Source organism: Ewingella sp. S1.OA.A_B6 (assembly GCF_049889095.1).
Lineage (GTDB): Bacteria > Pseudomonadota > Gammaproteobacteria > Enterobacterales > Enterobacteriaceae > Ewingella.
Map to the genome: position 1 here is coordinate 230,687 of NZ_JBLJFK010000002.1, position 91,477 is coordinate 322,163.

General features: G+C 50.8%; 87 protein-coding genes and 1 other RNA gene (1 of these 88 only partly in view). 34 read left to right on the forward strand and 54 right to left on the reverse strand.

Annotated elements, in window-relative coordinates; genetic code table 11:
* The 3 genes in view from dxs to xseB are tightly spaced (at most 19 nt apart) and all read right to left on the reverse strand, a layout consistent with a single transcriptional unit that may run on beyond the window.
* On the reverse strand, positions 1–1,587 hold the 5' portion of the coding sequence (dxs, locus tag ACMV8I_RS09320; protein WP_498864943.1) for a 1-deoxy-D-xylulose-5-phosphate synthase. Its footprint begins 276 nt before the window's first position; only the first 1,587 of its 1,863 coding nucleotides appear in the window; it begins with the start codon at positions 1,585–1,587; the stop codon falls past the left edge of the window.
* Between the two features lie 19 nt (positions 1,588–1,606).
* The gene (gene ispA / locus ACMV8I_RS09325; protein ID WP_498864944.1) at positions 1,607–2,536 is read right to left on the reverse strand and encodes a (2E,6E)-farnesyl diphosphate synthase; all 930 of its coding nucleotides are present in this window, start codon (positions 2,534–2,536) and stop codon (positions 1,607–1,609) included.
* 6 nt (positions 2,537–2,542) lie between these two features.
* The gene (gene xseB / locus ACMV8I_RS09330) at positions 2,543–2,785 is read right to left on the reverse strand and encodes an exodeoxyribonuclease VII small subunit (RefSeq protein WP_498864945.1); all 243 of its coding nucleotides are present in this window, start codon (positions 2,783–2,785) and stop codon (positions 2,543–2,545) included.
* A 292-nt stretch (positions 2,786–3,077) separates the two neighbouring features.
* Here xseB and thiI point away from each other — a divergent pair, with 292 nt between their 5' ends.
* Positions 3,078–4,526 carry a tRNA uracil 4-sulfurtransferase ThiI gene (thiI, locus tag ACMV8I_RS09335; RefSeq protein ID WP_498864946.1) on the forward strand — a complete coding sequence of 483 codons (1,449 nt, stop codon included), beginning with the start codon at positions 3,078–3,080 and terminating at the stop codon, positions 4,524–4,526.
* A gap of 94 nt (positions 4,527–4,620) precedes the next feature.
* On the opposite strand, the gene secF is transcribed toward thiI, so the two are convergent.
* The 5 genes from secF to queA form a co-directional block, all read right to left on the reverse strand.
* Positions 4,621–5,532 carry a protein translocase subunit SecF gene (gene secF / locus ACMV8I_RS09340; RefSeq protein ID WP_498865029.1) on the reverse strand — a complete coding sequence of 304 codons (912 nt, stop codon included), beginning with the start codon at positions 5,530–5,532 and terminating at the stop codon, positions 4,621–4,623.
* Positions 5,533–5,602: 70 nt separating this feature from the next.
* Positions 5,603–7,450, reverse strand: coding sequence for a protein translocase subunit SecD (secD, locus tag ACMV8I_RS09345; protein ID WP_498864947.1), 1,848 nt, complete (start codon positions 7,448–7,450; stop codon positions 5,603–5,605).
* Between the two features lie 27 nt (positions 7,451–7,477).
* A complete protein-coding gene (gene yajC, locus ACMV8I_RS09350) occupies positions 7,478–7,810 on the reverse strand; it encodes a preprotein translocase subunit YajC (RefSeq protein ID WP_140470712.1) in 333 nt (110 codons plus the stop codon).
* Positions 7,811–7,931: 121 nt separating this feature from the next.
* Positions 7,932–9,074 (reverse strand): tRNA guanosine(34) transglycosylase Tgt, encoded by a 1,143-nt coding sequence (gene tgt / locus ACMV8I_RS09355; RefSeq protein ID WP_498864948.1) that lies wholly within the window; start codon positions 9,072–9,074, stop codon positions 7,932–7,934.
* 114 nt (positions 9,075–9,188) lie between these two features.
* Positions 9,189–10,259, reverse strand: a complete 1,071-nt coding sequence (gene queA / locus ACMV8I_RS09360) for a tRNA preQ1(34) S-adenosylmethionine ribosyltransferase-isomerase QueA (protein WP_498864949.1) — start codon at positions 10,257–10,259, stop codon at positions 9,189–9,191.
* 134 nt (positions 10,260–10,393) lie between these two features.
* Between queA and ACMV8I_RS09365 the strand changes: the two genes are divergently transcribed.
* The 3 genes from ACMV8I_RS09365 to ggt all read left to right on the forward strand — a co-directional run bounded on the left by ACMV8I_RS09365 (position 10,394) and on the right by ggt (position 13,849).
* Positions 10,394–10,975 (forward strand): ACP phosphodiesterase, encoded by a 582-nt coding sequence (locus ACMV8I_RS09365; RefSeq protein WP_498864950.1) that lies wholly within the window; start codon positions 10,394–10,396, stop codon positions 10,973–10,975.
* Between the two features lie 208 nt (positions 10,976–11,183).
* Positions 11,184–11,786, forward strand: coding sequence for a peroxiredoxin C (locus ACMV8I_RS09370; RefSeq protein WP_498864951.1), 603 nt, complete (start codon positions 11,184–11,186; stop codon positions 11,784–11,786).
* A 299-nt stretch (positions 11,787–12,085) separates the two neighbouring features.
* Complete coding sequence (gene ggt, locus ACMV8I_RS09375) at positions 12,086–13,849, forward strand: gamma-glutamyltransferase (protein WP_498864952.1); 1,764 nt, start codon at positions 12,086–12,088, stop codon at positions 13,847–13,849.
* A gap of 193 nt (positions 13,850–14,042) precedes the next feature.
* Here ggt and proY read toward each other — a convergent pair whose 3' ends face one another.
* The 5 genes from proY to phoB all read right to left on the reverse strand — a co-directional run bounded on the left by proY (position 14,043) and on the right by phoB (position 20,906).
* Positions 14,043–15,467 carry a proline-specific permease ProY gene (gene proY, locus ACMV8I_RS09380; protein ID WP_498864953.1) on the reverse strand — a complete coding sequence of 475 codons (1,425 nt, stop codon included), beginning with the start codon at positions 15,465–15,467 and terminating at the stop codon, positions 14,043–14,045.
* A gap of 146 nt (positions 15,468–15,613) precedes the next feature.
* Positions 15,614–16,933 (reverse strand): branched-chain amino acid transport system II carrier protein, encoded by a 1,320-nt coding sequence (gene brnQ, locus ACMV8I_RS09385; RefSeq protein WP_498864954.1) that lies wholly within the window; start codon positions 16,931–16,933, stop codon positions 15,614–15,616.
* A gap of 446 nt (positions 16,934–17,379) precedes the next feature.
* Entirely contained in the window at positions 17,380–18,483 is a 1,104-nt protein-coding gene (locus ACMV8I_RS09390; RefSeq protein ID WP_498864955.1) for a cobalamin-independent methionine synthase II family protein, read from the reverse strand.
* A 243-nt stretch (positions 18,484–18,726) separates the two neighbouring features.
* Positions 18,727–20,052, reverse strand: a complete 1,326-nt coding sequence (gene phoR, locus ACMV8I_RS09395) for a phosphate regulon sensor histidine kinase PhoR (protein ID WP_498864956.1) — start codon at positions 20,050–20,052, stop codon at positions 18,727–18,729.
* A 164-nt stretch (positions 20,053–20,216) separates the two neighbouring features.
* Positions 20,217–20,906, reverse strand: a complete 690-nt coding sequence (gene phoB, locus ACMV8I_RS09400) for a phosphate response regulator transcription factor PhoB (RefSeq protein ID WP_188474364.1) — start codon at positions 20,904–20,906, stop codon at positions 20,217–20,219.
* 240 nt (positions 20,907–21,146) lie between these two features.
* Here phoB and sbcD point away from each other — a divergent pair, with 240 nt between their 5' ends.
* Together sbcD and sbcC are read left to right on the forward strand one after the other, a co-directional pair.
* The gene (gene sbcD, locus ACMV8I_RS09405) at positions 21,147–22,385 is read left to right on the forward strand and encodes an exonuclease subunit SbcD (protein WP_498864957.1); all 1,239 of its coding nucleotides are present in this window, start codon (positions 21,147–21,149) and stop codon (positions 22,383–22,385) included.
* Positions 22,382–25,630 (forward strand): exonuclease subunit SbcC, encoded by a 3,249-nt coding sequence (gene sbcC / locus ACMV8I_RS09410; protein WP_498864958.1) that lies wholly within the window; start codon positions 22,382–22,384, stop codon positions 25,628–25,630. The genes sbcD and sbcC overlap by 4 nt, the downstream gene beginning before the upstream one ends.
* Here sbcC and qhpR read toward each other — a convergent pair.
* Both qhpR and ACMV8I_RS09420 read right to left on the reverse strand, forming a co-directional pair.
* Complete coding sequence (gene qhpR / locus ACMV8I_RS09415; protein ID WP_498865030.1) at positions 25,592–26,671, reverse strand: AraC-like transcriptional regulator QhpR; 1,080 nt, start codon at positions 26,669–26,671, stop codon at positions 25,592–25,594. The two genes, sbcC and qhpR, sit on opposite strands and share 39 nt — an antisense overlap.
* A 209-nt stretch (positions 26,672–26,880) precedes the next feature.
* A complete protein-coding gene (locus ACMV8I_RS09420; RefSeq protein ID WP_498864959.1) occupies positions 26,881–27,891 on the reverse strand; it encodes a phosphotransferase enzyme family protein in 1,011 nt (336 codons plus the stop codon).
* Positions 27,892–27,928: 37 nt separating this feature from the next.
* Here ACMV8I_RS09420 and ACMV8I_RS09425 point away from each other — a divergent pair, with 37 nt between their 5' ends.
* Genes ACMV8I_RS09425 through eat form a run of 3 tightly spaced genes read left to right on the forward strand, consistent with a single transcriptional unit; the run spans position 27,929 to position 30,854 of the window.
* A complete protein-coding gene (locus ACMV8I_RS09425; protein ID WP_498864960.1) occupies positions 27,929–28,138 on the forward strand; it encodes a hypothetical protein in 210 nt (69 codons plus the stop codon).
* 5 nt (positions 28,139–28,143) lie between these two features.
* Complete coding sequence (locus tag ACMV8I_RS09430) at positions 28,144–29,457, forward strand: aspartate aminotransferase family protein (RefSeq protein ID WP_498864961.1); 1,314 nt, start codon at positions 28,144–28,146, stop codon at positions 29,455–29,457.
* A gap of 32 nt (positions 29,458–29,489) precedes the next feature.
* Positions 29,490–30,854, forward strand: coding sequence for an ethanolamine permease (gene eat / locus ACMV8I_RS09435; protein ID WP_498864962.1), 1,365 nt, complete (start codon positions 29,490–29,492; stop codon positions 30,852–30,854).
* 59 nt (positions 30,855–30,913) lie between these two features.
* Here eat and mak read toward each other — a convergent pair whose 3' ends face one another.
* Positions 30,914–31,834, reverse strand: a complete 921-nt coding sequence (mak, locus tag ACMV8I_RS09440) for a fructokinase (RefSeq protein ID WP_498864963.1) — start codon at positions 31,832–31,834, stop codon at positions 30,914–30,916.
* Positions 31,835–32,010: 176 nt separating this feature from the next.
* Between mak and rdgC the strand changes: the two genes are divergently transcribed.
* Positions 32,011–32,925 carry a recombination-associated protein RdgC gene (gene rdgC, locus ACMV8I_RS09445; protein WP_498864964.1) on the forward strand — a complete coding sequence of 305 codons (915 nt, stop codon included), beginning with the start codon at positions 32,011–32,013 and terminating at the stop codon, positions 32,923–32,925.
* 91 nt (positions 32,926–33,016) lie between these two features.
* Here rdgC and ppnP read toward each other — a convergent pair whose 3' ends face one another.
* From ppnP to ACMV8I_RS09490, 9 genes are all read right to left on the reverse strand, one after another.
* Positions 33,017–33,310, reverse strand: coding sequence for a pyrimidine/purine nucleoside phosphorylase (ppnP, locus tag ACMV8I_RS09450; RefSeq protein WP_498864965.1), 294 nt, complete (start codon positions 33,308–33,310; stop codon positions 33,017–33,019).
* A gap of 246 nt (positions 33,311–33,556) precedes the next feature.
* A complete protein-coding gene (locus tag ACMV8I_RS09455; RefSeq protein ID WP_498864966.1) occupies positions 33,557–34,234 on the reverse strand; it encodes an AroM family protein in 678 nt (225 codons plus the stop codon).
* A 5-nt stretch (positions 34,235–34,239) separates the two neighbouring features.
* The gene (locus ACMV8I_RS09460; protein WP_498864967.1) at positions 34,240–35,169 is read right to left on the reverse strand and encodes a DUF1177 domain-containing protein; all 930 of its coding nucleotides are present in this window, start codon (positions 35,167–35,169) and stop codon (positions 34,240–34,242) included.
* A gap of 166 nt (positions 35,170–35,335) precedes the next feature.
* A complete protein-coding gene (locus ACMV8I_RS09465) occupies positions 35,336–36,916 on the reverse strand; it encodes an OPT/YSL family transporter (RefSeq protein WP_498864968.1) in 1,581 nt (526 codons plus the stop codon).
* Between the two features lie 95 nt (positions 36,917–37,011).
* Entirely contained in the window at positions 37,012–37,776 is a 765-nt protein-coding gene (locus ACMV8I_RS09470) for an IclR family transcriptional regulator (RefSeq protein ID WP_498864969.1), read from the reverse strand.
* A 334-nt stretch (positions 37,777–38,110) separates the two neighbouring features.
* Positions 38,111–38,302: a YaiA family protein gene (locus ACMV8I_RS09475; RefSeq protein WP_498864970.1), complete on the reverse strand. Its 192-nt coding sequence runs from the start codon at positions 38,300–38,302 to the stop codon at positions 38,111–38,113.
* A gap of 152 nt (positions 38,303–38,454) precedes the next feature.
* Complete coding sequence (gene aroL / locus ACMV8I_RS09480) at positions 38,455–38,979, reverse strand: shikimate kinase AroL (RefSeq protein ID WP_498864971.1); 525 nt, start codon at positions 38,977–38,979, stop codon at positions 38,455–38,457.
* A 271-nt stretch (positions 38,980–39,250) separates the two neighbouring features.
* Entirely contained in the window at positions 39,251–39,829 is a 579-nt protein-coding gene (locus ACMV8I_RS09485; RefSeq protein WP_498864972.1) for a class I SAM-dependent methyltransferase, read from the reverse strand.
* A 286-nt stretch (positions 39,830–40,115) separates the two neighbouring features.
* The gene (locus tag ACMV8I_RS09490; RefSeq protein ID WP_498864973.1) at positions 40,116–40,391 is read right to left on the reverse strand and encodes a YdgH/BhsA/McbA family protein; all 276 of its coding nucleotides are present in this window, start codon (positions 40,389–40,391) and stop codon (positions 40,116–40,118) included.
* 321 nt (positions 40,392–40,712) lie between these two features.
* On the opposite strand from ACMV8I_RS09490, the gene ACMV8I_RS09495 reads away from it, so the two are divergent.
* A complete protein-coding gene (locus ACMV8I_RS09495) occupies positions 40,713–41,633 on the forward strand; it encodes a DUF808 domain-containing protein (RefSeq protein WP_498864974.1) in 921 nt (306 codons plus the stop codon).
* 48 nt (positions 41,634–41,681) lie between these two features.
* On the opposite strand, the gene ACMV8I_RS09500 is transcribed toward ACMV8I_RS09495, so the two are convergent.
* Positions 41,682–42,452 (reverse strand): class I SAM-dependent methyltransferase, encoded by a 771-nt coding sequence (locus ACMV8I_RS09500; RefSeq protein ID WP_498864975.1) that lies wholly within the window; start codon positions 42,450–42,452, stop codon positions 41,682–41,684.
* A gap of 140 nt (positions 42,453–42,592) precedes the next feature.
* Here ACMV8I_RS09500 and ACMV8I_RS09505 point away from each other — a divergent pair, with 140 nt between their 5' ends.
* The 3 genes from ACMV8I_RS09505 to sseA all read left to right on the forward strand — a co-directional run bounded on the left by ACMV8I_RS09505 (position 42,593) and on the right by sseA (position 44,915).
* Complete coding sequence (locus ACMV8I_RS09505; protein ID WP_498864976.1) at positions 42,593–43,381, forward strand: helix-turn-helix transcriptional regulator; 789 nt, start codon at positions 42,593–42,595, stop codon at positions 43,379–43,381.
* 83 nt (positions 43,382–43,464) lie between these two features.
* Positions 43,465–44,019, forward strand: a complete 555-nt coding sequence (locus ACMV8I_RS09510; protein WP_498864977.1) for a GNAT family N-acetyltransferase — start codon at positions 43,465–43,467, stop codon at positions 44,017–44,019.
* Between the two features lie 50 nt (positions 44,020–44,069).
* Positions 44,070–44,915 carry a 3-mercaptopyruvate sulfurtransferase gene (gene sseA / locus ACMV8I_RS09515; protein WP_498864978.1) on the forward strand — a complete coding sequence of 282 codons (846 nt, stop codon included), beginning with the start codon at positions 44,070–44,072 and terminating at the stop codon, positions 44,913–44,915.
* Between the two features lie 83 nt (positions 44,916–44,998).
* Here the strand turns inward: sseA and agp are convergent, their stop codons facing one another.
* From agp to purL, 3 genes are all read right to left on the reverse strand, one after another.
* Entirely contained in the window at positions 44,999–46,294 is a 1,296-nt protein-coding gene (gene agp, locus ACMV8I_RS09520; RefSeq protein ID WP_498864979.1) for a bifunctional glucose-1-phosphatase/inositol phosphatase, read from the reverse strand.
* Between the two features lie 164 nt (positions 46,295–46,458).
* Positions 46,459–47,037: a lipid IV(A) palmitoyltransferase PagP gene (pagP, locus tag ACMV8I_RS09525; RefSeq protein WP_498865031.1), complete on the reverse strand. Its 579-nt coding sequence runs from the start codon at positions 47,035–47,037 to the stop codon at positions 46,459–46,461.
* 294 nt (positions 47,038–47,331) lie between these two features.
* Entirely contained in the window at positions 47,332–51,222 is a 3,891-nt protein-coding gene (gene purL, locus ACMV8I_RS09530) for a phosphoribosylformylglycinamidine synthase (protein ID WP_498865032.1), read from the reverse strand.
* A 276-nt stretch (positions 51,223–51,498) separates the two neighbouring features.
* Here purL and mltF point away from each other — a divergent pair, with 276 nt between their 5' ends.
* Positions 51,499–52,965 (forward strand): membrane-bound lytic murein transglycosylase MltF, encoded by a 1,467-nt coding sequence (gene mltF / locus ACMV8I_RS09535; RefSeq protein WP_498864980.1) that lies wholly within the window; start codon positions 51,499–51,501, stop codon positions 52,963–52,965.
* A gap of 2 nt (positions 52,966–52,967) precedes the next feature.
* Here the strand turns inward: mltF and tadA are convergent, their stop codons facing one another.
* The 4 genes from tadA to murQ form a co-directional block, all read right to left on the reverse strand.
* The gene (gene tadA, locus ACMV8I_RS09540) at positions 52,968–53,492 is read right to left on the reverse strand and encodes a tRNA adenosine(34) deaminase TadA (RefSeq protein ID WP_498864981.1); all 525 of its coding nucleotides are present in this window, start codon (positions 53,490–53,492) and stop codon (positions 52,968–52,970) included.
* 107 nt (positions 53,493–53,599) lie between these two features.
* Positions 53,600–54,238: a phosphatidylglycerophosphatase C gene (yfhb, locus tag ACMV8I_RS09545; RefSeq protein WP_498864982.1), complete on the reverse strand. Its 639-nt coding sequence runs from the start codon at positions 54,236–54,238 to the stop codon at positions 53,600–53,602.
* A gap of 4 nt (positions 54,239–54,242) precedes the next feature.
* Complete coding sequence (locus ACMV8I_RS09550; RefSeq protein WP_498865033.1) at positions 54,243–55,607, reverse strand: PTS transporter subunit EIIC; 1,365 nt, start codon at positions 55,605–55,607, stop codon at positions 54,243–54,245.
* 37 nt (positions 55,608–55,644) lie between these two features.
* Positions 55,645–56,538, reverse strand: a complete 894-nt coding sequence (gene murQ, locus ACMV8I_RS09555; RefSeq protein ID WP_498864983.1) for an N-acetylmuramic acid 6-phosphate etherase — start codon at positions 56,536–56,538, stop codon at positions 55,645–55,647.
* A gap of 144 nt (positions 56,539–56,682) precedes the next feature.
* Here murQ and ACMV8I_RS09560 point away from each other — a divergent pair, with 144 nt between their 5' ends.
* Both ACMV8I_RS09560 and ACMV8I_RS09565 read left to right on the forward strand, forming a co-directional pair.
* On the forward strand, positions 56,683–57,531 hold the full coding sequence (locus ACMV8I_RS09560; RefSeq protein ID WP_498864984.1) for a MurR/RpiR family transcriptional regulator: 849 nt from the start codon (positions 56,683–56,685) through the stop codon (positions 57,529–57,531).
* 100 nt (positions 57,532–57,631) lie between these two features.
* The gene (locus tag ACMV8I_RS09565; protein WP_498864985.1) at positions 57,632–57,886 is read left to right on the forward strand and encodes a YfhL family 4Fe-4S dicluster ferredoxin; all 255 of its coding nucleotides are present in this window, start codon (positions 57,632–57,634) and stop codon (positions 57,884–57,886) included.
* Positions 57,887–58,037: 151 nt separating this feature from the next.
* Here ACMV8I_RS09565 and acpS read toward each other — a convergent pair whose 3' ends face one another.
* The 7 genes from acpS to lepA all read right to left on the reverse strand — a co-directional run bounded on the left by acpS (position 58,038) and on the right by lepA (position 64,614).
* Positions 58,038–58,418, reverse strand: coding sequence for a holo-ACP synthase (gene acpS / locus ACMV8I_RS09570; protein WP_498864986.1), 381 nt, complete (start codon positions 58,416–58,418; stop codon positions 58,038–58,040).
* Entirely contained in the window at positions 58,418–59,149 is a 732-nt protein-coding gene (gene pdxJ, locus ACMV8I_RS09575) for a pyridoxine 5'-phosphate synthase (protein WP_498864987.1), read from the reverse strand. Before pdxJ ends, acpS begins: the two co-directional genes overlap by 1 nt.
* A gap of 104 nt (positions 59,150–59,253) precedes the next feature.
* Positions 59,254–59,991, reverse strand: coding sequence for a DNA repair protein RecO (gene recO / locus ACMV8I_RS09580; protein ID WP_498864988.1), 738 nt, complete (start codon positions 59,989–59,991; stop codon positions 59,254–59,256).
* Positions 59,992–60,008: 17 nt separating this feature from the next.
* A complete protein-coding gene (gene era, locus ACMV8I_RS09585) occupies positions 60,009–60,914 on the reverse strand; it encodes a GTPase Era (protein WP_498864989.1) in 906 nt (301 codons plus the stop codon).
* Positions 60,911–61,591 carry a ribonuclease III gene (gene rnc, locus ACMV8I_RS09590; protein ID WP_498864990.1) on the reverse strand — a complete coding sequence of 227 codons (681 nt, stop codon included), beginning with the start codon at positions 61,589–61,591 and terminating at the stop codon, positions 60,911–60,913. The genes era and rnc overlap by 4 nt, the downstream gene beginning before the upstream one ends.
* A 219-nt stretch (positions 61,592–61,810) precedes the next feature.
* Positions 61,811–62,788, reverse strand: a complete 978-nt coding sequence (gene lepB / locus ACMV8I_RS09595) for a signal peptidase I (RefSeq protein WP_498864991.1) — start codon at positions 62,786–62,788, stop codon at positions 61,811–61,813.
* Between the two features lie 26 nt (positions 62,789–62,814).
* On the reverse strand, positions 62,815–64,614 hold the full coding sequence (gene lepA, locus ACMV8I_RS09600) for a translation elongation factor 4 (RefSeq protein ID WP_498864992.1): 1,800 nt from the start codon (positions 64,612–64,614) through the stop codon (positions 62,815–62,817).
* Positions 64,615–65,008: 394 nt separating this feature from the next.
* On the opposite strand from lepA, the gene ACMV8I_RS09605 reads away from it, so the two are divergent.
* Positions 65,009–65,830 carry a DUF308 domain-containing protein gene (locus tag ACMV8I_RS09605; RefSeq protein ID WP_498864993.1) on the forward strand — a complete coding sequence of 274 codons (822 nt, stop codon included), beginning with the start codon at positions 65,009–65,011 and terminating at the stop codon, positions 65,828–65,830.
* A gap of 68 nt (positions 65,831–65,898) precedes the next feature.
* Here the strand turns inward: ACMV8I_RS09605 and rseC are convergent, their stop codons facing one another.
* Genes rseC through rpoE form a run of 4 tightly spaced genes read right to left on the reverse strand, consistent with a single transcriptional unit; the run spans position 65,899 to position 68,602 of the window.
* Positions 65,899–66,378, reverse strand: a complete 480-nt coding sequence (gene rseC / locus ACMV8I_RS09610; protein ID WP_498864994.1) for a SoxR-reducing system protein RseC — start codon at positions 66,376–66,378, stop codon at positions 65,899–65,901.
* Between the two features lie 17 nt (positions 66,379–66,395).
* On the reverse strand, positions 66,396–67,346 hold the full coding sequence (rseB, locus tag ACMV8I_RS09615) for a sigma-E factor regulatory protein RseB (RefSeq protein ID WP_498864995.1): 951 nt from the start codon (positions 67,344–67,346) through the stop codon (positions 66,396–66,398).
* The gene (rseA, locus tag ACMV8I_RS09620; RefSeq protein ID WP_498864996.1) at positions 67,346–67,996 is read right to left on the reverse strand and encodes an anti-sigma-E factor RseA; all 651 of its coding nucleotides are present in this window, start codon (positions 67,994–67,996) and stop codon (positions 67,346–67,348) included. Before rseA ends, rseB begins: the two co-directional genes overlap by 1 nt.
* Positions 67,997–68,026: 30 nt before the next feature.
* A complete protein-coding gene (gene rpoE, locus ACMV8I_RS09625; protein ID WP_498864997.1) occupies positions 68,027–68,602 on the reverse strand; it encodes an RNA polymerase sigma factor RpoE in 576 nt (191 codons plus the stop codon).
* A 214-nt stretch (positions 68,603–68,816) separates the two neighbouring features.
* On the opposite strand from rpoE, the gene nadB reads away from it, so the two are divergent.
* Positions 68,817–70,418 (forward strand): L-aspartate oxidase, encoded by a 1,602-nt coding sequence (nadB, locus tag ACMV8I_RS09630; protein ID WP_498864998.1) that lies wholly within the window; start codon positions 68,817–68,819, stop codon positions 70,416–70,418.
* Between the two features lie 52 nt (positions 70,419–70,470).
* Here the strand turns inward: nadB and trmN are convergent, their stop codons facing one another.
* Positions 70,471–71,214: a tRNA(1)(Val) (adenine(37)-N(6))-methyltransferase TrmN gene (gene trmN, locus ACMV8I_RS09635; RefSeq protein WP_498865034.1), complete on the reverse strand. Its 744-nt coding sequence runs from the start codon at positions 71,212–71,214 to the stop codon at positions 70,471–70,473.
* 160 nt (positions 71,215–71,374) lie between these two features.
* Between trmN and srmB the strand changes: the two genes are divergently transcribed.
* Positions 71,375–72,706 (forward strand): ATP-dependent RNA helicase SrmB, encoded by a 1,332-nt coding sequence (gene srmB / locus ACMV8I_RS09640; RefSeq protein WP_498864999.1) that lies wholly within the window; start codon positions 71,375–71,377, stop codon positions 72,704–72,706.
* 78 nt (positions 72,707–72,784) lie between these two features.
* On the opposite strand, the gene grcA is transcribed toward srmB, so the two are convergent.
* The gene (gene grcA / locus ACMV8I_RS09645; RefSeq protein ID WP_498865000.1) at positions 72,785–73,168 is read right to left on the reverse strand and encodes an autonomous glycyl radical cofactor GrcA; all 384 of its coding nucleotides are present in this window, start codon (positions 73,166–73,168) and stop codon (positions 72,785–72,787) included.
* 348 nt (positions 73,169–73,516) lie between these two features.
* On the opposite strand from grcA, the gene ung reads away from it, so the two are divergent.
* Complete coding sequence (gene ung, locus ACMV8I_RS09650) at positions 73,517–74,197, forward strand: uracil-DNA glycosylase (RefSeq protein WP_498865001.1); 681 nt, start codon at positions 73,517–73,519, stop codon at positions 74,195–74,197.
* A 65-nt stretch (positions 74,198–74,262) separates the two neighbouring features.
* Here ung and grpE read toward each other — a convergent pair whose 3' ends face one another.
* Positions 74,263–74,850 carry a nucleotide exchange factor GrpE gene (grpE, locus tag ACMV8I_RS09655; RefSeq protein ID WP_498865002.1) on the reverse strand — a complete coding sequence of 196 codons (588 nt, stop codon included), beginning with the start codon at positions 74,848–74,850 and terminating at the stop codon, positions 74,263–74,265.
* Between the two features lie 135 nt (positions 74,851–74,985).
* Between grpE and nadK the strand changes: the two genes are divergently transcribed.
* From nadK to bamE, 3 genes are all read left to right on the forward strand, one after another.
* Positions 74,986–75,864 (forward strand): NAD(+) kinase, encoded by an 879-nt coding sequence (gene nadK / locus ACMV8I_RS09660; protein ID WP_498865003.1) that lies wholly within the window; start codon positions 74,986–74,988, stop codon positions 75,862–75,864.
* A 114-nt stretch (positions 75,865–75,978) separates the two neighbouring features.
* Positions 75,979–77,640 carry a DNA repair protein RecN gene (recN, locus tag ACMV8I_RS09665; RefSeq protein ID WP_498865004.1) on the forward strand — a complete coding sequence of 554 codons (1,662 nt, stop codon included), beginning with the start codon at positions 75,979–75,981 and terminating at the stop codon, positions 77,638–77,640.
* A 112-nt stretch (positions 77,641–77,752) separates the two neighbouring features.
* Positions 77,753–78,097 carry an outer membrane protein assembly factor BamE gene (gene bamE / locus ACMV8I_RS09670; RefSeq protein ID WP_497231278.1) on the forward strand — a complete coding sequence of 115 codons (345 nt, stop codon included), beginning with the start codon at positions 77,753–77,755 and terminating at the stop codon, positions 78,095–78,097.
* A 76-nt stretch (positions 78,098–78,173) separates the two neighbouring features.
* Here bamE and ACMV8I_RS09675 read toward each other — a convergent pair whose 3' ends face one another.
* Complete coding sequence (locus ACMV8I_RS09675; protein WP_498865005.1) at positions 78,174–78,458, reverse strand: RnfH family protein; 285 nt, start codon at positions 78,456–78,458, stop codon at positions 78,174–78,176.
* Positions 78,451–78,885, reverse strand: a complete 435-nt coding sequence (locus ACMV8I_RS09680) for a type II toxin-antitoxin system RatA family toxin (protein WP_498865006.1) — start codon at positions 78,883–78,885, stop codon at positions 78,451–78,453. The genes ACMV8I_RS09675 and ACMV8I_RS09680 overlap by 8 nt, the downstream gene beginning before the upstream one ends.
* A 157-nt stretch (positions 78,886–79,042) precedes the next feature.
* On the opposite strand from ACMV8I_RS09680, the gene smpB reads away from it, so the two are divergent.
* The 4 genes from smpB to ACMV8I_RS09700 all read left to right on the forward strand — a co-directional run bounded on the left by smpB (position 79,043) and on the right by ACMV8I_RS09700 (position 82,433).
* Positions 79,043–79,525, forward strand: a complete 483-nt coding sequence (gene smpB, locus ACMV8I_RS09685; RefSeq protein WP_497231276.1) for an SsrA-binding protein SmpB — start codon at positions 79,043–79,045, stop codon at positions 79,523–79,525.
* 49 nt (positions 79,526–79,574) lie between these two features.
* Positions 79,575–79,938, forward strand: a transfer-messenger RNA (tmRNA) gene (gene ssrA / locus ACMV8I_RS09690).
* Positions 79,939–80,131: 193 nt separating this feature from the next.
* Positions 80,132–81,322 carry an integrase domain-containing protein gene (locus ACMV8I_RS09695; protein ID WP_498865007.1) on the forward strand — a complete coding sequence of 397 codons (1,191 nt, stop codon included), beginning with the start codon at positions 80,132–80,134 and terminating at the stop codon, positions 81,320–81,322.
* A gap of 31 nt (positions 81,323–81,353) precedes the next feature.
* The gene (locus ACMV8I_RS09700; RefSeq protein ID WP_498865035.1) at positions 81,354–82,433 is read left to right on the forward strand and encodes a DNA cytosine methyltransferase; all 1,080 of its coding nucleotides are present in this window, start codon (positions 81,354–81,356) and stop codon (positions 82,431–82,433) included.
* Between the two features lie 33 nt (positions 82,434–82,466).
* Here ACMV8I_RS09700 and ACMV8I_RS09705 read toward each other — a convergent pair whose 3' ends face one another.
* The 4 genes from ACMV8I_RS09705 to sid all read right to left on the reverse strand — a co-directional run bounded on the left by ACMV8I_RS09705 (position 82,467) and on the right by sid (position 85,759).
* Positions 82,467–83,195 (reverse strand): MAE_28990/MAE_18760 family HEPN-like nuclease, encoded by a 729-nt coding sequence (locus ACMV8I_RS09705; RefSeq protein ID WP_498865008.1) that lies wholly within the window; start codon positions 83,193–83,195, stop codon positions 82,467–82,469.
* A 2-nt stretch (positions 83,196–83,197) separates the two neighbouring features.
* The gene (locus tag ACMV8I_RS09710; RefSeq protein WP_498865009.1) at positions 83,198–84,256 is read right to left on the reverse strand and encodes a DUF262 domain-containing protein; all 1,059 of its coding nucleotides are present in this window, start codon (positions 84,254–84,256) and stop codon (positions 83,198–83,200) included.
* Between the two features lie 605 nt (positions 84,257–84,861).
* A complete protein-coding gene (locus ACMV8I_RS09715) occupies positions 84,862–85,032 on the reverse strand; it encodes an ogr/Delta-like zinc finger family protein (protein WP_498865010.1) in 171 nt (56 codons plus the stop codon).
* 4 nt (positions 85,033–85,036) lie between these two features.
* The gene (gene sid / locus ACMV8I_RS09720) at positions 85,037–85,759 is read right to left on the reverse strand and encodes a capsid size-determining scaffold Sid (protein ID WP_498865011.1); all 723 of its coding nucleotides are present in this window, start codon (positions 85,757–85,759) and stop codon (positions 85,037–85,039) included.
* A gap of 578 nt (positions 85,760–86,337) precedes the next feature.
* On the opposite strand from sid, the gene ACMV8I_RS09725 reads away from it, so the two are divergent.
* The 6 genes from ACMV8I_RS09725 to ACMV8I_RS09750 are packed head-to-tail and all read left to right on the forward strand — an operon-like array spanning position 86,338 to position 90,300.
* Entirely contained in the window at positions 86,338–86,598 is a 261-nt protein-coding gene (locus ACMV8I_RS09725; protein WP_498865012.1) for a helix-turn-helix transcriptional regulator, read from the forward strand.
* A complete protein-coding gene (locus tag ACMV8I_RS09730; RefSeq protein WP_498865013.1) occupies positions 86,595–86,825 on the forward strand; it encodes a hypothetical protein in 231 nt (76 codons plus the stop codon). The genes ACMV8I_RS09725 and ACMV8I_RS09730 overlap by 4 nt, the downstream gene beginning before the upstream one ends.
* Positions 86,826–86,838: 13 nt before the next feature.
* A complete protein-coding gene (locus ACMV8I_RS09735) occupies positions 86,839–87,363 on the forward strand; it encodes a host cell division inhibitor Icd-like protein (RefSeq protein ID WP_498865014.1) in 525 nt (174 codons plus the stop codon).
* Positions 87,360–87,623 carry a hypothetical protein gene (locus ACMV8I_RS09740; RefSeq protein ID WP_498865015.1) on the forward strand — a complete coding sequence of 88 codons (264 nt, stop codon included), beginning with the start codon at positions 87,360–87,362 and terminating at the stop codon, positions 87,621–87,623. The genes ACMV8I_RS09735 and ACMV8I_RS09740 overlap by 4 nt, the downstream gene beginning before the upstream one ends.
* Positions 87,620–87,961 (forward strand): DUF5375 family protein, encoded by a 342-nt coding sequence (locus ACMV8I_RS09745; protein ID WP_498865016.1) that lies wholly within the window; start codon positions 87,620–87,622, stop codon positions 87,959–87,961. The genes ACMV8I_RS09740 and ACMV8I_RS09745 overlap by 4 nt, the downstream gene beginning before the upstream one ends.
* An 11-nt stretch (positions 87,962–87,972) precedes the next feature.
* Positions 87,973–90,300: a primase-helicase zinc-binding domain-containing protein gene (locus ACMV8I_RS09750; protein WP_498865017.1), complete on the forward strand. Its 2,328-nt coding sequence runs from the start codon at positions 87,973–87,975 to the stop codon at positions 90,298–90,300.
* A 371-nt stretch (positions 90,301–90,671) separates the two neighbouring features.
* On the opposite strand, the gene ACMV8I_RS09755 is transcribed toward ACMV8I_RS09750, so the two are convergent.
* Positions 90,672–91,109 (reverse strand): VOC family protein, encoded by a 438-nt coding sequence (locus tag ACMV8I_RS09755; protein ID WP_120162492.1) that lies wholly within the window; start codon positions 91,107–91,109, stop codon positions 90,672–90,674.
* Positions 91,110–91,477: the final 368 nt, after the last annotated feature.

Consider the following 91,477-nt stretch of genomic DNA (forward strand, 5'->3'; position numbering starts at 1 on the left):
CAGCGTTGCGTTAAGCTTCTCAGCCACCTTTTGCGCTTCGGGCAGTAAAGTACCAAAATTGAGAATAGCGATTTTTTCGCCTTCGCGCCGCACAATACCTTTACCCATTGGCAGAGAAGCCAGAGGTTCGCACGTTGCGCCAGTTCCACTGCCGCGCGGGTAGCGCACCGCAACCGGCCCCCCCTGATAGTGATAACCGGTGTGCAACATCTGGCGGCATTCGTTTTCATCGCTCGGCGTCATGATGATCATATTCGGGATACAGCGCATGAACGACAGATCAAATGCACCCTGATGGGTCTGGCCGTCGGCACCGACGATCCCACCCCGGTCAATGGCAAACAATACCGGCAGGTTTTGGATCGCCACATCGTGGATCAGCTGATCATAAGCGCGTTGCAGGAATGTCGAGTAAATAGCAACAACCGGCTTATAGCCGCCAATGGCCAGACCGGCGGCAAACGTCACCGCGTGCTGCTCGGCAATGGCAACGTCAAAATATTGCTGCGGATATTCGCGCGAGAAACGCACCATGCCAGAACCTTCGCGCATAGCCGGGGTTACCGCCATCAGCTTGCTATCTTTGGCGGCAGTCTCACACAACCAGTCGCCGAAGATCTTCGAGTAGGTTGGCAAACCTTCTTTGCTTTTTGGTAGCGTCCCCAGAGCCGGATCAAATTTCGGCACGGCGTGCCAGCTGATCGGATCTTTTTCAGCGGGCGCGTAGCCTTTGCCTTTCTTGGTCATAATGTGTAACAGCTGCGGTCCTTTTAGATCGCGCATGTTTTTCAGCATCTGCACCAGAGCCAATACGTCATGGCCGTCAACCGGACCAATATAATTAAAGCCAAGCTCCTCAAATAGCGTACCCGGCACCATCATGCCTTTGAGATGCTCTTCGGTACGGCGTACCAGCTCTTTAATTGGGGGAATACCAGACAGCACTTTCTTACCGCCTTCACGCAGGCGCGAATAAAGTTGGCCGGAGAGCAGCTGCGCCAGATGATTATTCAGCGCGCCAACGTTTTCGGAGATCGACATTTCATTGTCGTTGAGCACAACCAGCATATCGGACTTGATATCCCCTGCATGGTTCATGGCTTCGAAAGCCATACCGGCGGTGATGGCGCCGTCGCCAATCACGCAGATCGTGCGGCGACCTTTACCTTCGCGCTCAGCCGCAACGGCCATACCTAGGCCAGCACTGATTGACGTTGAAGAGTGGCCGACAGAAAGGGTATCGAATTCACTTTCACCGCGCCACGGGAAGGGGTGCAACCCACCTTTCTGACGGATAGTGGAAATTTTGTCACGGCGGCCGGTCAGTATCTTGTGCGGATAAGCCTGATGGCCAACGTCCCACACCAGCTGATCGAAGGGCGTGTTATAGACGTAATGCATCGCAACGGTCAGTTCTACCGTACCCAGGCCAGAGGCAAAATGTCCGCTAGACTGGCTGACGCTGGACAGCAAATATTGGCGAAGTTCGTCACAGAGCTTAGGCAGGCTCTCTTTTGGGAGCGAACGGAGTTCTTCAGGATTCTCCGCCAGCGCCAGTGTCGGGTATTTGGCTAGTTCAAAACTCATTAGTTGCTCATAGTAAGTATTAATTATCGCGCTCAATAACGAAGCTGGCTAATGCGAGAAGCGGCGCTATGTTGTAGGAAAGCGCGGCCAGTTGCTCTAACGCAGAGACGGCCTCCTGATGTAAATCCCTGGCTTTCGCCTGCGCACCGTCCAGTCCCAGCAGAGCCGGATAGGTGCTTTTGCCGAGATGTTGGTCGGCACCCTGACGCTTGCCGAGTTTCTCGGTATCACCGATCACGTCCAGAATATCGTCCTGCACCTGGAATGCCAGGCCAATGGCTCGCGAATAGCTATCCAGCAAAGGCAGCGCTGCACGGCCTGCTTCCCCTGCTGCCAAGGCACCCATGCGAACGGCGGCACGAATCAACGCTCCGGTTTTGTGGCGATGAATTGTCTCCAACGCCTGTAAATCGATTTGCTGTCCCTCTGCGGCCAGATCCAACGCCTGACCGGCGCACATACCCGCCACGCCGCTGGCCGAGGCCAGTTCGGAGATCATAGACAGGCGATCCTGCATACGAACATCTGCCATCGGGGCATCGGCGAGCAGTGTAAAAGCCAACGTTTGCAAGGCATCACCGGCCAGGATCGCATTGGCTTCGCCAAACTTAATGTGGCAGGTGGGCTGGCCACGACGCAGATCGTCATCGTCCATCGCCGGAAGATCATCATGGATCAAAGAATAAGCATGGATACACTCGATCGCCGCCGCCGGGGCATCCAGGTTACTAAGATCAAGGCCAAACAACGCACCGGTGGAATAGACCAGATAGGGGCGAAGGCGCTTACCTCCGAGTAACGCACCGTGGCGCATAGCGCCAATCAGCGGAGTATCGGGAAAAGGTTGAGCATCAATATATGACGTCAGCGCCTGGTCTACCCGATTTTGCAGTATGCGAAGCTGGTGGTTGAAATCGATGATTTCGGCCTGTTGCTCAATATCAGCCATAGCAGATCACTCAGAGTCCGGAGTAAAAGGTATCAGTGCAGCGTCATTGTCACTGTCGAGCAGTATTTGCACACGTTGCTCCGCCTGTTGTAATTTTTGTTGACCCTGACGGGCTAGCTGTACGCCATTTTCGAATTCGTTCAGCGCCTCTTCCAGCGGCAACTCACCGGACTCCAGACGAGCAACAATCTGTTCCAGTTCGGCCAGTGCAGTTTCAAAATTAGCAGGTGGTGCAGCTTTTTTCGGCATAATTCTCTTTCAAACTCGTTGGATCAGATGGACGGAACTGCCACGCGGCGTTGCAATGCTGAATAGCGCTCCGGTTGAAACTCCATGTCGGCTTGACATCAGACATGTGGTTTTGCGGGCAGAGTACTCAGTTTAGGTGATATACTTCGCGCCGCTACTGTTTTTGTTAAGTCAAAAAACATTCTTAAGCCTAAACCTTGTAAAAAATACAGTGGGCTTAACAATAATAGGCTTTTTGAGCCAGATTCAGCTACTGACTTCCCCTAATTCTCACCGCTAACAAAAGACTGCCATGAAGTTTATCATTAAATTGTTCCCAGAAATCACCATCAAGAGTCAATCGGTGCGTTTGCGCTTCATTAAGATCCTCGCAAGCAGCATTCGTAACATCGTGAAACCTCATGACGAGACCCTCGCGGTGGTTCGCCACTGGGATCATATCGAAGTTCGCAGCAAAGACGAAAGTAAACACGATTTGATCATAGAATTGCTGTGCCGTATTCCCGGCATTCGTCACGTCGAAGAAGTGGAAGACCGTCCTTATACGGACGTCCACAACATCTTTGAGCAGGCGCTGGAAGCCTACCGTTCTGAAGTAGAAGGCAAAACCTTCTGTGTGCGCGTAAAGCGTCGCGGCAAACACACTTTCAGCTCCGGTGATGTAGAGCGCTACGTTGGCGGTGGTTTGAATCAACATATTGAATCGGCGAAAGTCAATTTGACCTCACCTGAAGTGACGGTGAAGCTGGAAATCAACGACGACCAGTTGGTGCTGATCAAGAGTCGTCATGAAGGCCAGGGCGGTTATCCGATAGGAACACAGGAAGACGTTATCTCGCTGATTTCAGGCGGTTTCGACTCTGGCGTGTCAAGTTACATGCTGATGCGTCGCGGCTGTCGCGTGCACTACTGCTTCTTTAATCTCGGCGGGTCTGCCCATGAGATTGGCGTGAAGCAGGTGGCCTACTACCTGTGGAACCGTTTTGGCAGTTCGCATAAAGTTCGCTTTATCGCCATCGACTTTGAGCCAGTGGTAGGCGAAATTCTCGAGAAAATCGAAGACGGCCAGATGGGCGTGGTGCTGAAACGTATGATGGTACGTGCGGCGTCGCAAATCGCTGAACGCTATGGTGTGCAGGCGCTGGTGACCGGTGAAGCACTGGGACAGGTTTCCAGCCAGACATTAACTAACCTGCGCTTGATCGACAATGCTTCCGATACGCTTATCCTGCGCCCGCTGATCTCGCATGACAAAGAGCACATCATCAAGATAGCCCGCGAGATTGGCACCGAAGACTTTGCCAAAACTATGCCGGAATATTGCGGTGTGATTTCTAAAAGTCCGACCGTAAAAGCGGTAAAAGCCAAAATCGAAGCCGAAGAGCAGATGTTTGACTTCTCAGTGCTCGACAAAGTGATCAGCGAAGCACAAAACTACGATATTCGCCACATCGCCGAAGAAACGGCGAAAGAAGTGGCAGAAGTAGAAACGGTGGCGGAGTTTGACTCTACCGACATTCTGCTGGATATCCGTGCACCCGACGAAGTCGAGGACAATCCGTTGGCGCTGGAAAATATGCAGGTAGTCGCCTTACCTTTCTACAAACTCAGTGGGCAGTTTCCGTTACTCGACCAGACCAGAACCTATCTGTTGTACTGCGATCGCGGCGTGATGAGCCGGTTACAGGCACTGTATCTGATCGAACAGGGTTTCAAAAATGTGAAAGTCTATCGCCCATAACTTCCACAGACTGAGCCAGGTTCTCTTTAAATAAAAAATAAAAAAGCCCCGCAGTTCAAATTCGGGGCTTTTTAGTGGCTAACGTCAGGACAGCTTAAGGCAGGATCGAAGGCTGATCTGCGCCCTCTTTCTCGACTTTCTGCTGCAACATGTGCTCGCGTTTCATCCCCAGTTTCAGGGCCAATGCGGACGCCACATAGATAGATGAAACTGTACCAATTGATACACCAATCAACATGGTCAATGAGAAGCCTTCCAGCAACGCACCGCCAAAGATATAGAGCATCAACACCACCATCAGCGTAGTGGCTGAGGTCATGATGGTACGGCTTAACGTCTGGGTCAGGGACACGTTCATGATTTCGTAAGAAGTGCCGCGGCGGATCTTACGGAAGTTCTCACGAATACGGTCCGATACCACAATAGAGTCATTCAACGAGTAACCGATAACCGACATCAGGGAAGCGACAATGGTCAGGTCAACTTCGATCCTGAACAATGACAGCACGCCCATGGTGATCAACACGTCATGCGCCAGTGCGATAACCGCACCCAGCGCCAGTCTCCATTCGAAACGGAAACCCACGTAAATCAGGATAGAAATCAGCGCCATTAACAGCGCCATTCCGCCGGCTTGCGCCAAGTCACTGCCCACACTCGGACCGACAAACTCAATGCGTTTTACGGACGCATTTTTGTCGATATCGGCGTTGATGAGGCCAATGACTTTGTTACCCAGTTCCTGACCTGCAGCGCCGGTCGCCGGTGGCAGGCGGACGATAACGTCACGGCTGCTGCCGAAGTTCTGCACAACTGGATCAGCGAACCCTGCCTTTTCCATCGCTGCACGCATGTCATCAAGGTTGGCAGGTTTATCAAGGCTGATTTCAATTACCGTACCGCCGGTAAAATCCAGGCCCCAGTTAAACCCGCGAACGCCCATGATAGCGATAGACGCTACTAACAACAGGCCCGAGATCATGAAGGCCACGTTGTCCCAGCGCATAAAGTCGATGACTTTACGGCCATAGTTCAGTTGTTCAACAGTATATTGTTGCTGTGCCACAACGCACTCCTCAGATAGACAGCTTTTTAATGCGTTTGCCGCCGTAAAGCAGGTTGACGATGGCACGGGTTCCGACGATCGACGTAAACATCGAGGTTGCTACACCGATAGCTGTGGTGATAGCAAAGCCTTTTATCGAACCGGTACCCACCGCATAAAGAATAATCGCAGTGATCAGAGTGGTAATGTTGGCATCGATGATACTGGAGAACGCACCTTTGTAGCCTTCATGAATCGCCTGCTGAACTGAACGTCCGTTCCGCAGCTCTTCCTTAATACGCTCATTGATCAATACGTTGGCATCAACTGCCACCGCCAGCGTTAACACGATACCGGCAATACCCGGCATGGTCAGTGTGGCCCCAGGCAACAGGGACATCACGCCAACAATCAGGATCAGGTTAGCAACCAGCGCGGTAGTCGCAATCAAGCCGAATTTACGGTACCAAACCACCATAAACAGGATTGATGCCACCAAACCCCACAAGCAGGCTTCCAGACCTTGGGTAATGTTTTGCATACCCAGAGTTGGACCGATGGTACGTTCTTCAACGATCTGAATTGGCGCGATCAACGCACCGGCACGCAGCAACAGAGAGAGCTGGCGGGCTTCATTCGGATCGTTAACCCCGGTAATACGGAAACTGTTACCCAAACGCGACTGAATTGTCGCCACGTTGATCACTTCTTCCTGCTTAGCCAGAATCGAACGACCATTAGCATCTTTCTTACCACTGTCTTTGTACTCCACAAACAGGGTCGCCATCGGTTTACCGATATTGTCCTTAGTGAAGTTAGACATGGCGTTACCGCCTGCGCTGTCGAGAGAGATGTTAACTTGCGGCTGGTTGTACTCGTCCATGTTGGACGTTGAGTCGGTGATATGGTCACCGGTCAGGATCACGCGTTTGTACAAGACAACCGGGCGACCATCACGGGTATTTTTCACTTCGCTGTCACCCGGCACGCGGCCTGATGTCGCAGCAGTTGCATCAACGTTGGTGTTAACCAGACGGAATTCCAGCGTAGCTGTCGCGCCCAAAATTTCTTTGGCACGTGCAGTGTCCTGAATGCCCGGCAATTCAACCACGATACGGTCTGAGCCCTGACGTTGTACCAATGGTTCGGCCACACCTAACTGGTTTACACGGTTACGCAAAATATTAATGTTTTGCTGAACAGCGTATTCGCGAGCTTCGCTCAGACGCGCATCCGTCATGACAACGCTGGCAGCATTATCACCGCTGGAGCTGATGACTAAATCACGATGACGTGGGGAAAGATAGCTGACGGCGCTGTCGCGGGTCGCGGCATCACGGAAACGGATTTCGACACCATAGTTGTCAAGTTTACGTACCGTGGCGTAAGGAATATTTTTCTCGCGCAGATCGCTGCGCATGCTGTCCATGGTCTGTTCTTGCAGCTTGCTCAACGCGGTATCCATGTCAACTTCCATCAGGAAGTGCACACCACCACGCAGGTCAAGACCGAGCTTCATCGGCTCAGCACCCAGCATGCTTAACCATCGCGGCGTTGCTGGCGCCAGGTTAAGTGCAATAACAAATTTGTCGCCCAGTGCGCTGGTGAGTGCTTCGCGTGCGCGCAGCTGCACATCAGTGTCTTTAAAGCGGGCAAGGATCTGACCATTTTCCAAAACAATAGATTTGCTCTGAAGCTTGTCTTGATCTAATACATTTTTGACTTGGTCCAGCGTTGCAACACTGGCGTCGGAGCCCCGAGCGCCAGTAATTTGAACAGCCGGATCCTCACCATAAAGGTTGGGAAGTGCATATAGCAGACCGACGATGACCACAACGATCAGCATCAGATACTTCCACAAAGGATAACGGTTTAACACGGCAGTTCCCTTCGGGAAAATCGAAAATTAAAGAGCCTTCATCGTACCTTTCGGCAGAACGGCAGCCACGAAGTCACGCTTGATCATCACTTCAGTGGTGTCATTCAGCGCGATAACAACATAACCGGTTTCGGCTACTTTGCTTACGCGACCGATCAGACCACCGGTGGTCATCACTTCGTCACCTTTACCGATGGAGTCCATCAGTTTTTTGTGTTCTTTAGAGCGTTTCTGTTGCGGGCGCAGGATCATGAAATAGAAAATCAGACCAAAGACCACCAGCATGATGACCAGAGAGTAAGGACTTCCCTGTGACGGTGCGCCGGAAGCTGCGACTGCATCGGAAATGAAAAGACTCATTTAAATTCCCTCATTGTTGTTATGAAACATAACGATAAGTCGTTTGTTTCTGTTGAATCGACTCGTTTAAAAGCGTCGCCAAAATAGCGACGCCAGGTAAATTGTAAAATATCAATTTAAATCAAAAGTTTAAAGGCGGAACCTCTTTGCCTTTACCCTCGTAGAACGCCTTCACAAACAGCTCTAATTTACCCTCTTCGATAGCCTGGCGTAAACCCGCCATCAAACGCTGGTAATAGCGCAGATTATGAATGGTATTCAGCCGCGCACCCAGTATTTCGTTGCAACGGTCGAGATGATGCAAGTAGGCACGACTGTAATTGCGACAGGTGTAACAATCGCAATGCTCATCGAGCGTCGTTGTGTCGTCTTTATACCTGGCATTTCGAATTTTCACGATGCCGTCGGTGACGAAGAGATGACCATTCCGCGCATTCCGCGTTGGCATAACACAGTCAAACATATCCACGCCACGGCGCACGCCTTCGACCAAATCCTCCGGCTTGCCGACGCCCATCAGATAACGCGGTTTGTCTTCCGGGATCTGCGGACAGACATGTTCCAGAATGCGGTGCATGTCCTCTTTTGGCTCACCAACCGCCAGGCCGCCCACAGCGTAACCATCAAAGCCGATATCCACCAGCCCTTTTAATGATACATCTCGTAAATCTTCGTAAACGCTGCCCTGGATAATCCCGAACAAAGCATTCTTATTATTCAATTCGTTGAAACGGTCACGGCTGCGTTTTGCCCAGCGAAGTGACATCTCCATCGAGCTTTTGGCGTAATCCCAGTCAGCAGGATATGGCGTACATTCGTCGAAGATCATCACAATGTCAGAACCGAGATCGTTTTGGATCTCCATCGACTTCTCAGGGCTGAGGAACACCGGATCGCCGTTGATAGGATTGCGAAAATGCACGCCCTCTTCTTTGATTTTACGCATCGCACCCAGGCTGAACACCTGGAAGCCGCCGGAGTCGGTGAGGATCGGACCATGCCAGTTCATAAAATCATGCAGATCACCGTGCAACTTCATCACTTCCTGGCCCGGGCGCAGCCACAGATGGAAGGTATTGCCAAGCAGGATCTGCGCGCCCGTTTCTTTCACTTCTTCCGGCGTCATGCCTTTTACCGTGCCATAAGTGCCAACTGGCATAAATGCCGGGGTTTCGACATACCATTTTTCACAAGAACTGCCACGTTCGAAGACCAAACGTCCGCGACGTGCGCGGCCATCGGTGGTGCTTAATTCGTACTTCACATTGCCTCCAGCATCAGAGAAACAGTCTGATGAGGTTACTCCGCGTCACTGTGCGCGGAAAAATAAAGCCCAAATACACAGAGTGCGTCCGGGCCGATGGTTATTGGCTAATAGCTACTGGCTGACTGATTCAAGCGGCGCCAGAAGGTTACGATTGATGAACATTGCATCGCCATAACTAAAGAAACGGTACTGCTCAGCCACCGCCTGGTGGTAAGCATTCATGGTATTTTTGTACCCGGCAAACGCCGATACCAGCATGATCAGTGTTGATTCAGGCAGGTGGAAGTTGGTGATCAGGCAATCGATCACCTGATAATGGTAGCCAGGGTAAATAAAGATCTTGGTATCGCCAAAGAATGGCGCAATCAGCGCATCTTCGCTGGCTTTCGCGGCACTTTCCAGCGAGCGTACAGAGGTCGTACCGACCGCTACCACTTTATTGCCGCGCGCCTTACACGCCAATACTGCGTCAACCACTTCCTGTGGAACTTCCGCATATTCGGCATGCATTATATGCTCTTCGATAGTCTCCACACGTACCGGCTGGAAAGTACCTGCGCCCACGTGCAGCGTGACGAAAGCAAACTCAACGCCCTTCTCTTTCAGCGCATCCATCAGCGGCTGGTCGAAATGTAAACCCGCAGTCGGTGCGGCCACCGCGCCCAGACGTTCGCTGTAAACCGTCTGGTACAGCTCGCGATCAGCTTCTTCATCCGGGCGGTCAATATAAGGCGGCAACGGCATATGGCCGATTTCATCAAGCAAGGTAAAGACATCACGGTCTTCATTAAATTCGAGTTCAAACAACGTGTCGTGGCGCGCCACCATGGTGGCTTTAATATTTTCGTTATCGCCTAATAACAGTTCTGCGCCCGGTTTAGGCGATTTTGATGCCCGGACGTGCGCCAGGATGCGTTTCGAATCCAATACACGTTCGACCAATACTTCAATCTTGCCGCCGCTGGCTTTACGACCAAACACGCGGGCAGGGATCACACGTGTGTTGTTGAAAACTAACAGATCGCCAGCATCAATTTTGTCGAGCAGATCCGTGAAAATCCCGTGAGTCAGCTCACCTGTCGGGCCGTCCAGCGACAGTAAACGGCAGCCGCTGCGTTGGGTTTGCGGATAGCGGGCAATCAGGGACTCAGGGAGTTCAAAAGAAAAATCGGCAACACGCATGGCTTTTCACTTCACTTAACGGACAAAAACAGGCGGGTTAGTCTAGTGGTACCGACCTTTGGCTGCAAGCTTATGCCGTAATTAAGACGCCGCAGACATGTCCTCCATCATGTTTATTGCACTATAATGCCGGAATGAATTTTTTAGCTCACCTCCATTTGGCCTCACTGGCCAACAGTTCGCTGCTGGGTAACCTGCTGGCTGACTTCGTTCGTGGCAATCCCGACGGCCTTTATTCTGATAATATTGTCAGCGGGATCCGCATGCATCGTCGGGTTGATGTCATGACCGACGGGCTGCAGGAAGTCAAAATTGCCCGCGGATATTTTCGTCAGGAGTTCCGCCGCGTTGCACCCATTACACTGGACGTGATGTGGGATCACTTCCTGTCCCTCCACTGGGAAAAACTGGTACCACATATATCGCTGGAAGATTTCATCGCACAGTGCCAACAGGAAATTGAACCGCAACTCGTCGGTATGCCAGAACGTTTTCAAAATCTGAATGCCTGGCTATGGCCGGAGCGCTGGATGCAGCGCTATGCCGCCCTGCCGTTTATTGGCAATGTATTAACGGGGATGGCGTCCAGGCGACCAAAACTCAGCGCGCTGGAAGGCTCTTTCCACGACCTTGAGCTGAACTATGACGCGCTAGAACAACTTTTTTGGCAGTTTTATCCCCAGATGATGCACCAGGCGAAAAACCGGCAGCTTTAACTGCTCTGGGCTAAAGTGTGAAATACAACACGAATCTATGTAACTTCCTCCATTATCCATAGCTTCAGTTGAGATCTGTCTCACAAATTGATAGCCAGATACTATCTGATTGATTGGTCTGATGGGGTTTATTCGCTTCACTCCAGCCCTTATACTGGCTACCGATTTATACATCCTATTCACTTACCTACTATAAACAGGAGTACTTATGGTCCTGGTAACTCGTCCAGCCCCTGATTTCACCGCAGCAGCCGTACTCGGCAGCGGCGAAGTTGTTGAAAACTTCAACTTTAAAAAACACACTGCAGGCAAGCCTACTGTTATCTTCTTCTGGCCAATGGACTTCACCTTCGTGTGTCCATCTGAATTGATCGCTTTCGATCACCGCTATGAAGAATTCCAGAAGCGTGGCGTAGAAGTTGTCGGTGTTTCCTTCGACTCAGAGTTCGTTCACAACGCATGGCGTAACACTCCGGTAGAGAAAGGCGGTATCGGTCCTGTTAAATACGCAATGGTTGCTGACATCAAACGCGAAATTCAGAAAGCTTACGGTATCGAACATCCGGACGCTGGCGTTGCACTGCGCGGCTCTTTCCTGATCGACAAAGCCGGTGTGGTTCGCCACCAGGTTGTTAACGACCTGCCACTGGGTCGTAACATCGATGAAATGCTGCGTATGGTTGACGCGCTGCAATTCCACGAAGAGCACGGCGAAGTTTGCCCTGCTCAGTGGGAAAAAGGCAAACAAGGTATGGGTGCCTCTCCGGACGGCGTCGCTAAATATCTGTCTGAAAACGCGTCAAAACTGTAATCCTTCACGGAAACAGCACAATAACGGTCAGCCTCGCTGGCCGTTTTTTTTTGGTTGTCGTTTCTGTCAGTTAATCGTCATCTTCACATTTTCGTAACAAACTCCTGCCCGTCTCTTCTCATTCCCGCTACGCTCAATATGTCCCGATTCCATCATCAAATGGCATTGTGGAAAACTGGCGTGCGCTTTGCATGACTCTACGCAGGCGAAGGGACAACGATCGCCATAAAAAAAACGTTATCACACAAGAACCTGAAAGTTCTGTAACCAAAATGACAGGGTAATAAACAGGAGTTTATATGTTGGTAAGTCCATGGAAAAAATCGCTCATCGCACTGGCAATGCTCTCAAGCTTTCCGCTGTATGCAGCTTCCAATCCCGCAGTAGAATCCAAAAATGGCATGGTGGTAACCTCGCAATACCTGGCCTCGCAGGTGGGTGTGGATATCCTGAAAATGGGCGGAAACGCCATTGATGCCGCCGTCGCCGTAGGTTATGCGCAGGCGGTCGTTAACCCTTGCTGCGGTAACATCGGAGGCGGTGGCTTTATGACCGTGCACCTGGCTGACGGTAAAGATACCTTCATCAATTTCCGTGAAACCGCACCGGCTGCGGCAAGCGCCGACATGTATCTCGATGCAGACGGCAAAGTGAAAAAAGATGCCAGTTTATATGGCTATCTGGCCTCAGGCGTTCCAGGCACCGTGCTTGGCATGGACACCGTGCAACGCGAATACGGCAAATTGACCCGCAAACAGGTGATGGCACCGGCCATTAAACTGGCACGTCAGGGCTTTTTACTGACCCGCGCCGATACCGATATTCTCGATACCACGGTCAAACGCTTCAAACAGGACCCGGAAGCGGCCCGCATATTCCTGCGCAAAGATGGCTCTGCCCTGCAACCGGGCGACAAACTGGTGCAAAAGGATCTGGCGAACACGCTGGAAGCCATATCTCAACGAGGACCGGACGCCTTCTATAAGGGCAAAATTCCGCAGGCGGTTGAAGCAGCCTCTAAAAAAGGCGGAGGCATCCTCACCGCGTCCGACTTTGCCAACTATAAAGTCACTGAAACGGCCCCTATAACCTGTAGCTACCGCGGCTATAAATTCGTCTCAGCACCTCCGCCAAGTTCCGGCGGCGTGACGATGTGTGAAATCCTGAATATTGTCGAAGGCTATGATATGAAAAGCATGGGCTTCAACTCTGCGGCTTCCATACACTACTTAACCGAAGCCATGCGTCACGCCTACATGGACCGTAATACCTATCTGGGCGACCCGGCATTCGTTAAAAATCCGATCGACCGACTGGTCAGCAAAAGCTATGCCGAAGAAATTCGCAAAAAAATCGAAACGGACAAAGCCACACCGTCTACTCAGGTTCAACCCGGCATGGAACCCCACGAAAAACCGGAAACCACCCATTACTCTATCGTCGACAAAATGGGTAACGCCGTTTCCACCACCTATACCGTTAATGGCCGCTTTGGTTCAGTGGTGATTGCACCCGGCACGGGTTTCTTCCTCAATGACGAAATGGATGATTTCACCGTAAAAGTTGGCGAAAAAAATCTCTATGGTCTGGTACAAGGCAGCCGAAATTCTATCGCCCCCGGTAAGCGCCCACTCTCTTCCATGAGCCCGAGTTTAGTGACTAAAGATGGCAAAATATTTATGGTTCTCGGATCGCCGGGCGGTTCGCGCATCATCACTATTACTCTGCAAACGGCGATTAACGTGATTGATTACGGAATGCCGCCACAGGAGGCCGTAGACGCACCGCGCATTCATCATCAGTGGTTGCCGAACGAAGTCTATTACGAGCAGCGCGGTGTCTCTGCAGACAGCCTGAGTATTCTGGCTAAAATGGGATACAAAATGGTCGAACAGACCCCGTGGGGTGCGGCTGAGCTGATTTTAGTGGGATTACCGGGAGCAGCAGGCGTAACGTCCGCCAACTCAGGCAATGATTCGGCGGTATCCGGGAAAGTGCGCGAAGGTTATCTGTATGGCGCGAATGATGTTCGACGCCCAGCCGGTGCGGCTATCGGCTATTAACCTTCATCCTTCCAGCTGTCTCTGCGTTGGCTGCCTTCATTCACCCCGGTCATATGCTGATGTATGCTCCCGGGGTTCACTCAGTTGCCGCCCTGATACAACTCGAATGATTTTGGTTAACTATAATTAATAGAAAGCCCCCGATATCGCAATGATATCGGGGGCTTTTCTTTACCCAAAGGTAAGTACTTGCTTACGCCTGATTACTTAGCGCCAGTGCTTCTTTCTTACGATCGTTACGCAGCTTAAATACATAACCGACCAGCAGCACGACCACCCACACCAGACCAACATATAGTGATATGCGAGTATCCGGGAAGTAACCGATCAGTCCGATGATAAATACCAGGAAAATAATGCCGAATACTGAGGTGTACACGCCGCCGCGTAGCGGGAACTCCAGCTCTTTAACCTGCTGTTTATTGAGTTTTCGACGAAAACCAATCTGTGAGAACAGGATCATAATCCACACCCAGACGGTGGCAAACGTCGCCAGAGATGCTATCACCAGAAATACGTTGGACGGCATGATGTAGTTGAGATAAACCGCAATCAGCAACGCGCCCATCATCACCAAAACCGTAACCCACGGCGTCCCCAAACGTGACACTTTGCTGAACATTTTAGGCGCCTGTCCCTGCTTTGCCATCCCGTGCAGCATACGGCCAACGCCGAACACATCACTGTTAATCGCAGAAAGAGAAGCAGTAATGACCACAAAATTTAGAATGCCTGCCGCTGCAGTGATACCCATATGCTGGAAAGTCAGCACGAACGGACTGCCCTGCGTCCCTACCTGATTCCACGGGAAAATCGACATAATCACAAACAGCGTACCCACGTAGAACACCAGAATACGCAGCGGAACGGAGTTGATGGCTTTAGGAATCGACTTCTTCGGATCCTCAGCTTCACCGGCTGTAATGCCAATGATTTCAATACCACCGTAGGCAAACATCACCAGTTGCAACGACAGTATCGTGCCCATGATTCCCTGACTGAAGAACCCACCATGACTCCACAAGTTGTGAATACCGGTGGCCTGCCCGCCGTTGCCAATGCCCCAGAAAATAATACCAAAGCCCGCCACAATCATGATGATGATAGTCAGCACTTTGAAGAAGGAGAACCAGAACTCCAGCTCACCGAAGACCTTCACACTCACCAGGTTGATAGCACCAATGATCAGCACGACGCTGAGCACCCAGGTCCACTGCGGGACATCCGGGAACCAGACGCCCATATAGATACCAAACGCTGTCACATCGGCAATCGCCACAATCAGGATTTCAAAACAGTAGGTCCAGCCGGTGATATAACCCGCCATCGGCCCGAGATAGTCCTGCGCATAACGCGAAAAGGAACCGCTCTGAGGATTGTTAACCGACATCTCACCCAGAGCGCGCATGATGATGAACGCGATAATCCCACCGACCAGGTACGCCAGAAGAACACTGGGACCGGCCATTCTTATCGCTTCGGCCGAACCATAAAACAATCCTGTCCCGATGGCCGAACCGAGCGCCATAAAACGGATATGCCGCGTGGTCAAACCGCGCTTTAGCTTATTCGCTGGCGGTTCTTTCCCAACCGACGTTTGTTCAACTGATTGCTGCATGTGAATTAATCCAATGTCTATTTTCATCAAAATAATGGGCGGCTTTACTCAAACCAATGAAAAAGCCACGGAAGGGTTCCCGTGGCCTGTTTGGCGAAAATCAATTATATGATCTAAACATCACTTACGTGAAGCCTCGACGCCAATCACTGATGTACGGTAACACTGCGTTGGCCACTGGCTTTGTCATAGATCCCGACCAATACCATCATCACCAGTGATGGGGGTAGCCATGCCAGCCCCTGAGCCGACAGCGGAAGATGCGAGGTCCAGGCGGGCATAATATCAACCAGTGCGGAGGCTTTTACACCGTCAAGGATGCCAAACAAGAAGCTGACCAGCATCACCGGTGCCACGATGCGGGTAGTGCTATTCCACCAGCGCAGTGTGAAGCTCAGGACCACCAGCACAATACACGGCGGGTAAATCGCCGTCAGCACCGGAATCGAAATCTGAATCAGGTGGCTGAGGCCCAGATTTGATACGAGCATTGAGAACAGGCCCAGAATGAACACCAGCGACTTATACGAAAGTGGCAGATATTGTGCGAAGAACTCGGCGCAAGCACACGTCAGGCCAACCGCCGTCACCATGCAGGCGACGAATATCAGGGCTGCCAGGAAGAAGCTGCCGACACCGCCAAAAGTATGTTCGACATAGGCATGCAGGATCACGGCACCGTTGGTAGCATCCGGCACCAGTGAAGCACTGCTTTCACCCAGTTTAAACAGGCTCAGATAAACCAGCATGAGGCCCATACCGGCAATCAAACCCGCCAGCACGGTATACCGGGTAAGCAATTTTGCATCTGTGACGCCGCGCGAACGCGCCGCATTGACAATGACAATACCAAACACCATGGCACCCAAGGTATCCATAGTCAGATAGCCATTCACAAATCCGCTGGAGAACGGTACCGCCTGATAGGTCTCCGTCGCAGGAATACTGTGACCCGCAGGCCACAACACGGCGGCAATCCCCAGCACGCCCAGCGCGACTATTTTCAACGGCGCAAGAAAGTGCCCAACGGTATCCAGTAATTTTCCCGGATAGAGCGAAATGCCAATCACCAGCGCAAAATAGATCACGCTATAAATGAACAAGGGCAAAGGCGTATCACCGGTCAGTGGCGCGATACCGACTTCAAAAGAAACAGTCGCGGTGCGCGGCGTAGCGAATAGCGGGCCGACGGCAAGATAGCAGACCGTCGCCAGCAGTAAACCGGCGGTGCGGCCAATCGGTGTACTCAGGGCGTCAATTCCCCCCCCGACGCGGGCCAGCGCAACGACGGTTATGACAGGAAGGCCCACCGCCGTTGCCATAAAGCCGGCAGCAGCCCACCAAACTTCGTGCCCAGCCTGTAAACCAACCATCGGAGGGAAAATGATGTTTCCTGCACCGACGAATAAAGCGAAGGTCATAAAACCCAGCGCCAGAATATCTTTGCTTGCTAAACGAGTACTCATGATGGGTGTCGTGATACCTGTTCGAATGAATAAAAGTAACCAGTGCTGGCACCCTGCTCTTTCATCATGAAGATAATACCGTGAGGTACGGCCATTAACGCCAATGTGAGGCAGGAAGAAGCTTAAAACGCCTGATGATATGCAGAAAAAGATGTTGTTATATGCAGGGAGTATCGAGCGACAGCGGGAGCTACGGTAAACGTTTATAGTGCAAAAAGGCAAGCCGTGATCTAAAAAGCAGAAGTTTCAACTATATAATTATTAAAAAGCAGTAATAACCACTAAATAAGCGTTAAAACACATCACATGATATGTATGATTTATAAACAATAAGAAGCACAAGATATGCACGACTGATGCTAAAAGTGCGTGAAACCACCAGATTAAGGTCATTTCACGCACGTTTATAAAGTGTTAAGAGAAGGTTAATCTCCTGATTTTGCAGCTCACCAAATACGTGCAGCGATATCCACAACTAATTTCAGCTTTTCCCACTGCTGTTCTTCACTCAGGCTGTTGCCCTCTTCCGTTGATGCAAAACCGCACTGCGGGCTGAGGCAAATCTGGCTGATATCAATAAATTTGGCCGCTTCCATTAGACGGTTTTCCACCGTTTTCGCCAGCTCCAATTCGCCTGACTTGGTGGTGATCAAGCCCAGCACCGCCTGCTGGTGGCCCGGCTTGATGAAACGTAAGGGTTCAAATCCACCGGAGCGTTCGTTGTCATACTCCAGGAAGAAAGCATCAATATTCACGCCACCAAACAGAATTTCTGCCACCGGTTCATAGCCCCCTTCGGAGATCCAGGTGGAGCGGAAATTACCGCGACACACGTGCAGGCCAATCACCAAATCATCCGGCTTACCGGCAATGGCTTTATTGAGCACATCAGCGTAAGTACGCGCCAACGCTTCAGGTGAGTCCCCCCGCTCACGGATTTGCTTCTTCTGATCTTCGGAACAGAGATAAGCCCACACGGTGTCATCGAGTTGCAAATAACGGCATCCGGCATCATAGAACGCCTGGATAGCATCACGGTAAACTTGTGCCAGATCGTCAAAATACTGCGCCAGATCGGGATAGACCTCTTTACTGATCGCATCACGGCCACCACGGAAATGCATCACACTCGGGCTGGGAATGGTCATTTTTGGCGTGGCGGAACCGCTGATGCTTTTTAGAAAGCGGAAATCCTCCAGCATTGGGTGATCGCTGAACCCAAGCTTGCCGGTGACTTTGATACCCCGCGCCTTGGTCTGCACACCGTTGAACTGGATCCCCTGCACTGCTTCGTAGCCGTCCACGCCGTCCAGCCCCTCGAAGAAATCGAAATGCCACCAGGCACGGCGAAACTCGCCGTCAGTCACGACGTGCAAACCGGCTGCCCTTTGCAGCTCAACTACCCGACGAATCTCGGTATCTTCTACCGCCCGCAGCTGGACGGCATTAATTTCACCGGTCTCAAATTGCTTGCGCGCTTGTTTAAGGGCCGCCGGGCGTAAAAAACTGCCAACGACGTCAGCACGGAACGGAGGGGTTATACGTTGCATGAAAATCTCCTGAAATAGGCACCCCGCCGCTGGCGAAGAGCATATGATTTACAAAGTGAATAATTACCCAAAGTCACATAAAGCCATCCAGATGGCTAAACTTCTTTGAGGCCATCCTGTCATGCAAAGGTTTCACCGACAAACGAGGAATTTTCATGGGACGTGAAGGAAATTCATGACGGAGATGTGATTCGTACGAGCGAAAGATAGCAAGCTGCTCTGCTCGGACAGCAGCTTGCCAGGTTAATCCGGGTGCTTTACCCGACTTTCGCGAATTTGGCCAATCGGAACAATCAGCCGCTGCGGCAGAGTGAACATAAAGCGGGTGCCGGTGCCCACTTCACTGATGATACCCAGCTTGGCGCTGTGATGGCTGAGCGCATGTTTGACGATCGCCAGCCCCAGGCCGCTGCCACCGGTCTGGCGCGAACGGGCCTTGTCTACGCGATAAAAACGCTCAGTCAGACGCGGCAAATGTTGCGGTGCGATGCCAGGTCCGTTATCACTGACCTGAAACTGCGCGCCCAGAGGCGTCTGCTGCCAACTGATTTCAATCCGCGTGCCCGTTGGCGTATGGTTAACTGAGTTATAGACCAGATTCGACACCGCACTACGCAGTTGATCTTCATTGCCAAACACCTGCAACTTGTCATTGACGCGAAATACAATCTCATGGCGCCCGCTGCTTAGCGTCTGCACTTCCCGCTCAAGCATGCCCAGCATCAGCGGCATATCAACCCGCTCATTAAGATCGATGTTAGTCGCGGCCTCAATACGTGACAACGTCAGCAGTTGCTTCACCAGCCCGTCCATGCGGCGGGTCTGTTCCTGCATGGTATCCAGCGCTTTGGTGCGGAAAGGCTCTTCAAGTTTGGCGTCTTCCATCATCTCGAGATAGCCCTGCAACACCGTCAACGGCGTGCGCAGTTCATGGCTAACGTTGGCGAAGAAGTTACGTCGGGCGCCTTCGAGCTGACGCATCTGGGTCACATCGCGCGCTACCATCAGCAACTGTCCTTCAGAATAGGGCATGACGCGAAATTCAACGTAGTGATCATTATTGAGCTGCAGATTCAGTGCACGGTCAAATTCGCGGGCCTGCACCCAGGCGCGGAATTCAGGATAACGCAGCAGGTTGAAAATATGCTGACCGTTATCTTCCGGCCAGCGAAAGCCGAGCAGCTCCTGCGCCAGACCATTACACCAGAAAATATTGCCCTCTTCGGTTGCCAATACGACCGCATCAGGCAGGGATTCTGCACCACTGCGAAAACGCTTAATCAGTTGCCCAAGTTCGCGCCGCCGACGCCGGTTGCGCATTTGCATCTGGTTGAGGCCATAAAACAGCGGCTCCCAGCTCCAGCGTCCATTGGGCGGGGTAATGCTGCGATCGAGCCAAAGCCAGTGAGAGAGTTTAAGCTGGTTATAGTAATTCCAACCCAGCGCCGCCAAAACCGATGCAAAAAGCAGCCATCCGAAATGGCCGAAGAATATACCGATGATCAATGCTGGCAAGCAGAACAGAAACAGTTCACCGGCCAGTCGATTCCAGGACAGACGTTCTAACACACAGATTCTCCGCTATAACTAAGTCAAACCAGTATGCTAGATACCCCAAATAATTCGAGTTGCAGAAAGGAGGCAAATAAAGAAATCCCGATGAGCTTACTTAAGTAAGTGATTCGGGTGACTGAGCGCAGCCAACGCATCTGCAACTTGAAGTATGACGGGTATCAGTAGCGCGTTGAGAAACGGTAACCGGTTCCGCGCACGGTTTGAATCATCCGGTCGTGCCCGCTGCTTTCCAACGCTTTGCGCAGCCGACGAATATGGACGTCCACCGTGCGGTCTTCTACATACACGTTAGTGCCCCAAACGTTATTGAGCAACTGTTCGCGGCTGTAAACGCGTTCTGAATGCGTCATAAAAAAGTGCAGTAATTTAAATTCTGTTGGCCCCATGTCGAGCGCCTGTTCGTTAGCCATCACGCGGTGTGAGGACGGGTCAAGGATCAGGCCCTGCATGTCGATGACGTCTTCCACTGCCATCGGAGAAATGCGGCGCATCACGGCTTTAATGCGCGCGACCAGCTCTTTCGGTGAGAAGGGTTTGGTTATGTAATCGTCAGCACCCACTTCCAGCCCACGCACCCGGTCTTCTTCTTCGCCGCGCGCCGTTAACATCATGACAGGAATTTCACGCGTTAAAGCTTCGCGCTTGAGATGCTTGATAAATTGAATGCCGGAACCGCCCGGTAGCATCCAGTCGAGCAAGATAAGCTCGGGAAAAGGTTCAATCAACCGGGCGATCGCCGAGTCGAAATCTTCCGCTTCAATGGCCTGATAGCCATTCTGTTCCAGTACGAAGCAGACCATTTCACGGATCGGAGCTTCATCTTCAACCACTAATATACGTCTAGCCATCGTAGATCCTGCCAATAGGTTAGCGATCAATTGTTTGATTGCGGAGGCATTATGCGTCAGTTTTGTGACGTTTTTATGACTAAAAAGCATGAAATAACCCCGGCAACCGAACTAAGTGTAGTTAAGCCGTCATTATTACGTCATGTCACTGAAATGTGCCTGATTTAACGGGGACACTCGCACCCGCTGGCGTTTATACTTTGCGGCAATACGTCCGGCACACTTCACCACGGGAGTTTCATGCGCCTGATCCATACCTCAGACTGGCACCTTGGTCAGTATTTTTTCACTAAAAGCCGCGCCGCCGAGCATCAGGAATTTTTACGCTGGCTGACGGAACAGGTGGAAAATCATCAGGTTGACGCGGTGATTGTCGCCGGAGACATTTTCGATACCGGTTCGCCACCGAGTTATGCCCGTGAATTATATAACCGCTTTGTGGTGGAGTTACAGCGTACCGGCTGTCAGCTGATTGTGCTGGCCGGAAATCACGACTCCGTCGCCACACTCAATGAATCACGCGAACTGCTCTCCTGCCTCAACACACGGGTCATTGCCACCGTAGGCGAGGATTTATCGCAGCAAATTTTAGTGCTGAATCAGCGCGACGGTACGCCCGGCGCAGTGCTGTGCGCCATTCCATTTTTGCGCCCGCGTGACCTCATCGCCAGTCAGGCCGGGCAGTCCGGCAGCGATAAACAGCTGGCCTTACAGGAAGCCATTGCCGCGCACTACGATGCACTGTATCAGGCTGCGCTGGCCGAGCGTAAACGCCTCGGCGTGCCGGTGCCGATCATCGCTACCGGCCATCTAACTACCGTCGGTGTCAGCACCTCAGATTCAGTACGTGACATCTATATCGGCACGCTCGACGCCTTCCCCGCGCAGGCTTTTCCGCCGGTTGATTACGTGGCGCTGGGTCATATTCACCGCGCCCAGTGCGTGGCAAAAACCGAACACATCCGTTACAGCGGCTCACCGATTGCACTGAGCTTTGACGAACTGAGCAAAGTAAAAAGCGTCTACTTACTTGATTTCGATGGCGCAACGCTCAATTCCGTCGACACTCTGGAAATTCCGCAATTTCAGCCGATGAAGATGATTAAGGGGCCGCTGGCTGACATCGAACAGCAGTTAAAACAGTTTGCCGGTGCCGATACCGGCAAGCCGGTATGGCTCGATATTGAAGTCGCCACTCAGGATTATCTCAGTGACATTCAAAGACGCATTCAGGCACTGACCGCGGAACTTCCGGTGGAAGTGGTGCTGCTGCGACGCAGCAAAGAGCAGCGGATTAACAGCATCGAACAGCAGGAAAAAGAAACCCTCAGCGAACTGAGCGTCAGCGAAGTGTTTGAACGACGCCTGGCACAGGAAACCGATCCCGACGAACACCGTCAGGCGCGGATGCGCACGCTGTTCGCGCAGGTTGTTGAGCAGGTCACCAGCGAGCAATCGGTTGGGGAGAGCACACCATGAAAATCCTCAGCCTGCGGTTGAAAAACCTGAATTCGCTGGAAGGTGAATGGAAAATCGACTTCACCGCCGAACCCTTTGCCAGCAACGGCTTATTCGCCATTACCGGCCCGACCGGCGCGGGTAAAACTACGCTGCTCGACGCCATCTGCCTGGCGCTTTATCACCAGACGCCGCGCCTGAATGTTTCGCCGACGCAAAACGAGCTCATGACCCGCCACACAGCAGAATCGCTGGCCGAGGTAGAGTTCGAAGTCAAAGGCATTGGCTACCGCGCTTTCTGGAGTCAGCGCCGCGCCAAAAATTCGCCAGAGGGCAACTTGCAGGCGCCAAAAGTGGAGCTGGCATTATTAGCCGACGGCAAAATTTTGGCTGACAAAGTGCGCGACAAGCTCGACGCTATCGCCCAACTGACCGGACTGGACTTTGGCCGTTTCACCAAATCAATGATGCTGTCGCAGGGACAGTTTGCCGCTTTCCTCAATGCCGATGCCAACGACCGCGCCGAACTGCTGGAGGAACTGACCGGCACTGAGATCTACGGCCATCTGTCAGAACAGATATTCGAGCAACATAAGCAAGCGAAGAATCAGCTCGACGGTTTACACCAGCGCATGGCCGGTATTGAATTGCTGAGCCAAGAACAACGTCAGACGCGGGAAGCCGAGCTGAGCGGACTGAATGCGCAGGAAATCAGTCTCAGCCAACAGGCACAACAACGCCAGCGGGACCTCAATTGGCTGCAACAATGGCAGCAGATACAACAAAAACATCTGCACTCTCAGCAGCAACTGGCAGCGGCAGAACAGGAAACGGCTCAGGCCGCGCCGCTACTGCAACAGCTGGCACGCAGCGAACCGGCTGAAAAGCTGCGTCCGCGACTCCTCGAACGCCAGCGCTGCCAAAAAGAAACGCAGGATCTTCAGCAACTGATTTCGCAACTGATTCAACAGCAGGAACAACAGCTTGCGCAGATGACGCCGCTGAACCGGACACTGGAACAGGCGCAGACCATCCGCCAGAAACAGGCCGAAGAGCAGCGTCAACAGGAAACGTTAATTGAAGAGAAAGTGCGTCCGCTGGATAACGACATCGCCCAGTGGCGTAAAACGCAGGCGGACACGCAGCAAGCGCTGAATGACGTTCAGAAACAGGTCAAAGAGCAAAGCATCGCGCTCGAACAGCTGACCACTGAACGTGAGCAACTGGACCAGCAAAGCCGTCAGCATCAGAGCATGCGCACCACGTTGACCGATGCGCTCACCGCGCAGCAGCAGCGCCAGACTGAACTGGAAAAACGCCATCCGCTGGCAGCCTTGCAGAAACGGCAATCCGAACTGGCGCAGCTCCGGCCGGTGCGCCAGCAGCTGTATTCCCTCGGGCAACTCTTTCCTCCGCTGAACCGCCGCTTAGTGCAGCAAAATGCCGATTTCGCGCAGATCCAGACGCAGGTAATGGAAGAAGAACAACTGCTGGGCGCGATCCGTCTGCAATGCCAGAAACAACTCGAACATTTGAATGACGTGAAAGCGCGGCTAAAAAGTGAAGAGTTGATCCTCAGCCTGACGGCTGAGCGGGCAAATTTGCAAAGCGGCAAACCCTGCCCACTTTGCGGCTCGACCTCACACCCAGCAATTGAAAGTTATCAGGACGTGAAACCGTCAGAAACCGCGCAGCGTGCCGAGAAAATGCAGCTCGAATTCGATACAGCAAAAACCCGCGGCATCGAACTGGCCGCGAAGATAAAAAGTATGAAAGAGCAGCAAATACGCCTGCAAACCCAGCTGAAACAAGATCAACAGCAACTGGATTCACACCTCGAAAACTGGCAGCAACTCAGCACCCCGCTGAACCTGACGTTCGGGTTACAGGACACCGATACCGTTCAGCAATGGCTGGTGGAACGCGATCGCGAAGAACAGCAATATCAGGATTTGCTTAGCCAGCACGAACAGCTGTCGCGCGCGCTACAACATGCCAAAGATACTCTGAACGACGCACTCAACCAGCAGCAAAAGACACAACAACAGACCGCATTGCTGACAGAGCGCTTTACATTGACTCAACAAAATCAGACGAAATTTCAGGAACAGCTTGAACGTCTGCAAAAACAATTTACAGACGGCGAGAAAACGCTGGCGGAACGGCGTGCGAAGCGCAGGGAACTGTTCGGCGATCGCCAAATTGCACAGGTTCGCGAGCAGTTGCATCAGCAGCAGCTGGCGGCCGAGAAAGCGATCACAGAAGCGGCGGAATTGCTGCGTAAAGCGCAGGAACAACGCGATAAGTTGGCCGGTCAGCTTGCCAGTACGCAACAACATCAGCATCAGGCCACGGTGCGATCACAACAGGCGGAAAGCGACTGGCAACGGGCGCTGGGCAACAGCGACTTCGCCGACGAAGAGGCGGTAAAACAGGCGTTACTGGACGATGCACTGCGTCAGCAACTGCAGCAACGCAAAGAACGGCTGCAACAACAACTGGCGCAGGCACAGGCGCTGCTGAGCGATGCGAAAGATCAGTTAGAAAAACATCGCCTGGCGCGCCCTGCTCATCTCAGTGAAACCGAAAGCGATCTTGCTCAACTCATCGCCGAACAGGATGCGCTGGCGCAACGGCTAAAAGGGTTACAGCAGCGTCTGGGCGAAGTGAATAATCAGTTGAAGTTCGACCAAGAGCGTCACAGCGGACAACAGGCGCTGATCGCCCAGATTGCGCAGGCACAGCTTACCGGCGATGACTGGGGCTATCTTAACCAGATGATTGGCTCCAGCGACGGTGCGAAGTTCCGCAAATTTGCGCAGGGCCTGACGCTGGATCATCTGGTCTATTTAGCCAACAAACAGCTGGAAAAGCTGCATGGTCGCTATCTGTTACAGCGCAAAACCAGCGATGCACTGGAGTTACAGGTGGTGGATACCTGGCAGGCCGACGCGGTGCGCGACACCCGTACGCTGTCAGGCGGCGAAAGTTTCCTGGTCAGTCTGGCGCTGGCGCTGGCGTTGTCCGATCTGGTCAGCGATAAGACCCGCATCGATTCTCTGTTCCTCGACGAAGGTTTTGGCACTCTTGATGCCGATACGCTCGACACCGCGCTCGATGCCCTCGACAGTCTGAATGCTTCAGGGAAAACCATCGGTGTCATCAGCCACGTCGAAGCGATGAAAGACCGCATTCCGGTGCAGATCAAAGTCACTAAAGTTAACGGCTTAGGCGTCAGCCGCCTGAGCAGTGAATTTAAAGTCTGATAGTTTCCCAGCCAAACCTGTCTGTCGCCATTGACGCGGGCTGACCCCGAACCAGCGGCGGAAAGCCCGCGAAAAAGCGCTGACTTCGGAATACCCCAGCAGCAGCGCCATTTCAGAAATCGGCAGTTGCTGCTGTTGCAGGTAATGAGTAGCCAGTTCGCAGCGGACGTTATCCACCAGTTGAGTGAAAGTCAGGTTTTGTTCACGCAGGCGGCGCTGTAACGAACTCGGTGACATGCCCATTTTATCGGCTACGTCATCCAGCGCCGGTTCCCCACGCAACAACGCCTGCCGCACCCGCGAACGGGCGCTGTCTACTACTGACTGCTGCGCGGGTGCATCAGCATTCAGGCGGCGGATAGCGTCCTGCATCACCAGTAACAGAGTCTGGTCACGTTCGGGCATAGTGCGCTGTAAATCACGCTTGGGGATCAGCAGCGAGTTGTAAGGCTGGTCAAAGTAGACCGGTGCATCAAAGACTTTGCAGTGCTCGTGCCACTGTTGCGGGCGCGGATGTTCAAAATGCACTTCGCGCGGTGCCCAGCTTTTGCCCAGTCCGTGACGTAATAAGTTAAGGATCATGCCCAACGTCAGTTCGGCGTCCTGGCGCTTGCACAAAATGCTGCCGTGACGGACCTGATAGTCAAAGCGGTAATGATCGCCTTTGTCGACCAGACGGGTCAGCGTGTTGTGTTGATGAAAAGGAAAGGCATTCACGACATTCTGAATCGCCGCCTCTACCGTGGTTGAACACAGGCCAATATAACCAATCAGGCCCAATGACTGCGGTTTAAACTGCTTGCCGTAGTGCAAACCGAAATTATCACAGCCCGACTGCACGGCAGCTTCCTCCAGCACCTGACAGTAATTAGTCAGCCCGAGGCTTAGCGTCGGCTGTTGTAACAATTCAGGATTGATGCGGCAGATGCCGAGCACGCGGTCGACATCTGCCCCCTTGGAAAGAATGAATTCGCTCAACCCTGAGGCGGCGGCGGCCAGGACACCGCGGTTAGAGGTATCGTGCTGATCGAGCGCACCCATCGCCCGTCTCAGGCCCGGTTGAAGCCCAATGGGCGACTGAAGTAAAGGTTCAGTGTGCATTATCTCTCACTCCATCACGCAAACAGGTGAAAGGTTTTTGCAAGTTTCATACCAGCGTTTGAAAAATGATAAACCGAATAATGACAGCCAATTAGCGCGGCACACAAACTTACGACAGCCCCTGACGCACGAAATACGTGCAATCTGCCTCAGGCCAGCACCAGCCCGACGCGCACCATCGCCAGATAATCGCGGCACAAACGCAGACTTTCGGCTTCCCAGTTATCCCCCAGACTTTGCGCCATTTCGGTAGTGGCATGTGAGCCACGCCAGGCCAGTAGCTGAATACGTCGCTGGACGATCATCGTCGGGATCACGGCCAGATCGGCATCGCTCAGCGGACAGATTGTCTGGTAGCCGCGCAACCAGTGCTCAACCCACTCTGCCGCACGGGGATGATGCTCAACGAAGCTGATTGCCGCCGCCGCGTCGTGCATATACCAGCCCATCCCGCAGTCATCAAAATCGATCACCCGCGTTTCGCCTTCATGCAGCAATAAATTAGTCAGACGTAAATCAGCATGGATCAGGCCATAACGCCGATCGCTTTTGCCGTAGTCATGCAACACGCGGCGGATCTGCGCCAGCGTCTCCTCTATCAGCGGGAAGTCCCGCTCACTGATGCCCGGTGCGTCCTGCCAGCGGCCCCAGTGACCTTGCGAACCCACCATACTGTCATGATCCCAGACAATGCGGCGAAAGTTGGCAGGCGGTACCCAGCGCTGACTGTGCTGATGCAAACGGGCAGTGACTTCTCCCAGTTGCGCGAAAGCGCGCGGGTCAACGTCGGTAGTCGGCATGTTGCCGTCAATCCAGCGGAACATCACTATGTTGCGATTTTCAGTGGTGCTGACGGGCAGCGTCTGCACGTAACGGCCATCAATCCCCGTCAGCGGTTCGGGCACCACGATGCCGGTATCGCGCAGCGCATCAAGCCACGCCAACTCGCTCTCGATCTCATCACGCTGATGGTAATCCCCGCGATGGATCCGTAACGCAAAGCGCAGGCCATCGTTGCCACGCACCATAAATGTGGCGTTTTCAGAACGACATAACAACGAAAGCTGACCGTGAAAGGCAGCGGGATAGCGCTGTAATGCTTCACTGGCAAGCTTATTCAGGCTGGCTTGATCGAGGGTATCAGACTGTTTGGCATTCATGGGTTTCACTCCTGGCTCACTTCAATGAGCCTTCAGAATGAAAGCCGCCCACATTTACCGCTTGACCTGGCGGCAGCAAATATTGACAGCAGGACACGCTCTGGCTGGTGAACGTGAAAACTTGACCGCAGAGCACGGCGATCGCGGTGTTGGGGTCAAGTTTTGCCGCCGAACCGGGCGCATTATCGAAAAACGTTCAGCGCCGGACCGTCCGGTAATGAAGCCCTCACCGCCCGCCAGGAGATAATGACCATGTTGAAAACCAATGCTTTTGATGCTGCTACCAGCGGTAATATTCCGGCCGAAAGTCTGGTGATGATCGAACGTCGCCGCCGCCTGCTCGGTCCGGCCTATCAGTTATTTTATAAAAACCCGGTGCATCTGGTGCGTGGCGAAGGCGTCTGGGTCTACGACGCCGAAGGTCGCCGCTATCTCGACGTCTATAACAACGTGCCGTCAGTGGGACACTGCCACCCACACGTGCTGGAGGCATTGGTGCGTCAGGCTTCCACTATTAATACTCACACCCGCTACCTGCATGAAAATGTGCTGAACTTTGCCGAGAAGTTGCTCAGCACTATGCCTGCCGAATTGAGCCAGGTGATGTTCACGTGCACCGGCAGCGAAGCCAACGATCTGGCGCTGCGTATTGCCGAAGATTTTACCGGCGGCACCGGCGTTATCGTGACGGAATTCAGCTATCACGGCATGACCAAAGCCATTGCAGGCTTGTCAGCATCCATGGGGCCTTACGTCAAAGTAAACGGTGATGCGCGGGTCATTCCGGCCCCTATTCACAATCAGGCAGATCCAGCGGCAGTGGGCAAGAAATTTGCCAATGATATTCGCGCCGCACTGGCCGATATGCGCCGCCACGGCATTAAACCGGCAGCGTTAATGATTGACACCTTTTTCACCAGCGACGGAGGTTTCTTCGATCCGGCAGGTTTCTTGCAAGAAGCTATCAATGTGGTGCATGAAGCAGGAGCGTTGTATATCGCCGATGAAGTCCAGCCAGGTTACGGCCGTTCAGGCGAACATTGGTGGGGATTCCAGCGTCACGGCGTGCTGCCGGACATCGTGACGCTCGGTAAACCGATGGGCAACGGTCACCCGATGGCAGGCATCACCATTCAGCCGCATATCCTTGAGCGTTTCGGCAATGAGTCGAGCTATTTCAACACGTTCGGCGGTAATACGGTGTCATCCGCCGTCGGGCTGGCGGTGCTGGAAGTCATTGAACAGGAGAACCTCATTCCAGGCGTTGCCCGCGCGGGGAAAGCCATTCTTGAGGGCATCAGTGCCCTGGCAGAACGCTTCCCGTCGATTGGCAGCGTGCGCGGTGCAGGGCTGTTTGTCAGCGTCGATTTCGTGACCGCTGATGGTGCACCGGACTCCGCAACTGCACTGGCGGTGGTCAACGCACTGCGTGAGGAAGGCGTATTGATCGGCGCCTCTGGCCCTCACGCCAATATTCTGAAAATTCGCCCGCCGCTGGTGTTCACCGCCGAACACAGCCAGATCCTGGTCAGCGCGCTGGAAAATGTCTTAAGCAAAATGTTCTGACCTTCCCTTTTATCTGGTTTCAGGAGAGCACGATGACATCACAACTTAAACCAACGCTCGGCACGCTGCATCTGTGGGCAATTGCTGTCGGACTGGTAATTTCCGGTGAATATTTTGGCTGGAGCTACGGCTGGGGCGTGGCAGGGACACTGGGCTTTCTGGTCACCACCTTACTGGTCGCCACCATGTACACTTGTTTTATTTTCAGTTTCACCGAGCTGACGACCGCCATTCCTCACGCAGGTGGGCCTTTTGCCTATAGTCGCCGCGCCTTCGGGGAAACCGGCGGATTAATTGCAGGGATGGCCACGCTGATTGAATTTGTTTTCGCACCGCCCGCCATTGCGCTGGCGATCGGAGCTTATCTGAATGTGCAATTTCCTGATCTTAATCCGAAAATCGCAGCGGTCGGTGCCTATGTGGTGTTTATGGGGCTAAACATTTTAGGCGTCAAGTTGGCTGCCGTGTTTGAACTGGTGGTCACCGTGCTGGCGGTTCTTGAATTGCTGGTGTTTATGGGCGTGGTCGCACCGGGGTTCAGCATGAGTCATTTTGTACTCAACGGCTGGGCCGGCGGCGAGCATTTCGGTATGTCGGCGTTCTCTGGCATTTTTGCCGCCATTCCCTTTGCTATCTGGTTTTTCCTGGCCATCGAGGGCGCAGCGATGGCCGCAGAAGAAGCCAAGGATCCAAAACGCACCATCCCTAAAGCCTATATCAGCGGCATTCTGACGCTGGTGGTGTTAGCCCTCGGCGTGATGGTGATGGCCGGTGGCGCAGGTGACTGGAGCAAGCTCTCCAATATTAATGATCCGCTGCCGCAAGCAATGAAGATGGTGGTGGGTGAGAATTCCGGCTGGATGCATATGCTGGTTTGGATTGGTCTGTTCGGCCTGGTTGCCAGCTTCCACGGCATTATTCTGGGTTATTCACGCCAGTTCTTTGCGCTGGCCCGCGCCGGTTATCTACCCTCCGGCCTGGCAAAATTGTCACGCTATCAGACGCCACACCGTGCAATTCTGCTCGGCGGTGTGATTGGTATTGCGGCGATTTTCAGCGACGGTTTAATCAATTTGCAGGGCATGTCACTGACGGCTGCGATGATCACCATGGCGGTGTTTGGCGCCATCGTGATGTACTTAATGAGCATGATGAGCCTGTTCCGGTTACGTAAGATTGCGCCTGAAATGGAGCGCAGTTTCCGCGCTCCTGGCTATCCGGTGGTGCCCGCTATCGCGCTGATTTTAGCGGCGGTGTGTCTGGTAGCAATGGTGTGGTTTAACCTGGTAATTTTCGGCGTATTCGTGCTGTTTATGGCCTGCGGTTATCTCTACTTCATGGCAACCAAAGTACAACGCAGTAATGCACCGAAAGATTTAATGCTGGAAGGCGAGTGATAAAAACGGTCTGGGTGAGCAATCGCACAGACCGTTTTTTACGGGATGATAAAGCAAAGTTAAAGGGAGGAGCGCCCTTGCGGCCACAGCCACGCGGCGCCGCGCACACCACTGGAGTCGCCGTGGGTCGCTTTAAGGATTGGCGTTTCACATTCACCGCCGAATACCCACTGTTTCACCAACAAAGGGACGGTCTGATACAGGCGGTCAACGTTGCTCATTCCCCCTCCGAGGACAATCACATCGGGGTCGAGGATATTCACCACATTTGCCAGTGCCTTTGCTAAACGACGTTCATAGCGGCTAAGCGCCAGTTCAGCGACCGGGTCACTTTCATCGGCCAGTTTAATAATTTCCGCGCCTTTTCGGCGTTGGGTTGAGAGACGGAAATAGTCCTCCTCAAAGCCGGTACCGGAGCAGAAGGTCTCCACGCAGCCCGACTTACCGCAATAACAGGGCACTTCCTGCGCGAAACGGATTTCGTCTTCGTCGGGCCACGGCAGGGGATTATGGCCCCACTCCCCCGCGTTGCCGTTTCCGCCGGCATGGGCTTCAGTGCCCAATGCGATACCGGAACCACAGCCAGTACCGATGATCACCGCAAACACCGTTTTCTTTCCTGCACCTGAGCCATCGGTCGCTTCCGATACGGCGAAACAGTTAGCATCGTTGGCAATCCGCACTTCGCGCCCCAGCAGTGTGGCAAGATCTTCGTCCAAATGCTGGCCGTTCAGCCACACCGAGTTGGCATTTTTGACCTTGCCGGTAAACGGCGACAATGTGCCCGGAATACCCAGCCCCACGCTGCCGCGATGGCCGGTTGCTTTTTCGGCATCCAGCACCAGCCCTTCAATGGCTTTCAGGGTTTTTTCGTAATCGTTGCGTGGGGTGTCTACACGCTTGCGGAACAGCTCATGACCGCCATCCGACAACGCAATCACTTCAATTTTTGTTCCACCTAAGTCAATGCCAATTCGCACAGGTGCCTCACTTGTTTTATGTCTGCGGTTCAGAGTGTTCAGGTTAATCAGTGTAGAACCCAACGGCGAGTCTGCTGGAAGATTTCCTAACGACGCACGTCGCTCAATTGGGTATCATGCCGCCCTGCATTCTATAAATCAGCGTACCTCGTGTGCGCACGGACAGGGATAACATCATGTTATGGTTTAAAAATTTGTTGGTCTACCGTTTGAGCCGTGAAGTCTCTTTGTCTGCCGACGAGATGGAAAAGCAGCTAAGCGCTTTCACTTTTACGCCTTGCGGCAGTCAGGACATGGCGAAGACCGGTTGGGTCTCACCTATGGGTTCTCACGGCGGTGACGCGCTGACGCATTCACATAATGGCCAGATCCTGCTGTGTGTCCGTCAGGAACAGAAGATCCTACCTTCTCCAGTGATTAAGCAGGAGTTACAGGCAAAAATCGACCAGATTGAAGGCGAACAGCATCGTAAGCTGAAAAAGACCGAAAAAGATTCGCTGAAAGATGAAGTTTTGCACACATTGATGCCCCGTGCGTTCAGCCGTTTCAGTCAGACCTATATGTGGGTCGACACCGTCAACGATCTGATCATGGTAGATGCCGCCAGCGCCAAGAAAGCCGAAGACATGCTGGCATTGCTGCGCAAAAGTCTGGGTTCGCTGCCCGTTGTTCCGCTGACGATGGAAAGTCCGATTGAACTGACGCTGACCGAATGGGTACGTTCTGGTGAAACACCGGCCGGCTTTACCCTGCAGGATGAAGCCGAGTTGAAAGCCATTCTGGAAGAAGGCGGCGTGATCCGCTGCAAGAAACAGGCACTGGTCAGTGACGAAATCGCCACGCACATCGAGAACGGTAAGCTGGTGACCAAACTGGCCGTGGAATGGCAGGAACGTATCGCGGTAGTGCTGGCCGATGACGGCAGCATTAAGCGCCTGAAATTCAGCGATGTGATCCGCGAACAGAATGACGATATCGACAGGGAAGATTTCGCGCAGCGTTTCGATGCTGATTTTATCCTGATGACCGGTGAAATTACCGCGCTGATCAAAAATCTGGTGGAAGCACTGGGCGGCGAAGCACAACGTTAATGAATATCGCAGCAGTGCTCTTCATGTGCTGCAATAAATGACTAAAGGACGCATTAGCGTCCTTTTCATTGCTACAAGCCAACGTAAGAAATTATTTACTCAGGTATTTGCACAGGTAAGCGGTAGCTTCAACCACTTGCAGGTTGAACTCGCTTTGGCCCGGCACATAGAATTTTTCACCCGGCATAAACACCTGCCAATCCGGCGAGCCAGGTAATAACACTTTCAGGGAGCCGAGTAAAACGGTCATCTCTTCAGGTTTATCGGTACTGAAGGTGTACTCTCCCTTTTCCATCACGCCGACGCTGGCGGGACAACCCGCGCTGTCGCTGTCAAAACCAATCGACTTTACCTTTCCTGCAAAATACTCATTATTTTTCAACATAGATTGGCCCTTGGCGATAAGTTTCAGAATCTCCATAGTAGGGGCAGGAAAGGGCTGCTGTCACTGATTATTGTTGGTTTTTGGATGAGTCCCGAGGTATGCCGCAAAGGCAAGATACTGATTTGATTTTATTTGGTGGCAGTGCCATTCTGGATAGTTACGATCGTACCTGCTTTGTTTCAACTGCAGACTAGCGCAATAAAAAGGCCTGTATCTCAGGCCTTTTTTGATCTTGACGCGGTACTCTCAGACAATCAGTTCCGCGGCCAGTTTTGCAACCAGCACGTTAGAGAGCAGAACCGGGATGCCAAGTTTGCTTTGCAGCAGATCACCGTGCTGACGGTGGTAGCCAATACAGTCCAGCACTACAACCTGGGCGCCCTGCTCTTCCAACGCCAGTGCGGCTTCAGTCAGTTTCTCTTCATCAGCCAGATAAGGGCTGGCAACGGCAAAACAGGGGGCTTTCGACAGCGTCGACCATTTGGTGGCCTGCTCCGCAATTTGTGACTCGACAGGCACCACAATGCCAACCTGGTGCGTACCAACAATCGCGCGGATCAGTGGAGGAATAATGCGGTCCGGCTCAAGCAACATGGCGTTTTTAGCCTGCAGGCTATGAAAAACGCCGGTGCATAACAGCAGAATTGTTTCGCAACCCAGAGCTTCCAGCCAGTCGACCTTCTCCTGCAATCCCTGTTCGACACTGTGCGAACCCAAGGTGACCTGCGTTCCATCCAGCAAGCGCGAAACCAGCTGAGGCTCATCAACTGCGGGTGAATAACGCTGCTCAATTTGCTGTAGCGTCATACCGTCGAGCAGGCCAATGTGGGTCACCGACTCTTCAGGAAGATATTCCATCAACAGCGGCATGATATCGCTGCGCGGGGCTTGACCGATAGTTAAGGTCGCAAAGGATGTCATCATAGTGATTATTTCCGGTTTTGCAGGTGGCGCAAGCTTCCGTACAGCGACAACAACAGTTGATATTCGTCGGCATCAAAAAATCGGCAGGTGCCGCGACTAAACTCCTTCGCCACTTCGACAACAAATTTTGCCGCCAGCGCGATGTCGACTTCATGGCTTGCGCCCGTTCCGCAGCCCGGCACCACCGATTCGGCAGTGATCGCTACACCGACAACGGGTACGTCAGTGGCCGTGGAAGGTTGTAGAATGCTGTTAAGATGGTGAACACCGTTGCCATAAGGCGTGATGTCCTGTGTGGTGATCGGGAAAGTTACCGCGGGTTTGCCCGTGGTCATCTCCATGATGCGCAGTAAATCTTCGGAGATCCGCAGGATATAACCCTCTTTCACCGTCGGCGATATGGCAAAGCCTTTGTGATTGATGATGCGGTTACCTTTGGTGGTATCGATGGACAAAATGGCGTCCACACCTTCTACCACTTCATTCTCATTCATGGTGACATCGTCAATAGGCGAGTCCATGAAATCAACCGGGTCATGCGGCCGGGTTGGCGCATTGGGGCAAATGTGGGTAGTGATAATCACATCGCCGTCAAGAACATCGCCTTTACGTTGCATATCAGCCAGCTTGAGCGCGCTGGTGACCGCTGCAATGGCACCGTCGGCATCAGAGACTACGCCGATACGCGTAGGACGCGCACCAATACCGCCCAGACGACCAATAATGCCGAGCGTCGGGGCATTGCCTCCACGGCTTTTCCCCTGGCTACCTGGGACGATAATACGCACAAAATCAGTGCCACCCTTTGGGCCGTCGGCACGATGGGTGCTGGCGGTGACATCGGGATAGCCCGCGAATAAGTCCACTACATCCTGACCGCTGACGTAAGCACTGTCGATCACGTCGAACACGATCAACGCCTGTTGTAAACTCATCATGTTTCCTTTTAGGGCATCGCGGCAGGCGCTCTGGGAGCGCACCAACCAAAACTGCCGCGATGTGGGTTCAGCTTTTCATTTCAGTTTTTCATTGCAGAAAAGTATGAATGATCAGTCTGTTTTTTTTACATATGGCTATAAAAGCCCTGGTGTTGACGCAGTACTACTTGGTTTTGGAACTAAAAATCGAGTTAAAGAAGCTGTACAGGGCGTCACCGGCAATAAAGCCAGCGGCCAGAATTTCCATCGGTGTGCGACCTTTTTCACCCCAGATCCGAATGATAATGATGCGCAGCACAATACCGGTTATTACGGCCCAACCGGCCATCACGCTATTGATTAGCAGCCCCGTCGCCACCAGAACGCCTAACTGGCGCTTCGGCCCGCCGATGAGCTGAATAAGCGCACCCGGAATGGCCCAGATCATCAGGCTGTATGCGATGCCGGGCTGGGCACCAGCCTGAATAGTTTTGGCATACACACGGGCAACCGGCGGTACCAGATCCTGAGCAAAGTAACCGGTGTGCGCGAACCACACCACCGGAATAGCAATCAGAAAGGCGATCAGAGCAGCAAACAGCTGGATACGTCGTCCGATAAGCTCTTCTCGTAAATCTTTACCATAACCGCGCAGGATAAATCCGGCTTTAAGATCAAAGCCCATATCAGCAAAGGCCGGGCCAGTCGCGGCAGTAAAGCCGGTGAGCACGCAAAGCGCCAGCGGCGGGAAGCCAATCAAGATACCCACGATCAGCGTGATCAACGCCACGGCGAAAGCCGGGAACCAGCCAGAGTGCATCGCGGCTATGCCAACAATGAGTTCATGGAAGAAAGCGGCAAAAGCAGCATAAACAATGAAGGCGACCAACATGCCGATCGACATTTCGCTATACAAACCACCCGCCAGTGCTAGCAAAGCGGCAATAACGATATAACCAACAGCACCCAACCCAAGTGCCTTACGTGCCTCGGTAGCCGGTTGGGTGTAACTGACTTTGGCATCGGCGTTTTTCGCCCGCACCACCTGAATCACCTGAATTAGCGAAACCAGCCCAGCGCCCACCATCATGCCGTGCGGAATGTACATGGCACTGAGGTCTAAACCAGCAATCGGCTGGGCGTAGGCGCGGATCAGCAGACCGATACCAAACATACTTAATGCCCAAATATTACCAATGAACGCTGTACCAAAAGCCGCCATCGGGATTTTAAGCATCGCACCACCCAGACCAATCACCACACCGACCACCAGTAGCCAGGCCTGACGTCCGCCCTTATCACCGGCTTTAATGGCTTCCGCGGCGGCAACGCCCGGTGGCCACGCATTGCTGGCAGGGAAGACTTTGGTATCGAACAAACGGTAAAGCAGATAGGCATCGAGCAACATAGCGACGGATACACCGATAAACATCGGTAAAATTAACTGCGGCTGTCCCATGACATAAGGAATAGCAATCGGCATCAGTAAACTGTTGGCGGCACCAAAAGTGGCAGAAGAGATCACCGTTTGGGCCAGATTCTGAATATGTATCGAGCGGTAGCGCTGGAAAACCTGCATCGGAACGCGCGCCAGCAACATGGCAAACAGCGCACCGATAATAGAAGTATTCGGCGTAACGCCTAATGTGGTGATCAGCTGCACGCCAATGATTGCACCCAATATGGAAAGCAAAATCATGACTAATAGCGTGCCAATATCCCTGAGTGGGTTTGATTTATCATTCTGAAAATCATGTGCTGACATAACGGCCCCTGAGGTTGGTGCAAATAAATACGTTATTTTTCACGCCTGAGAATAAATTTTTACTCACCGACGAACAGTCGCGGTGCGGTATCGGTCTATTGCCAATACTCGTCACCTAATTTTTCAGCGAGTTGCTGAGTGACGGCGATCAGACCCTCTTTAATTCCTGCGGGGATATCCTGACCTTCCTGCGGCGAAGGAAACGATAAACACAATCCCAGCATCTCATTACGGTGCTTATTAGTAATACTGGTCGCTAATGTACTGATACCTTGCAACGTTTCATTGCAGGCATGAGACACACCACTTTCCCGGATTGGTACAAGTCGGGCCAATAAAGCCTCTAAATTTTGTGGTGAATTCACTGAATTGACCCGGTAATCCGTGCCAAAACGCAAAATAACGTCTTCGTCAGTATAACGCGCCAGAATGGCTCTACCGATGGCCGTTTCATGGGCCGGAAGCAGGCTGCCCGCCGGTGTCACCACTTGCAAGTAGGTGCGTCCGGGGAACATGCGCATTACCATGATATCTCGCCCGGTCAACATCGATATATAGCCGGTGCATTGGGTCAACTGCCCAAGTTGTGCCATAAAAGGTGACGCTGTATCCACCAGCGGTGCCGAAAGATAATTGCTGGCGACCGACAGAATGAGTTTCCCAATGCGATATAAACGGCTATCGGGATCTCGTTCTAATAACCCTTGTTCTTCCATGGTCATGAGTAATCGCGACGCTGTGCTTTTCGGTAATCCTAAATGTTCCACGACATCACTGAATGACATTCCAGGATTGCTTTGCCCACTCCCCATTCGGGAAAATAATTGTAATACCGCAGAGGCATTTTCTAGTGTGGTCATAACAAGGGTTCCGATATGTGGAACTCAGTTCCTGATTAGTTAAGTAAAATTTAAGGCTGAAAATGAGCGCGGTCAAGTTGTTTATTTTTTGTCTAAAGAAACACAGCGAGCAGATATGCTTTATGCTCAAAAAAATACATATAATGGGGTGAGTGAGCGCAATTTTGTAGGATATTATGATGCCATATCATTTAATATCAGCAGGAAATATCATGCAATCCATCTGTCAGCGCTTATACAGAATATAGCGTGCCATAGACGCTTCGCTGATGATACTTCCGCCATCACGCGCTGTAAGTAAAACGGCGGTGATCAGCCGTTCCAGGATGTCAAATTAACTAATATTGTGATCTTCATAGCGCCGTTTGGAGTCAAGTGCTTCGCGTTCGGTTTCGTGTTCGCTAATCAGCGTATCGGGTTTGGGATGATCGGCACGCAGTTCGTACCAGGTTTCCGTTTTGCCTGGCTCGCCCTTTTCAACCGGAACAATATAGGCAGTGCGCGGATAGGGAGGATGACTCGGCATAAAAACTCCTTGGCAGAGAGAAATAGATAAACACTTAAGAGCTTAAGTATAGACATTCAGCAGCAACACCTTGCAAAGTCAAAGCTCGGAAGCCTCTGAAAAGCAAAACGGGCCATAAAGGCCCGTTCTCTCACCACTAAGTCAGCGTAAGCTTATCGCGCGACTGCCAGAACCAGCGCATCAAGAATTGCATCGACCACTTGGGCTGGTGCATGCGCGCCATCAACGACGATATGCGCTGCGGCCTGATACAAGGCTTCACGCTCATTGAGTACTTCAAGCATCTCTTCAGTGATGGGTTTGCCTGTAAGAGTGGGTCGCTGATCTTCCAACGGTGACGCTTGCAGACGATGCGCGAGGGTAGATGCAGGGGAACGCAGATAAATAACCGTTCCGGCGCGGCGCATAAAATCACGATTATGCTCAGCCAACACCACACCGCCGCCGGTGGCGACGACGGTCAGCGCAGAACTGATGCTTTCAAGCGTCTCAGTCTCTCGGCGACGGAAACCTTCCCAACCTTCCCGCTCTACAATTTCAGCCACGCTGAACCTAGATGTTTGCACCAGATAACTATCGGTATCGACAAATTTATAGCTCAGTGCAATAGCCAGCGCACTGCCCACCGTGGTTTTACCTGCGCCGCGGGCGCCTATCATGAAAATGGGTTGAGTCATTACCGCTATCCTTAATCCCCGGGTGCCTGGTTTATTCGCTGGATGACAAGTCTTCATCGTCTGATGAATATCAAAACAGTCATGTCGTACTCGCAAAATAGTACAACAAAAAAGCCTCATCAACAGGTTTAAATCGCCCGCTAGTGAAGCCTAAGGTCGGTACTGCTCTGATGGTAATCATCGTCTTATCTTGAGGGCATCATACTGATAAATACCGGTGGTGCAATGACTCACCAAAACCTACAGGGTAAAAGGCAAGCAAAATACGATTTCAGCGCGGTTTACAGATGTAGACCAGCGCGGGTGGGAAGTTCTTCACCACGCGGATTCTCTGCCAGGTAAAGTAACGTGAAAGCATTTTCTCTGACAGATGGCTATATTGAAACTGCACCATAACACCATTATTGGCTTTCAGCCTTTGCTGCGCTTTTTGCAGTATTTTCATGCTGATACGCGTGGGTATCGACAACAATGGCAGGCAGGAGAAAACGGCGTCGAAATCGCCGTCGAGATGTTCAGCCGAATGTGCCATCACCTGTAGACGCGAATCATTAATTTGATTCAATTTATGGACAAAACCAGATTGGATCTCAAAGGCCTGCAGTTGAGCATCCGCGCGCATGTTGTCGAGAATACGCTTGGTTAATACCCCATCAGCAGAACCCAGTTCTGCGATTTTCAGCGATTTAGTCCAGTCAATCTGACTCAGCATTGCGCGGCATAACCAAGGCGAAGAGGGAACCAATGTGCCCATCGTGCGTGGTGACGAGATAAAGTTCTGCAAGTAGTAAAATTGATTCTGTAGTGAGACCCTGGTGTTTTTGATAGTCAGTCTTGTAGCATTTAACATTTTTTATAACCCCTGGGGAAGTAGACCACTATCACATAAAAAAATTCTTAAGGAATAATTAATTAAGTTTATTAGTTCATTAACAAGGGTTAATCATGCACTTAAAATGAGAATACTCTCCATTCTCTTTGGTTGAATTTATTCTTAACCGGTATTTTTGTAAGAAAATATTGAATGTCTTGGCGGACAGAGAGTGAATCCGAAGCAAAGAAAATAGCCGGCCTCAGGAAACTGAGCCGGCTATTGGCAATAAATCGAATAAGTGCCGGTTCCCCGGCAACTGTGTTTATCGATACAATTCTACGCTGGTACGTTCAAGGCTGGAGTCACCCGGAGAGCTCATCCCTATCACCCGATAGTGGCTTGCGCCTTTGTCAGTCGCCTGAGCATTAAGCTGTTCTTTGATGCTGCCCGGTGCGCCACTCATCTGACTCACAGAGACGACACCCAATGGCTGATAATTACCGCTGTCAGCCTGTGCGCTTGTTATCTGAGTGGCTGCCAGAGCCGAAAAAGACGCGGTCGTAATAATAGCTGCTGCTAAGATCGGTAAGATTTTCATGATTCACACCTTCTGCTGTATTGAATGCTGTTTAATTTCCGTTCTACAACAATGACGTTTGCGGATGTTTTCCGTTGAGTTAATTATCTGCCCGCGAGTGCAAGAAGACGTCATGCGCCGTAAAAATGTTTAATCTTTGTGACGAGAATAAGGAGAGAGTGAAAGTAAAAATTTCAGCATCAGCAAGGTGCAGAGAATTAAGGAGTTTTGATGAATTTCTAAGAGGGATATCACAACCAGGTCGGCAGATTCGCACAAATCGACGCCAGCTAGCAATCACTGTTATGATTCTTTTTATTTACGACAAAAGGGAGTTCGTTTATGGCTGGAACCAGCCTCCTGGCATTGATCGATGATATTGCATCGATTCTTGATGATGTAGCCGCCATGAGCAAAGTGGCGGCCAAGAAAACCGCCAGCGTTTTGGGTGACGACCTGGCCCTTAATGCGCAGCAGGTCAGTGGAGTCAAAGCCGATCGCGAATTACCGATCGTCTGGTCTGTCGCTAAAGGCTCATTGATTAATAAAGCCATTCTAGTGCCGCTGGCACTCTTGATCAGCGCCTTTGCCCCGTGGGCAATCACGCCGCTGCTGATGATTGGCGGTGCCTACTTATGTTACGAAGGCTTCGAGAAAGTCGCGCATAAACTATTACACAGCAAAGAACAAACGCATAAAAAGTCCGATATCTCGCCCGAGGTGAAATCTGCAGCTGACATCGCTCAAGTCGAAAAAGAGAAAATTAAAGGCGCGGTGCGCACCGATTTTATTCTTTCCGCAGAGATTATCGTTATTTCTCTCGGCACCGTGGCCGCCGCACCCTTTATGAGCCAAGTGACCGTCATGGTGCTGATTGCCGTGGTGATGACCCTCGGGGTATACGGATTGGTTGCAGCCATTGTCAAAATTGATGACGCCGGTTTATATCTGAGCAAGTTGAATGGCGAAAGCGGCTTTATGCAGGCGGTACGCAAATTTGGCGGGCTGATCGTCAATGCCGCACCATGGTTGATGAAGACGCTGTCCGTCGTCGGTACTTTTGCGATGTTCCTGGTTGGTGGCAGCATTATCAGCCACGGCCTGCCGTTTATGCATAGTCTGGTCGAAGTGCTTAATCATGGACATCAGGGGTTTGTCAGCACATTGATCACCGGCGCTACCGACCTGGTGGTTGGTCTGATCGTCGGCGCGCTGGTGCTGGCGGTGGTGATGCTCGGCCAAAAAGCCTTCAGTAAAAAATAGTGGCTACGGGGCGCCGCATTGACTTTATGCCGCGCCCTGAAACCTCCTTCAAGATTTATTGGCCACAATCATCGCCAGATCGACGCTAAAAGAGCCATCTGGTTGGATGTCAAAATGCTGAATCACATCATCCGGCATGACTTTTTGCATTTCACGTATTGCCACGACAAAATGTTCCGGTGTACGCATTCTCGCCACCCAACTGTTGAACTCCAGCACCAGACGTCCGCAGCTCAGCGTCTCTATCTGGAACCCTGCCTCGGTGAATAAGCTCAGCCACTGACCCGGCGCATAATTGTGCACGTGCGAAGTATCACGCAGCTTCTCCACCGTTTGCAGATAAATATCCAGCAACGGATGGCCGGGCGAAGCAACATCCATCATGATGATTTTTCCACCCGGCTTCAGCACGCGGCGGGCTTCGCGCAGTGCCTGACCGACATCATGCCAGTGATGCGCCGAATAGCGGCTGATGATCACATCAGCACTGTTGTCAGCAAACGGCAGCGATTCCGCCACACCTTGTTGCACCTCAATATTATTCAGACCCTGGTCTTTTGCAGCCTGCGCCACCACGTCGAGCATCTGCGAAGACAGATCATAGGCAATCACCTTATTCACCACAGACGCCGCAATAAAGCTGGCATGACCGGCACCACAGCCTAAATCGATCACCAGCGCATCAGGATGGGGTTGCAGCAGAATCGCCAACTGCTGTAAATCCTGCCCCTGAGAATGCACAGTGCTGGTCAGATAATCCTGCGCCTGAGAGCCGAACTGCTTATCGACTGCGTGGCTGTGACTGTTTTTGCTCATCATAAATTATCCCTTTCATAATATTATTATGTTTTAGCCGGACAGGGTTGCCCGCAGAACCACTATAGCTACGCCCCTATACGGGTACAATATGAGCAGTTATGCTAGTATAAATACTACCCTTCTTACGTGTGATAAGGCCAATGCATAACAGTGCCCCCCTGAATGGCCCTAAAGCCCTTGGCGCTTTTTTACGCGCCCATCGCGAACGAACGACTCCGCAGGCTGTGGGTCTGCCAACGTCAGCACGTCGCCGTACCAGCGGCTTACGTCGTGAGGAGCTGGCGCAAATCAGCGGCATCAGCACGACCTGGTACACCTGGATCGAGCAGGGCCGAGATATATCAATATCGGCCGCGACACTTGACCAGTTGGCGATGGCGCTGTGCCTGCAAGCCGCTGCCCGGGAATATTTATTCAGCCTTGCCGGAGTGAAAGATCCGCTGGCACGCCCGGCAGACAATGAACCGGATAATGCAGTCAGTGACTGCGTTCATCAACTGGCCTGCCCCGGTTATCTGCTGGACAGCGCCTGGAATGTGCTGGCATGGAATTCGCAGGCAGAACAGCTTTTTGCGGGCTGGCTCGGAGTGGATCCGCAGCCTAATCTGCTACGATTTATGTTTCTGCACCCACTGGCGACACGTTTAGTGATCAACTGGCCACAGCGGGCAAAACGCGTAGTCGCTGAATTTCGTGCTGAAACCGGACACTACGCCCACTCAGATGACATTCGCCAGTGCGTGATGAGATTATGTAATGAAAGTGAAGCGTTTAATCTTTGGTGGACACAACAGGAGGTGCTGGGCCGTGAAGGCGGCGAGCGGCGCTTCAAACATCCCATTCGCGGCGAAATCACCTACCGTCAGCAAACCTTTTCACCGGCAGGCCATGCAGAGTTCAAACTCGTGATGTTGGTTGAACAGGTCTAATTGACAGACAGCTAACGGATGTGTGAGGCTAAATTTGTTATCAAAATGAAGATGTGTTTAACGCAAATGATCAGGAAATTATGATGATAATTCGTCAACTGTATCAGGACAGCCATACCGAAATCCGCGTCGCCACTGAACTGGAAGCCGAACTGCATTTAGATGCTATCCGGGCCTCGGTGCAGGAGATTGGTGCATGGGAAAGCTGGTGTAACGAGCAGTATCAGCTCGAAGACAGCCGCAAATATCTGATCGACTCCGAGCAAAAACGTCATCGCGGCGTCGAATTCAATTTTTGCCTGTTTGATCGTGCCAGCGGCCAGCTCATTGGCTCAGTCGGCGTTAACCGCATCAATCAGGATTATAAGTTCGCCAACATAGGTTACTGGATCCGCACCGGTTTCACCGGTCACTCGCTGGCACCGCTGGCGGTCAAGGTCGCTGCGCGCTTTGCGTTCGACGAGCTGGCCCTGACGCGCCTTGAAATTGTCGCGATGGAAGGCAATCACCGCAGTTGCCGGGTAGCTGAAAAAGCCGGTGCAGTAGCCGAAGGTCTGCACCGCAACCGCCTTTATTATCGTGGGAAACCCAAAAATGCCTGGGTTTACTCACTCATCCCCGGCGATGTATCAGCCTGACGACGGGATCAGTAACCACGACCCTATACAATCTGAATAAGGCCCTGAACATGACTTCTTCTGCGCATATTGTCTCCACCGGGTGGCTGGCAAAAAACCTTAACTCGCCTGGCCTAGTGATCATTGACTGTCGCAAATCAAAACCGGGTATCACTCCACCGTTAGATTTCCACGGCAAATATCTTGAAACGCATATCCCTGGCGCGATTTATGTTGAAGTCGACAGCATTTCAGATTGCAGCACCGGATTGCCGCATATGATGCCAACCGCTGAGGAATTCTCCGCATCAATGGGCCGTCTCGGTATCGCCGACACGCAAACCATCATTCTTTATGATGAAGGCGACTTATTCTCCGCACCGCGCGTCTGGTGGATGCTAACCAGCTTTGGTGCCAAAACTGTTCGCGTGCTGGATGGTGGGCTTAATGCCTGGAAAGTGGAGGGACGTCCGACTGAGAGTGGCGAAATTTCCCGTGTGCCAACCACCTTCAATGCCAAACTGGTCCGCCCGGTGGTGGTAAGTGCCAGTCAGGTACAGGACGCTTTGGGCAACGTGCAAATCATTGATGCGCGTCCACTGGGCCGTTTCAAAGCGGAACAGCCTGAACCGCGTCCGCGCCTGCACGGCGGCCATATTCCCGGCAGCCTCAGCGTACCTTTCACCGAACTGACGGAAAATGGCTACCTGAAGTCACCGCAAGCATTAAAGGCGACTTTTGAGAGACTGGGTGTGGAACTGAATAAGCCAGTGATCACGACCTGTGGCTCCGGCGTAACCGCTGCGGCGCTGGCGTTTGGGTTGGATTCGCTCGGTGTAGAAGACGTGATGTTGTACGACGGTTCGTGGGCTGAATGGGGCAATATAGACGAAGACTACCCGATCGAAACGCACTGAAGAGTGCTTATGCTAATGCATCAAAAATCCGTCACTGCACAGGATTCAGTGTGCAGTGACGGAATAAGTACCTATTGAACAGATTAGCCTTGCAGGTCTTTTTGTAGCGCCTGAGTGAATTTCTCCATTGGGCAAAAACCTTGCTTGTCGATTTCACAACCTTCGATTTGCAGGGTTACGCGCTGTGGCGGATTTTTTAAACTCAGCGCCGTGTTATTGCGGATCTGTTTCGCCGTCGGATAAACGTATTCAATTTTCATCAGGTCTTGGTTGGCTTTGGCATCATGCCAGCGCTGAAATACCACGGCACCGCTGATCGGTGTGCGTTCGTACTGACCCGGCAAGGTGTAATCTTTGGTTTTCAGTGCTGCCAGCAGAGAGGCAATGTTAGAGTCATGTCCGACCATAAGGGCCAGCCTGGCCTGTTGTGCTGACTGTTGATCTGCCGATTTCGCATCACTCTTCTTCAGCGCACCGGAAATAAACGTCAACAGAGGTTTCGCCGCATTGGCTGCGATCGCTGGCGAGCCGAACAACGTTTCATGGTAGAGGTTTTTAATGGTTTCCAGTTTTGTCCACTGCTCTGGCGTGGTGATCTGTCCCCAGGCGACATCTTTCATCGGGAAGCCTTCGTAATACTGCAACATAAAGGCATCAGTGGCGCCAGTGGCCATACGTAAAGGTCCGGTAATGCCTGGTTCTTTGCCCTGAGTGAGGACAACACTCGATGATTGGGAGGCCAAATCACACTGTTTGTCCTGCTTACACAGTTTGGAGTTCTGATAATCCATCACTTTTTGCAGCAACAAATAATTCGGTTTCAACCGTTGATTGAGGCCATCAATTCCCCCCTCACCCGCATGCTGACTAATCGAGTTAAGCGCATCTGTTTTGAATTTTTCGTTCACGTCTGCAGTAATAATCGGGTTGAACACCGGGTCCATTTTGCCAATGTCAACGCGGTTCACCACCGCCACATCGCAGCCGGGGAATGCACCAGTCACGAAATGCTTCGCGGTATCAATCGTGCGCGGCAGACTGTTTGCGTAGGCAAAGACCTGGCCGCCAGTCGGACATTGTGTCGCAGGCAGCACCCGGGTTTTCGCCAGCCATGCGCGGAAATACTGGCCCATATGCTCTTCAACTTTTCCGCCTTTAGGGGTCAGTAACCCACCTTCTGTTTGCCATTTTGGCCAGGCATGAGTGGTCGACTCGGCCAGGACATCACCGTAGTTCACCAGCGGTGCACGGATCCCGTGACGGCTCATGATCAGAACCTGTTGCAGCTCAAGGGACGTGTTGGCGGCAAAAGAAGGGGCTGACATCGGCAGCAGGCAGGCTAACGCTGTCAGTGTAAAAGCGCGGTGTACAGTTTTCACGTGGTGATCCTCTTAGTTTTCCCTGGAATAGAAATACACCGTTGCCCAATCTGTTCACCAGACTGATTCCAAGGGTGAATTTCCAGCATAGGGGAATATATGCTAACAGGGAGGGATCAAGGTCACATCAACACGCCAGTAATGACACTTTTATGACAGCCGGGTCAGAATTGATAACGTAGCCAGCCAAAAAATACATTCCCGTTATTGTAAGTCCCGGGGATATAGGTCGCCTGAAAACTCAGCTTGTTATAACTTATAGAGACCAACGGCAGCACAATCGGTATGGGTATATAAGCGTAATCGTCGCGTGCAGTGATGGCGGCGGTGTATCCCAGCCCCAATCGGAAATTCTTATCCTCGGCCGGTTGCCATATTTTTTCATAGCCATAGCCACCGATAGGCTCCCATTTATTATGGGAGTCTTTGAAGGCCATTAAATAGATGCCATGCCAGTCACCATTTGAATCATAACGGGAAATGCCATAACCGCCGCCCCAAGGGCGCTCGTTATAGCTGTCCGTTTTCTCTTTGTCATAGGTCAGACGGTTATGCCAGGTGATCGCGGGCAGATAAATATCTTTAGCGGGTGAGTCATTCCAGGTGATGGAAACATCATTTTTCCACGAGTCCCACCATCCCATGAAACCCGGCCTTGCTGGTGTAGACGAAGAGGTACTGTCAGGACTGGCGAAAGCAGGCACTACAAAAAAACCAGATAATATAACTACCCAGCAAATCATTTTTTTTAAAATAACCATTTAAATTAAAGCTCCCTAGTTAGGAGCCATAATAGCAATTTTTATTACATGAGTTTTAAACCGCACAGGGCAAATTTGTAAGGAAATATTCAAATTCTTATTCTTTAGAAACCCTCAGTTTAAATACTGGAGAAGCTATAATGTTTAATATGCCAGGAATCTCAATCACATAGCCTTAAAATATAAATCCACTTTAAACGAATGATAAAAATATAGAGGATTTATCAAAAAAAACCGGAACAAAAATCGCTCCGGTTTTTCACACTCCGTCAGGCATTAGCCAAGCTGTTTGCGCGCATTGCGGAACATGCGCATCCACGGGCTGTCTTCACCCCACTCTTCCGGGTGCCATGAGTTACTGACGGTACGGAATACACGCTCAGGGTGAGGCATCATAACGGTGACGCGGCCTGACAGGTTAGTGACGGCGGTGATACCGTTAGGTGAACCGTTAGGGTTAGCCGGATAGGCTTCCGTCACTCGACCGTTGTTATCTACAAAACGCAGTGCGATCAAATCGGCATGTTCAAGCTGAGAGAGATGCACAGCATCGCGCACTTCAACATGGCCTTCGCCGTGAGATACCGCAATTGGCATCCGCGAACCGACCATTCCCTGCATCAGCAGCGACGGACTGGCGGTGACTTCTACCAGGCTGAAGCGTGCTTCAAAACGGTCAGACAGATTACGCACAAAGCGCGGCCAGTGTTCTGCACCCGGAATAAGCTCTTTCAGGTTGGACATCATCTGGCAACCATTGCACACGCCGAGCGCCAAAGTTTGCGGACGATGGAAAAAGTCTTCGAACTCATCGCGAACGCGGTCATTGAACAGCACTGACTTCGCCCAGCCTTCGCCTGCTCCCAGTACGTCGCCATATGAGAAGCCGCCGCACGCTACCAGCGTGTGGAACGCCTGCAAATCGCGGTGTCCGGCCAGCAAGTCACTCATGTGGACGTCGACTGCATCAAAACCTGCACGGTGGAAAGCAGCAGCCATTTCAATATGAGAATTAACGCCCTGCTCACGCAGCACGGCCACTTTCGGGCGAGCACCTTTGGCAATGTAAGGTGCTGCAACGTCTTCATCAGGGGCAAAGCTCAGTTTAACGTTCAGACCCGGATCGCGATCGTGGGTTTTGGCTTCATGCTCCTGGTCAGCACACTCCGGGTTGTCGCGCAGACGCTGCATCTGCCAGGTGGTTTCGGCCCACCAGGTACGCAAGGTTGTGCGGCTTTCGCTGTACACCGGTTGGCCATCCTGGGTAATGATAAAGCGATCGCCCGCCTCAACACTGCCCAGATAGTGGCTGCATTCACCCAGACCGAATTTTGCCAGCGTCTGCTCGACGCCAGCGCGATCTTCAGCCCGCACCTGAACAACGGCGCCCAGCTCTTCATTAAATAGCGCGGCCAGCCTGTCTTTCCCTAATGCAGCAATATCCACCGTCAGACCACAGTGACCGGCAAATGCCATCTCGGCCAGCGTCACTAACAGGCCGCCATCAGAGCGGTCGTGATAAGCCAATAGTTTACGATCGGCAACCAGCGCCTGCATGGCGTTAAAGAAGCCGCCCAGCTGTTCTGCACTGCGGACATCAGCCGGTGTGTCACCAAGTTGGCGATAGACCTGCGCCAGCGCCGTAGCGCCTAAAGCGTTATGGCCGCAGCCGAGATCCACCAGCAGTAACGCGGTGTCACCCTTGTCGGTACGCAATTGCGGCGTCACCGTGCTCCGCACGTCTTCGACACGGGCAAAAGCGGTGATCACCAAAGACAGCGGCGAGGTCATTTCACGCTCTTCGTTACCTTCCTGCCAGCGCGTTTTCATCGACATAGAGTCTTTGCCGACCGGAATGGTAATACCCAGCGCAGGACAGAGTTCTTCACCGACGGCTTTCACCGCAGCGTAAAGACCCGCATCTTCACCCGGATGACCGGCAGCAGACATCCAGTTGGCGGAAAGCTTCACACGCTTCAGATTGCCGATTTCGACGGCAGCCAGGTTAGTCAGTGCTTCGCCCACGGCCATACGGCCCGAGGCGGCAAAGTCCAGCAAGGCGATGGGAGCACGTTCGCCCAGTGACATGGCTTCACCATGGTAGCTGTCGAGGCTGGCGGTAGTGACCGCACAGTCGGCTACCGGGATTTGCCACGGACCGACCATCTGGTCACGCGCGACCATACCGGTCACGGTGCGGTCACCGATGGTGATCAGGAAGGTTTTTTCCGCCACAGCAGGCAAATGCATAACGCGTTTTACCGCTTCGGTAAGCTGAATATTTTCTGCATCCAGGCTGTCACCTAACGCTTTCAGCGTTGTCACATCGCGGGTCATCTTCGGCGTTTTACCCAGCAGCACATCCAGCGGCATGTCGATCGGCTGGTTGTTGAAGTGACTATCTTCGAGAGAAAGGTGCATCTCCTCAGTGGCTTCACCGATCACCGCGTAAGGTGTGCGCTCACGTTTACAGATCGCGTCAAACTCAGCCAACTGCGCCGGAGAAACCGCCAGCACGTAGCGCTCCTGAGATTCGTTACACCACACTTCCAGCGGGCTCATGCCCGGCTCGTCGTTCAGAATGTCTCGCAGCTGGAAACGGCCACCACGGTTGCCGTCGCTGACCAGCTCAGGCATAGCATTGGACAAACCGCCAGCCCCCACGTCATGAATAAACAAAATCGGATTGGCTTCACCCTGTTCCCAGCAACGGTCGATCACTTCCTGACAGCGACGTTCCATTTCAGGGTTATCGCGCTGTACCGACGCGAAATCCAGATCGGCATCAGACTGGCCAGAGGCCATAGAGGAAGCTGCACCGCCGCCCAGACCGATGTTCATCGCCGGGCCGCCAAGCACAATCAGTTTCGCGCCAACGGTGATCTCGCCTTTCTGCACGTGATCGGCGCGGATGTTGCCGATACCGCCAGCCAGCATGATGGGTTTGTGATAACCGCGCAGCTCAGGGCCATTGTGGCTGTTGACATTTTCTTCGTAAGTACGGAAATATCCCAGCAGCGCAGGACGTCCAAATTCGTTGTTGAACGCAGCGCCACCCAGCGGACCGTCAGTCATGATTTCAAGCGCGGTCACGATGCGGTCTGGCTTACCGAAGTTCTCTTCCCACGGTTGTTCAAAACCAGGAATACGCAGGTTAGATACGGAAAAACCGACCAGACCGGCTTTCGGTTTAGCACCACGGCCGGTAGCACCTTCGTCACGGATTTCACCGCCTGAACCGGTTGCAGCACCCGGCCACGGAGAGATGGCGGTCGGATGGTTATGGGTTTCGACTTTCATCAGGATATGCGCCTGCTCCTGATGGAAGTTATACAGGCCGTCCGCATTGGCATAAAAGCGCCCTACTTGTGAACCTTCCATCACGGCAGCGTTGTCTTTATAGGCCGAAAGCACGTGATCCGGCGTCTGCTCAAAGGTGTTTTTGATCATCTTGAACAGCGACTTTGGCTGTTCCTGACCATCGATGATCCAGTCTGCATTAAAAATCTTATGGCGACAGTGTTCGGAGTTGGCCTGCGCGAACATATAAAGCTCAATATCGGTTGGGTTGCGCCCCAGCGACGTAAAAGCGTCCATCAGATAATCGATTTCATCCTGCGCCAGTGCCAGGCCCAGTTTACTGTTGGCGGCTTCCAGCGCGCCGCGGCCTTCGCCGTGGATATCAACCGACTGAACCGGTGCGGGTTGATGGTGGGCAAACAGAGCCTGTGCATCTTCCATCTGCCCGAACAGGGTTTCCATCATTCGGTCATGCAGCAGCACACCTAAGTGCGCCCACTGCTCGTCAGTCAGCGTTGCAGCCTGGATGTAAAACGCCAGACCACGCTCAAGACGTAACACCTGAGAGAGGCCGCAGTTATGCGCAATATCCGTCGCTTTGGAAGACCAAGGGGAGATCGTGCCCGGACGCGGAGTAACCAGTAATAAGCGACCTGCAGGAGCGTGTTCAGCGAGAGAAGGACCGTATTTAAGAAGTCGTTGTAATTTGGTTTTTTCATCCGGGCTCAGCGGAACGCTGACGTCGGCAAAGTGTACATATTCTGCGTAAATATCACTGACCGGAAGATGGGCTTCCTGACAGCGGGACAACAACTTGTTAATGCGAAAAGCCGACAAAGCGGGCGAACCACGCAGTATTTCCATAATCACAGATCTCTCGTCTTCGAAGCCACTGATAGCAGTGCTTCATTGGGCGCAACAGGGGGGAAACGCGGACTATTATAAAGAAACCCTGAGCCCGACGAAACCGTTTGCGCATTGAATATTCATATTAACCAAAAGCCATGCTATTAGAGTGGTTATTATGAATAAAGTTGCAGCCTGTCGTTTTGTTGAGCAAAATGCGTCGGCACTGGGAATATAACCATAGTAATGACAGCGTTTAAACTCGCAAAAATAATAGTGCCGCAGAGAGATAACTATTTGACGCGCATAAAATTAAATTATTTTCTGGTCGGTCTTGCCGCTCTGCTGCTGGCGTTGGCTTTGTGGCCAACAATTCCATGGCATCGGGGTGATGGGGACCAACTGGAACAGATAAAATCTCGTGGAGAATTACGGGTAAATACACTTAATTCTCCACTGACTTTTTTCAACAGCCCCGACGGCAGTGCCGGATTTGACTACGAATTGGCAAAGCGTTTTGCGGACTACCTTGGCGTGACGCTGGTAATGTCGCCACATAACAACGTCAAGGCGATGTTTAACGGCCTGGACAGTAATCAAGCTGACATGCTGGCGTCGGGTCTTAGCTACAACGCAGAGCGCCTGAAAAACTATCGTACCGGGCCAGAATACTATTCGGTGTCACAACAGTTGTTGTATCGCCAGGGTTCAGTGCGTCCAAAAACGCTGGCTGACGTTAAAGGAGAGCTACTGGTCTCTTCAGGCACCGCGCACGTCGGTGCACTACAGGCTGCGAGTAAAAAATTCCCTGATTTACACTGGAACGAAACCGACAAGCTCTCACCGCGTGATCTATTGCAGCAAGTTGCTGAGGGCAAACTGGATTACACATTGGGCGATTCGGTTACCGTAGCACTGATGCAGCGGGTTTATCCGCGGTTAGCGGTGGCATTTAACGTCACAGCCGATGAACCGGTTACCTGGTACTTCAGTAAAAAATCCGATGATGACAGCCTGTATGCTGCCATGCTGGACTTCTTTAGCCAAATTTCCGAAGACGGCACGCTGGAAAAGCTGGAGGAGAAGTACCTCGGGCACGTCGGCGAATTCGATTACGTGGATACGCGCACTTTCCTTAAAGCGATAGACACCACCCTGCCGGGGCTGCAACCGCTGTTTGCGAAATATGCCGGTGATATCGACTGGCGTTTGCTGGCAGCAATATCCTATCAAGAGTCACACTGGGATCCGCTGGCGACATCCTCTACTGGTGTGCGCGGTTTGATGATGCTGACGCGCGCAACCGCTTCAGGTTTGGATGTCGATGACCGTACGGATGCAGAGCAAAGTATTCAGGGCGGTGCCCTCTACCTGTCCAGGCTGATGGATAAAATGCCGCCCACGATCCCGAAGGATGAGCGAATCTGGTTTGCGCTGGCGGCTTACAATATGGGTTATGGTCACATGCTTGATGCCCGCAAACTCACAACCGAGCAGAAAGGTGATCCTGACAGTTGGCTGGATGTGAAACAGCGTTTGCCCATGCTCAACCAGAAGCGTTATTTCAGCCGGACTAATTACGGTTATGCCCGCGGGACACAGGCTTACAAATATGTCGAGAATATCCGGCGTTATCAGTTAAGTCTGGTCGGCTATCTGATGGAAAAAGAGAAAAAACAGGCACAGGAAGCCGCGACGCTGGCTGAGTTAGGATCAGGGTATCCTGCTGTGGATGCGGTGCAGGCACTGGCCCCTGCACCCTAAAATCAGGCGTCGTCGGCTGGCCCATCCGCTTCGCGCTGCGCCAGTTTAACGGCTTTTTGCTGGCTGCGGCGCTGACGAAAAAAAGCGCTCAGCATAGCTGAGCAATCGTCCGCCAGAATGCCTGCCGTGATCTGTACCTGATGATTCATTCCCGGGTGACCTAAAATGTCCAGCAGCGAGCCTGCCGCGCCGGTTTTATGATCCGCCGCGCCATAAACAACCCGGCGAATACGGCCGTGGATCATCGCACCCGCGCACATCACGCAGGGTTCCAACGTGACGTATAAGGTGGTATCCAGCAGACGATAATTCTGTATTGTTTGGCCGCCCTGTCGCAGTGCCATGATTTCAGCGTGGGCGGTGGGATCATGATGGCCGATGAGCCGGTTCCAGCCTTCACCAATCACTTGATTGTCCAGTACCAACACCGCACCCACCGGCACTTCACCTTCTTCCTGTGCCTTAAGGGCCAGATTCAATGCGCGTCGCATCCAATCCTCATCACTGTATTGCTCTGCCACTTTCACCTCATCGCGGTTTCTTCGGCGGCCATTATACCGTTGTCATCATGCGTAACCCAACCACTGACGGAGCAAGTGAAAGAATTAATGCGTTGAAGTGCCTGGAAAGAAATTCATTCGAGCTGCTGCAGTTCACCCTGCTTACTGACGCGAAAGCGGTGCTCACAGAAAAACAACAACGGGTTATCCTGTTTACTGTCGCTGTAGCCGCTGTAGAGTTTTAAGGGCGAGCCGATACGCTGCTCAAGCTGCACCACTTTCTCTTCGCCCAGGCAGCGCAGCGGCAGTACCCAACCACCCCGACCTCTTGCGATACGGCTTCCCACCAGGCGAACTCGCGGTAAGAAAGGCGAGGTGTTGTACACCTGCTTTACCAGATTTTCCGGCGAACCCGTTATCAGCCACACTTCAGCATCGTGGTTTTCGATATAGTCACGTAAACGCATTTGCACCACGGGAAAAACCACAACTTTTTGGCGGAACCAGTTCACAAAACGCAGTTCGAGATCTTTAAGTTTGGCCTCGCTGTGACCAAAGGTGATCGACCACAGCAACAAACTCATCGGCCAGCGTGTCGCACGCCCCTGTATTAGCATACCAAGCCCCACGACCGGCAAAACCGGCATCACTAGCAGCAGGTTTTGCGGCATCCGCCACAGCAGAAACCGCATAAAACTGCCGAACATATCCTGCTGGTGAAGCGTGCCATCCAGGTCAAAAAAAACTACTCGTCGATCCGCCGTCGCGCTCAATGCGTCACTCCTCGGGATCGTTGAACCCCATTATCCAGGTGAAAATAAAACCGGCTATTACGGTAATCAATATCCCCGCCAGGTACAACATCACTTTTCCGGAGACAATTGTCAGTGCCAGCGGTAAACCCGAAATCCCAAAGGTGATCACCGTGGCGACTTTCCAATAACAAATTAGCGCACCACCGACCGCCCCGCCCAGGCATGCACCGATAAATGGCCGGCCGAGCGGGAGTGTCACACCGAAAATCAGTGGCTCGCCGATACCGAGAATACCCACCGGTAGCGCACCTTTGATCACTTTTTTCAACTGCGGATTACACGTTTTAAAGTAGACAGCGATCGCGGCGCCCACCTGCCCGACGCCTGCCATCGCTAAAATAGGCAGTAACGGATTGGAACCGTGTGCCTGAATCAGTTCGACGTGAATAGGCACTAACCCCTGATGTAACCCAGACAATACCAGCGGCAGGAACAATCCGGCCAGAACAGCGCCCACCGCCAGGCCGCCTTTATCTATCGCCATATTCACGCCATGAGCGATAGCATCCGAGATAATGCCACCCAGCGGCTGAAGGATCACAATCGCCAGCGTAGCGGTGATGAGCGTCGTGATCAGCGGGTTGAGGATCAGCTCAACGGATTCAGGCAGCCACTGACGCAGGCGTTTTTCCAGCCAGCACATCAGCGCTACAACGAATAGCACCGCGATAACCCCACCGCGGCCCGGCTGCAGGGTTTCCCCAAATAAGGTGATTTGAGCCAGCGCCGGGCTGGAGAGAATACCGGCCATGACGCCGCCCATCGCCTGCGAGCCGCCGAAGACACGCGCCGCATTCACCCCGACCAAAATATTCATAATAGCGAACACGGCACCGCCGAATATTGCCAGCAGACCCAGAATATTAGGGTAGTCGAGCGCCAGAGACCCTGCGATATCAGGCCGCTTGAGCAAATTAATGATGCCCATGATCAGGCCAGAGGCGATAAATGCAGGGATCAGCGGAATAAAGATATTAGCGAGCTGACGCAGTGCCCCGCTCATTGGCGCAGAGTATTTCGCTTTAGCCTGAGCTTTATTATGGGAAATAGCATCGGTCGGCGCGCTATTTTCTCCGCCAATCATCAACTCACGCATGGCATCAACGACTTTGGCTGCGGCGCCGGGGCCGACAATAAACTGATGCTGTTCACCCTGCTTGATGTAACCCTTGATACCCGTCAGGGTTTTGATATCAGATAGATCGAGTCGCTGCTCATCGTGCACTTCAACCCGCACGCGGGTCATACAGTTTTCCAGCTTGCTGATGTTACCTTCGCCTCCCACCCGCTGCAGAATTTGCGTTGCCAGCAGCTCGGTTTTATTGATTGCCGTCGCCATGCTATTCCCCTTTATCAATAATGCATCAGCCAGCCAGAGCGGCACGCAGGAAGCCGTTATCGATCCTCAAACGCTCGATAGCCTCTTCAGCACTGATCTGGCTGAGCAGCATCAGGATGGCCGGTTTTACTTCAAATTCGGTTTGTGCCAGTGCGACTTCTGCGTCGGCGCGTGCTGCACCGGTGGCTTCTACCACAATGCGACAGGCACGATCCACCAGCTTGACGTTGGTGGCTTTCACATCAACCATCAGGTTCTGATACACCTTGCCGGTTTTCACCATCGCACCGGTAGAGATCATATTCAGCACCAGTTTCTGCGCAGTGCCTGATTTCATTCGGGTGGAACCGGTCAACGCTTCCGGGCCAACCACCGGGGAGATTGCCACTTTCGCTTCATGTGCAATAGGCGAGTCCGGGTTGCAGGAGATAGCTACCGTGGCGCAGCCGAGCTGGCTGGCATAACGCAATGCACCGATAACATAAGGCGTGCGGCCGGATGCCGCGAGACCCACCACGGTATCAGTAGCGGTAAGCTTAATATTTTGCAGGTCAGCGACACCCAGCGCCTCACTGTCTTCGGCCCCTTCCACGGCTTTGAGCAAAGCCCCTGGCCCACCGGCAATCAGGCCGATCACCATTCCGTGTGGTACACCAAATGTTGGCGGACATTCCGAGGCATCCAGTACACCAAGGCGTCCGCTGGTGCCAGCGCCCAGATAAATCAGGCGGCCTCCGACCTTGAAAGAGGCAGCGGCCATATCGACGGCCTGCGCCACCTGCGGCAAAACGGCGCGAATGGCTTCCGGGACTTTACTGTCTTCGCGGTTGAATGCCGCTACCATGTCCAGCGTCGACATCTCGTCGAGGCCTATCGTTGCCGGGTTACGGCTTTCGGAAACCAAAGATCCTAAGTTCATAATATTACCTCTTGAATTTTTAATTCATAAATATAAATCGATATTTGAATATTTTATTCTTAAAGGCGAGAAATATTTGCTACTTTAGATAACATAATTGTTAATTCGTGATGTGCGTGGGTACCGAAACGAGGAACTTTCAAAATGAGCAGCATGATCCGCATCCGCCAGATCTACCCGACACTGGCGCAAAATGACCGCAGGTTGGCGGATTTTCTGCTGAAACATCCTGAGCAGGCACGCCATCTGAGCTCACAAAAACTGGCAGAACTGGCCGGAGTCAGCCAGTCTGGCGTGGTGAAGTTTGCACAAAAGCTCGGTTATAAGGGTTTTCCTGCCCTGAAATTAGCAATGAGTGAAGCGCTGGCGTTACCGCAAAATAAGTCGGCGATAACGGTGCATAACCAGATCATAAGCACCGACAGTTTACTGGTGGTTGGGGAGAAGTTACTGGCAGAGAAGCAGGCTGCTCTGCGCGCCACGCTGGACATCAACAGCGAGCAGCGGCTGCAACAGGCACTGATGATGCTGGCCGGAGCGCGTAAAATTATCCTGACTGGCATCGGCGCATCGGGCCTGGTGGCCAAAGATCTGGCGTATAAGCTGCTGAAAATTGGACTGACCGCCATTGCAGAGTCGGACACGCATGTGTTGCTGGCGACGGTTCAGGCGCTGTCAGAAGACGATTTACTGCTGGCGATCTCCTTCAGCGGTGAACGGCGGGAGATTAATCTGGCGGCGGATGTAGCACGTCAAAGCGGCGCCAGAGTACTGGCACTAACCGGGTTTTCACCCAACTCGCTACAGCAACAGGCCGACCATTGTCTTTATACAGTTGCGGAGTTACCCGCAACGCGCGGTGCGGCTGTTTCAGCCACCACCGCGCAATATTCACTGACCGACCTGCTGTTCATGGCGCTGATTCAGCAGGACACTACGCATGCGCCGGAAAGGATCAAACATAGCGAAGAGTTGGTAAAAAAACTGGTTTGATCAGGATCATTTCAGGCGAGGGTAAATAGCACACAAAGGCGCGTTGGTGGTCAATTCTGCTATACTGCGCGCCCGGATTATTGCTGACACGAGAGAGATTATGGCCCTGCTTATCACACACAAATGCATCAATTGCGACATGTGCGAGCCGGAATGCCCAAATCAGGCCATCTCAATGGCCGCGGAAATTTACCAGATTGACAGCGACCGCTGCACCGAGTGCATCGGCCATTATGATAAGCCGACCTGCCAGAGCGTCTGCCCGATCGATAACACCATTATTATTGATCCCCAGTACAGCGAAACCAACGAACAGTTGTGGGATAAATTTGTGGTACTGCATCACGCCGTTTGATTGAACTACGTGATGCAGTACAACGTAATACCCAAAATAATTCGAGCTGCAGAAAGGCGGCAATTGAAGGAATCCCGGTGAGCTTACTCAAGTAAGTAATTCGGGTGACTAAAAGCAGCTAACGCATCTGTAGCTTGAAGTATGCAGGGTATCAGCTTTCGATAATAACCGTAGCGCAGGCATAGCGCCGTTCGTCGGCCAGCGTAACGTGTACCGCTTTAACGCCTAACTCTTCAGCCATCTGCGCAGCACGGTCGTGAAATATCAATCCGGGCTTTCCCAACGGATCGTTTATCACTTCAAACTGTTCAAACGCCAGACCGTTACGAATACCCGTTCCCAGTGCTTTCGCCGCCGCTTCTTTCACGGCAAAACGCTTTGCCAGAAATCGCACCGGCTGCTGGTGATTCTGATAGAGCAACCACTCATTGGCACAAAGAATACGCTTAGCCAACCGGTCGCCGCTGCGTTCAACCACGGCTTCAATACGGGTGATTTCTACAATGTCAGTGCCAAGTCCGAGGATCGCCATTACCGGCGAGCTTCACGCATCAGCGCTTTCATTTCACGCACAGCGCCCGACAGACCATCAATTACGGCTTGCCCGATGATAGCGTGGCCGATATTCAATTCATGCATTTCTGGTAAGGCGGCGATCGGCTGCACATTGTGGTAAGTCAGGCCATGGCCGGCATTCACTTTCAAACCTTTACCCGCAGCATAGGCCGCAGCCTGTTTAATGCGTTCGAGTTCAGCCCGGCGCTCTAGATCGTTTTTCGCATCGGCATAAGCGCCGGTATGGATCTCAATGTAAGGCGCGCCAACGGCTACGGCGGCGTCAATCTGGCGCATGTCTGCATCGATAAACAGCGATACCAAAATACCGGCCTCGGTTAAACGGGATACCGCCACGGTCATTTTGTCTATTTGTCCGGCAACATCCAGACCACCTTCAGTGGTCACCTCTTGGCGTTTCTCAGGCACCAGACAGCAAAAATGCGGTTCGATTTCGCAGGCGATACCCACCATTTCGTCGGTAACCGCCATTTCAAGATTCATGCGGGTTTGGATGGTCTGACGCAGCAAACGTACGTCGCGGTCGGTGATATGGCGACGATCTTCACGCAGGTGGACGGTAATACCATCAGCACCAGCCTGTTCAGCAATAAACGCTGCCTGAACCGGATCAGGGTAAGCCGTACCGCGCGCATTGCGCAGTGTTGCGATGTGATCGATGTTAACGCCCAGCAGCAATTCAGCCATAACAGCTCCAGATTTTAGAATGGATTGATTTAAGAATGGATCAAAAAAAGCGATTTCCGCAGTTTACACCTTACAGCGCTGTCGCGTGTAGCCCGGCAGCTAAATTAGCTGGCAGAACTGTCAGAAGGCGTGTCAGGCTTTTTGACGAAAAACTGGCGGAAGAGTTCACGGCTTTTAAGGGGCTTGCCGCCAAGATAAGGTTTTAGCGCCATGCGGGTGAAACGTTTGGCTGCACGCAGAGTGAGCGCATCGGGGAATTCGCGGCTGGCCAGCGCTTTAAGGTCACGCCCGGTGAAGCTGGTATTGTCGATAACCAGGCTAGCGATAAACCCTTTTTCTTCACGATAGCGGTACGTCATGGTATCACTCACTTCTTCTCCGCTTCCCGCACAGTGCAAGAAATCTACCCCATAACCGAGATGGCTGAGCAAAGCCAGTTCGAACTGACGCAGGGGCTGCTCGGGTGAACCGCTGGCGCCCGCCAGATTTTGCAAACAGTTGAGGTAATCGAAAAACAGCAAAGAGTAGTTCGTCTCTTGCTCAAGCACGCGAGAAACCAGTTCGTTGACATAAAGACCGCTGTAGAGCATCGAACCAGAAAGGGGGAGAGCCAGGGAAACCGGTTCGGCATTGCGCAGGGTTTTCACTTCACCCCGTCCACTCCAGCGTACTAATAAAGGCGTAAAAGGCTGCAAGCAGCCTTTTAAATTTGAGCGGCGACCACGCGCCCCTTTTGCAAGAATGCGTACCCGCCCTTGCCCTTCAGTGAATAAATCCAGCATTAAGCTGGTTTCACTGTAAGGTCGCCCATGCAAAACAAATGCGCGTTGCCAGCCTTCCATAGGCGAGGACCTTATACTTATAAGTCGTCGGTATAACCCAAGCTGCGCAATGCACGTTCGTCATCTGCCCAACCGGATTTAACCTTGACCCACAGCTCAAGATGGACTTTCGCTTCGAACATATTTTCCATGTCCTGACGTGCTTCGATACCAATGGTTTTAATCTTCGAACCTTTGTTACCGATAACCATTTTCTTCTGGCCTTCGCGTTCAACCAGGATCAGGCCATTGATGTCGTAGCCGCCGCGCGCATTGGTCACGAAACGTTCGATTTCCACGGTAACCGAGTACGGCAATTCTTCACCTAAGAAACGCATCAGTTTTTCACGGATGATTTCAGAAGCCATAAAGCGCTGTGAACGGTCAGTGATGTAATCTTCAGGAAAGTGGTGAACGGCTTCCGGCAAGCGCTTACGGACAATGCTGGCGAGGGTATCAATGTTGATACCTTTCTCAGCAGACATTGGCACGATGTCGATGAAGTTCATCTGTTCGCTGAGGAACTTCAGGTGTGGCAACAGCTTCGATTTGTCAGTGACATTATCGATTTTGTTGATAGCCAGCAGGACCGGGGCTTTACTATCGCGCAATTTATTGACGACCATTTCGTCATCTGGCGTCCAGTGAGTGCCTTCAACCACGAAAATCACCAGCTCAACATCGCCGATGGAGCTGCTGGCAGCACGGTTCATCAGGCGGTTAATTGCCCTTTTTTCTTCAATATGCAACCCAGGGGTGTCAACGTAGATAGCCTGATAAGGGCCTTCGGTATGGATACCCATAATACGGTGACGGGTTGTTTGTGGTTTGCGCGAAGTAATGGAGATCTTTTGCCCCAGTAATTCGTTCAGCAAGGTAGATTTACCGACGTTCGGGCGGCCTACGATGGCTACAAAACCACAATAATTCTTTTCTTCGCTCATTCAAGCTCCAGCTGTATCAACGCTTGTTCCGCTGCTGCCTGCTCGGCTTTTCTGCGGCTTGAACCGGTTCCTACAACCGGTTGGTTCAAGCCACTAACCTGGCAGTGGATAGTAAACTCCTGATCGTGTGCTTCACCGCGAACCTGCACAACCAGATAAGAAGGCAACGGCAGATGACGGCCCTGTAAAAACTCCTGCAAGCGGGTTTTGGGGTCTTTCTGCTTATCACCGGGACTGATTTCGTCAAGGCGACTGCGGTACCATTCGAGAATCAATCTTTCGACGTTTTGGATATCACTGTCCATGAAGATACCCCCAATGAGCGCCTCCACAGTGTCAGCAAGAATAGACTCGCGGCGGAAACCACCACTTTTCAATTCTCCCGGCCCTAAACGTAAACATTCGCCGAGGTCAAACTCACGCGCCATTTCCGCCAAGGTATTGCCACGCACCAGCGTCGCACGCATACGGCTCATATCGCCCTCATCAACGCGTGGAAAGCGTTGGTAGAGCGCATTGGCGATAACATAACTAAGGATGGAGTCACCCAGGAATTCTAACCGCTCATTATGTTTGCTACTGGCGCTGCGGTGAGTCAGTGCCTGCAATAAGAGCTCCTGCAGTTGAAAAGTGTAGCCCAGCTTGCGCTGAAGCCTATTTATTACGATGGGATTCATGAGTTACCAATAGATCAAAAATGCGTCAAAAACTTCAGCATACGGAACAGGCCTGCTTCGCCTAAAGCAAATCCAAAGCTGTTTCGTTTGCAGTGGCTCCCGCTATTCTTCATTCTTTTAAATAAAAGAGTAGAAACGGGTGGGAGCCAACTTTTATCGCTCGAAAGGGTATTCTACAACGTGTGGAAATATAATGCTGCGGAAATAGCCGGCATTAAATTAATGAAGTCCACCGATACGGCTCAGGCGTACGCCCGTTGGCCACTCACCTTCCTGCTTTTTAAAACTCATCCAAATACCGGATGCGCGGCCGACCAGATTTTTCTCAGGTACAAAGCCCCAGTAACGGCTGTCAGCGCTGTTATCACGGTTGTCGCCCATCATGAAGTAATGGCCGGCCGGAACAACCCAGGTACCCATAGGCTGGCCCGGTTGCTGATAGTAAGCACCAAGCTGATCGCGCGCGCCGGGAACAGTCAGAATACGGTGCGTCACATTGCCCAGCGTTTCCTGGCGTTCGAGCAGTCGAATTCCATCTTGCGGCACGCTGCCCGACGGGGGTATTTCAAAAAAGCCGTTGCTGGCTTCGCTGCCAGAAGACTGGCCAAAGGTTTGCACGAAATCACTTGCATGACCTGCATCATAGGTCACGGCCAGCGCAGTACTACAATTTTGTCCGCTATTACAGGCTGATTGAACGGTGACTTCCTTGCTGAAAGGATTGTAAGTCACGCGGTCACCTGGCATGCCAACTAAGCGTTTGATGTAGTCCAGACTTGGATTCAGCGGATATTTAAACACCACCACATCGCCACGTTTAGGCTCACCCGTTGGGATAAGTTTGGTTTGTGTGATCGGATCTTTCAGGCCGTAAGCATATTTCTCAACGACAATGAAATCGCCAATCAGCAGGGTCGGCATCATCGAACCAGATGGAATTTGGAAAGGTTCGTAAATAAATGAACGAACGACGAACACCACCAGTAATACCGGGAAAACAGAAGCACAGGTTTCAATCCAGCCAGGCTGTTTAGCCGCTTTATTCAATGTATTCTCATCAACCGCACCCGCAGTTTCAACTTTCAGTCTGGCAATTTTCTCCCGACGAGCGGGAGCAAGCTTGAAACGATCCAAGCACCAGATCATCCCGGAAACCAGCGTTGCAATCGCCAGAATCAGGGCAAACATGTTAGCCATGCATACTCCTACGATTTATTGAGGGCTTATTTGCCGTCTTTACCAACATGGAGAATAGCCAGGAACGCTTCTTGCGGTAGCTCAACGTTACCCACCTGCTTCATGCGTTTCTTACCATCTTTCTGTTTTTGCAACAGTTTCTTTTTACGGCTCACGTCACCGCCGTAACATTTCGCAATTACGTTTTTACGTAATTGCTTAACGGTGGCTCGCGCAATGATATGAGCACCAATAGCGGCCTGAATGGCGATGTCAAACTGTTGACGCGGGATAAGTTCCTGCATTTTTTCAACCAGCTGACGTCCACGGGACTGCGAATTACCACGGTGAGTGATCAGTGCCAGCGCATCGACACGATCGCCGTTGATCAACACGTCAACACGCACCATGTCTGAGGCCTGGAAACGTTTAAAATTATAGTCAAGCGAAGCATAACCACGTGACGTTGACTTCAGACGGTCAAAGAAATCGAGCACCACTTCTGCCATCGGGATTTCATAGGTCAACGCAACCTGATTGCCGTGGTAAACCATGTTGGTCTGGGTGCCACGCTTTTCGATACAAAGTGTGATAACGCTGCCCAGATACTCCTGCGGCATCAACATGTGACACTCAGCGATAGGCTCGCGCAACTCTTCGATATTATTCAGCGCTGGCAGCTTCGACGGGCTATCAACGTAGATGATTTCTTTGCTGGTGGTCTCAACTTCGTAAACAACCGTCGGTGCCGTGGTGATCAGATCCAGATCGTATTCGCGTTCCAGACGCTCCTGAATGATCTCCATGTGTAGCAGACCCAGAAAACCGCAGCGGAAGCCGAAGCCCAGCGCAGTAGAACTTTCTGGTTCGTAGAAAAGTGAGGCATCGTTCAGGCTGAGTTTGCCGAGAGCATCACGGAAGTTTTCATAATCGTCGGAGCTGACCGGGAACAAACCGGCATATACCTGCGGTTTTACTTTCTTAAAACCAGGCAGAGCTTTATCAGCCGGGTGGCGTGACTGAGTGAGCGTATCGCCCACTGGCGCGCCGAGGATGTCTTTAATCGCACAAACCAGCCAGCCAACTTCACCGCAGCCCAACACATCGCGATCGACACGTTTAGGCGTGAAGATACCAAGGCGATCGGCGTTATAAACCTGACCGGTGCTCATCACTTTGATTTTATCGCCCTTTCTCATCGTGCCGTTCTTAATACGGACCAGAGAAACCACGCCGAGATAGTTATCGAACCAAGAGTCGATGATCAACGCCTGCAATGGCGCGTCAGGATCGCCTACTGGCGGCGGAATATCACGCACCAGACGTTCCAAAATATCAGGTACGCCAACACCGGTTTTAGCAGAACAGCGCACTGCGTCTGTTGCATCAATACCCACGATGTCTTCAATCTCCTGAGCGGCGCGATCCGGATCGGCGGCTGGCAGGTCGATTTTATTGAGAACCGGTACAACTTCCAGATTCATTTCCATGGCGGTGTAGCAGTTTGCCAGGGTCTGAGCTTCAACTCCCTGACCTGCATCGACCACTAACAGCGCACCTTCACACGCAGCCAGTGAGCGCGAAACTTCATAAGAGAAGTCGACATGGCCTGGTGTATCGATGAAATTTAGGTGGTAGATCTCGCCATCTTTGGCTTTATAGTCCAGCGTAACACTCTGGGCTTTGATGGTGATCCCTCGTTCACGTTCCAGATCCATTGAGTCAAGAACTTGCGCTTCCATTTCACGATCGGACAAGCCGCCGCAGATTTGAATAATACGGTCGGACAGCGTCGACTTACCGTGGTCAATGTGGGCGATGATGGAAAAATTTCTTATGTTCTTCATTATAAAGATTTTCTACCTTGGTATTTCTGAATCATTCGCCATAACAACACAGCGACGGTTTGTAGGTTGGCTGTCTTTCGCCTGAGTCGCAGCATTCTACATGTGGGGACCGCGAAAACCTAGCCTCCCCGCCACCTAACTGAGCATTATGCCTATCTTCCCATTACGGAATGCAGCAGCGAATGCAATAAGTTGTAAGCAAGTCTTCCTGATGACCCTCTCTGCCTCGTGGCACAACGCATGACGTGACAGGACTTTAGGAAAATGCTCATTTACTCATCAGCAAAAAAAACTTTAAATAGCTGTTATAAAAAGATTTATTTAGAATCTATTTCAATTTCTTTGAATGTTTGTTTTACCTTACTTTTCTCAATACGGTCACAAGGTTAGCATCATGATCAATGAAGGACGGTTGCTTAGTCAGCATGGCTTTGCCAGAGCCAATTCTTGGATCATTATGATTCTTGCTGCGCTATTAATGGTGGGAGGCGCAATAGAGTTCGTATTCCTTCTTGCTTTGGGAAGAACGGGGAGCGATGGACTGCATATTATTACGCTCTCGGCTATTTTCAGTATTGGCTTAGGCATAATTTTATTCATTCTCAGGCACTACACCAAACCTAAACAAATTTACCAACTGCATGAAAATGGAATATTGGTGATTAACGAAAGTGACAAAAAACACCGTTTTGTCCCTTTCGACAGAATAACGGAGATTTACCGTTACAGAACCGGTAAATATACCCGAAAAATATTAGACACCATGGCTTTTCGCGAGGGGAATGATAAATACTGGCATAGGATCACCCCAAACATCACCCACGCAGAAAGGCTGATTGAAGTCATAAAGAATGAGCAACTCATGTCGCGTGGCCCGCAGGCGTTGGCTATTCTGGCTAACGATGGGAGTTTTTCCTTCACCTATTTAGCAGAATCAACGTCCAAACTTCAGCACTTATTCAGAGCTAATTTGTTGATGTTGAATGAAAAAAAGATAAGACTCAGTGCGCGCTTTATTACGTCGGATGAAGGGCTATGTATTCCTGTCGAAGATGTGCAATATATTAGCGGGGGAAGTAATAGCCAGCTTGTCCGTCTGCTGGATGCCAATGGCAGAATTCTTTTCTCCATGCTTTATACATCGTTACTCAGCGCCGACCTGTTTATCGCTCTCATTGAGCATATGATCCAAAACCGCATCCCGGTAAGAAATTAATATAGATTTGGTAATAGATAAGGGACGGGAGAACAAGGTTCGCTGGCTATTAATAGACAGCAAAACGATCAGGAAGATATCTGAGGTTTTTCATTGTGGAAACGGAATGTATCAGGCGGCAGACCAATTTGTAAAATAATGGGCTGATAACCAGACTGATTTTCAAGTCTGGAAGCCAGGATTCGTGCAACTAAAAAGCCCAGCCCGCCTCCTGCGATAGCGCCAATGACTGAGTATAAATCCCCTTGAGTTAGCCATTGCAACAGCCCTCCTCCCAGGATCACACCCAATAACGGCGTCATGTAAACTAATAAAGCGGAATATAGAAGACTAGTTTCAGTGATACCTAACTCAACTTTTTGGCCTGGCTCAAGCTTTTGTTCCACATGAATCTGAAGATTATGTTCAGTTTGCGGACCGAGCTCATTGAGGACACGCGCTCCGCAGCCAGATCGCGAATGACAGCTGCTACAGCCAGCCTGCGTCTCGCAACGCAGCTTTGCAATACCATCTTGCCACGAAATGACTGTAGCCCACTCTTTCATCATCTTGATTGCCTTACCTTTTACTGCGCATCGAAGTCAACACTATCAGCAACTCTCTTCGCTGTTGAAGGCGGTAGCTCTCCTACAACGGTAATTTCATTGGCGTTACGGATCTCTGTTTGCACCGTCCGACGCCCTTGCCTGACTAACTGCTCGGCAGGTGGGTTAGTGGTGGTATTCACGTTGACAGAGAAGCTGAATAATCCATCAGAATAGAGACGCGATTCTATCGCAACCGGCATATTTGGCAAGTTTCTGCGACTGCTTGCCACTTCAGTAACGCCATCAGGTAACCACTTAGGTTGCCAGTTAAATTGGGCTTTGTCCCCGCTGGGTACTGAAAGCACCGGTGGCAATGCTGCTTTCTCTAATTTCGCCAAGGATTCTTTCACCGCATCATCAGCAACAAAAGAGATAATACGGAATTGCTCCAGAGTCTCGCCATCACGATCCTGTAAATCTACCCGCAGCGGCAACTTCGTGGTTTCATCAATCCATATGACATAGCTGAAACGTGTGCCATCGCGCGATACAACTCTTATCACCTGGCTTAGCCGATCAACAACGCGCGCTCTGCCAACGGGAATAAAGTCATAATATTTTGCCAATCTGGCAAAATCGCTGAACACAATTGTCGGCAAAGAATCAACGATATGATCGCCATCCAAAGTGAAAGGCTGCAGACCGGTTTCGAAATAACTAATGTCTTTGCCGCGTTGAACAATTTCACGGCGAGGCCCGTCCATGAGAACTAACTGCGCGAGAGGGATATTGTTGGAGAGAGCATGACGATAACGATAGGAATCTATTCCCTGCTTCGTGATGCTGATAAAAGCGATTTCATAATTTAATGACTGGCTCGCCTTACTCATCTCTTGCAATAACGCCTCGGAGGTTGGTTCCGCCGAGGCAATCATTGGAGTAAGCAGGCTGCCTGTCAGTAAACAAACGGCAAACCAAATTTGCTTCATTACTGCGTTTGCATTCCTAAAGACTGAGTTCCGGGTACCTGAACAGCGGCCTGCTGTGGCGTAACAGATTCCAACTGAAGCTGATCAGAATGCAATCTGCGCTGCAGTTCGTAATCCTGCAAAATGGCATTAACACGTTTGCGTTGTTCCTGCACATTTTGCTGTCCATTCAGTGACGTACTGTCGTTGTTTGGCACACCAAAGCTGACTGGGGAGGCTTTACCCATCATCGGCAACGTATTGAACGTAGGCGTTTCAGGTGCAGCACCGGATGCGTCTGGTTGATTGTAGTGCTGTACACCAGCAATCACCGCAAGGGAAACACAAGCTGCAACGCCAACCTGAGTCAGTTGGCTAGCCCATGGGCGAACCTTATGCCAGAACGGCATTTTCTCCCAAACATGTGGCTGCGGCTGAGATTCAGGAACGGCACCGGGGACCAACTTAGCAGGTTCATTAGCTAATGCAGCAGCTACACGATCTGCGATATCCAGATGCACAACATTTCCCATATCACCGCGCATAGTGTCGCGGATCAAGTGATAACTCTGCCAGTTTTGCTGAAGCGTTTTATCTTCCGACAGCGAACTCAGCAGTTCGGAATCTAAGACTTCACCATCCATCAGAGCGGAAAGCTTTTCTTTCTGCATGTCTAAGTACCCTTCCTGTGTCCGCTATCGTTAACGCTGAATCAGCGGTTGAACTTTATTATCAATTGCTTCCCTGGCACGGAAAATACGGGATCTGACTGTGCCGACGGGGCAATCCATGATGGAGGCTATTTCTTCATAGCTCAGTCCATCTAACTCCCTCAAGGTTATCGCCATGCGAAGATCTTCAGGAAGCGCTTCAATAGTACGGAAAACTATCTGCCGTAACTCTTCTGACAACATCAAGTTCTCAGGGTTCGAAATTTCTTTTAACGCGCCGCCACTTTCGAAGTTTTCTGCATCGCTGGCGTCCACATCACTGGCTGGCGGGCGACGCCCTTGAGCCACTAAATAATTTTTCGCTGTGTTGACCGCAATACGGTACAACCACGTGTAAAAAGCACTATCGCCTCGAAATGACTCCAATGCACGATATGCCTTAATAAATGATTCCTGAACCACATCAGGCACATCGCCTTGTGGTACGTAGCGGGAAACCAGGCTCGCTACTTTATGCTGGTAACGGATAACCAGTAAATTGAACGATTTCTGATCGCCCTTCTGGACCCGCTCAACCAGAACCTGATCGGCTAACTGCTCGCTCATTCGAGGTAACATCTCCCCAAAACCATCTCCGCGCGTAAAGTCGTACTGCCAGCTGCCATAATTATATTCCTGAGCAAGTACTGCTTGGAGTTCACATGGAACATTAAGTTCCACATCGCCATTGTTTTTTATATTGAAGTCTTAAGTCCGTGGCTTTTGCCAGGATGTTTAGGCTAACATGAATTTCCCTCTTCTTCTGCAAACATCATACGTTATGCAACCTTCATCTGAATTTGTCAGCGATGTATTGATTATCGGGAGTGGTGCTGCCGGATTGTCTTTGGCTTTACGACTTGCAGACCACTGTAGCGTTACTGTACTCAGCAAAGGACCTTTAAACGAAGGCGCAACCTTTTACGCTCAGGGCGGCATCGCCGCAGTGTTCGATGAGCAGGACAGCATTGCCTCACACGTCGACGACACACTTATCGCTGGTGCCGGATTGTGTGATAAAGAAGCCGTCGAATTCATCGCCGGAAATGCGCGCACCTGCGTGCAGTGGTTGATTGACCAGGGCGTCTTGTTTGATACCGAAACGAACGCCAGCTCTGAGGAGCGTTATCACCTGACTCGTGAAGGCGGCCACAGTCACCGGCGCATACTTCACACCGCCGATGCAACGGGTAAAGAAGTAGAGACCACGCTAGTAGGGAAAGCAAGACAACACCCAAATATTTGCGTAAAGGAACGCTATAACGCCGTTGACCTGATCACCTCCAGTAAAATTGGCCTGGCAGGAACGCAGCGCGTGGTAGGCGCTTATGTTTGGAACCGTGAGAAAGAGCATGTAGAAACACTGCGTGCAAAAGCGGTGATCCTCGCCACAGGTGGCGCGGCAAAAGTGTATCAGTACACCACCAACCCTGACATTTCTTCAGGCGACGGTATTGCGATGGCCTGGCGTGCCGGATGCCGTGTTGCGAACCTGGAATTCAATCAGTTCCATCCCACCTGTTTATACCATCCACAAGCCAGAAACTTCTTGCTGACTGAAGCCCTGCGCGGCGAGGGTGCCTTCCTCAAACGCCCGGATGGCAGCCGTTTTATGCCGGATTTCGATGAGCGTGGCGAGTTAGCTCCCCGTGACGTTGTGGCGCGCGCCATTGACCATGAAATGAAACGACTTGGCGCAGACTGTATGTACCTTGATATCAGTCATCGCCCGTCAGAATTCATCATGCAGCATTTCCCGATGATTTATGAAAAGTTGATGTCGTTGGGGATTGATCTCACGAAAGAGGCAATACCTATCGTTCCCGCTGCGCACTATACCTGTGGCGGCGTGATGGTTGACCAACATGGGCGCACCGATCTGGATGGTCTATATGCAATTGGTGAAGTGAGCTATACCGGCTTACATGGTGCTAACCGTCTGGCATCAAATTCTCTGTTGGAGTGTCTGGTGTATGGCTGGTCAGCGGCAGAAGACATCATTAAGCGCCTGCCGCACGCCAGACTGGCGAAGCATCTTCCCCTGTGGGACGAAAGCCGGGTCGACAATTCCGATGAGCAGGTCGTCATTCAACATAACTGGCATGAGTTGCGTCTGTTTATGTGGGACTACGTGGGCATTGTACGCACGACCAAGCGCCTGGAACGCGCACTGCGCCGCATAACTACCCTGCAACAGGAAATTGATGAGTACTATGCCAACTTCCGTATTTCCAACAACCTGCTGGAATTACGTAATCTGGTTCAGGTCGCTGAATTAATTGTCCGCAGTGCAATGGAGCGCAAAGAAAGCCGCGGATTGCACTTCACGCTCGATTATCCTGATCAGTTGGAAAACCCGCAGCCAACCATCCTCCAACCGTAAGTACGGTTCCATAAACAGTGCGAGGGACCGCATTGTTTTAAATACCGCCAATTTAATAATTCAGATAAAAATCTGCAATCAGTGCACGAAACGCCGGGCTATAGATGCCTTCACTTTCACGTAAATCCAATTCCTGAGCATCAATCTCAGCGGGCTGACGTGATAAAGTCAGTAGCAAACGGTTCAGCGCTTTACCCGGGCGATCGCGCACGGCGAGTCGGCGGACCGTAAACCATCCTTGCTGATGTGCATTATTTTCCAGGGTCAAACCCAGGTCATAAGGCAGTACCACGCAAAATATCCCCTGAGGCATCAATAGCTTTTCGGCACACTGCAACAGCGCCGAGTGGGTCAGCGTTTGGGTATAACGCGCCGTATTACGCGCTTCGTCGCGACAGGCAACGGCAGATTCAAAATAAGGAGGGTTACTGACGATTAAATCGTAGTGGGCCGGATGCGTTTGTGCGACGACATTGATATCCTGCGCAAAGACATTGAGACGTTCCGCCCAGGGTGAGGTCTGAAAATTTTCTTTCGCCTGATCCGCTGCGGGAAGATCAAGTTCGGCAGCATCAACAATGACGGGCGAGGAAGTCCGCTGTGCCAGCATCAGAGCAATCAGGCCACTGCCAGAACCAATGTCCAGAATACGCGATGCCTGCTCTACGGGTGCCCAGGCTCCCAGTAAGACGCCATCAGTGCCCACTTTCATGGCGCATCGATCGTGGGCGACAAAAAACTGCTTAAAAGTAAAACCATTACGCCGCAAAGGCTGACTGGCACTGACGTCTTTCACCACATTATTCACCGTTAAAACCATCAGCGAGACGGTCCGATATTCAAAACTGTCGTAGCATAGGGCAAACAACTGCCAAGGAAAAGCTGTGGTAACCGCTTAAATAGGTGAAGATCGCGTCTAACACGTCTATAATCGGCGCCCCAAGTAGAGGTAGACCATGACTGTAACCAATTTTTCCGAACTCGAACTCGATGAACGCCTTTTAAACGCCCTAAGCGAAAAAGGCTATAGCCGCCCGACTGTCATTCAGGCAGAGGCAATTCCGCCTGCAATGGACGGACGCGATGTGTTGGGTTCGGCTCCTACCGGCACCGGCAAAACAGCAGCGTTCCTGTTGCCTGCATTGCAGCATTTGCTGGATTTCCCGCGTAAGAAATCTGGTCCGCCACGAATTCTAATCCTCACGCCAACGCGTGAATTAGCCATGCAAGTTGCCGACCAGGCTCGCGAACTGGCTAAGCACACCGATCTGGATATCGCGACGATCACCGGCGGTGTGGCGTACATGAACCACGCCGAAGTATTCAGTGAAAATCAGGATATCGTCGTTGCGACGACCGGCCGTTTGTTGCAGTACATCAAGGAAGAAAACTTCGATTGCCGCGCAATTGAAACGCTGATCCTTGACGAAGCTGACCGCATGCTGGACATGGGTTTTGCTCAGGATATCGAAACCATTTCTGCCGAAGCCCGCTGGCGCAAACAGACGTTGCTGTTCTCCGCCACGCTGGAAGGCGAAGCGATTCGCGAATTTGCCGAGCGCATTCTGACTGAGCCGGTAGAAATCGAAGCCGATCCTTCACGCCGTGAACGCAAAAAAATTCTGCAATGGTACTACCGCGTCGATGATGTTGCGCACAAGACCCAGATGCTGATCCATTTGCTCAGGCAAGAAGATGTCACCAAATCAGTGATCTTCGTGCGTAAGCGGGAACGTGTGCATGAACTGGTGGCGTGGTTGCGTGAGGCAGGGATCAACTCCTGCTACCTCGAAGGCGAAATGGTACAGGTCAAGCGTACAGAAGCCGTGAAGCGTATGGTTGAAGACCGCGTTAACGTACTGGTTGCTACCGATATCGCCGCTCGCGGCCTGGATATCAACGACATCAGCCATGTCTTTAACTTCGACCTGCCGCTGACTGCCGATACCTATCTGCACCGTATTGGTCGTACCGGTCGTATGGGGCGTAAAGGCACGGCAATTTCGTTTGTTGAAGCACATGACCATCTGTTGCTGGGTAAAATCGGCCGTTATCTCAATGAGCCGTTAAAACCACGTGTCATTGATGAACTGCGTGCGAAAACCAAAGCACCAAGCGAAAAGACCACCGGTAAGCCATCCAAAAAAGTACTGGCGAAGCGTAAAGAGAAGCAGAAAGAAGCGCAGGTTAAGTCTAAGGTGAAAGTGAAAGTGCGTCACCGTGACAGTAAAAATGTGGGCAAGCGGCGCGTTAAAGCCGAAACTGAAACCAAAGATTTTTCTAAATAATCTGCTGATTTCATTAATAAAAAAACCGCCGAAGGCGGTTTTTTTTATTACATCATATCGATATTTCTGCCGAAACCCTTACAGGCTTTCGGTGAAAGTACGGGTGATGACATCACGTTGCTGTTCTGGAGTCAGGGAATTAAAACGCACCGCATAACCAGATACACGAATAGTTAGCTGCGGATATTTTTCCGGATGCTTGACCGCATCTTCCAGAGTTTCACGACGCATCACGTTGACGTTCAGATGCTGACCACCTTCAACGCGAACGGTCGGCTGGAACTCCATCGGCACTTCACGATATTCGATCTGACCCAGATCGCTCACTGCAACGATTTGATCTTCGGCAAAACCAGCTTTAGCACAAACACAACGTGCTTCAGCTTTCTCATCATCAAGCAGCCAGAAAGAGTTCTTCAGCGCTTCATTGTTGGCTTTAGTAATTTGGATTCCGGTGATCATGTATTGCCTCCGTTAATAACTACGAAACTGAGATTTTTAACATGACTGTCGTACAAAACTAACGCCAGTCTTCTGTTACCTGATATCAGGTATAACAGTTGAAGACCCCGCATTCTTTGATAAATATCAACTTTAAACCTGTGGGTATTCGGGCCGCATGGCAAATTAATGTTTTATATCAATTTTTGCCAGCCAACTATTTCAATTTAATTTGAAAAACATCAATTATTTTTGCACTCAAACAGCCTGTGTGAGCCTTTTCTGCAATCATTGCGCAGCATGGTTTCACTGCTATGCGCTTGCAGGTAAGCTAACGCGATTGAAATTATAGAGAAAAGGAGCGCGTTAATGTCTACCACTCTCACCTGGCATGACGTTATTGGTGCCGAAAAAGAACAGCCCTACTTCGTTGACACCCTGAAGTACGTCGCCAGCGAACGCGCTGCCGGCAAAATTATTTATCCGCCACAGACTGATGTCTTTAGCGCCTTCCGCTCAACGGAACTCTCGGATGTCAAAGTCGTGATCTTGGGTCAGGACCCTTACCATGGCCCCAATCAGGCTCATGGTCTCTCCTTCTCCGTCCGCCCCGGCATCCCTGCTCCACCTTCCCTGGTCAATATTTACAAAGAGCTGGTGACGGATATTCCCGGCTTCGAACGCCCTGCGCACGGCTATCTGCAAAGCTGGGCCGATCAGGGGGTATTGCTGCTTAATACTGTGTTGACCGTTGAAGCAGGTCAGGCGCATTCCCACGCAAAATTAGGCTGGGAGACGTTCACCGATAAAGTCATCGCTGCACTCAATGAGCATCGCGATGGCGTGATCTTTCTGCTCTGGGGATCTCATGCGCAGAAAAAAGGCAACTTCATTGATGCTCAACGCCATCATATTCTTAAAGCACCGCATCCTTCACCGCTGTCAGCCCATCGCGGTTTTTTGGGTTGCAAACACTTTTCCACAACCAATGCCCTGCTTGAGAAACAAGGACTTAACCCCATACACTGGACACCAGTGCTACCAGCTTAAAGGTCCTATCTGCTTAAAATATAAAAGGCATCCCGCAGGATGCCTTTTATCAGATCACAACGGAATCAAGCTTTAGCTTTAGACACCGCAACCATCGCAGGACGAAGCAAGCGCCCGTTCAGACGGTAACCTTTCTGCATTACCATCATCACGTGGTTCGGCTCAAGATCTTCCGATTCCATCAGCGTCATGGCCTGATGCAACTCTGGGTTAAATGGAACATGAATATCGCTCACGACTTCCATACCAAATTTTTGTACCGCATCCAAAAGGGATTTCAGTGTTAACTCCACCCCTTCAATCATACCAGCCAGTTCGCCATTGGACTTATCGGCCAGATCCAGTGCGCGCTCCAGATTGTCGATCACAGGCAGCAATTCGCTGGAGAATTTTTCCAGAGCGAATTTGTGCGCTTTCTCAATGTCCATCTCAGTGCGGCGGCGAATGTTTTCCACTTCCGCCTTGGCGCGCAGCAGACTATCGCGTTCGCGCTGCTGAGCTTCGTTCAACTGAGCTTCAAGCTCTGCAATACGCTCGTCGCGCGGATCAACGACGTCTGCCGCCTCAGTTTCCGCTCCCGTATGCAGCGCTTGTTCCTGATTTAACTCATCCGAGACTTGCTCGTTAGGCGTTTTATGTTCTTTACTACTCATGAATTTCTCCGCGTTTTAGCATTAATCTTGCTACTGGGCTTATTATGGGGATCAAAACCGCCGTTTCAAGGTTTGCTTTCAAAGGTTCGAACATTATGCAGGCGTTAAAAAAGCTTCCTGAGGATAACCACAGCGATGAATAAAAAATTTGAGTGCATAGGCATTGTCGGCCACCCACGCCATCCTTCCGCGCTCGCCACCCATGAAATGCTTTATCACTGGTTAGTCTCGAAAGGTTATGAGGTCGTCGTTGAACGCCAGGTCGCTCAGGATCTTAAACTTAAAGGTGCGCAAACCGGCAGTCTTGCCGATATTGGTAAAAAAGCCGATCTGGCTGTGGTTGTCGGTGGTGATGGCAATATGCTCGGCGCAGCGCGCGTTCTGGCGCGTTATGACATTAAAGTCATTGGTATCAACCGTGGAAATCTTGGTTTTCTCACCGATCTCGATCCGGACAACGCCCTGCAGCAACTCGATGATGTCCTGAAAGGGGAATATATCAGCGAACAGCGCTTTCTTCTGGAAGCCATGGTGCGCTGCCAAGATCGCCAGTGTCGGATGAGCACCGCGATTAACGAGGTGGTTTTGCACCCCGGCAAAGTGGCGCATATGATTGAATTTGAAGTTTATATTGATGAAAAATTCGCCTTTTCCCAGCGTTCAGATGGATTGATCATTTCCACCCCAACAGGTTCTACGGCGTATTCATTATCCGGAGGAGGTCCGATTTTAACCCCGACGCTGGATGCCATTGCGCTGGTGCCGATGTTCCCGCACACCTTGTCGGCCCGTCCGTTGGTCATTAACAGCAGCAGCACCATCTGCCTGAAATTTTCCCACATCAGCAGCGACCTGGAAATCAGCTGTGACAGCCAGATTGCGCTACCCATTCAACAGGGAGAAGAAGTCGTGATCCGCCGCAGCGAGTATCATCTGAATCTCATACATCCTAAAGATTACAGCTACTTCAACACATTAAGCACCAAGCTCGGTTGGTCAAAAAAACTGTTCTGATGGAATACATCTCACAGAATACTAAAAAATAGTGCGCCGGAGACTTTACTGTATATAAAACCAGTTTATACTGTATGTAATTACAGGTCTGTTTTTATGTACAGGAAGGTGATCATGCTGGCGCAATTAACTATCAGTAACTTTGCCATTGTTCGTGAGTTAGACATCGATTTTCACCGCGGTATGACGGCCATCACTGGCGAAACCGGTGCGGGTAAATCTATTGCGATTGACGCGCTGGGCTTATGCCTTGGCAACCGTGCTGATGGTAGCACCGTGCGCCTTGGGGCCGCGCGCGCAGATATCTGTGCCCGCTTCAATCTGGCCGATACACCTTCTGCAAAACAGTGGCTGGCGGAAAACCAACTGGATGAAGGCAATGATTGCCTGCTGCGTCGAACCATCAGCGCTGACGGCCGCTCTCGGGGCTTTATCAACGGTACGCCGGTCCCGCTTTCCCAACTGCGGGAGGTCGGCCAACATCTAATCCAGATCCACGGCCAGCATGCGCACCAGCTTCTGCTCAAACCCGAGCATCAAAAACAGCTGCTGGATGCCTACGCCGATCAGCCAGCGCTGCTGTCACAAATGCGTCAGGCCTATCAGAATTGGCACTACAGCTGCCGCCTGTTGGCGCAATATCAGCAGCAGGTGACGGAACGCGAGGCACGCCGCCAACTGCTGCAATACCAGTTGAAAGAACTGAATGAATTCTCGCCGCAGGCGGGAGAATACGAACAGATTGATGAAGAGTACAAACGCCTGGCGAACAGCGGACAACTCCTGTCGTTAAGCCAGAGTGCGATTTACCTGCTGGCCGACGGTGATGATCAAAATATTATCAGCCTGTTGCATACCGCTAAAAATCATCTGGCTGAACTGGTTGAACTCGATAGTAAAATGAATGACCTGATCGGCATGCTTGACGATGCTTCCATCCAAATCAGCGAAGCGAGTGACGAGCTTCGCCATTACGGCGAACAGCTTGATATGGACCCTAACCGCCTGTTCGAACTGGAGCAACGCCTGTCGCGCCAAATGAGCCTGGCTAAAAAACATCGCGTACCTGCTGAAACGTTGCCGGAATTACACCGCCAGTTGCTTGAAGAACAACAAGCGTTGGACGATCAAGAAATAAATCAGGCCGAACTAAGCGAGACAGTGAATTTGCATTATCTTCAGGCACTGGATATCGCCAAGCAGCTCCATGACAAGCGGCAGTTTTTCGCCGATGAGCTGGCACGTCTCATCACGGAAAGCATGCAAGCACTCTCCATGCCACACGGTAAATTCAGGATTCAGGTGCAGTTCGTACCAGAGCATTTAAGTCAGGAAGGCGCGGACCGCTTAGAGTTCCAGGTCACCACCAACCCAGGGCAACCTTTGCAGGCATTGGCAAAAGTCGCTTCCGGCGGCGAGCTTTCGCGTATCGCTTTGGCGATTCAGGTGATCACTGCACAAAAAATGGAAACGCCGGCACTGATTTTTGATGAGGTTGATGTGGGTATCAGTGGCCCAACGGCAGCCATTGTCGGCAAACTACTGCGTCAGTTGGGTGAATCCACTCAGGTCATGTGCGTTACGCATTTACCGCAGGTGGCCGGTTGTGGCCATCAACATTATTTCGTCAGCAAAGACACTGATGGCGAAGTGACTGAAACACAGATGAGCCCGCTCGATAAAAAGGCCAGATTGCAGGAACTTGCCCGTCTGCTGGGTGGAAGCGAAGTGACGCGACATACGCTGGCGAACGCAAAAGAACTGCTGGCAGCGTGAAAAGGTCAACTTTTTTACAGTTCTGCGGTCATACAGGTGCCCCGCAAAGGTTTCAAACTGATGAAAGGTCTATTATCATCGGCATCTTATGCCCTAAAGGAATGTAATGACTATGCGCTGTAAAACGCTAACTGCCGCCGCAGTAACTCTCGTAATGCTGACTGCGGGCTGTTCCACACTGGAAAAGGTGGTTTATCGGCCTGACATCAATCAGGGGAACTATCTGTCTCCTGCTGATGTACAAAAAATTCATACCGGTATGACCAAGCCACAAGTTGCTTATATTCTTGGTACACCGATGCTGCATGATCCGTTCGGCAATAACACCTGGTACTACGTTTTCCGTGAACAGCCGGGCCATCAGGACGTAAAACAGCAAACACTGACGCTGACCTTTAACGAAGCAGGTACGTTAACGAACATGGATAACAAGCTTAAATTAGACAGTAAGAATTAATTTCCCGTCAGATGGTGATGGCAATAAGCCGCCAGCACTCATCCTCAGGGTAAAAAAATAAGGCGCCCAAAGCGCCTTATTTTTTGGAGCGTTCGGCACGTAATCGTCGAAGCTCTTTGGGGTCAGCAATCAGCGGACGGTAAATTTCAATACGATCGCCATCATCAACAATATCTCTCAGTTTCACCGGGCGGCTATAAACACCAACCTTGTTACTTGCCAGATCGATGTCAGTTCGTAGTTCCAGCAAACCTGATGCCTGAATAGCCTGTTCGACTGTGCTTCCTGATTCCAGCTTGACCGTACGCAGATACTGGCGTTCCGGCAATGCGTAAACAACCTCAACGCAGATCTCAGGCACTGTAAACCTCTTTGGCACGCAGGGTGAAAGCCTGAACCATGCTACCGGCCAGTTCTTTGAAAATTTTACCGAATGCCAGCTCAATCAATTTATTGGTAAATTCAAAATCTAAATTAAGCTCGACCTTACAGGCCTCAGAGCTGAGCGCAATAAAATTCCAGCCCCCCATCAACTTACGAAATGGGCCATCCACGAGTTGCATATCAATACGCTGGTTACTGAACAGCATATTCCGCGTAGTGAAGGTTTTGCTAATACCGGCCTTAGAAACATCCACGGCAGCAATCATAGACTCGGGGCTTTGTTCTAAAATTCGGCTACCGGTACAACCCGGCAAAAATTGCGGATAAGCATCAACATCGTTTACTAAGTTGTACATCTGCTCCACGCTAAACGGCACAAGCGCAGAACGACTTATCTGTGGCATATCATTTCCCAGGTGTCATAAATCGCGCAAATTATACCATTTATCGACCACGAGACAAAAAACTACCTGACCAGTTAAGCAACAAAGGCCAAAATCCTCAGGCTGTTGCCCGGTAGGGATTTCATTCGTCAACGCTTACAGTATAATAAGTATCACTATGACAAATAAAAAAGCACATAAACCCGGTTCCGCAACCATTGCGATGAACAAACGCGCTCGCCATGAATTCTTCATCGAAGAAGAGATCGAGGCGGGGCTTGCTTTGCAAGGTTGGGAAGTTAAATCGATGCGCGCTGGCAAAGCGAACATCACTGACAGCTATGTCACCTTCAAGGATGGGGAAGCCTATCTATTTGGCGCGACTATCCAGCCTTTAAGTGTCGCATCCAGCCACGTTGTTTGCGACCCAACCCGCACCCGTAAATTACTGCTCAACAAACGTGAATTAGAAACGTTGCTCGGCAAGGTCAGCCGTGACGGCTACACCATTGTTGCGCTTTCCATGTATTGGAAAAATGCCTGGAGCAAAGTCAAAATTGGCCTGGCTAAAGGTAAGAAAGAGCACGACAAGCGGGACAACATTAAAGATCGCGAGTGGAAAGTAGACAAAGCTCGGATCATGAAGAACTCAAACCGCTAAGCTACTGGCTTAGCGCACCTATTTTCTGATATAGTGCACGACAGTACTTGGGGCTGATTCTGGATTCGACGGGATTTGCGAAGCCCAAGGAGCATGCCGAGGGGCGGTTGGCCTCGTAAAAAGCCGCAAAAAAATAGTTGCAAACGACGAAAACTACGCACTAGCAGCTTAATAACCTGCTTAGAGCCCTCTCTCCCTAGCCTCCGCTCTTAGGACGGGGAATTTAGAGAGGTCAAACCAAAAGAGATCGCGTGGACACCTTGCCTGGGGTGAAAGCGTTAAACCCAATCAGGATAGTTTGTTAGTGGCGTGTCTGTCCGCAGCTAACCGGCGAATGTAATGACTAGACTAAGCATGTAGTGCCGACGGTGTAGTAATTTCGGACGGGGGTTCAAATCCCCCCAGCTCCACCAAATAACGTTCCGGTTATTACCAGATAAGTCCGGAGAAGTCCTGAAAGCCCGCATCCCTACTAGGTTTGCGGGCTTTTTTGTGTCTGTAGTAGTCCGAGGAAATCCGCCTTAAGCCGGAGTCTATTGGTATACGAATTGGTATACGCTAAGATGTATACCAATAAACGTATACCAATTAAGGGAAGATCCTTACATGGCGCGGACTACACGCCCCCTCACCCATACCGAAGTACAAAAAGCTAAAGCCCTCGATAAAGACCTGACCCTGCATGACGGTGATGGGCTCTTTTTGCTGGTCAAAACCACCGGCAAGAAAATTTGGCGTTTCCGCTACCAGGTTCCTAACACTTCAAAACGTACTATGATCAGCCTTGGCGCTTACCCTGCCCTCTCCTTGGCCGATGCCAGAGAAGTACGTGCTGAAAAATTAGCAATGCTAGTCCGTGGGGTAGATCCGCAAGCGAGCGCTGAAGAAGAGGCGGAGAACCTCCAGATAGCTCAGGAAAGTATTTTCGGGAACGTGGCGCGTAAATGGTTTGAGTTGAAAGAAAAACACGTTAGCGCAAACCATGCGAAAGATATTTGGCGTTCTATAGAAAAGGACATCTTGCCCAGTATCGAAAATATTCCCGTTAAAGAGCTGAAAGCACGCACGCTGATTCAAGTGTTAGAACCAATCAAAGCACGCGGAGCATTAGAGACGGTCAGGCGGTTAGTTCAGCGCATAAACGAGATAATGATTCATGCCGTCAATGTGGGTTTGCTCGATGCCAACCCGGCTTCGGGTATTGGTAATGCTTTTGAGCGGCCAAAGAAAGAGCATATGCCGACCATACGGCCCGAAGAGCTGCCTAAACTGATGCGCACCATCGCGATGAGCAATTTATCGATACCTACCCGCTGCCTGCTTGAATGGCAGTTACTGACGCTCATACGCCCTTCTGAAGCTTCTGCAACAGCCTGGGCAGAGATCGATATCGAGAATAAGCAGTGGTGTATTCCAGCAGAACGGATGAAGGCGAAACGCGATCATATCGTCCCGTTGTCAGAACAAGCTTTAGAGCTGCTGGAAATCATGCAGCCTATTAGTGGTAACCGTCAGTACGTTTTCCCTAGTCGCAACAACCCGCGTAAGCCCATGAACAGCCAAACGGCAAATGCTGCGTTGAAACGTATCGGGTATGGGGGAAAGCTTGTTGCTCACGGTTTACGTTCAATCGCCAGCACAGCCATGAATGAAGCAGAGTTTAACGCTGATGTTATTGAGGCAGCATTAGCACATTGCGATAAGAACGATGTTCGACGCGCTTATAATCGGTCGACTTACATTGAGTTGCGGCGTGAACTAATGGATTGGTGGGGTGCCCAAGTTAGAGGCCGTTAAAATGACAAAGAGTTTGCCGTCGATGTTGGATATGTTAACTGATACAATGACTATAGATTTTGACCAACTACAGAGAAATATTTTGAAAATCAAGGCAATAGATCTTTTTTGCGGCGCAGGTGGCCTTACTCACGGACTAAAAACAGCAGGCATTAATGTTGTAGCTGGTTATGACATTGAGGAATCATGCCGCTTTGCCTTTGAACATAACAATGATTCTAGTTTTATTAATAAAGACATTACAAGCTTGAGCGGTGAGGAAGTAACAAAGCTGTTTGATGATGCAGATGTTACTATCCTTGCTGGATGTGCGCCATGCCAACCATTCTCAACTTATGGCAGAACCAAAAATAAGCAAAAAGATGATAAATGGTCTCTTCTATACTCATTCTCAAGAATCATTGATGAATGCAGACCAGATATCGTTACTATGGAAAATGTTCCAGGTTTAATGGCTCAAAACATTTTCCGAGATTTTTTACAAAATCTTGAGAAACATGGTTATTTTGTAGAATACAAAATTGTATTTTGTCCTGACTATGGACTACCACAAACTCGCAAAAGATTGGTATTATTAGCCTCTAAACTTGGTCCTATATTTTTAAAAGAACCATCTCATCAGAAAGGGAATTATGTCAGCGTCAAGGATGCAATAGCAAAACTACCTAAACTTGAAGCTGGTAAAAGCGACTCCAAGGATTCATTACATCGTTGTTCGTCGCTTAGTCCTTTAAACTTAGAAAGAATAAAAGCATCTAAACCCGGAGGGGATTGGCATGACTGGCCTATTGAGTTACGTGCAACTTGCCATTTAAAGGATTCAGGTAAATTTTTCCGCAGTGTCTATGGCAGAATGAGTTGGGATGAGCCAAGTCCGACAATTACTACTCAGTGCTATGGTTTCGGCAATGGTCGGTTCGGCCATCCAGAGCAGAATAGAGCAATCTCTCTAAGAGAAGCGGCTTTACTACAAACCTTCCCCAAAGATTACCACTTCTTTAAAAAAGGAGAAACTCTGGACATAGCATCTCTGGCTAAAATGATTGGGAATGCGGTTCCTGTTAAGTTAGGGGAAGTAATAGGCATGAGTATAGTCAAGCACTTACAATGAATTTGAGGGCGTGTAAAACTGCGCGCCCTTATTTTATAAAGTAACTTTGTAATTAGCATTAATTAAATAATCATCAAAACAATTAATGACAGCTAGAAGATATTTCTTGGTTACTTCAATATGTTCCTTAGCAGTAGATATAGTCAACTCACCTCCACATTCTGAAAATGATATTTCACCATGCGCTAATTTATTTCTTGTGAGCGTAATAATTTGAATGACACCCTTCCCATCTTTAACTGGACGTTTTATTGATGTATTTATTGTTCGAGGAATGTTTAAGTTCACACCCATTCTTTGGGCTAACGTTCTAATATTTTCATTATCCCAATTACCTCCTCCACCCTTAGGTATTTCCAAATCAAAAGGCATGTTGTTTAAGAAAAAGCCACATATACTGAGGGCTTTTTCCAATCTTTTCTCTGGAGGCAGTGAGTCATGTGTTCCTGCAATATATCTTAGCCAAAGAGACTGAATTTCATTGCGTAACACTCCAATGCCGTTATTATTAACTTCATTAACAACGGCCTTCTCAACAGCCTTCAGCAATAATGTTACTGTTGATTCAACTAAATTGTAAAGGTGTAAATAAACACCAGCGAACAGTGTTTTTTGCAAAATAGGATCTATTGACATCTCTTCGTTTTGTATTTTAAGCAAAGTAGAACCAGTCATTATCCCCTTATCTAAAAAGAATAAAAACTGATAATACTCATCTATTTCCTTCACTCTATCTGCATAAGTAGTTCGTACATTTTCCATATTTATTGACCATATCTTGCAGCAACAAATTGAATTCTTCCTGTTAGTTTTTTCTTGGCATTCGCGCCATCTGACCTCACTTCAGCATTAAACTCTTTGCTTGAAACCCAATCAACATTAACATTTCTTTGCACCGCAAACTCAGGGTGTTCTTTGATATAAAGATACGTACCGATTGATATCGCCTCATACCTAGAACGGGGTGTTGTTCCTGCAGATGCTATTTTTCTGAATCCATTAGGGAAGTTATTATCAATAAAAAGCATCGTTGAAAGAAATCTCTGTTCATACTCTGCACGGAGTCTCTCATTTTTTGTAAACTCCTCATTCATTTTTCTAATATATTTAAAAATAAACCTTGACACATCGTCAGAATAACCTTCCAGACCATCACCATATGCAAAAAACCTAGAAACCAACTCTTCTCTTTCACGCTGATCGTGCTGTTTTTTTGATACCGGTGCTAATTTTTTGAAAAGATCATTCTCTGACAGAGAAATTATCATACTCATGAATTCACCGCGTAATGCCCCACGACGAACCTCTGCTGAATTAGCTACCTTACTCCCCGTATTTATTCTCTCGAAAAGATCAAATCTTGACTCCTCATCAGCGGCAGAATTTAATACTATCCCTCTTAATGATCTATTCTTTATTTTGCGCTGTCTTGACTCTGGCAGATCGGAAAACTTAAGACCATTTGCAGCTGGAATTTTTTCCACATTTTGCATAACAAGATCATCGTATAAGTAGTCTTTAATAGTTCTTAATCTCTGTGAACCATCGACAATTTCCAATTTACCTGTTGCTGGATCCTCCCAGAAAAAAATGAATGGAATCGGAAGTCCAATTAAAATTGATTCAATAAATTTAGATTTCCTATCCTCTTCCCAAGTAAAATTCCTTTGGTATTCTGGCACAAGATATTCTTGATTTTTCATTTTTAATGCTAAAATTTCTAACGTAAACTCAGATATAAAATATTCGATCCTTTTAGAGCAACTAGCAATTTGGAGTTCAGCCAGTTCTATCTCCGCTAACACTTCGGGTTTGCGACTCATAATATCCTACTCCTTATAAAGACTAAATTTCATTATTAACCTACATATTACAAATAAAGACAAAACCAATACTATAGCAACCCCTGGCCGTTAGGCCAGTCCTAATCGCATTACGTATCTCACAACTCACCTAAAACATCACTAGCATCTCAGAGTGGTGCATTAATAAATTGGCTCAAAGCTACTACGTGCAGCAATTGTTAACGCAGCGCCTTTTTCTGTGCATTTTTCATACAAACCTACATAAGTGAGGATTCTGTTTTCTTTCTTACATCAATTGACTTGAAAGGTAGCTTATCCGGCAACGCGCGCAATGTTACCCGCCTGCCCGCTTTGACTTTACCATGCGCTTTTCATGCATGCTTGAGAACGGCCTTAAGCCCTTACAGCAAGGGGCTTACGTCATTTTTGCGTCTGTCTACTGCATGCAAAACCATGCGCCCTATGCATGCACAGGTCATTAAAGGCGGCTAGCCAGAGAAAAGGCGTCATAAGAACTGAAGCATTGCTGACGCGACATGAAAAAGCCGCCTCACAAAGAAGCGGCTAATGATGAACTCAAAGCGGATAACGGGAAGCAGCCATAACCATCAGAGATTAACGCCTCAGCGTATAGACACATCTCTTTCTATTATCTTGCTGATACTCTCAAACGTTTTAAAAGCACAGGAACAATAGATGTTGGTGCATTGGTAATAGGCTTCTTTCGTTTGCTCTGAAATATAGCGACTGGTGCGAATATGTGCCGCAGAACGGCACAAAGGACAGCGCATCATATGATTATTTCGCTTGCTGTCGCTGCTTTTTTACTTCATTAAGCTCTTGGTAAAGTTGTTGTTGTTTTATCGGGCTATTCATTAGCACCATATCAACACCGGCCAGGCTTGGATGATAAAGACCTATTTTCTCCAATACCGGTTCGATTTCCATATCAAAATCACACTCTTTTGCTACATCGATTAATTTATTGCCGATAAGCTCACTGACGACTTTTTCAGGTTCCCGGTAATATCCTGATTGCGCCTCTTGAGAAGTCACCATCGACAGTGCGTGAAGTTTTAGCTTAATCCCCCGAACCAGACTTGGGCTAAGATTCTTTAATGCCTGTGACCACTGGTATTCAGCATAAGTAACAAAAGCATGTTTGTGCGCGTTAAGCAGCTTTTTTGCCGTTCCTGCGCAGCACAATATTTCCGTTTTCTGGTCCAGCTCCAAATCATCAATCAGATCCGCAAATTCTTTAGCCAGTTCCATTTGGCTGATCCGCTGGCTGTGTTCGTTTCTGAGATCTTCGGTCATCTCTCCACGCAGGTTACGAAACCGAGTCCGCCAGTTTGTTTCTGCTTCTTTACTTTGCTCCTGCGCCTGATCCCTTTCTTTCGTACAACGCGATATGGCTTCGCTGATGTCATTCAGTCTTAACATGCTTCCGGCATGGGCAACTTTGGCCTCATCGAAGGCAATGATGGCGTTATTTACAGCCTTGGATGGTGAGTGATTCATGATGGGTTGTCTCCGGTATGTTCAAGATGAATCTATTGTGCGGAGGCTGGCACAACATTTCTATTGAATGACGCTTGGTGGTGGCTGGTACAACAACCCCAAAGGCATCCCACCCAATCAATGACTCGGTTTTAGTTATAGAAAATACTGTTCACTACTATTCACTTATAAATAAAAACCATATAAATCATTAAATTAACCAGTGAACACTTATTTAAAAACTCATCACTGACTATTCACAAGTGATCACCGTTCAGAGAAAATCTTTTCTTTGGCTAGCCTTTATTTCTAATGTTTATATCTATTGATTAATAAAAATAGACAACTAATAGTTATCAATAGTGCTCATTTAACAATCAGCATGGTGCTGTGCACCATCGTTCACTTTGCCAATGATTGCCACCCAATTCCACCCAGTTATATTCGTCGCAATCTGAAAAATGCAATCCTTTTTTTGCCGTAAAATCATCGCTAGAAGGCTTGTTGCCAAACACAAAAATATTCTCACAATAGGAGGCTACTTAACGGAACCGCCGGTACTGAATAGATCTTGCCGGACACAAAAAAGAGGTAGCACCATGCTTTCTATCACTCAAAATATGCCCCCTGCATCGTACCCAAACCTGCCGCCAGCATTTCCCCGCGACCGCTTTATGCGACTGCCCGAAGTCATCCATACCACCGGCCTGTCACGTTCAACTATTTACGATTTAATCAGTCGTCACCTTTTTCCAGCACAGTTATCCCTCGGCGGTAAAAACGTCGCATGGCTGGCGTCTGAAATCGACACATGGATGAATGAGCGTATTGCAGCTCGCTCCCAGGCGGTCACACAATGATTTCACTCTCAGTCGGTCATCATAATATTGCGCTCAAAACCGATGAAGCGATCTACCTTGCCGAAAGTCTGATTGCTGCCGCGCTCGGCGTGAAAAATGACTTACCTGCATTTACCAGCGAGACTCTCGGCGTGCTGTCGGTGACGGTTAAGGATGAAAGTAGGGATACATCTCGCCACTTCCGATCAAATCCGCAGCAGTCCGATCACGTCCTGACCGATTGCTAAGGGAGAAAGGCTAATGCAGCAAAAAAGGCTTTTCTCTGGCAAGCCGCTGGTCTATAGTTTTTGGGCTGTCGCTAAATCGGCAGCCGGGCGTGGAAACCCGAGCAACTCAATGGCGACACAACACGCGCCAGGCGTGTTTTTTTATGTCGCAGCCTTAGCGCACCTGTTATTTGCACAATGGTTTCTAGACCGCTGTGTTTATCGAACAATGGTAGCTCAGGCGGGGCAGCCTTCGGGCTGGCCGGTAGTCATTGAGGCCGGTATTTCCACCCCCGTCTGGGCTACCACCCATAAGCGTGGAAACTTCGGTGGTAGCAATAACCATTACTCAATGGAGGCTGCCACCATGGCGACATCCCTCACGATCTTACATCCGAAATTTACATTTCTGTTCGCTGCCGTTCGCCGCGCTGAACCTAAAGCGCGTATCTGTATGCTACGTTTTGCCGCAGATAACGAACACTCTGCCCGCCAACTGCTGTGCCGCGATTACGTACTGTGTTTTGCCGGTCGTTTGCCAGTACAGGAGGCCGTATGAACAGACTCGCTTCCTATTATTTCCCGAATACGCATTACCCTATCCCCCATGCCGATTTTCTGCGCTTACAACATGCCCACAATGTCGGGGTGATGTTCCTCGACATGCTGGACACACAGGACTCTCTGGGTCATAAGCCTGACACAAATCAACTCGCCTCGATGGCCTCTGTTGTAGCCCTTCTGACTGACCAACTCGGCAAAGTCGTCGATACCTGCGAAGCAAAAATGGGAATACAGCCGGAGGACACCTGCAAATGATCACCACCCAACAATCATGCCTGCCGGTTGAAGTACTCACGGCCCTTTATCGCCGCGCTCTGGCACAGGCTTATCTCGATGCCTGCGCCTCTCATGGTCTTGAAATCGGCTACACGCTTGATGAACTGCAAATGGCCATCGCGGCAGAAGTCGAAAATTATTACGTCGGTCAGCACGGCCCAAGGGTTGGCATGGATATGGCCTGCGCCATGCTCCGCGATATGGTTCAGCCGGATATTCTGGTCGCGAAACCCCGCCTGACGATGCTCGGTGAATCCATGATGGACGAGTTGTGCCATCAACACATTGCATCAACCCCGCATACAACGCTGCACTGATGGAGGCGCACATGACACAACAGATCGTTTCAAACACCGTGAGCGCAGCAAAGGGGCGTTGGCCTCAACTTCTGCCACTGCTGGGCATCCATGTTGCCGCCAATGGTGATCACTCCCCCTGCCCGCTGTGTGGCGGTAAAGACCGCTTTCGTTTTGATAATCAGGAAGAAAGAGGTACGTGGTTCTGCAATAAGTGTGGTGCCGGTGACGGACTGACCCTGGTAGAAAGGGCATTCGATGTGAATACAAAAAATGCCGCCGTTAAAGTGGCGGCTATTCTGGGCAACGCGCAAACCGTTCTGACGCCGGTTGAGCATCCTGTGAATGCTCAGGAAAAAGAGGCAGCCCGTCAAAAGGCCGCTGAACTGGCAAAAGAGTTGATTAGAACAGCAAGAAAACAGAGGGGTAATGCCTACCTCACGACAAAAGCATGGTCCGATAAAGAAGTGACTACCCTGCAAGGGAACGGATTGCGCATCGCCGGCATCAGCTACCGTGCTGATGATCTGCTGATACCGCTGACTGACCTCTCCGGCAATGTTCTCAACGTCCAGCTCATTAATGCAGAAGGTATCAAACGCATGTTAGCCGGTGGTCAGGTTAAAGGGGCTTGCCATCGCTTTACAGGTAAAGAGAACGCCGTTATATGGCTTACCGAAGGTTACGCTACCGGTCTGACCGTGCATGAACTGACAGGCGAAACAGTATACGTCGCACTCAGCGCCAATAATTTCCCGTACCTTGCGCAGCGCCTGCGCGATGAGTATCCCGACGCCCTGCTGCTGATGGCTGCCGATAACGACGAAAATGGAACGGGCCAGAAGAAAGCGGAAGAAGCCGCCAGCCTGACCGCTGGCAAGGCAGCTCTGCCGTTTATGACCGGTGACTGGAATGACGTATTTATCAAAGAGGGTCGTGCGGGAACGCTGGAACAGCTCAGGGCATTTGCCAAACCTGAAGCTAAAAGTCCTTTTGAGACACTCAGCGATGCAGACCTGAAATCCATGAGCGTCAGTGAAAAAGCGGGATTACTGATCGCGCATAATAACTACCAACTCGCCGTTTCACTGGTAGGTGATGATCTGTGCCGCTATGAGAAAGGCGCATGGAAAATATTGCCACACAGCGTATTTAGTCGAGAGATTGCCGCCTTGTTTCTGAAAATCAACGCGCCTTTTTCAGCGCCTGGGATCAGCGGCATTATCGACACGCTTAAATTAATGGTGCCGCAAATGGGTAAACCGCCGCGACGACTGATTGGTTTTCGCAACGGCGTGTTTGATACCGTCACCGGTCAATTTGGGCCACACCTCCCGACCCACTGGTTACGCACCGTGAACAATGTCGATTTCACCCAACCCAATGCAGGCGAAAACCTTGCTGATCATGCACCAAACTTCTGGCGTTGGCTGACGCGGGCAGCGGGTGGCAGTGAGGAGAAACAAGCGCGTATTTTGGCGGCCCTGTTCATGGTGCTGGCGAACCGCTATGACTGGCAGTTGTTCCTTGAAATCACCGGGCCAGGCGGCAGCGGGAAAAGTGTCATGTCCGCTATCGGCACCTTTCTGGCAGGGATTCATAACACCGTGTCTGCCGGTATCCTGTCTCTGGAGTCGGCCCGTGAGCGGGCATCAATCGTAGGATATTCATTTATCCTGTTGCCAGATCAGGAAAAGTGGAGCGGTGACGGCGCGGGCATCAAGGCCATCACCGGCGGCGATGCGGTAGCCATTGATCCAAAATACCGAGATGCGTACTCCACACATATTCCGGCAGTCATTATGGCGTCGAACAACAACCCGATGCAGTTTAGCGACCGCAGCGGCGGCGTATCCCGCAGGCGTGTGATCATCACGTTCCCCGAAGTGATACCGGCCAATGAACGGGATCCGCAACTAATAGATAAAATAGGTCAGGAACTGGCGATCATTGTTCGCCACCTGATGCAACGCTTTGCCGTCCCCAGTGATGCCCGCGAGCTGTTACAGGCACAGCAAAACTCCGATGAAGCACTGGAGATAAAGCGCGGTGCCGATCCGTTGGTAGATTTTTGCGGTTACCTGCTGGCCGTCAGCACACCGAACGGCCTTTATATTGGCAACGCCAACATTGTTCCGGCTAACCCCCGCAAGTATCTCTATCACGCCTACCTTTCGTTTATGGAAGCCCGAGGGCATCAACGCACGATGAACCTGACGGCTTTTGGTCGGGCTGTGCCACAAACGCTGAGAGAATATGAGATCGAGCTTTTGAAACGTAAGACCAATCAGGGGATGCAAACCAACCTGATATTAAGTGAAGACTGCGATGCGGATTGGTTGCCAAGGTGCGGAACTTAAACAAACCTCAACAGAAACCGGCTCAGGCCGGTTTTTTTAGGTCTGAACTGGCAACTGGTCACTTTTAAGTGATGAGTTATGGATAGTTCGGAGCAAACCAGTCACCACCTAAGATGATGAAATTTAAACGAATAAAACGAAAGTGAACAGTGTGACTAGTTTTAGCCATAAATCTTTTATTACGCTAAACTTTAGGACTCTCGGGGATTTGCTTGGTTAAGCTATTTTGATCTCCTGTGACAGAAAGGATCATTGGTTCCCAAGAAGATGGTATGAATGAAATCCAATTTGACAGTCGGGTATGTGCCAACAGCGGACTTTGCAAACATCACTGTTTTAATAAGAAGGTAACGGGTCATAACATGTGGACTTCATTGACTGCGTTCCATCAACTCAAGCGTCTGACCATCGGGGCTTTGTAAATATATTACTCTGGTTCCCTGCATGGGTCCTGACAAGACTGTCTGAGGTTTCCCTGGCGTCTTCCAGCCATAGTCCGATACTTTGCTCAAGAGCGTATCAAGATCCTCGACTATAAACGCAAGGTGAGCGTAGCCTGGGATGTAGGGTGCTGAAGGCTCTTCTGGCTGTTCAATGTTATTGTATTGCAGTAATTCAATTTTAATTCCAGCCAGTTCAAGCAAAGCCATTCGTACATCAGCTCCCCTTGCGCCTGTCACTTCATCAATAATAGGTCCAGACATTTTCCCTTCGCGTAATAACTCCCCTCCAAGAATATGAGTCCAGAAAAATAATGAGTCTTCAATATTTTTAACTGAAAAACCGACGTGATTAACACTTAAGATCATGAGATTACCTGCTGGGTTTTGAAAATTTAGCATCCAACTATCTAAAATCCCTGCTTTATTATCTTCACGATAAGTGCGATGGGATTTGTTCAGGAAAAAAGCACAATTAAGTGCGGTCTGAAAAATATATTTACGATTCATCCACAGCGACAGCTGTACAGGTTACCTGCTCTTTGTTGATAAATACGCGACTGCGTTACAAGCCTGTATCTATTGTAGAAAAACTGCGAATGTCTGCTTTTCGCTCAGGCTGTGTGAAAACTCGGTTTTTGCATTATCTGAGTACTATCCCCGTTCAGGAACGCAAGATATTCCAGATATTGACTGCATTCGGAGTAATTTAGATATAGAGGCAGTTCGAGGCTTTT

Bases quoted from the DNA above. Each gene is read 5' to 3' on its own strand.
- ispA (WP_498864944.1), bottom strand. From the start codon at position 2,536: ATGGCTGATATTGAGCAACAGGCCGAAATCATCGATTTCAACCACCAG.
- xseB (WP_498864945.1), bottom strand. From the start codon at position 2,785: ATGCCGAAAAAAGCTGCACCACCTGCTAATTTTGAAACTGCACTGGCC.
- thiI (WP_498864946.1), top strand. From the start codon at position 3,078: ATGAAGTTTATCATTAAATTGTTCCCAGAAATCACCATCAAGAGTCAA.
- secF (WP_498865029.1), bottom strand. From the start codon at position 5,532: ATGCGCTGGGACAACGTGGCCTTCATGATCTCGGGCCTGTTGTTAGTA.
- yajC (WP_140470712.1), bottom strand. From the start codon at position 7,810: ATGAGTCTTTTCATTTCCGATGCAGTCGCAGCTTCCGGCGCACCGTCA.
- queA (WP_498864949.1), bottom strand. From the start codon at position 10,259: ATGCGTGTTGCCGATTTTTCTTTTGAACTCCCTGAGTCCCTGATTGCC.
- ACMV8I_RS09365 (WP_498864950.1), top strand. From the start codon at position 10,394: ATGAATTTTTTAGCTCACCTCCATTTGGCCTCACTGGCCAACAGTTCG.
- ACMV8I_RS09370 (WP_498864951.1), top strand. From the start codon at position 11,184: ATGGTCCTGGTAACTCGTCCAGCCCCTGATTTCACCGCAGCAGCCGTA.
- ggt (WP_498864952.1), top strand. From the start codon at position 12,086: ATGTTGGTAAGTCCATGGAAAAAATCGCTCATCGCACTGGCAATGCTC.
- proY (WP_498864953.1), bottom strand. From the start codon at position 15,467: ATGCAGCAATCAGTTGAACAAACGTCGGTTGGGAAAGAACCGCCAGCG.
- brnQ (WP_498864954.1), bottom strand. From the start codon at position 16,933: ATGAGTACTCGTTTAGCAAGCAAAGATATTCTGGCGCTGGGTTTTATG.
- ACMV8I_RS09390 (WP_498864955.1), bottom strand. From the start codon at position 18,483: ATGCAACGTATAACCCCTCCGTTCCGTGCTGACGTCGTTGGCAGTTTT.
- phoB (WP_188474364.1), bottom strand. From the start codon at position 20,906: ATGGCTAGACGTATATTAGTGGTTGAAGATGAAGCTCCGATCCGTGAA.
- sbcD (WP_498864957.1), top strand. From the start codon at position 21,147: ATGCGCCTGATCCATACCTCAGACTGGCACCTTGGTCAGTATTTTTTC.
- sbcC (WP_498864958.1), top strand. From the start codon at position 22,382: ATGAAAATCCTCAGCCTGCGGTTGAAAAACCTGAATTCGCTGGAAGGT.
- qhpR (WP_498865030.1), bottom strand. From the start codon at position 26,671: ATGGGTGCGCTCGATCAGCACGATACCTCTAACCGCGGTGTCCTGGCC.
- ACMV8I_RS09420 (WP_498864959.1), bottom strand. From the start codon at position 27,891: ATGAATGCCAAACAGTCTGATACCCTCGATCAAGCCAGCCTGAATAAG.
- ACMV8I_RS09425 (WP_498864960.1), top strand. From the start codon at position 27,929: ATGAAAGCCGCCCACATTTACCGCTTGACCTGGCGGCAGCAAATATTG.
- ACMV8I_RS09430 (WP_498864961.1), top strand. From the start codon at position 28,144: ATGTTGAAAACCAATGCTTTTGATGCTGCTACCAGCGGTAATATTCCG.
- eat (WP_498864962.1), top strand. From the start codon at position 29,490: ATGACATCACAACTTAAACCAACGCTCGGCACGCTGCATCTGTGGGCA.
- rdgC (WP_498864964.1), top strand. From the start codon at position 32,011: ATGTTATGGTTTAAAAATTTGTTGGTCTACCGTTTGAGCCGTGAAGTC.
- ppnP (WP_498864965.1), bottom strand. From the start codon at position 33,310: ATGTTGAAAAATAATGAGTATTTTGCAGGAAAGGTAAAGTCGATTGGT.
- ACMV8I_RS09455 (WP_498864966.1), bottom strand. From the start codon at position 34,234: ATGATGACATCCTTTGCGACCTTAACTATCGGTCAAGCCCCGCGCAGC.
- ACMV8I_RS09460 (WP_498864967.1), bottom strand. From the start codon at position 35,169: ATGAGTTTACAACAGGCGTTGATCGTGTTCGACGTGATCGACAGTGCT.
- ACMV8I_RS09465 (WP_498864968.1), bottom strand. From the start codon at position 36,916: ATGTCAGCACATGATTTTCAGAATGATAAATCAAACCCACTCAGGGAT.
- ACMV8I_RS09470 (WP_498864969.1), bottom strand. From the start codon at position 37,776: ATGACCACACTAGAAAATGCCTCTGCGGTATTACAATTATTTTCCCGA.
- ACMV8I_RS09475 (WP_498864970.1), bottom strand. From the start codon at position 38,302: ATGCCGAGTCATCCTCCCTATCCGCGCACTGCCTATATTGTTCCGGTT.
- aroL (WP_498864971.1), bottom strand. From the start codon at position 38,979: ATGACTCAACCCATTTTCATGATAGGCGCCCGCGGCGCAGGTAAAACC.
- ACMV8I_RS09485 (WP_498864972.1), bottom strand. From the start codon at position 39,829: ATGTTAAATGCTACAAGACTGACTATCAAAAACACCAGGGTCTCACTA.
- ACMV8I_RS09490 (WP_498864973.1), bottom strand. From the start codon at position 40,391: ATGAAAATCTTACCGATCTTAGCAGCAGCTATTATTACGACCGCGTCT.
- ACMV8I_RS09495 (WP_498864974.1), top strand. From the start codon at position 40,713: ATGGCTGGAACCAGCCTCCTGGCATTGATCGATGATATTGCATCGATT.
- ACMV8I_RS09500 (WP_498864975.1), bottom strand. From the start codon at position 42,452: ATGATGAGCAAAAACAGTCACAGCCACGCAGTCGATAAGCAGTTCGGC.
- ACMV8I_RS09505 (WP_498864976.1), top strand. From the start codon at position 42,593: ATGCATAACAGTGCCCCCCTGAATGGCCCTAAAGCCCTTGGCGCTTTT.
- ACMV8I_RS09510 (WP_498864977.1), top strand. From the start codon at position 43,465: ATGATAATTCGTCAACTGTATCAGGACAGCCATACCGAAATCCGCGTC.
- sseA (WP_498864978.1), top strand. From the start codon at position 44,070: ATGACTTCTTCTGCGCATATTGTCTCCACCGGGTGGCTGGCAAAAAAC.
- pagP (WP_498865031.1), bottom strand. From the start codon at position 47,037: ATGATTTGCTGGGTAGTTATATTATCTGGTTTTTTTGTAGTGCCTGCT.
- murQ (WP_498864983.1), bottom strand. From the start codon at position 56,538: ATGAACTTAGGATCTTTGGTTTCCGAAAGCCGTAACCCGGCAACGATA.
- ACMV8I_RS09560 (WP_498864984.1), top strand. From the start codon at position 56,683: ATGAGCAGCATGATCCGCATCCGCCAGATCTACCCGACACTGGCGCAA.
- ACMV8I_RS09565 (WP_498864985.1), top strand. From the start codon at position 57,632: ATGGCCCTGCTTATCACACACAAATGCATCAATTGCGACATGTGCGAG.
- acpS (WP_498864986.1), bottom strand. From the start codon at position 58,418: ATGGCGATCCTCGGACTTGGCACTGACATTGTAGAAATCACCCGTATT.
- pdxJ (WP_498864987.1), bottom strand. From the start codon at position 59,149: ATGGCTGAATTGCTGCTGGGCGTTAACATCGATCACATCGCAACACTG.
- recO (WP_498864988.1), bottom strand. From the start codon at position 59,991: ATGGAAGGCTGGCAACGCGCATTTGTTTTGCATGGGCGACCTTACAGT.
- era (WP_498864989.1), bottom strand. From the start codon at position 60,914: ATGAGCGAAGAAAAGAATTATTGTGGTTTTGTAGCCATCGTAGGCCGC.
- rnc (WP_498864990.1), bottom strand. From the start codon at position 61,591: ATGAATCCCATCGTAATAAATAGGCTTCAGCGCAAGCTGGGCTACACT.
- lepB (WP_498864991.1), bottom strand. From the start codon at position 62,788: ATGGCTAACATGTTTGCCCTGATTCTGGCGATTGCAACGCTGGTTTCC.
- lepA (WP_498864992.1), bottom strand. From the start codon at position 64,614: ATGAAGAACATAAGAAATTTTTCCATCATCGCCCACATTGACCACGGT.
- ACMV8I_RS09605 (WP_498864993.1), top strand. From the start codon at position 65,009: ATGATCAATGAAGGACGGTTGCTTAGTCAGCATGGCTTTGCCAGAGCC.
- rseC (WP_498864994.1), bottom strand. From the start codon at position 66,378: ATGATGAAAGAGTGGGCTACAGTCATTTCGTGGCAAGATGGTATTGCA.
- rseB (WP_498864995.1), bottom strand. From the start codon at position 67,346: ATGAAGCAAATTTGGTTTGCCGTTTGTTTACTGACAGGCAGCCTGCTT.
- rseA (WP_498864996.1), bottom strand. From the start codon at position 67,996: ATGCAGAAAGAAAAGCTTTCCGCTCTGATGGATGGTGAAGTCTTAGAT.
- rpoE (WP_498864997.1), bottom strand. From the start codon at position 68,602: ATGAGCGAGCAGTTAGCCGATCAGGTTCTGGTTGAGCGGGTCCAGAAG.
- nadB (WP_498864998.1), top strand. From the start codon at position 68,817: ATGCAACCTTCATCTGAATTTGTCAGCGATGTATTGATTATCGGGAGT.
- srmB (WP_498864999.1), top strand. From the start codon at position 71,375: ATGACTGTAACCAATTTTTCCGAACTCGAACTCGATGAACGCCTTTTA.
- grcA (WP_498865000.1), bottom strand. From the start codon at position 73,168: ATGATCACCGGAATCCAAATTACTAAAGCCAACAATGAAGCGCTGAAG.
- ung (WP_498865001.1), top strand. From the start codon at position 73,517: ATGTCTACCACTCTCACCTGGCATGACGTTATTGGTGCCGAAAAAGAA.
- grpE (WP_498865002.1), bottom strand. From the start codon at position 74,850: ATGAGTAGTAAAGAACATAAAACGCCTAACGAGCAAGTCTCGGATGAG.
- nadK (WP_498865003.1), top strand. From the start codon at position 74,986: ATGAATAAAAAATTTGAGTGCATAGGCATTGTCGGCCACCCACGCCAT.
- recN (WP_498865004.1), top strand. From the start codon at position 75,979: ATGCTGGCGCAATTAACTATCAGTAACTTTGCCATTGTTCGTGAGTTA.
- bamE (WP_497231278.1), top strand. From the start codon at position 77,753: ATGCGCTGTAAAACGCTAACTGCCGCCGCAGTAACTCTCGTAATGCTG.
- ACMV8I_RS09680 (WP_498865006.1), bottom strand. From the start codon at position 78,885: ATGCCACAGATAAGTCGTTCTGCGCTTGTGCCGTTTAGCGTGGAGCAG.
- smpB (WP_497231276.1), top strand. From the start codon at position 79,043: ATGACAAATAAAAAAGCACATAAACCCGGTTCCGCAACCATTGCGATG.
- ACMV8I_RS09695 (WP_498865007.1), top strand. From the start codon at position 80,132: ATGGCGCGGACTACACGCCCCCTCACCCATACCGAAGTACAAAAAGCT.
- ACMV8I_RS09700 (WP_498865035.1), top strand. From the start codon at position 81,354: ATGTTAACTGATACAATGACTATAGATTTTGACCAACTACAGAGAAAT.
- ACMV8I_RS09705 (WP_498865008.1), bottom strand. From the start codon at position 83,195: ATGGAAAATGTACGAACTACTTATGCAGATAGAGTGAAGGAAATAGAT.
- ACMV8I_RS09710 (WP_498865009.1), bottom strand. From the start codon at position 84,256: ATGAGTCGCAAACCCGAAGTGTTAGCGGAGATAGAACTGGCTGAACTC.
- ACMV8I_RS09715 (WP_498865010.1), bottom strand. From the start codon at position 85,032: ATGATGCGCTGTCCTTTGTGCCGTTCTGCGGCACATATTCGCACCAGT.
- sid (WP_498865011.1), bottom strand. From the start codon at position 85,759: ATGAATCACTCACCATCCAAGGCTGTAAATAACGCCATCATTGCCTTC.
- ACMV8I_RS09725 (WP_498865012.1), top strand. From the start codon at position 86,338: ATGCTTTCTATCACTCAAAATATGCCCCCTGCATCGTACCCAAACCTG.
- ACMV8I_RS09730 (WP_498865013.1), top strand. From the start codon at position 86,595: ATGATTTCACTCTCAGTCGGTCATCATAATATTGCGCTCAAAACCGAT.
- ACMV8I_RS09735 (WP_498865014.1), top strand. From the start codon at position 86,839: ATGCAGCAAAAAAGGCTTTTCTCTGGCAAGCCGCTGGTCTATAGTTTT.
- ACMV8I_RS09740 (WP_498865015.1), top strand. From the start codon at position 87,360: ATGAACAGACTCGCTTCCTATTATTTCCCGAATACGCATTACCCTATC.
- ACMV8I_RS09745 (WP_498865016.1), top strand. From the start codon at position 87,620: ATGATCACCACCCAACAATCATGCCTGCCGGTTGAAGTACTCACGGCC.
- ACMV8I_RS09750 (WP_498865017.1), top strand. From the start codon at position 87,973: ATGACACAACAGATCGTTTCAAACACCGTGAGCGCAGCAAAGGGGCGT.
- ACMV8I_RS09755 (WP_120162492.1), bottom strand. From the start codon at position 91,109: ATGATCTTAAGTGTTAATCACGTCGGTTTTTCAGTTAAAAATATTGAA.